The following is a 112349-nucleotide window of genomic DNA, read 5'->3' on the forward strand; positions in this document are numbered from 1 at the left end:
TCTTCCGGCAAGCTGCTCTTTGCCGCTCGCGTCATCCCGTATCGCGGTTCCTGGCTCGATATCGAATTCGACGCCAAGGACATCGTCTATGCCCGTATCGACCGTCGCCGCAAGATCCCGGTGACGTCGCTGCTGATGGCACTCGGCATGGATGGCGAAGAAATTCTGTCGACCTTCTACACGAAGTCGCTCTACCAGCGCGACGGCGATGGCTGGCGCATTCCCTTCAAGGCGGAAACGCTGAAGGGCGCCAAGACCGTTGCCGACATGATCGATGCCGACACCGGTGAAGTCGTGGTCGAAGGCGGCAAGAAGCTCACGCCGCGCCTGCTGCGTCAGCTTCAGGACAAGGGCCTCAAGGCTCTGAAGGCGACCGACGAAGAGCTGTATGGCCTCTTCCTGGCAGAAGACATCGTCAATTTCCAGACCGGTGAGATCTATCTCGAAGCCGGCGACGAAATCGACGAGAAGACCCTGCCTGTCATCCTGAAGGCCGGCTTCGACGAGATCCCGATTCTCGGCATCGACCACATCAATGTTGGTGCCTACATCCGTAACACGCTGTCGGCTGACAAGAACGAGAACCGCCAGGACGCTCTGTTCGACATCTACCGCGTCATGCGTCCGGGTGAACCGCCGACCATGGAATCGGCCGAAGCCATGTTCAACTCGCTGTTCTTCGATGCGGAGCGTTACGATCTCTCCGCCGTCGGCCGCGTGAAGATGAACATGCGTCTCGACCTCGACGTCGAAGACACCGTCCGCATCCTGCGCAAGGACGACATCCTGGCCGTGGTCAAGATGCTCGTCGAGCTGCGCGACGGCAAGGGCGAGATCGACGACATCGACAACCTCGGCAACCGCCGCGTCCGTTCGGTCGGCGAGCTGATGGAAAATCAGTATCGTCTCGGCTTGCTGCGCATGGAACGTGCGATCAAGGAGCGTATGTCCTCGATCGAAATCGACACGGTCATGCCGCAGGATCTGATCAACGCAAAGCCGGCCGCTGCTGCCGTCCGCGAATTCTTCGGCTCCTCGCAGCTGTCGCAGTTCATGGACCAGGTGAACCCGCTTTCGGAAATCACTCACAAGCGTCGTCTTTCGGCTCTCGGCCCGGGCGGTCTGACCCGCGAGCGCGCCGGCTTCGAAGTCCGCGACGTTCATCCGACGCACTACGGTCGTATTTGCCCGATCGAAACGCCGGAAGGTCCGAACATTGGCCTCATCAACTCGCTGGCGACCTTTGCCCGCGTCAACAAGTACGGCTTCATCGAAAGCCCTTATCGCCGCATCATTGACGGTAAGGTGACCAATGACGTGCTCTACCTCTCCGCTATGGAAGAGGCGAAGTACTACGTTGCTCAGGCCAATGCCGAGCTCGACGCCGACGGCTCCTTCATCGAGGAATTCGTCGTTTGCCGTCATGCCGGCGAAGTCATGCTCGCTCCGCGCGACAACATCAACCTGATGGACGTCTCGCCGAAGCAGCTGGTTTCGGTTGCTGCCGCTCTGATCCCGTTCCTGGAAAACGACGACGCCAACCGCGCTCTCATGGGCTCGAACATGCAGCGTCAGGCCGTGCCGCTTCTGCGTGCCGAAGCTCCGTTCGTCGGTACCGGCATGGAGCCGGTCGTCGCGCGTGACTCCGGTGCTGCTATCGGCGCCCGTCGCGGCGGTGTGGTTGACCAGGTCGACGCAACGCGTATCGTTATCCGCGCCACCGAAGACCTCGATCCGTCGAAGTCCGGCGTCGATATCTACCGCCTGATGAAGTTCCAGCGTTCGAACCAGAACACCTGCGTCAACCAGCGTCCGCTGGTCACCGTCGGTGACGTGGTCAACAAGGGCGACATCCTGGCAGACGGTCCGTCGACCGACCTCGGCGATCTGGCTCTCGGCCGGAACGTGCTCGTCGCGTTCATGCCGTGGAACGGCTACAACTACGAAGACTCGATCCTGCTCTCCGAGCGTATCGTCGCCGACGACGTGTTCACCTCCATCCACATCGAAGAATTCGAAGTGATGGCGCGCGACACCAAGCTCGGTCCGGAAGAAATCACCCGCGACATTCCGAACGTTTCGGAAGAAGCGCTGAAGAACCTGGACGAAGCCGGCATCGTTTACATCGGCGCGGAAGTCCAGCCGGGCGATATCCTCGTCGGCAAGATCACGCCGAAGGGCGAAAGCCCGATGACGCCGGAAGAAAAGCTTCTGCGCGCCATCTTCGGTGAAAAGGCATCGGACGTTCGCGATACCTCCATGCGCATGCCGCCCGGCACCTACGGTACGGTCGTCGAAGTTCGCGTCTTCAACCGTCACGGCGTCGAAAAGGACGAACGTGCCATGGCGATCGAGCGCGAAGAGATCGAACGCCTTGCCAAGGACCGCGACGACGAACAGGCGATCCTCGACCGTAACGTCTACGGCCGTCTGGTCGAGATGCTGCGTGGTCAGGTTGCTCTTGCTGGTCCGAAGGGCTTCAAGAAGGGCACGGAACTGTCGAACTCCGTCGTTTCGGAGTATCCGCGTTCGCAGTGGTGGATGTTCGCCGTCGAGGACGAAAAGGTCCAGAGTGAGCTCGAAGCCCTGCGTGGCCAGTATGACGAATCCAAGTCGCGCCTTGAACAGCGCTTCATGGACAAGGTCGAAAAGGTCCAGCGCGGCGACGAAATGCCTCCGGGCGTCATGAAGATGGTCAAGGTCTTCGTCGCTGTTAAGCGCAAGATCCAGCCGGGCGACAAGATGGCAGGTCGTCACGGGAACAAGGGCGTGGTCTCGCGCATTGTTCCGGTCGAGGACATGCCGTTCCTGGAAGACGGTACGCATGTCGATATCGTGCTGAACCCGCTGGGCGTGCCCTCGCGCATGAACGTCGGTCAGATTCTCGAAACGCACCTCGGTTGGGCTTGCGCCGGCATGGGTCGTCAGATCGGGGAACTGATCGAAGCCTACAAGGCAAGCGGCAACATCGAGCCTCTGCGCAAGACGATCGATCTGGTCGTCGGCGACGGCCCGAAGAGCGACGACGTTCACGAGTACGACGATGCATCGGTGCTGCGTCTGGCCGATCAGTGGAAGCGCGGCGTGTCCATCGCGACCCCGGTCTTCGACGGCGCTGGCGAAGCGGATGTCAATCACATGCTGGCGATGGCAGGTCTCAAGCAGACCGGTCAGTCGACACTGTACGACGGTCGTACCGGCGAGCAGTTCGATCGCCAGGTTACGGTTGGCTACATCTACATGCTGAAGCTGAACCACCTTGTCGACGACAAGATCCACGCCCGTTCGATCGGTCCGTACTCGCTCGTCACCCAGCAGCCGCTGGGCGGTAAGGCGCAGTTCGGCGGCCAGCGCTTCGGCGAAATGGAAGTCTGGGCGCTCGAAGCTTACGGTGCAGCCTACACGCTGCAGGAAATGCTCACGGTCAAGTCGGACGACGTGGCCGGCCGTACCAAGGTCTACGAAGCCATCGTGCGTGGCGACGATACCTTCGAGGCGGGCATTCCAGAAAGCTTCAACGTTCTCGTCAAGGAAATGCGCTCGCTGGGCCTCAGCGTCGAACTGGAAAATTCCAAGGTCGACGATCTGCAGACGGCAAGCCAGCTTCCGGACGCAGCCGAGTAATAGCCTGCGGGTGCGCGCTGTCGGTCAGCGCGCACTCCTTGGAATATTGCAGCGCCGTTGGCGTCCTCCTGGATGCATGGCGCCGCAAGGCGGTTTTAAAGCGTCAGTCCGGTTCCCGGGATTTGCCGGCACTGTTCGCAATTCGAGGGCGTTTCGCCCCTAAAGGAGATAGGCATGAACCAAGAGGTCATGAATCTTTTCAATCCGCAGGTGCCTGCGCAGAATTTCGATTCCATCCGGATTTCGATTGCGTCGCCGGAGAAGATTCTTTCCTGGTCTTATGGCGAGATCAAGAAGCCGGAAACGATCAACTATCGTACGTTCAAGCCGGAACGCGATGGTCTTTTCTGCGCACGAATCTTCGGACCGATCAAGGACTACGAATGCTTGTGCGGCAAGTACAAGCGCATGAAGTACAAGGGCATCATCTGCGAAAAGTGCGGCGTCGAAGTCACGCTGTCGCGCGTTCGCCGTGAGCGCATGGGCCATATCGAGCTTGCCGCTCCCGTTGCCCACATCTGGTTCCTGAAGTCGCTGCCTTCGCGCATTTCGACGCTGCTCGACATGACGCTGAAGGATGTGGAGCGCGTGCTCTACTTCGAAAACTACATCGTCACCGAGCCGGGCCTGACTGCTCTTAAGGAGCATCAGCTGCTCTCGGAAGAAGAGTACATGCTCGCTGTGGACGAGTATGGCGAAGACCAGTTCACCGCCATGATCGGCGCTGAAGCGATCTACGAGATGCTGGCCAGCATGAATCTCGAAAAGATCGCCGGCGACCTGCGTTCCGAGCTTGCCGACACCACCTCGGATCTCAAGCAGAAGAAGCTGATGAAGCGCCTGAAGATCGTCGAGAACTTCATGGAGTCGGGCAACCGTCCGGAATGGATGATCATGAAGGTCGTCCCGGTCATCCCGCCGGACCTGCGCCCGCTGGTTCCGCTCGATGGCGGCCGCTTCGCGACCTCGGATCTGAACGATCTGTACCGCCGCGTCATCAACCGTAACAACCGTCTGAAGCGCCTCATCGAACTGCGCGCTCCGGGCATCATCATCCGCAACGAAAAGCGCATGCTGCAGGAATCTGTCGATGCGCTGTTCGATAACGGCCGTCGTGGCCGCGTCATCACCGGCGCCAACAAGCGTCCGCTGAAGTCGCTGTCCGACATGCTCAAGGGCAAGCAGGGCCGCTTCCGTCAGAACCTGCTCGGCAAGCGCGTCGACTATTCCGGCCGTTCGGTCATCGTGACCGGTCCGGAACTGAAGCTGCACCAGTGCGGTCTGCCGAAGAAGATGGCGCTCGAGCTGTTCAAGCCGTTCATCTATGCCCGCCTCGACGCGAAGGGTTACTCCTCCACCGTCAAGCAGGCCAAGAAGTTGGTCGAGAAGGAAAAGCCGGAAGTCTGGGATATCCTCGATGAGGTCATCCGCGAGCATCCCGTTCTCCTGAACCGCGCACCGACGCTGCACCGCCTGGGCATCCAGGCCTTCGAACCCACGCTGGTCGAAGGCAAGGCCATCCAGCTGCATCCGCTCGTCTGCACGGCTTTCAACGCCGACTTCGACGGTGACCAGATGGCCGTTCACGTGCCGCTCTCGCTGGAAGCCCAGCTGGAAGCCCGCGTGCTGATGATGTCGACCAACAACATTCTGCACCCGGCAAACGGCGCGCCGATCATCGTTCCCTCGCAGGATATGGTTCTCGGCCTGTACTATCTGTCGATCCTGAACCAGAACGAACCGGGCGAAGGAATGGCCTTCTCGGATCTCGGTGAGCTGCATCACGCGCTTGAAAACAAGGTCGTGACGCTGCATTCGAAGATTCGTGGCCGCTTCAAGTCGATCGGCGAAGATGGCAAGCCCTATTCGAAGATCTATGAAACGACCCCCGGCCGTCTGCTGATCGGCGAACTCCTGCCGAAGCATGGCAAGGTGACCTTCGACATCTGCAACCAGGAAATGACCAAGAAGAACATCTCCAAGATGATCGACACGGTCTACCGCCATTGCGGCCAGAAGGACACGGTCATTTTCTGCGACCGCATCATGCAGCTTGGCTTCTCCCATGCCTGCCGCGCCGGCATTTCGTTCGGCAAGGACGACATGGTCATTCCGGATACCAAGGTTAAGATCGTCGGCGATACCGAAGCACTCGTGAAGGAATACGAGCAGCAGTACAATGACGGTCTGATCACCCAGGGCGAAAAGTACAACAAGGTTGTCGACGCCTGGGGTAAGGCCACGGAGAAGGTCGCCGAAGAGATGATGGCCCGCATTAAGGCCGTTGAATTCGACGAGAAGACCGGTCGCCAGAAGCCGATGAACTCGATCTACATGATGAGCCACTCCGGTGCTCGTGGTTCTCCGAACCAGATGCGCCAGCTGGGCGGCATGCGCGGCCTCATGGCCAAGCCGTCGGGCGAAATCATCGAGACGCCGATCATCTCGAACTTCAAGGAAGGTCTCACCGTTAACGAGTACTTCAACTCGACCCACGGTGCCCGTAAGGGTCTGGCCGACACCGCCTTGAAGACCGCGAACTCGGGCTACCTGACCCGCCGTCTTGTCGACGTCGCGCAGGATTGCATCGTCACGCACGTCGATTGCGGTACCGAAAACGGCCTCACCATGACCGCCATCGTCGATGCCGGTCAGGTCGTTGCCTCGCTCGGCGCCCGCATCCTCGGTCGTACGGCCCTGGACGATATCGATCATCCGGTCACGGGTGAGCGCATCGTCGACGCCGGCAAGATGATCCTGGAACCGGATGTCATCGAGATCGAGAAGGCCGGTATCCAGTCGATCCGCATCCGTTCGGCCCTGACCTGCGAAATCCAGACGGGCGTCTGCTCGGTCTGCTACGGTCGTGACCTTGCTCGCGGTACGCCTGTCAACATCGGTGAAGCTGTCGGTGTTATCGCCGCACAGTCGATCGGTGAGCCGGGCACCCAGCTGACCATGCGTACCTTCCACTTGGGCGGCACGGCGACCGTGGTCGACCAGTCGTTCCTGGAAGCTTCGTATGAAGGCACTGTTCAGATCAAGAACCGCAACATGCTGCGCAACTCCGACGGCAACCTGGTTGCCATGGGCCGCAACATGACGGTCCAGATCCTGGACGAACGCGGTGTCGAGCGCTCCTCGCAGCGCGTTGCCTACGGTTCGAAGCTGTATGTCGACGACGGCGACAAGGTGAAGCGCGGTCAGCGTCTGGCGGAGTGGGACCCCTATACCCGTCCGATGATGACGGAAGTGGCCGGTACGGTTCACTTCGAAGATGTCGTCGACGGTCTCTCGGTTCTCGAAGCGACGGACGAGTCTACCGGCATCACCAAGCGTCAGGTTATCGACTGGCGCTCGACGCCGCGCGGTTCCGATCTGAAACCGGCGATCGTCGTCAAGGACGCCAGCGGCAATGTCGCCAAGCTCTCGCGCGGTGGCGAAGCCCGCTTCCTGCTCTCGGTCGACGCTATCCTGTCGGTCGAGCCGGGCACGAAGGTGTCGCAGGGTGACGTTCTCGCCCGTTCGCCGCTGGAAAGCGCCAAGACCAAGGACATCACCGGTGGTCTGCCGCGCGTTGCCGAACTGTTCGAAGCTCGTCGTCCGAAGGACCATGCTATCATCGCAGAGATCGATGGTACGATCCGCCTCGGCCGCGACTACAAGAACAAGCGTCGCGTCATCATCGAGCCGGCGGAAGACGGTGTCGAGCCGGTCGAATACCTGATCCCGAAGGGCAAGCCCTTCCACCTTCAGGAAGGCGACTATATCGAAAAGGGTGATTACATCCTCGACGGTAACCCGGCTCCGCACGACATCCTGGCGATCAAGGGCGTGGAGGCTCTGGCTTCCTACCTGGTCAACGAAATCCAGGAAGTCTATCGCTTGCAGGGCGTTGTCATCAACGACAAGCACATCGAAGTGATTGTCCGTCAGATGCTGCAGAAGGTTGAGATCACCGATGCAGGCGACAGCCAGTACATCGTCGGCGACAACGTCGACCGTATCGAGCTGGAAGACGCCAACGACCGCCTGATCGAAGAAGGCAAGAAGCCCGCTTATGGCGATCCGGTTCTGCTTGGTATCACCAAGGCATCGCTGCAGACGCCGTCCTTCATCTCGGCTGCATCCTTCCAGGAAACGACGAAGGTGCTGACCGAAGCTGCAATCGCCGGCAAGACCGACGGTCTGCAGGGCCTGAAGGAAAACGTCATCGTCGGCCGCCTGATCCCGGCCGGTACCGGCGGTACCATGACGCAGATCCGCCGTATCGCTACGGCTCGCGACGAGCTTATCCTCGAAGAGCGTCGCAAGGGCACGGGCGCCGGCGTAGCAACGCCGATGCTGCAGGATCTCGCCAGCGAGAACAGCCCGGCCGAATAAGCCGGCAGCGAATGTGAAAAAATCAAAACCGCCCGGAGCGATCCGGGCGGTTTCTTTTTGTGCATAACGAAATCGATGAGGTGAGGGGATGCCGCCTTCATCAGGCGGCGTCCGATCAGCGGAAGCGGATGATCGCGACTTCGCCTTCGAGCGCGCCTTGATAGGCGGAGGCATGCGGCTCTTCGTCCGGAATATCCGTCAAGAGCCCAATCTGGTCGAGGTCGGCCTCGATGAAGCCTTCTTCGGCAAGAGCGTTCAGTGCCTCACGCACGGCGGTATCATCGTCTGGCGCTTTCAGCATGACGTGCAGGTCGATGCCTTCGCCGCCATCGGTCTCGTAACCCTTGCCGATGATGATGAAGACCATGGGACCGTCGGAATTGTTGTCGTTGTCTGGCGCTGTAATCATGAGTCTTCCTTCGGGAGTGTCGAATCGACCCGGCGATTCCTTTTCGCCGCGCGGGTCCGTCGGATGGAAATGTTCTTCGGTGATTCCTTATAGGGATTTTGACGAAATACCAAAGTCCATCTTGCCGAAGGGGCGGCATTTCCGTATCCAATGCGCCAAATGGCTGGTTTGGCCGGGGTTTCAGGGCTTTGTGACAAAGATAATTTCTTAACCGGCCTTGACGAACCGGCGGGAAACCAGTAGTACCGCCGCCATCGGAACCCATGTGAGGCATGGCTATTCGGGGCGACGCGCCCTGGAGTTCACCTCAAACAAGGTTCTAAACGCACGTTGAAGACACGAATGCTGCACGCACGACGCCACTTTTGGTGTCCTCTGCTTTTTTGTGGTCCATCTGCGAGAGCGGATCGGGCCACGTTTTGCGCATTGAGACGAACGTGTGTCGTTGCCGGTGACGGCGCAAGTGAAGCCCGTAAGGGTGTCGACATAGATTTACAAGGGATGGTTGAATGCCTACCGTAAACCAGCTGATCCGCAAGCCTCGCCAGGCGCAGGTAAAGCGTAATAAGGTTCCCGCTCTCCAGGAGAACCCGCAGAAGCGCGGCGTTTGCACCCGCGTCTACACGACGACGCCGAAGAAGCCGAACTCGGCTCTGCGTAAGGTCGCAAAGATCCGCCTGACCAACGGCTTCGAAGTCATTGGTTACATCCCCGGCGAAGGTCACAACCTTCAGGAGCACTCTGTCGTCATGATCCGTGGCGGCCGCGTTAAGGACCTTCCGGGTGTTCGCTACCACATCATCCGCGGCGTTCTCGATACCCAGGGTGTCAAGAACCGCAAGCAGCGCCGTTCCAAGTACGGTGCAAAGCGTCCGAAGTAATTCGGTTTTTTAGATAATCCGGTGCTGCGCGAGGTTCTCCGCGTGGTGAAGCGCCGCAAAAGTTGAGAGACGAGAAGTTATATGTCCAGACGTCACAGAGCAGAAAAGCGCGAGATCAACCCGGACCCGAAGTTCGGCGATCTGGTCGTTACCAAGTTCATGAATGCCATCATGCTCGACGGCAAGAAGTCCGTAGCTGAAAACATCGTATATGGCGCGTTTGACGCCGTGCAGGGCAAGGCAAAGCAGGAGCCGCTCGGCGTGTTCCATCAGGCTTTGGATAACATCGCTCCGCACGTTGAAGTCCGCTCGCGCCGCGTTGGTGGTGCTACGTATCAGGTTCCGGTCGACGTACGCCCTGAGCGCCGTCAGGCTCTGGCCATCCGCTGGCTGATCACCGCCGCTCGCAAGCGTAATGAGACGACGATGGTCGACCGTCTGTGCGGCGAACTTCTCGATGCCTCCAACAACCGCGGCGCTGCCGTCAAGAAGCGCGAAGACACGCACAAGATGGCTGATGCCAACCGTGCGTTCTCGCATTATCGCTGGTAATCCCGAACGGTTTCGGAAAGGCAGTCCATTATGGCTCGCGAATATAAAATCGAAGACTACCGCAATTTCGGTATCATGGCGCACATCGACGCCGGCAAGACCACGACCACCGAGCGTATTCTTTACTACACCGGCAAGTCGCACAAGATCGGCGAAGTGCACGACGGCGCAGCCACCATGGACTGGATGGAGCAGGAGCAGGAGCGTGGCATCACGATCACCTCCGCTGCCACGACCACCTTCTGGAAGGGCCGCGACGGCAAGACCCGCCGCTTCAACATCATCGACACTCCCGGCCACGTCGACTTCACCATCGAAGTCGAGCGTTCGCTGCGCGTTCTCGACGGTGCCATCGCTCTGCTCGACGCCAATGCCGGCGTTGAGCCGCAGACGGAAACTGTATGGCGTCAGGCCGAGAAGTATCATGTTCCGCGCATGATCTTCTGCAACAAGATGGACAAGACCGGCGCTGACTTCTATCGCTCGGTCGAGATGATCAAGACCCGCCTCGGCGCAACCGCCGTCGTCATGCAGCTGCCGATCGGCGCTGAAAGCGATTTCAAGGGCGTTGTCGACCTGATCGAGATGAACGCCCTCATCTGGCGCGACGAGTCGCTCGGCGCTCAGTGGGACGTGGTCGAGATCCCGGAAGACATGAAGGCCAAGGCTGCCGAATACCGCGAAAAGCTGATCGAGACCGTTGTCGAGATCGACGAAGCCGCGACGGAAGCCTACCTCGAAGGCAACCTGCCTGACAACGATCAGATCCGCGCGCTCGTTCGTCGCGGCACGATCGACGTCAAGTTCCATCCGATGTTCTGCGGCACCGCCTTCAAGAACAAGGGCGTCCAGCCGCTGCTCGACGCCGTTGTCGATTACCTGCCGTCGCCGCTCGACATTCCGGCGATCAAGGGCATCGACTTCAAGACGGAAGCCGAAATCGAACGCCACGCTGACGACAGCGAGCCGTTGTCCATGCTGGCATTCAAGATCATGAACGACCCCTTTGTCGGTTCGCTCACCTTCGCCCGCATCTACTCCGGCAAGCTCGAGAAGGGTGCATCGGTCATCAACACGGTCAAGGACAAGCGCGAGCGCGTCGGCCGTATGCTGCAGATGCACTCGAACTCGCGTGAAGACATCGAAGAAGCCTTCGCTGGCGACATCGTTGCTCTGGCCGGCCTCAAGGAAACCACCACTGGCGATACGCTCTGCGATCCGCTGAAGCCGGTTATCCTTGAGCGCATGGAATTCCCCGAGCCGGTCATCCAGATCGCGATCGAGCCGAAGACCAAGGGCGACCAGGAAAAGATGGGCCTCGCGCTCAACCGTCTGGCTGCTGAAGATCCGTCCTTCCGCGTGAAGACGGACCAGGAATCGGGTCAGACGATCATCGCCGGCATGGGTGAACTTCACCTCGACATCATCGTCGACCGTATGCGTCGTGAATTCAAGGTTGAAGCGACTGTCGGCGCGCCGCAGGTTGCTTACCGCGAAACCATTACGCGTCAGACGGAAAAGGACTACACCCACAAGAAGCAGTCGGGTGGTACCGGTCAGTTCGCTCGCGTCAAGATCGTGTTCGAACCGAACCCGGACGGCGACGACTTCAAGTTCGAGTCCAAGATCGTCGGCGGTTCCGTTCCGAAGGAATACATCCCGGGCGTTCAGAAGGGTATCGAAAGCGTCCTGTCTTCTGGTCCGCTGGCTGGCTTCCCGATGCTCGGCGTCAAGGCGACGCTCGTTGACGGCGCCTTCCACGATGTTGACTCGTCGGTTCTGGCCTTCGAAATCGCTTCCCGCGCTTGCTTCCGTGAAGCAGCCCGCGAAGCTGGCGCCCAGCTCCTCGAGCCGATGATGAAGGTCGAAGTCGTGACGCCGGAAGATTACGTCGGCGACGTCATCGGCGACCTGAACTCGCGTCGTGGCCAGATCCAGGGCCAGGAAAGCCGCGGTATCGCTGTTGTCATCAACGCGAACGTCCCGCTGGCGAACATGTTCAAGTACGTCGATAACCTGCGTTCGATGTCTCAGGGCCGTGCACAGTACACGATGACCTTCGATCATTACGCGCCGGTTCCGTCGAACGTCGCACAGGAAATCCAGGCAAAGTATTCCGGTCAGAAGTGACCGGAATACCAATTGACCGATAACAAGAATTGATCCCTCAGGGGACAGGAAAACGGAGAGCCGAAAATGGCAAAGAGTAAGTTTGAGCGCAATAAGCCGCACGTTAACATTGGTACGATCGGTCACGTTGACCACGGCAAGACGTCCTTGACGGCAGCGATCACGAAGTACTTCGGCGAGTTCAAGGCGTACGACCAAATCGACGCGGCTCCGGAAGAGAAGGCTCGTGGTATCACGATCTCGACGGCCCACGTTGAATACGAGACGCCGAACCGTCACTATGCGCACGTCGACTGCCCTGGCCACGCCGACTACGTCAAGAACATGATCACGGGTGCCGCACAGATGGACGGCGCGATCCTGGTTTGCTCTGCCGCAGACGGCCCGATGCCGCAGACGCGCGAGCACATCCTGCTCGCCCGCCAGGTTGGCGTTCCGGCGATCGTCGTGTTCCTGAACAAGGTCGATCAGGTTGACGACGCCGAGCTTCTCGAGCTTGTCGAGCTCGAAGTTCGCGAACTTCTGTCGTCCTACGACTTCCCGGGCGACGACATCCCGGTCGTCAAGGGTTCGGCACTTGCTGCACTTGAAGATTCGGACAAGAAGATCGGCGAAGACGCGATCCGCGAGCTGATGGCTCAGGTTGACGCCTACATCCCGACGCCTGAGCGTCCGATCGACCAGCCGTTCCTGATGCCGATCGAAGACGTGTTCTCGATCTCCGGCCGTGGTACGGTTGTGACGGGCCGCGTCGAGCGTGGTATCGTCAAGGTTGGCGAAGAAGTCGAAATCGTCGGCATTCGTCCGACGTCGAAGACGACGGTGACCGGCGTTGAAATGTTCCGCAAGCTGCTCGACCAGGGCCAGGCCGGCGACAACATCGGCGCGCTGATCCGCGGTGTGAACCGTGACGGCGTCGAGCGTGGTCAGATCCTGTGCAAGCCGGGCTCTGTCAAGCCGCACAAGAAGTTCATGGCTGAAGCCTACATCCTGACGAAGGAAGAAGGCGGCCGTCATACGCCGTTCTTCACGAACTACCGTCCGCAGTTCTACTTCCGTACGACTGACGTGACGGGCATCGTGACGCTTCCGGAAGGCACGGAAATGGTTATGCCCGGCGACAACGTGACCGTTGCCGTTGAGCTGATCGTTCCGATCGCGATGGAAGAAAAGCTTCGCTTCGCCATCCGCGAAGGCGGCCGTACCGTCGGCGCTGGCATCGTGGCATCCATCGTCGAGTAATTCGAAGACGGCCACTTCATCCGAGTGGCCGATTCGATGACAATATTATGATGCAAGCGGCTGTAGCCGCTTGCTTATGACATAGAAATGTTGCAAATGGCGCGCGAGCGCGATTTGCGCGCTGCTTCGGATGACGAAGCGGCCAATGAAATTAACAATAAGGTGGGCCGAAAGGCCTAAAGAGTGGATGGGGATGCCGCAGCCGGCGTCCCTCTCGATCTTTGAAACCGGTGGTCCGCCTTAGGAAACAGAACAATCCGTGCCTTTTCGAGAGGCGCGCGAGATAACAAACACAAGGATAACGTCGAATGAACGGCCAAAATATCCGCATTCGCCTGAAGGCGTTCGATCACCGGATTCTCGATGCTTCCACGCGCGAGATCGTGTCGACGGCGAAGCGCACCGGTGCAAGCGTCCGGGGCCCCGTTCCGCTTCCGACTCGTATCGAGAAGTTTACGGTAAACCGGTCCCCGCACATCGACAAGAAGAGCCGCGAGCAGTTCGAGATGCGCACGCATAAGCGCCTCCTCGACATCGTTGACCCGACCCCGCAGACGGTAGACGCGCTGATGAAGCTCGATCTCGCCGCCGGTGTCGATGTTGAGATCAAGCTCTGAGACCTCCGGTCCTCGAGCTGAGTGAGAAGGATTGAACCGATGCGTTCAGGTGTGATTGCACAGAAGGTGGGAATGACCCGCGTCTATAACGACGCCGGCGAGCATGTCCCGGTTACCGTATTGCGTTTGGATGGCTGCCAGGTCGTAGCCCAGCGCACAGTTGAAAAGAATGGCTACACCGCAGTTCAGCTCGGTGCCGGCCAGGCTAAGGTTAAGAACACGACGAAGGCTCTTCGCGGCCATTTCGCCGTTGCAAGCGTAGAGCCGAAGGCCAAGCTCGCAGAATTCCGTGTCACGGAAGACAATCTGCTTGAAGTCGGCACCGAGCTCAACGCAGGTCACTTCACGGCGGGTCAGCTCGTTGACGTGACCGGCACGACGATCGGTAAGGGCTTTGCCGGCGCCATCAAGCGCCACGGCTTCGGCGGTCTGCGCGCCACGCACGGTGTGTCGGTTTCGCACCGTTCGCACGGTTCGACCGGTTCGCGCCAGGACCCGGGCAAGGTGTTCAAGAACAAGAAGATGGCTGGTCACATGGGCCAGACGCGCGTTACGACGCAGAACCTTGAAGTAGTATCGACCGACGAAGATCGTGGTCTGATCCTGGTCAAGGGTGCGGTTCCCGGCTCCAAGGGTGCCTGGATCATCGTGCGCGACGCCGTCAAGTCGGCAGCGAAGTAAGGGAGCCAAACCAATGGAATTCAACGTCAAGACCCTTGAGGGCAAAGACGCCGGGAAGGTTTCCCTTTCTGATGCGATTTTCGGCCTCGAGCCGCGTGAAGACATTCTCGCTCGCGTTATTCGCTGGCAGCTTGCCAAGAAGCAGCAGGGCACGCATCAGGCCAAGGGCCGCGCGGACGTAGCGCGCACCGGTGCCAAGATGTACAAGCAGAAGGGTACGGGCCGCGCTCGTCACCATTCGGCTCGCGCTCCGCAGTTCCGCGGCGGTGGTAAGGCTCACGGCCCGGTCGCCCGCAGCCACGAGCATGATCTGCCGAAGAAGGTTCGCGCCCTCGGCCTGCGTCACGCTCTCTCGGCCAAGTTCAAGGCTGAAGACGTGATTGTTATCGACAATCTCGTCGCTACCGAAGCCAAGACCAAGGCACTCGCTGGCGCTTTCGAGACGCTCGGCCTGACGAACGCTCTGTTCATCGGCGGTGCTGAACTCGACAGCAACTTCAAGCTCGCAGCCCAGAACATCCCGAATATCGATGTTCTGCCGGTTCAGGGCATCAACGTTTACGACATCCTGCGCCGCGGCAAGCTCGTGCTGTCCAAGGCTGCAGTTGAAGCTCTAGAGGAGCGATTCAAGTGACGGATCTTCGCCATTACGATGTGATCGTTTCTCCTGCGATCACCGAAAAGTCCACGCTGCTTTCGGACAATAACCAGGTTGTTTTCAACGTTGCTAAGACCGCGACGAAGCCGGAAATCAAGGCTGCCGTCGAAGCGCTCTTCGGCGTCAAGGTTACGGCCGTTAACACTCTGCTGCGCCTCGGCAAGACCAAGCGGTTCAAGGGTCTCGTCGGCAAGCAGAAGGACGTGAAGAAGGCTGTTGTGACGCTCGCCGAAGGCCAGTCGATCGACGTCTCCACCGGTCTCTGAGGAATAAGAAAATGGCATTGAAAACATTCAATCCGACGACCCCGAGCCAGCGTCAGCTGGTCATCGTCGATCGCTCCTCGCTCTACAAGGGCAAGCCGGTCAAGACGCTGACGGAAGGTCTGACCTCCAAGGGCGGCCGTAACAACACCGGCCGCATCACCGTTCGTTTCCAGGGCGGTGGTCACAAGCGCACCTATCGTCTGGTCGACTTCAAGCGTCGCAAGTTCGACGTCGAAGCAACCGTCGAGCGTATCGAATACGATCCGAACCGTACCGCTTACATCGCTCTGGTGAAGTACACGGATGGCGAACTGGCCTACATCCTCGCTCCGCAGCGTCTCGCTTCGGGCGACAAGGTCATCGCTTCGGAAAAGGCAGTGGACGTGAAGCCGGGCAACACCATGCCGCTTCAGTTCATCCCGGTCGGCTCCATCATCCACAACGTGGAAATGAAGCCAGGCAAGGGTGGTCAGATCGCTCGCTCCGCCGGTTCCTACGCTCAGCTCGTTGGTCGTGACCAGGGTATGGCGATCCTTCGCCTGAACTCGGGCGAACAGCGCCTCGTGCACGGCACCTGCCTTGCAACGATTGGTGCGGTTTCGAACCCGGATCACGGCAACATCAACGACGGTAAGGCCGGTCGTTCGCGTTGGCGTGGCAAGAAGCCGCATAACCGCGGCGTTGTCATGAACCCGGTCGACCATCCGCACGGCGGTGGTGAAGGCCGCACCTCCGGTGGTCGCCATCCGGTGACCCCATGGGGCAAGCCGACCAAGGGCAAGCGTACGCGGTCGAACAAGTCGACCGACAAGATGATTATGCGCTCGCGCCATCAGCGCAAGAAGTAAGAGAGGAAGTCTCAAGTGGCTCGTTCAGTATGGAAAGGTCCGTTTGTTGACGGCTATCTTCTCAAGAAGGCTGAGAAGGTGCGTGAAGGCGGACGTAACGAAATAATCAAGATGTGGAGCCGTCGCTCCACCATCATGCCGCAGTTCGTTGGTCTCACCTTCGGCGTCTACAACGGCAGCAAGCACATTCCGGTCAGCGTCAATGAAGACATGGTCGGACACAAGTTCGGCGAGTTCGCCCCGACCCGTACCTATTATGGTCACGGTGCGGACAAGAAGGCGAAGAGGAAGTAACAATGGGCAAGGCAAAAACCGAACGCCGGCTGAAGGACAATGAGGCGCAGGCAGTTGCGCGCACGCTCCGTGTCAGCCCGCAGAAGCTCAACCTGGTCGCGGCTTCGATCCGCGGCAAGAAGGTTGACCGCGCGCTCGCAGAGCTGGAATTCTCGCGTAAGCGTATCGCTGGCGCCGTGAAGAAGACGCTCGAATCTGCGATCGCCAATGCAGAAAACAACCACGATCTCGACGTTGACTCGCTGGTCGTAGCGGAAGCTTACGTCGGCAAGTCGATCGTCATGAAGCGTTTCCACGCTCGTGGCCGCGGCCGTGCATCTCGCATCGAGCGTCCGTTCGCGCACCTGACGATCGTTGTTCGTGAATTGGAAGCTCAAGAGGAGGCCGCATAATGGGTCAGAAAATCAATCCGATCGGCTTTCGTCTTGGCATCAACCGCACTTGGGATAGCCGCTGGTTCGCGGACAATGCCGAGTACGGCCAGCTCCTCCACGAAGACCTGAAGATGCGCAAGTTCGTCATGAACGAACTGAAGCAGGCTGGTATCTCCAAGGTGGTCATCGAGCGTCCGCACAAGAAGTGCCGCGTCACGATCCACTCGGCTCGTCCGGGCCTGATCATCGGCAAGAAGGGCGCTGACATCGACAAGCTCCGCAAGAAGCTGTCGGACATGACGAATTCCGAAACGCACCTCAACATCGTTGAAGTTCGCAAGCCGGAAATCGACGCGACGCTGGTTGCCCAGTCGATCGCTCAGCAGCTGGAACGCCGTGTTGCTTTCCGACGCGCCATGAAGCGCGCCGTTCAGTCCGCGATGCGTCTTGGCGCCGAAGGCATCAAGATCACCTGCGCCGGCCGTCTCGGCGGTGCAGAAATCGCTCGTACGGAATGGTACCGCGAAGGTCGCGTGCCGCTGCATACGCTGCGCGCCGACATCGACTACGGTACGGCTGAAGCAGAAACCGCTTTCGGTATCTGCGGCATCAAGGTCTGGATCTTCAAGGGCGAAATCCTTGAGCACGATCCAATGGCCTCCGAACGCCGCGCGCTCGAAGGCGACGCCCAGGGTCCGGCTAGCCGCGATCGCGATAGAGACCGTCGCCGCGACAACGCTTGATAGCGTACGTGGCAGATAAGTTCGGAGAATAAGAAAATGTTGCAGCCAAAGCGTACGAAGTACCGCAAGCAATTCAAGGGCCGCATCAAGGGCGTTGCCAAGGGTGGTTCTGATCTGGCTTTCGGTGAATTCGGCCTGAAGTCGCAGGAGCCCAACCGCGTCAACGCTCGCGAGATCGAAGCGGCTCGCCGCGCGATCACCCGCTATATGAAGCGCGCCGGCCGTGTATGGATCCGCGTGTTCCCGGATGTTCCGGTAACCGCAAAGCCGACCGAAGTCCGTATGGGTAAAGGTAAGGGCTCTGTCGAATACTGGGCATGCAAGGTCAAGCCCGGCCGTATGATGTTCGAGATCGACGGTGTGAGCGAAGAAATCGCTCGTGAGGCTCTGCGCCTCGGCGCTGCCAAGCTCTCGGTCAAGACGCGCTTCGTTCAGCGCATTGCAGAGTAAGGAAGAAGCTCATGAAAGCCGCAGATGTTCGCGCCCTGAGCGCCGACCAACTCAAGGACGAGCTTGCCAAGCTGAAGAAGGAGCAGTTCAACCTGCGCTTTCAGAAGGCGACCGGCCAGCTCGAGAAGTCCTCGCGCATCAACGAAGTCCGCAAGGACATCGCTCGCGTGAAAACCATTGCCCGCCAGAAGGCGGCAGAAGCAAAGGCCTAAAGGAAAAATAACATGCCGAAGCGCATTCTGCAGGGCGTCGTGGTCAGCGACAAGAACGAGAAGACGGTAGTTGTCCGCGTTGAGCGTCGTTTCGCTCACCCGCTGCTCCAGAAGACCGTTCGTCGTTCCAAGAAGTACAAGGCTCACGACGAAAACAATCAATACAAGACCGGCGACGTCGTTTCCATCGAGGAATGCGCGCCGATCTCCAAGGACAAGACCTGGACGGTCATTTCCGCCCAGTCCAAGTAACAGAATTTCGCTCAGGCCCTTGCGCTTGGGCGAAATATCTGTATGAAGCACGAGCTTGGAAGCAGGACGCTCGAGAACGGGCGTTCTTTTGCTTTATTGATGGCCGGCAGAGACGATCCTTATGGTCGCGAAGCCTGGCATAATCAGACAAGACACTAGTCCATAAGCCGGGGTAGGGGGTCGATTGGCCCAACCATTCCGGTAACAACAAGAAGGCGACCTGACATGATTCAGATGCAAACAAACCTCGACGTGGCGGATAATTCCGGCGCACGTCGTGTCATGTGCATCAAGGTGCTGGGCGGCTCGAAGCGCAAGTATGCCTCGATCGGCGACGTTATCGTCGTTTCGATCAAGGAAGCTATTCCGCGCGGCCGTGTGAAGAAGGGTGACGTGATGAAGGCGGTCGTCGTTCGTACCGCCAAGGACATCCGTCGTCCGGATGGCAGCGTCATCCGCTTCGATACCAACGCAGCAGTCCTCATCGACAACAAGAAAGAGCCGATCGGCACCCGCATCTTCGGACCGGTTCCGCGCGAACTCCGCGCCAAGAACCACATGAAGATCATCTCGCTGGCTCCAGAAGTACTGTAAGGAGCGGAGCGATGCAGAAGATCCGTAAAGGCGACAAGGTTGTCGTATTGACCGGTAAGGACAAGGGCCGTACCGGCGAAGTCATTCAAGTGCTGCCGAAGGAAGACCGTGCGGTCGTTCGTGGCGTCAACGTCATCAAGCGCCATCAGCGCCAGACGCAGAACCAGGAAGCCGGCATCATCAGCAAGGAAGCCTCGCTTCACCTGTCCAACCTGGCAATCGTCGACAAGGACGGTAAGCCGACCCGCGTCGGTTTCAAGGTTGTAGATGGCAAGAAGGTCCGCGTGGCGAAGACCTCGGGAGAAGTGATCGATGGCTGAGGTAAAGTACGAGCCGCGGCTCAAGAAAGAATACGTTGCTCGCATCCGTGCAGCTATGCAGGAGAAGTTCTCCTACGCTAACGAGATGCAGATCCCGAAGCTGGACAAGATCGTGATCAACATGGGCGTTGGCGAAGCGACGGCTGATTCGAAGAAGCCGACCGTTGCTGCTGCCGACCTGGCGGCCATCGCTGGCCAGAAGCCGGTCATCACCCGTGCACGCAACTCCATCGCTGGCTTCAAGGTCCGCGAAAATATGCCGATCGGCGCGAAGGTTACCCTGCGCGGCGCCCGCATGTATGAGTTCCTGGATCGTCTGGTCAACATCGCGCTTCCGCGCGTTCGCGACTTCCGCGGCCTGAACCCGAAGAGCTTTGACGGTCGTGGCAATTTTGCCATGGGCATCAAGGAGCACATTGTGTTCCCTGAGATCAACTACGACAAGGTTGATCAGATGTGGGGCATGGACATCATCGTTTGCACGACGGCGACGACCGACGACGAAGCACGAGCTCTTCTGACAGAGTTCAACTTCCCGTTCCGTCAATAACCGTAACGACGAGCGTAGAAAAGGAACCCTGATATGGCGAAGACAAGCGCAGTTGAAAAGAACAAGCGCCGCCGCAATACGGTTGCCAACCAGGCCGCGAAGCGGGCTGCTCTCAAGGCAATCATCATGAACCAGTCTCTCTCGATCGAAGACCGGTTCAAGGCCACTCTGAAGCTGGCATCGCTGCCGCGCGATGGATCGAAGACCCGTATTCGCAACCGTTGCGAAGTGTCTGGCCGTCCGCGCGCCTACTACCGCAAACTGCGCATGTCGCGTATCGCGCTGCGTGAACTCGGCAATCTCGGCAAGGTGCCGGGCATCGTCAAGTCCAGCTGGTAAGGAGCAGATTAGATGTCTATGACTGATCCTTTGGGCGATATGCTCACCCGCATCCGCAATGGCGCTTCGCGCCGCAAGTCGTCGGTTTCGACGCCTGCGTCCAAGCTCCGTGCACGCGTTCTCGATGTACTCCAGGCTGAAGGCTACATTCGTGGCTACTCCGTCGTCGATTTCGGCAACGGCAAGTCTGAGCTCAACATCGAACTCAAGTACTACGAAGGCGCGTCGGTGATCCGTGAGATCGGCCGCGTGTCTAAGCCGGGCCGCCGGGTTTATGTCTCGGTCAAGTCCATTCCGCAGGTCGCGAACGGCCTCGGCATCACCATCCTTTCGACTCCGAAGGGTGTGATGGCCGATCACCAGGCTCGCGAACAGAATGTTGGTGGCGAGGTTCTCTGCTCGGTCTTCTAAGATCGAACAGAGATATCTCCTTCGAAACAGACAGGTTTGAAAAATGTCTCGTATCGGTAAGAAGCCCGTTCAGGTACCTGCAGGGATCACGGCCACGGTTGATGGCCAAAAAGTGACTGCCAAGGGCCCTAAGGGCGAGCTGTTTTTCGTCGCTAACGACGAAATCGGTCTCAAGCTGGAAAACAATGCAATCGTCGTGACGCCGCTCAACGACTCCAAGGATGCTCGCGCAAAGTGGGGCATGTCCCGCACGATGATCGAGAACATCCTTAAGGGTGTTAAGGACGGCTACGAGCGCAAGCTCGAAATCAACGGCGTCGGCTACCGTGCCTCCATGCAGGGCAAGAACCTGCAGCTTGCGCTCGGCTTCAGCCACGACGTGGTTTATGAGCCGCCGCAGGGTATCTCGATCGCTGTGCCGAAGCCGACGGAAATCGTCGTCACCGGCATCAACAAGCAGCAGGTCGGCCAGGTTGCCGCTGAAATCCGCGAATACCGCGGCCCCGAGCCCTACAAGGGCAAGGGTGTTAAGTATGCCGAAGAGCGGATCATCCGCAAAGAAGGCAAGAAGAAGTAAGGATCACGCGAAATGGCTAGCAGGAAAGAAGCACTTGCGCGTCGCGCCAACCGCGTGCGCCGTCAAATCAAGTCGGTGGCCAATGGCCGTCCGCGCCTGTCGGTTCATCGCTCGTCGAAGAACATCTACGCCCAGGTCATCGATGACGTGGCTGGCAAGACCCTCGCGGCTGCCTCCACCCTCGACAAGGATCTGCGCGGTTCTCTGAAGACCGGTGCCGATACCGCAGCCGCAGCCCTCGTTGGCAAGCTCGTTGCAGAGCGCGCCTCCAAGGCCGGCGTGAAGGAAGTCGTGTTCGATCGCGGTGCTTTCATCTACCACGGCCGTATCAAGGCCTTGGCTGAAGCAGCCCGCGAAGGCGGCTTGACCTTCTAATCAGATTTCCGGCCGGCGATCCCAGGATGCCGGCCGGATATTCACCGGACCGCAGGTTTCCCGAGAGGGAAGGCATGCGGTCTTCGTTTTGTTTGCCGATTGCACCCGGAAAAGAAAAAGGAAGAGGACAATGGCACAGGAAAAGAGGGCTCCGCGGGAAGACCGTCAGAGCCGTGAAGAGCGCGATAGCGAATTCGTCGACAAGCTGGTCGCGATCAACCGCGTCGCCAAGGTTGTTAAGGGTGGCCGTCGCTTCGGCTTCGCCGCTCTCGTCGTCGTCGGCGACCAGAAGGGCCGCGTAGGCTTCGGCCATGGCAAGGCTCGCGAAGTGCCGGAAGCCATCCGCAAGGCAACCGAAAGCGCCAAGCGCGACCTGATCTTCGTACCGCTGCGCGACGGCCGTACGCTGCATCACGACGTTCATGGCCGTCATGGCGCCGGCAAGGTTCTGCTGCGCTCGGCCAAGGTCGGTACCGGTATCATCGCCGGCGGCCCGATGCGCGCCGTTTTCGAAACGCTCGGCGTTCATGACGTCGTTGCCAAGTCGACCGGTTCGTCGAACCCGTACAACATGGTTCGCGCCACGTTCGACGCCCTGAAGCACCAGGTTCACCCGAAGGACATCGCAGCTCAGCGCGGCATCAAGTATGCCACCCTGCAGGCTCGCCGCGCCGCTTCGGGCAACGCCTCCGAAGAATAAGGGAGTTTGACCTATGGCCAAGACGACCAAGAAGGCTGAAGCTAAGGCGACCGTTACGGTCGAGCAGATTGGCAGCCCGATCCGCCGTCCGGATGTTCAGCAGAAGACGCTGATCGGTCTCGGACTGAACAAGATGCACCGTCGCCGCACGCTGGAAGATACTCCGGCTGTTCGTGGCATGATCCGTGCTGTCCAGCATCTCGTTCGCGTTGTCGACGAGAAGTGAGCCGGAGGTAATTCGCTATGAAACTGAATGAAATCAAGGATAACGAAGGCTCGACCCACAGCCGCAAGCGCCTCGGCCGCGGCATCGGCTCCGGCTCCGGCAAGACCGGTGGCCGTGGTGTGAAGGGTCAGAAGTCCCGTTCGGGCGTTGCGATCAACGGCTTCGAAGGCGGTCAGATGCCCATCTACCGTCGTCTGCCGAAGCGCGGCTTCAACAACATCTTCGCATCCGACTACGTTGTCGTATCGCTGGCACGTATTCAGGCTGCCGTCGATGCCGGCAAGCTCGATGCCAAGAACACCGTTGATGCAGCAGCCCTCAAGGCTGCGGGCGTTATTCGCCGCGTCAAGGACGGCGTTCGGGTTCTCTCGGACGGCGAACTGAAGGCGAAGCTTGCTCTTGAAGTTGCAGGCGCTTCCAAGTCCGCAGTCGAGAAGATCGAAAAGGCTGGCGGTTCCGTCAAGCTGCTCGCTGCTGCCGCAGAATAATATTATCAATAATCGCCCGAAGTGACTTCACTTCGGGCGATTTTGCTCCCATATGTGAGCCTCACGAATCTGATCGATGCTGCAAGTGTCTTTCCGATCGATAACGGGAACCCAGGGTGAGGCGCCCGATTGCAGCGCAATCCGTCCGAAGCCCGGCTTTTGAACAATTTACAGACTGATTCCGGGCTCGGCCGACTATGCCGGAATTGGTGATGCGGAGATTTGCATGGCTTCTGCAGCGGAACAATTGGCGTCCAACCTCAATTTTTCGACCTTTGCCAAAGCCGAGGATCTCAAGAAGCGCCTATGGTTTACGCTCGGTGCTCTCCTCGTCTACCGGCTCGGCACCCACATTCCGCTTCCTGGCCTCAATCCTGCTGCTTATGCCCAGGCTTTCCAGAATCAGTCGGGCGGCATTCTTGGCCTCTTCAACATGTTCTCGGGCGGCGCCGTGCAGCGCATGGCGATCTTCGCGCTCGGCATCATGCCGTATATCTCGGCCTCGATCATCGTTCAGCTAATGACCTCGGTCGTTCCATCGCTCGAAAACCTGAAGAAGGAAGGCGAGCAGGGCCGCAAGATCATCAACCAGTACACCCGCTACGGCACGGTGCTGCTCGGCGCATTGCAGGCTTATGGCATCGCGATCGGCCTTGAGCACGGCAACGGCGTCGTCGTCGATCCTGGCTGGTTCTTCCGCATTTCCACCGTCATCACGCTGCTCGGCGGCACGATGTTCCTGATGTGGCTTGGTGAGCAGGTGACGTCGCGCGGTATCGGCAACGGCATCTCGCTGATCATCTTCGCCGGCATCGCTGCAGGTCTTCCGACCGCTCTTGCTGGTACTCTTGAACTTGGCCGTACCGGTGCGCTTTCCACGCCCCTTATCCTCGCCGTGCTGATCGTCGCCATTCTGGTCATCGCGCTTATCGTCTTCGTCGAGCGCGCCCAGCGCCGCCTTCTGATCCAGTATCCGAAGCGCCAGGTTGGTACGCGTATGTTCCAGGGCGATACGTCGCACCTGCCGCTGAAGCTCAACACTTCGGGCGTCATCCCGGCGATCTTCGCGTCGTCGCTGCTGCTGCTGCCCGCAACCGTTGCAGGCCTCGGTAACAACACGGCGCTGCCGACCTGGGTGACCTCGATCGTTGCGGCACTCGGCCACGGCCAGCCGGTCTACATGGTGCTTTACGGCGCTCTGATTGCCTTCTTCGCCTTCTTCTACACGGCTCTCGTATTCAATCCGAAGGACACGGCCGACAATCTGAAGAAGCACGGCGGCTTCATTCCGGGTATCCGTCCGGGTGAGCGCACTGCCGAATATATCGATTACGTGCTGACCCGCATCACGGTCATCGGCGCGATCTATCTTGTCTTCGTCTGCATCCTGCCAGAAATTCTCGTATCCCAGACAGGTATTCCCTTGTCCCTGGGTGGCACTTCGCTTCTGATCGTGGTTAGCGTAACGCTGGATACGGTGGCGCAGATTCAGGGTCACCTGATCGCACAGCAATATGAAGGCCTGATCAAGAAATCGAAGTTGCGTGGAGGAAAGAGGGGGCGATGAGACTCATACTTTTAGGGCCGCCGGGAGCAGGTAAGGGGACCCAGGCCCAGCGCATTGTGGAAAAGCATGGCATTCCGCAGCTTTCCACAGGCGACATGCTGCGCGCGGCGGTTCAGGCCGGCACGGAAGTCGGCAAGCGCGCCAAGGCTGTCATGGACGCTGGCAAGCTTGTTTCGGATGAGATCGTCAACGCGATCGTTTCCGAGCGTATTGATCAGCCGGATTGCGCCCGGGGTTTCATCCTCGACGGTTTCCCGCGCACACTGGTTCAGGCGGATGCAACGGAAAAGATGCTCAATGCGAAGGGCCTCGAGCTCTCCGTAGTTATCGAGCTCAAGGTCGATGACGCCGAACTGATTCGCCGCGTCTCCGGCCGCTATTCCTGCTCGAACTGTGGCAGCGTCTATCACGATACGGACAAGCTTCCGGCAACGGCAGGCGTTTGCGACAAATGCGGTTCGACACATTTCAAGCGCCGTCCGGACGACAATGCCGAAACCATGGCGACTCGTCTTCAGGTCTATTACAAGGAGACCTCGCCGCTGATCGGTTACTACTATGCAAAGGGCAAGTTGCAGAGCATCGACGGCATGGCCGATATCGAGCATGTGACCGACAGCATAGAGGCTATCCTGGCTAAGCTTTAGATAGCCTAAAATAAACTTGCCGGAGCGGTTGCTTTTTTGCGCTGATTCCGCTAAACACCGCGCCAACTCGCGACATGCCATGCGATCGGCGCGGATTTCCAACGGGAAGTCCGGGTACGGTCGTTTTGACATGTGGCGGACGCACATTGAACAAGCAGCTCCCGGGCTGCATAACAAGACCTTTGCCAAGGCAAAAGGAATGCAAGGAGAACAGGCGTGGCTCGTATCGCTGGCGTCAACATCCCGACTGCAAAGCGCGTAGTTATTGCGCTTCGTTACATTCACGGGATCGGACCGAAGTTTGCTCAGGAAATCTGCGAGAAGGTCGGTATTCCGGCCGAGCGTCGCGTCAACCAGTTGACGGATGCCGAAGTTCTGCAGATCCGCGAAACCATCGACCGTGACTATCAGGTCGAAGGTGATCTGCGTCGCGAAACCGCGATGAACATCAAGCGTCTCATGGACCTTGGTTCTTACCGTGGTCTGCGTCATCGCCGCGGCCTGCCGGTTCGCGGCCAGCGCACGCACACCAATGCCCGCACCCGCAAGGGTCCGGCAAAGGCGATCGCCGGTAAGAAGAAGTAATTTCCGGGCAACCGGATTTGGGAGGCTGGCGGTCCGCCGGCCTCTTTTGAGTTTGAAGCGGTGCTCCGTGGGCGCCGCTTCGGTGTAGCCGCTGGCATTACGGCGGTGCAGAGATCCAAGAAAGGACTAACATGGCCAAGGAAGCCGTACGCGTTCGTCGTCGCGAGCGTAAAAATATCACGTCGGGCGTCGCACACGTCAACTCGACCTTCAACAACACGATGATCACCATCACCGACGCACAAGGCAACGCCATTGCCTGGTCGTCCGCTGGTGCCAAGGGCTTCAAGGGTTCGCGCAAGTCGACCCCGTTCGCTGCCCAGATCGCTGCCGAAGACTGCGCCAAGAAGGCTCAGGAACACGGCATGAAGTCGCTGGAAGTTGAAGTTTGCGGTCCGGGCTCCGGTCGTGAATCCGCTCTGCGCGCCCTCCAGGCTGCTGGTTTCATGATCACGTCCATCCGCGACGTGACCCCGATCCCGCACAATGGTTGCCGCCCGCGCAAGAAGCGCCGCGTCTGATCATCGCCACTCACGACACCGGCCGGGGTAGATGCGCCCGGCTTGGTGTTACTCAAGCTCGGTTGCCACGATTGGATGGTGGCAACGAACGGAAGGCAAAAACATGATTCAGAAAAACTGGCAGGAACTGATCAAGCCCAACAAGGTCGAGTTCACCTCGAGCGGCCGTACCAAGGCAACGCTCGTGGCCGAACCGCTGGAGCGGGGCTTCGGTCTTACCCTCGGCAACGCGCTGCGCCGCGTTCTGCTGTCTTCTCTGCGCGGCGCCGCTGTAACGGCCGTGCAGATCGACGGCGTACTGCATGAGTTCTCCTCTATTCCGGGTGTCCGGGAAGACGTGACGGACATCGTGCTGAACATCAAGGAAATCGCCATCAAGATGGACGGCGATGACAGCAAGCGCATGGTCGTCCGCAAGCAGGGCCCAGGCGTGGTAACGGCTGGCGACATCCAGACGGTCGGCGATATCGAAATCCTCAACCCCGAGCATGTCATCTGCACGCTCGACGAGGGCGCCGAAATCCGCATGGAATTCACCGTCAATAACGGTAAGGGCTATGTGCCTGCCGAGCGCAATCGTGCGGAAGATGCTCCGATCGGCCTCATCCCGGTCGACAGCCTCTATTCGCCGGTCAAGAAGGTGTCCTACAAGGTTGAAAATACCCGCGAAGGACAGGTTCTCGACTACGACAAGCTGAGCATGTCGATCGAAACCGACGGTTCGATCAGCGGTGAAGATGCAGTCGCTTTCGCAGCCCGCATTCTTCAGGATCAGCTTGGCGTGTTCGTCAACTTCGACGAGCCGCAGAAGGAAACCGAAGAGGAAGCAGTTACCGAACTCGCTTTCAACCCGGCGCTCCTCAAGAAGGTGGACGAACTCGAACTGTCCGTTCGTTCGGCAAATTGCCTGAAGAACGACAACATCGTCTACATCGGCGACCTCATTCAGAAGACCGAAGCAGAAATGCTCCGCACGCCGAATTTTGGTCGCAAGTCGCTGAACGAAATCAAGGAAGTTCTCGCTTCCATGGGCCTGCACCTCGGCATGGAAGTGCCGGCATGGCCGCCCGAGAACATCGAAGATCTCGCCAAGCGCTACGAAGACCAATACTAACGTTTCAAACGGCAGGCGAACGATGCCTGTAAGTGAAGGAGAATAGCAATGCGCCACGGTAAAGCCGGCCGCAAGCTGAATAGAACCGCTAGCCACCGTAAGGCGATGTTCGCCAACATGGCGGCTTCGCTCATCACCCATGAGCAGATCGTCACCACGCTTCCGAAGGCGAAGGAAATTCGCCCGATCGTCGAGAAGCTGGTAACGCTCGGCAAGCGCGGCGACCTGCACGCTCGTCGTCAGGCCATCTCGCAGATCCGCGACGCTGCTGTCGTTTCGAAGCTGTTCGACGCGATCGCAACCCGCTACGCCACCCGCAACGGCGGCTACCTGCGCATCATGAAGGCTGGCTTCCGCCAGGGCGACAATGCCGCTCTCGCAGTTGTCGAATTCGTCGATCGCGACGTCAATGCCAAGGGCGCGGCTGACAAGGCTCGCGTTGCCGCTGAAGAAGAAGCCGCAGCCGCTTAAGGCTAAGCTTTGGATTAAATATTGAAGGCCGGATGAGCGATCATCCGGCCTTTTGTCGTTTGTGCTGTGGGCGGGGTCTTTCAATCTCCCTGAATGCTTTGGAGTATCGCAAGTAGCCTTGCTGAGTCGCAGTCGACTCGGGCTCATCAGGGACAGGGAGCGTCGTGGGATATGCAGCGAAAATTGACGCGCGGGAGACTGCTGCTGTTCGTGGTGCTGCTGATGACGATCGCCAGCGGTCTTGCGTTGCGGGGCTATGGCTATGCGATCAATCTGCCCTTCGCGGTCGTCAAATATGGCGGCTCATTATTGTGGGGAGCGATGGTCTATTGGCTCCTGGCGGCAATCTTCGTGTCACAGCGGCGTTTCAGGATTGCCGTGGCGGCGCTGCTCATCGCCGTCGCCGTAGAGTTTTTCAGGCTTTGGCACACGCCTGATCTCGATGCTTTTCGATTGACCACCGCCGGAGCCCTGTTGCTGGGCAGGGTGTTCTCGCTCTGGAATATCGCCGCCTATGCCGCCGGCATCGCGCGGCATTTGCGCTCGATTGCGCATTGTCCGGAACGAGGCGCTCGGCTTGATGTTCTTGCCTAGCTTCTATCTCGGCGCCCTCGATCGTCGCTGAGTGATTCACTAGGCCATCGGTCGCTTGCGATCCCGGTCGGTTACCGCTGCCCCTCCCGATATTCGCATGGCTGCATTTCGCATTTCATATAGCGCTTTTAGTCATAATAATTTGAATCCTAATTAGTTTAGTGCTAATAGGTTCTTATGAACTCGTCAAACGCCCTGCAACGCCTATTCACCGCCAATCTACTGACCACCGGCCGCCAATGGCGCCGGGCTGTCGATCTCGCGCTGAGTTCCCATGGTATATCCGAGGCGGTGGCCGCGCCGCTGCTTTGGATCGGCCGCTTGGGCGGAGGCGTGAGGCAGGTGGTGCTCGCCACCTATGTCGGCATCGAAGGCCCGTCTCTGGTTCGGCTGATCGATCAGCTCGAAAGCATGGATCTTGTCATCCGCAAGGATGATCCGACGGATCGGCGTGCGAAAGGCCTGTGGCTGACGCCCGAGGGCGAAAAGCTCGCGTCCCGTATGGAAGACGTGCTTGATGAGTTGCGTGGCAAGATCCTGGCCAATGTCGACCCTGCCGATATCGAAGCTGCGGTTCGCGTCCTGAAGGCTTTCGAGGAGTTTGAGGCATCCAAGGCCGTCGAACCGGAGCCGGAGAAGGTCTCATGAGCATTCCATCCTGGCGCGAGTGGTTGTTTTCCGTCAAAGCCTTCATTGCTGCGATCATGGCGCTGTTCATCGCCTTGTCGCTCGATCTGCCGCGTCCGTATTGGGCGATGGCCGCCGTTTATGTGGTCGCCAATCCTCTTGCCGGCGCAACCAGCTCCAAGGGGCTTTACCGCGCTCTCGGCACGCTTATCGGTGCCACCGCATCGGTTATCCTCATCCCGCTCTTCGTCAACGCGCCGGAACTGCTTTCGATCGTTGTCGCGCTGTGGACCGGCACCTTGCTGTTCATCTCGATGCTCGATCGCACCTCGCGCAGCTATGTCTTCATGCTGGCCGGCTATACGTTGCCGCTGATCGCGCTGCCGACCGTCGGCTCGCCCGAAACCATTTTCGATGTGGCGCTTGCCCGCTCCGAGGAGATTATTATCGGCATCGTCTGCGCGAGCGTGGTTAGCGCCGTCGTCTTTCCGAGCAGCGTCGGTACTGTCCTCGGCCAGCGCATAGGTTCCTGGCTGGATGATGCCGGCACCTGGGCCGACGAGATCCTGCGCGGCGAGGGCGCCTCGCCCGCAACTCCCCTTAAACGGCAGAAGCTCGCCGCCGACGTTTCCGGCCTGGATCTCGTCATCAGCCAGTTGCGCTATGATGCCGGCAGCCGTGACATCGTCAGGCATTCGCGCGAGCTGCGCGGCCGCTTGCTGATGCTGCTGCCGCTCTTCTCCTCACTTGCCGATCGCCTGCATGCCTTGAAGGCCGGTGGCAAGCCACTACCGCAGGAGCTGGTCGTTGTTTTGAACGAGGTGGCCGACTGGCTAGTGCAGGGTGGTCGCGGCAAGGCCGATGAGACCGCCGAGACCTTGTCGAAGAAGATCGAGGAGTTGCAAGAGAACGACCTCGATATCGGTTGGGACGATCTCGTTCGGTCGAGCGCTCTGGCTCGCCTCAAGGAAATTGTCGACTTGTGGCAGGACTGCCTGACGCTGCGCGCTCAGATCGTTTCGGGGCAGCAGGTGGGCACCTGGCGCCCCGCCTTCCGTTACCGCAATGTCGTCGGCCGCAGCAGACACTATGATTATGCCCTGCTTGCCTTCTCGGCCGGTAGCGTCATCGCCGGAATTGCCGTCGCCTGCTTCTTCTGGATCTATTCCGGCTGGGCGGATGGCGCCGGCTTCATCGCCATGGTGGCCGTTGCCTGCTCGTTTTTCGCCGCGCTCGATCGTCCCGCACCCTTCATCACCACCATGTTCATCTGGACTGCGGTGAGCCTGGTCATTGCCTGCGTCTATATCTTCGGCGTGTTGCCGTCGATTTCCGGCTTCGAGATGCTGGTGTTGGTCTTTGCGCCGCCCTTCCTGGTGATGGGGCTGCTGATTACCCGCCCGCAAACCAACATGCTCGGCATGCTGCTGGCGGTGAACGGCGCAAGTTTCATCGCGCTGCAGGATCGGTACACCGCCGATTTCGCCAGCTTCACCAACAGTGCGATCGCCGCTCTGGCCGGTGTTGGCTTCGCCTTGGTCTGGACTTTGCTCACCCGCCCATTTGGTTCCGAGCTTGCCGCCTGGCGGTTGGTCCGGGCCGGCTGGAGAGATCTGGCCGAAACTGCCGCCGGTATCCGCCGCGCCGATCATGAACGCCTCTCAGGCCGCATCCTCGATCGCCTGGGCCAGCTCGTGCCCCGCCTTGCAGGCATCGAAGACCGCGAACTGAAAAAGGTCGACGGTTATGCAGATGTCCGTCTCGGCTTCAACGTGTTGATGCTTCAAAAAGAGCGTGGCCAACTGAAACCGGCTGCCGCTGCCTCGGTCAGCGAAGTGCTGATCGGCGTGTCGGATTTCTATCGTTCGCGGCTGAAGGCAAAACGGGCCGTGGATCCGGCCGACGAACTGCGCGTGTCGATCGACCATAGCCTCGAAGCTGTCGCGCAGGAAAAGCGAGATTCCGCTCGGGCGAGCCTTGATGCGCTCGTCGGTCTTCGCCGGGCGCTCTTCCCGCATGCCGAGCCGCCGGCGAGCTGGCGGCCACCGCTATCCGATACAACCCAACCTCTTCCCATTGCCGCCGAGTAATAACATGCCCGCAGAATTCGATCTTTATGGCGTCTATATCCCGCGCCTTCTCGTCCTCATGCTCCTGACGCTGTTTGTCGTCATCATCCTTCGACGCCTGCTCGCATGGATCGGCGTCTACACTCTGGTCTGGCATCGCGGTCTCTTCGATCTCGCGCTTTACGTCCTGCTGCTCGGCGCCGTCTCCTCAGTCTCTCGTTGGTACTTCACATGAACGCGTTAAAACTCATCGGCCGTGTGGCCGTTACACTCATTTTCGTTGTTGCCGCCGTCTATGTCGGCCGTCACCTCTGGGGCCATTACATGGATGAACCGTGGACGCGCGATGCGCGCCTCAGGGCCGATGTCGTCGGCATCGCGCCTGACGTCTCCGGCCTGGTGAGCGAGGTCCTCGTCAAGGACAATCAGGCCGTCAAGAAGGGCGATGTCCTCTTCCGCGTCGATCGCGATCGATTCGCCATCGCTCTCGAACAGGCGGATGCAGCGCTTGCCAGCAGCAAGGCAGCTCTTGAGCAGGCTCAGCGTGAAAGCGCGCGGCAGGCGCGCCTCGGCGATGCCGCCTCCCTGCAGCAGAAGGAGCAGGCGCTGACCACCGTGCAGCAGGATGAAGCCGCCGTTCGTCAGGCGATAGCCAATCGCGAACTCGCCCAGCTCAATCTCGACCGCTCCGAGGTCCGCGCCACCGTCAACGGCACGATCTCGAACCTCAGCCTGCGTCCGGGTGATTATGTCTCTGCCGGCACCGCCAAGGTGGCGCTGATAGATAGCGATTCCCTGCGCGTCGAAGGCTATTTCGAGGAAACCAAGCTGCCGCGTATCCAGATCGGCGATGAGGTCTATATCCACCTGATGGGCCAGGCCGAGAAGCTGACCGGCCATGTCGAGAGCATCGCCTATGGCATCGAGGACCGCGAGCGAACCTCCGGCAGCCTGCTTGCCAACATCACTCCGACCTTCAGCTGGGTGCGACTGGCGCAGCGCGTGCCGGTGCGCATCGCGCTCGACAAGGTTCCCGATGGCACGAAGCTGATCGCCGGCCTGACGGCAACCGTCGAGGTGCAGGAGCAGGGCCAGGCAAAAATCGCCAGCGCTGCGGAATGATTTTCGCTTAAAGGCAGGGCGGCCGCCTTCAGGCCGCTCTGGAACTCGATGCGGCAGCCGGTTTACGCGCCGCTCGGCGTCTTTCCATCATGATCGGCCGGTAGGATCTGTAGAGGATCATCGCGATCAGCAAGCCGATATAGATGAACTGCTCCACCGACAGCACCTTGGTCGATAGCGCAAAGTGCAGAGCACCGCAGGCGGCGATGATATAGACGAGGCGATGTAGCCAGATCCATTTCTTGCCGAGCCGTTTGATCGAGAAATTGTTCGAGGTCACAGCCAGCGCCAGCAGCATGACGAGCCCCGCCATGCCGAACATGATGAAGGGTCGCTTCAGGACATCGTCAACGACGGCCTGCACGTCTAGCGCCTGGTCGAGAACCATATAGACCGTCAGATGCATCAGCGCGTAATAGAAGCAAAGCAGGCCGAGCGCGCGGCGATAGCGCAGATAGTTCCAGCCGAAGAGATCACGAAGCGGCGTGACAGCAAGCGTCAAAAGCAGGAGGCGGATCGCCCATAGCCCAAGGAAGAGCTCGAAGGTCTTCACTGCGTCGGCGCCGAGCTGATCCGTCGCCCCGAGATAGAATTCCCAGGCGGCCGGCAAAAGCCCGACGACGTAGAGCGCCCATACGGAGGCGGATTGCCAGCGCTTGGGCAGGGCGAAAGAGAGGGCCATCAGAAATTCACCCTGAGATCCATGCCGCTATAGAGGCTGGCGACCTGATCGGCATAGCCGTTGAAGGGCAGGGTGGGATGCCGATTGGAGCCGAAGAAGCCGCCTTCACCGATACGCCGTTCCGTCGCCTGGCTCCAGCGCGGATGATCGACGGCCGGATTGACGTTGGCATAGAAGCCGTATTCCTGGCTGTTCGTCGCCTGCCAGGTATTCACCGGCTGCTTGTCGGTGAGCGTGATGCGGACGATCGACTTGATGCCCTTGAAGCCATATTTCCACGGCACGACGAGCCGGATCGGCGCGCCGTTCTGGTTCGGGAGGGTTTCACCATAAAGGCCGACGGCAAGCAGCGTCAGCGGATTGCGCGCCTCATCCAGGCGCAGGCCCTCGACATAGGGCCAGTTCAGCGATTGCAGCAGGCCCGACTGCCCTGGCATTTCTTCCGGCCGCACCACGGTCTCGAAGGCAACATATTTGGCGCTGCCCTGCGGCTCCACCTTGTCGAGCAGGGCAGAGAGCTGGAAACCATCCCATGGAATGACCATCGACCAGGCTTCGACGCAGCGCATGCGATAGACCCGCTCTTCGGGCGGAAACTCCTTGATCAGCGCATCGACATCGAACGTGCCGGGCTTGTTGACCATGCCGTCGACCTTGATTGTCCAGGGACGTGGCTTGAACTTGCCCGACAGGCTGGCCGGATCAGCCTTGTCGAGGCCGAATTCGTAGAAATTATTGTAGGTGGTGACGTCCTTGATCGGCGTCAGCTTCTCATTGACCGTATAATTGCTCTTGGTCGCCGTCAGCGCCTCGGCCAGCGCCGCCTTGCCTCCGATAGCCGCCATGCCGACGCCGGCCGCTGCGGCCGTCAGGAACTCGCGACGCTTCAGATAGACCGAGCGGGGCGTGATCTCGGAGGATGTGATTTTCGGTGGGCGGAAGGAGGCCATGGAGCAATTCCTCTATGCGGTAACAGCTTCGATATGAGCGATACGCAACGGACACAGGTTTTGTTACACTCTTAGGCAGGCATTTCTTTGGAAGTGAAAGCAACTTTTTGTGTGCGCTTGCGATCGGGCCGTTTCGTTCCCAACTTTGGTCGAGCGACTTGTTTGGCCGGACGCAGCCCCTTGCCCGGCAGCGTACCGGATTCGCTTGAGTTGATAGTGACAGTACGGCACGATTGGATTAGGACAATTCCAAAAAGCGGAGTTGCCGGCGCCCCCTTCGGCCCAAAACCCTTGGCCCCTGCCGACGCCGCACAATTTCCAGGATGACGAGGAAGACACCATGCCAGCTTATCGTTCCAGAACAACCACCCACGGCCGCAACATGGCCGGTGCGCGCGGCCTTTGGCGCGCGACGGGTATGAAGGACAGCGATTTCGGCAAGCCAATTATTGCGGTGGTCAATTCCTTCACCCAGTTCGTGCCCGGCCACGTTCACCTTAAGGATCTCGGCCAGCTCGTCGCGCGCGAAATCGAGGCGGCAGGCGGCGTTGCCAAGGAATTCAACACCATCGCCGTCGACGACGGCATCGCCATGGGCCATGACGGCATGCTTTATTCGCTGCCCTCGCGCGAGCTGATCGCCGACAGCGTCGAATACATGGTCAACGCCCATTGCGCCGACGCCATGGTCTGCATCTCCAACTGCGACAAGATCACCCCCGGCATGCTGATGGCCTCGCTGCGCCTGAACATTCCAACTGTTTTCGTGTCCGGCGGTCCGATGGAGGCCGGCAAGGTCGTCCTACACGGCAAGAAGCATGCGCTCGATCTCGTCGACGCCATGGTTGCCGCCGCCGACGACAAGATCAGCGATGAGGATGTCCAGGTCATCGAACGCTCCGCCTGTCCGACCTGCGGCTCGTGCTCGGGCATGTTCACGGCCAATTCCATGAACTGCCTGACCGAAGCGCTCGGCCTGTCGCTGCCGGGCAACGGCTCGACGCTTGCCACCCACGCCGACCGCAAGCGCCTCTTCGTCGAAGCCGGCCACCTGATCGTCGATCTTGCCCGCCGCTATTACGAGCAGGAGGATGCGTCGATCCTGCCGCGTTCGGTCGCTTCCAAACAGGCTTTCGAGAACGCCATGGCGCTCGATATCGCCATGGGTGGCTCCACCAACACGGTTCTGCATATTCTTGCCGCCGCGCATGAAGGTGAAGTCGATTTCACCATGGCCGACATCGACGCGTTGTCGCGCCGCGTCCCGTGCCTCTCCAAGGTTGCGCCCGCCAAGAGCGACGTTCACATGGAAGACGTGCATCGCGCCGGCGGCATCATGTCGATTCTCGGTGAGCTCGATAAGGGCGGCCTCATCAACCGTGATTGCCCGACGGTTCACGCCGAAACTCTCGGCGACGCCATCGACCGTTGGGACATCACCCGCACCAACAGCGAAAGCGTACGCGAATTCTTCCGCGCGGCTCCGGGCGGCGTTCCGACGCAGGTCGCCTTCAGCCAGAGCTCCCGCTGGGATGAACTCGATACCGACCGCGAGAAGGGCGTCATTCGCTCCGTCGAGCATCCCTTCTCCAAGGATGGCGGTCTGGCTGTCCTCAAGGGCAATCTCGCGCTCGATGGCTGCATCGTGAAGACCGCCGGCGTCGATGAATCGATCCTGAAATTCTCCGGCCCCGCTAGGGTCTTCGAAAGCCAGGATGCATCTGTCAAGGCTATCCTCAGCAACGAGATCAAGGCCGGCGACGTCGTCGTCATCCGCTACGAAGGCCCGAAGGGCGGTCCCGGCATGCAGGAAATGCTCTATCCGACGAGCTACCTGAAGTCGAAGGGTCTCGGCAAGGCCTGCGCGCTCATTACCGACGGTCGCTTCTCCGGCGGCACCTCGGGCCTCTCGATCGGCCACGTTTCGCCCGAAGCAGCTAATGGCGGCACGATCGGTCTGGTGCGCGAAGGCGACATGATCGATATCGACATCCCGAACCGCACCATCAGCCTGCGCGTCGACGACAATGAGCTTGCCGCTCGCCGCGAAGCTCAGAATGCTAGGGGTTGGCACCCGGCTGAACCGCGCAAGCGCAATGTGACCACGGCGCTCAAGGCCTATGCCGCCTTCGCCACGAGCGCGGACCGCGGTGCTGTTCGCGATCTGGGTGGAAAGTAACCAAGCCCCTTCGCCCTGCGCAGCGGGGAGAAGGTGGACTCGAACGGTCGAGCATAGCTCGACCGCGAGAGGACGGATGAGGGGCTTTCGAGCTTTATCGCAGCGGCGGAGCTTATCTGTCCCTGCGTTTACCCCTCACCCTAACCCTCTCCCCGCAGGCGGGGAGAGGGGACATCTCCGGTGAAAGCCTTCAAGCCAACGCAAAACGCGCTCCTATAGCGGGCGATTGATCTGCTTGTAGGCGTCATTCAGTTCTTTCTGACGCTCCTGGTAGGACGAGGTAAGGCAGGCGATATCGGCACCGCAAGCCTGCCGTTTCTTTAGCCACTCCGTCTGCTGGTCCTGCATCGTGCCACGCGCACCCATGGCAAGCAGCCCCGAAAGCAGATCGAAGGTCGTCACCATTCTCACGTCGGCATCGTTGAGAGCCCTCACATCGCAGATCGTCTTCTCGTCCGGCTTCAGGTTCTGCGCATCGCAATCGAAGCTGGCGGCCTGGGAAGTGCCGGCCATTCCCAGCGAGACGAGGAGGGTGGCAGCGGCAAGATGGATCGATCGCATATGTGGCTCCCTTTGACGATTCCCAACGCGAAATGCATGACAGCATGTTTTTGTTCAGCGAGCCTGTTTTTTATCGTCGCCGACTTCCATTTATGCTTCATGGTTCCGCCCTCTTTTCTTTCTAGCGTCGGGCGCTACAACGTTGTTTAAAGAGCATTAAAAAGGGAAATTTCCATGCATGTCCTTCTGAAGCGCACTGCCGTTTCGATGATTGCCCTCGTCATGGCGATGCCGCTTTCCGCTGAGGCTCAAACGGCAAAGACGCTGCCGCAAAGCCAGACGCAGATGCAGCTTTCCTTTGCTCCGCTGGTCAAGCAGACCTCCGGCGCCGTGGTGAATGTCTATGCCGAGCGTGTGGTGCAGCGTCAGTCGCCGTTTGCCGGCGATCCCTTCTTCGAGCAGTTTTTCGGCCAGCGCATGCCGAATCGCACCGAGAAGCAATCGTCGCTGGGTTCCGGCGTGATCGTGGAGGCGAATGGCACCGTCATCACCAACAACCACGTCGTCGACGGCGCTGACGACATCAAGATCGCGCTTTCGGACGGCCGCGAATTTCCCTGCAAGGTCGTTCTGAAAGACGATCGCGTCGATCTCGCCGTCTTGAAGATCCAGTCGAAGAACGAGACTTTCCCGGTTCTGCCGCTCGGCAATTCCGATGGCATCGAAGTGGGCGATCTCGTGCTCGCGATCGGCAATCCCTTCGGTGTGGGACAGACGGTGACGAGCGGTATCGTCTCGGCGCTTGCCCGCAACCAGGTCAAGAACGAGGTTGGTTTCTTCATTCAGACCGATGCCTCGATCAACCCTGGCAATTCCGGCGGCGCGCTCGTCAACATGACCGGCGAGCTGATCGGGCTGAATACGGCGATCTTCTCTCAGGGCGGCGGCTCCAACGGTATCGGCTTTGCGATCCCCGCCAATCTGGTCAAGGTCTTCCTCGCCGCTGCCGATCGCGGCGACAAGGCGTTCGAGCGCCCCTATATCGGCGCGACTTTCGAGCCGGTGACATCGGACGTCGCCGAAGCGCTCGGGCTGGACAAGGTGCGCGGTGCGCTTGTCACCAAGGTGGTCGATGGCGGGCCTGCAGCCAAGGCCGGCCTCAAGCCCGGGGAGGTGATTACAGCCTTGAACAACATTTCTATCGAACATCCCGATGCGCTCGGTTATCGCCTGACAACGGCTGGTCTCGGCGCGACGGTGGCATTGACCGTGCTCGACAATGGCAAGGAACATCAGGCCACGATGACGCTGGCCGCAGCGCCCGAATCGACACCGCGCGACGAGCGGGTGATCGACGGTAACAATCCTTTCTCCGGCGCGACCGTTGCCAATCTCTCGCCGCGCGTCGCCGATGATCTGCATATGCCGCCGGATTCCACGGGCGTCGTCATCGAAAGCCTGAAGCAGAACTCGCCGGCCGACCGGCTTGGATTTGCCGCCCGCGATATCGTCATCTCCATCAATGGTGTTGCGATCAACACCACGGAAATCCTTCAGAAGGCCGTCACCTCCAACCCAAGCTTCTGGCGCGTCGAGATCGAGCGTGACGGCCAGCGTATCCGGCAGTTCTTCCGATGAGTGATGACCTGTTTGCACCACGGATACCGGAGGAGGTCGCCAACAAGCGGCCTCTCGCCGATCGTCTGCGGCCGCAAACATTGGCTGAAGTCACCGGTCAGGAACATCTGACCGGCGAGGATGGTGTATTGCGCCGGATGATCGAGGCGGGTTCGCTTGGATCGATGATCTTTTGGGGGCCGCCAGGCACCGGCAAGACGACCGTTGCAAGGCTACTTTCGGGCGAGGCGGGCCTCGCCTTCGAACAGATTTCGGCGATCTTTTCCGGTGTTGCCGATCTGAAAAAGGTCTTCGAGGCGGCGCGGTTGCGCCGCATGGATGGCCGCCAGACCCTGCTGTTCGTCGACGAGATCCATCGCTTCAATCGCGCCCAGCAGGATAGCTTCCTGCCAGTCATGGAAGACGGCACCGTCATCCTAGTGGGCGCAACCACGGAAAATCCATCCTTCGAACTCAACGCTGCTCTTCTGTCCCGTGCTCGCGTCCTGACCTTCCATTCGCATGACGAGGAAAGCTTGGAAGAGCTGCTGCGCCGCGCCGAGACGGTGGAGGGCAAGCCGCTGCCGCTGACGGAGGATGCCCGCGCCAGCCTGATCCGCATGGCCGATGGCGATGGCCGTTCGGTGCTGACGCTGGCGGAAGAGGTCTGGCGTGCCGCGCGCAAGGACGAGCTTTTCGATCCCGATATGCTGGTCAAGATCGTCCAGCGCCGCGCTCCGGTCTATGACAAGGCGCAGGATGGGCATTACAATCTGATCTCGGCCCTGCACAAGTCGGTTCGTGGCTCCGACCCGGACGCCGCGCTCTATTATCTTGCCCGCATGTTCGATGCCGGCGAGGATCCGCTCTATCTCGGGCGCCGGCTGGTGCGCATGGCGGTGGAGGATATCGGCCTTGCCGATCCGCAGGCCCTGGTTATCTGCAATGCTGCCAAGGACGCCTATGATTATCTCGGGTCGCCTGAGGGTGAATTGGCGTTGGCACAGGCCTGCGTCTACCTCGCCACCGCGCCGAAATCCAACGCCGTCTACACGGCTTTCAAGGCGGCGACCCAGGCGGCCAAGCAGAATGGCTCGCTGCTGCCGCCCAAACATATCCTCAATGCGCCCACGAAGCTGATGCGCACCGAGGGATATGGCGACGGCTATCGTTACGATCATGACGAACCGGATGCTTTTTCAGGGCAGAATTACTTTCCGGAGAAGATGGGTCGCCAAACCTTCTACGATCCGCCGGAGCGTGGTTTCGAGCGGGAAATCCGCAAGCGGCTGGATTGGTGGGCGAAGCTGCGCAAGGAGCGTGGCGAGCGCTAGTCCATATATCACCAGGCGGTGACGGATTGCCGCTATGCTTTTTGCATGCGTGGAACGGTTACCCTGTCCACCATTTTGACGTTCGATTCCGCCAGGCTCTTATGGCCTTCCATATCGACCACCAGATGCCAATGACCGGCTTCCGGAATGACCAGCCGTATCGGCGATTTCTTGGCAACGCCGCCGAGAAACTGATGCTTCAGCGTTTCGGTGAAGCGCTCGAAATTCGAGCCGTTCATTAGCCTGACATTGGCAATGGCCGAAAGGGTGATTTCGATCACCGTTCCGGCGCGCTGTTCCCCGAGATCGTAGTGGCTGTAGCGGAAGGCAGGCTTCGACATTGTCTTCTGTTCTATGGATATCTGGCGAAAGCTTACCTTGGGGCGGTTAAGGAAGCGTTCGGCGGGATAGTGTCGAAGCCCGCTAAGGTCAAGTTCAGTGCAGGTTTGACGATACGGAGGCAAAGCCGTCGAGGTCGAGGATGGCGCCTTCGGGTGCCAGGCAGATGTCGGCCGGATTGTGGTTGCATTCTTCAGCAGCGAAGTGCAGGGCGGCTGTCTCGTTGCGGAATAGGCCGCCAACGAGGCCTTGCCGGTCCTGAACGATCCAGCTGCCGCGGCGGTCACGGCCGATGATGAAGCGGGCCGGAGCCGGCGAAATCGGGCTGTGAGCCGAACGGCGCTGAAGATGCTGTGTGCTTGCCATTGTTATTTCCTCTTGGATCTCTTCGATTTCGCTCAGTGTCCGGTCAGATGCAGCGCCATTTGCAGGGCGGCGGCGATCAGGAGGACAAGTCCGAGGCGCGGAGCGACGGAACGAAGCCCGTTCAGCAATGCGTCCGAGGAGAAGGGCCGCTCGTTGCGCGCAAACGCGGCGGCACGAGATCGTTGGAGAGGGTCGGCGGATAGGCCGACATGCCTGTAGCGTGACATCATAGTTCCTTTCAGTGTCACCGGCACCGCTGGTCCGATAAGACCATTTCCGGTGCTACGCTGTTGAATCTATGGGGGAGCCGCTAGGTTTTCCATTTGCCTGAAACAGCAAAAATATAAAAATCTCATAGAGATGGAGCGATTTCACAATCCCGGGCGATAGGCATGGCGCGAGGCAAACCGGCCGCTGCCGTCGAGTTGAAACGGGGTGATTGCCGCCTGGATGGCCGCAGCCGTCGCGGTGCCGACGCCAACCAATGGCAGGCGAACCTCCGCCTCGATATCTCTAACTAGTGACAGGGTATGCTTGACCGTCGCCGGCTCGCTTTCGCGGGCGAGCGCGCTGAACAATGGCTGCAACCGTTCATCGATGGATTGTGCCGCGCCGACATTGCCGCAGGCGGCCGAATGCTGCATCGATTGAAAGAGCCGCGGAACGATATTGGCAGCTCCCGAGAAGCAGCCATGACCGCCCGCGGCCGTAAAGCCGAGTGCACTGGCGTCATTCGAGGTAAACAGGCCGAACCGCTCCGGCAAAAGAGGTCGCCAGAGATCGACGCGCGAGATATCGCAGCCGCCGTCCGCAATCCCGATAATCCCTCGAATTTCGGCAAGCCGCGCGACCGTTGCCGGAGCGAGATCGATCGCGGTGTGCGATGGCTGATTGTGGACGATGATGGGCAGCTCGGTCTGCGCCGCTAGCTGCTCGAAATGGTGGATGATCCCCTTTTGAGTCGGTTTGGAGTAATAAGGAACCGTCACGAAGGCTGCATCAGCGCCAAGGCGCTGTGCTTGTATCGTTTCCTCTAAGGTCGTTGCCGTGTCGTTGGTTCCGGTCGCGACGATGACAGGCACCTTGTCTTCCGAAAGCTCGATGCAGATTTCGATGGCGCGAATGCGCTCGGCCTCGGTCAGCGTCGGGCCTTCGCCAATCAGCGAACAGACGAGAAGCCCATCGGTGCCGCTTAGCAGCTGCCACTCGATATGGGCCATCATGTCGACGCCATCGAGAACGCCGTCGCGAAAAGGTGTGACAAGGGCGGTGATCGCACCGCCGATGCGCCTTCGAAAAGTCGGTCTACTCATGTCTGTGAAATCTCAGAGGTAATGCAGCACGATGAAGAGCTCGAGGGCGCCGAGCAGCAGCCCGAATGCGAACATCGCCTGAAAGGTGCGCTTTTCCTGGACCTGGCGCGAATGAAGCGGGCGCTTACGTGATCTTTTCGCTGTTGCTGCCGGTGCTGCAACGCGATGATGCTTCTCATCGCTGTTATGAATGAGGACGCGGATGGATTCCGTGAGATTGGGGGTGTGCGTGTCGAGCATGGGGTCTATCTCCATATTCCACCGCAAGCGTAACGCCGGCTCCCATAGGAAATCCATTCGGGGTTACGGACGAAGACGTAAGTGAAATATAAAGAACTGATATGCCCGCAGTTTCTCCCGAAACTGGCCCGTGGACCGCTGCCGCTTACTCGGCGCCTTGCTGGTTCTTGCGGTCGAGCTGCGTCACCAGCGCCAGGATGGTCTCTGAGACCGGCGTCGGCACATTTACGAGCTTTCCGAGCGAGACAACGACGCCCACGAGGGGCGTGATTTCCAGCGCCTTACCGGCAAGCAGATCCTGCAGCATCGAGGTCCGTACGGGTCCGATCTGACGGGAACGCTCAAGACGTTCCTCCACAGACATGGCGATGTTCGATCCTAAAGCCTCGGCAACGGCTTTTACCTCGCTCATTACCTGGCCGACCATAGTCGCAAGCGCGGGATCGTCCATGATATCGGACATCAATCCGCGGGTGAGCGCACTGATCGGATTGAAAGCGGCATTGCCCATGAGCTTGCTCCAGATATCGTCGCGGATGCGCGAGGAAATCGAAACATTCACCCCGGCCTGCTGCAGCAGCGCCGCGATAGCTTCGATATCGCCCGTCGTCTCGCCGGAAGGTTCGCCAAGGATGAAATGTCCGTTGTTGGCGAGTTTGACCTCGCCGGGTGCGACGACTTCCGCTCCCTGATAGGCAACGCAACCGATGACGCGCTCCGGCCCGATCAGGTGCCAGAGATCGCCGTTCGGATCGAGCTCTTCCATCTGGTATTCGGCATGGCCGCTCTGATGGTCCCGGTGGAAATACCACCATGGAACGCCGTTGAGGATCATGACGACGCGGGTGCCCGAATGCAGCAGCTTCGCAATGCCGGGGACAGCTGCGGCAAGCTGATGCCCTTTGAGGCCAGTGATGACAAGATCCTGTGGCGGCAGTTCGCCAGCATCGGCCGTCGCGGTCATCTGCGCGACGAGGGGACTATCCGCATCGGCTTCCCACAGGCTTATGCCGCCAGCGCGAATGGCCTCCAGATGAGCTCCGCGCGCCACGACGGAAATCCTCGTCTGCGCTTCTTTGGCGGAGGCGAGCTTGGCCGCGATCGCACCGCCGAGTGCGCCGGCGCCGTAGACACAGATGTTCTTGAAGGGAAAGGGCGTCATGACTTGATGCTCCGAAAGAAGTCGCATGTTCTGCCAAGATATGGCGAGCCCGTGATTTAGCGAGTGGTTTATCAGATTGTCGGCAATTGGAATTGAAAATCGCCAAACCTTCCGACACACTACAGTCTTATCGAAATTTCACCATACTCGTCCGAGCGCGAATGGGGTTAACAGGTAAAGGAAATACCTTCTCAGCCGTCGCTGCTTCACCCGGATTTTGTGAACAGATTATGTTTTCACTGCATACATTTGGCGGTTTGAAGCTTTTGGAGGGCGATGGTCACGAGGTCGCCTTTCCCGAGAAGGGTCTGCTGATCCTGGCCTATCTGATGCTGGAGCCAACGTCGCGCGCGTCGCGCAGCGCGATCGCCCGGCTTTTGTGGGGAGACGACAATGGCAGCGCGCAGGTCAATCTGCGCAAGCTGGTTTCGCGTATCAGGGTCCGTCAGGAAGCACTCGGGAGATCATTTCTGCGTTTCAGCGAGACAGCCGTCGAACTCGACGCGCCTCCAACCACCTCCGATCTCTGGTTCGCGCATACGGACGATGACGGGCCAATCTTTGCAAGATTGAAATCGCTGGTGAGGACGTTCGAGGCGGAATTCCTGCAGGGTATAGATTGCCAGAGCGCGGTTTTCTTTCATTGGCGGGAGGCCCAACATGGCAGGCATCTATCGGCGCTGAAGAAGGCGCTGAATGCCGCTGCAGCCGAAGCCAATGGGATGGAGGATGTCGCTCTGGTGAGAGAGGCGGCGCTCCTGATCTTTGGTATAGACCCCGAAGATCGCGATATTCATCGCATCCTGTTACGGATATTCGATGCAGAAGGTGAGGTGGAGCACTTCAGGCAGATTTTCGCGCAGCGTGCCGCGCTGCTGGCCTCATGGTTGACGCAGCGGGAATATGCTTCGGAAATTCGAGCCGGGGATACCATTCTCCATCACGAAGGGACTTCGGCTGCACGAGCGAGGGTGAAGATACCCCTCCTGCTCTTGCCCTCCACGGAAGGGCAAGGGCAAGACTATGATGCCTCATCCCTCGTGAACGATATCGCAATCGGTTTCTGCGCGCTGGACAGTCTCCAGATTGCAGATCGCTACACGGCGGTCCGGGTTGGCAGGGCTGGTGAACGTGCCGTCGCAACTTTCGACCAATGGGATCGCTCTTACATTCTGGAGATGCGGCTTAGCCTTCGCGACAACGGACCGCTGCTGTTTTCGCAACTGGTCGACGCCGCAAGCGATGAGATCATCTGGGCCGAGCGCATCGGCCTCGGACAATCCTCGCCCGAGGAGCGGAGACAGGCGATCGCGCGTCATATCGTGCTGTCGCTTGCAGGGCAGATCGAACGGCGGGAGATGATGAGGTCGCATTTCGAGGAAAATCCAGCGGCCTATCAGCGCTATCTCGCCGGCAAGCGTTATATCGAGCGCCTCTCCGTACCCGATCTGCAGAGGGCGCGGGGTGAGCTTGAGATGGCGCTGCGCACCGGTGGCCACTTCGCGCCGGCCTTGAGCGCGATGGCTCGCACCTATTCCAAGGAATGGGTGTTGACCTTCGGTGGCGATGCGGCCTTGCTGGACGAGGCGGAAAGCTATGCGATGCAGGCCATCGCAGCACGGCGCGACATCGCCGACGGCTATCGCGAGCTTGGCATGACGAAGGTCTTCCGGAAGGCGAGTGAGGAGAGCATTGAGGCATTGAAACTGGCTGAAGCCCTTAATCCGGGCCATGCCGGTATCATTGCCGACCATGCCGAAGCTTTGCTTCATGCGTCCCGGCCGGATCTGGCACTGACGAAGATTGAAAGCGCTATTGCGCTCAATCCGGTAAGCCCCGATACCTATCTTTGGACCGCTTCCGTGGCGAGCTATACGCTCGGCCGCTTCGAAGCTGCCCTCGATTATATCGGCCGAATGGCGAATGCACGCCTGGCGGACAGGATTTCCGCGGCGAGCTGGGCGATGCTCGGGCATGAGGAAAAGGCAGGCTTTTTCGTTCGGCGCGTCCATAGAACCAACCCGGATTTCGATGTCGATCGATGGCTTTCCGTCGTGCCGTTCAAGGAGCAATGGCAGCGTGACATCTATCGGGAAGGGCTGCGACGGGCAGGTTTCTGGAAGGCAATCCCGAACGTGAGCATGGCATAGCAGCAGTCCACCATCAGGTGGAAGCGTCGTCCTTGCTCACGTCAGTGTTTTCCGATCGACACAGGCTCGGGCTAGTCTTTACCACAATCGCATCCTAACCTCTGCCATATCGCTCTGGACCATGGACAACCGGTGCGGTATCGATTTCTCAATTGTCCTTTCTAAGTTGATGAATTCGCCGGGGAAGATCGTTGCGTTTCGAAGCCCTCAACCGTCTCTGGAACAGCGTTCGGGAGACCAGCCATGATTTCCGAGCCTCGACGGACGTGTTTCCCGTCGTCGATATCGAAAAGCTAGGCACGACCCTCGACCTGAAGGAAAAGGGCGCCGCTGCCGGGCGTCAGAACCGGCCGCCGTCGGATGCGCAATCGCATGACGAGACGGAGCAGCGCATCGTCGCCTGGGTCGAGGCGGAAAAGAAAAGCTCCTACCAAATCCTTGAAGATCAGTTCCAGACCTTCGATAGCCGCTTGCGCAACCTCGATTTCGAGGGACAGTTCGGCCTGATCCGCCAGGCGAACGCGTCAAGCATCTCGGATTTCAAGGCGGAAGTGGCAAGCGGCGTCGACGAGCTGCATGGTCTGCGCCGCAATCTGAAGACGGCCGAGGATGAAATGGTGGGCTTCAAGGCCAGGCATAAGCTGCAGCGCGCCGCGAAGGTTTCCAGCAAGGCAGCCTGGGGCTTCAAGGTCTCTCTGATCGTCTTCCTCGTGCTCATCGAAATGGTGATGAACGGCAGCTTTCTGGCCAAAGGAAGCGAGCAGGGTCTCGTCGGTGGTGTAACCGAGGCGGCCGCCTTCGCCCTCCTGAATATCGGCATGGCGCTGATTTTTTCTTTCTTCTGCGTCCGTTTTCTGGTGCATCGCTCCTTTGCGCTGAAGCTGCTGGGTTTGCTGGGACTTATCGCCTATATCGCCGTTGCCCTCGGGATCAACATTGCGCTGGCGCATTATCGCGAGGTCTCCGCGACGATTCTGAGCGGAGCAGGTGCCGAGGTGATCCAGCGGCTCAAGACCGCACCGCTCGGGTTGCAGGAGCTGAACTCCTGGATGCTCTTTGCCATCGGCCTGATGTTTTCGCTCGTCGCCTTCATTGACGGCTGCTATCTGACCGACCCCTATCCGGGCTTTGCCGGTGTGCAGAAGCGTCTCGATGCGGCGAGGGACAATTATATCGACCGCAAGCTCGATCTGATCGAAGACCTCCGCGAGATCCGCGACGAGCATAACAGCAAGATCGAGGAGATCATCCGCGACCTCTCGCTGCGCCGGCAGGAAACGGCTGCCATCATCGCGCATCGCGCCAGGACCGCAGGCCTCTTTGCCGAACACCAGAACCATCTCGAGCGTGCTGCCAATGTGCTGCTCACCTCCTATCGCGATGCGAACCGTGCTGCGCGAACTGAGGCGGAGCCACCCTATTTCAAAACCGCTTACAAGATGGAGCGCCTGACGCCTGTCATCCGTAGCGAAGAGGAGTGGGACGACAAGGTGCTGGGCTCGCGCATCCAGAGTGCCCAGGCGGAGCTTTCGGAGCAGATCAAGCGGATCGGCGACGAATTCGAGCGCGCCATCGAGAAATACCATCAGCTCGATAATCTTTTCCCGGAGAGCATCCTTGGCGCGACGCAAGCGGCGTAGCCGGCGCGGCGGATCCGCCGGTCTCATCATTGCAACGGTTTGCCTTGCCGTCCTGTCCCTCGGGATCGTCGGCGCCTATGGCTGGCTGCGCTACAAGGCAAGTGGGAACATCGCCGTCGATCAAGCCTCGCTCTGCCCAGTGGACGGACCGAAGGCGGAAACGGCCATTCTGCTCGATGTCACCGATCCGATCGCCGATACGACGGCGCTCGATCTGCGCAACCAGTTCCAGAAGATCGTTGCAGATGTGCCGATCGGCGGGGCCATCGACATCTATGCGCTCAAGGAGAAGGAAGGGGAGCTCATCCAGACCTTCCATGGCTGCAATCCCGGAAGCGGCGCGAATGTCGACGAATGGACCCGCAATCCGCGGTTGGCGCAGGCGCGCTGGGAAAAAGGCTTCCAAAAGCCGCTTGCCGATATCGCCGGCAAGCTGACGGCGGGCGAGTCGGGCAGATTGTCGCCGATCATGGCGGCCATTCAGAAGATCAACCTGGAAGTCTTCGCCAATGCACCAGGCGGCATCCCGAAGCGGCTCTACATCGCTTCCGACATGATCGAACACACCGCCGCCTTCTCCAATTACCGGGATGGCGTCTCCTATCAGAAATATCAGAACAGCCCTGCGAACGACCGCTTTCGCACGTCACTGGATGGTGTCACGGTCAAGATCCTTGCCTTTCAAAGGCCGAACATGAAGTTCAGCATGGAGGATCTTGCGAATTTCTGGGCGCAATGGATCAAGAACAACAACGGTGATTTTGGCGGCTTCGTCCGGCTGGAGGGGATACGCTGATGGCCAATACCGACGCCAGATATCTCATCCGGGATTATGGGCCGATGGCGCTGTTCGCCTCCATCACCGTCGGCGGCATGATCTTCATCTGGTCGTCGAAGCTCATGGGCTGGTCGCTGCCCATCGTGACCGGTGTGCCGCTGGTGCTGATGGGGATCTACTTCATCGTCTCGCTGGCCGTTGCCGGGTTCCGGCTGCACAATGAGCAGGCGGGCGACAACCTCTATTACATGGGTTTTCTCTTCACCCTCTCGAGCCTCGGCGTATCGCTCTATCTCTTTGCCGGCGAAACATCGATCGAGACCATCGTCCGCAATTTCGGCATCGCCGTCACTTCGACCATTGCCGGCGTCACGCTGCGTATCCTCTTCAACCAGATGCGGCGCGACCCGATCGATATCGAGCGCAGCGTCCGCCATGAGCTAGCGGAGATGACGCGGCGCGTGCGCACCGAACTCGATTCCTCCTCGCGTGAATTCTCGCATTACCGGCGCGTCAGCAACCAGATGCTATCGGAGGGGTTCGAGGAGATCGCGCGGCAGGCCGAGCGCAATGGCCAGGAGATCAACAAGATATTGGAATTGCTGGCAAGGCAGGCGGTGACGCCGATCAACGATGCCGCCGCGCAGCTGACGGCGACGACCTCGCAGCTGTCCGAGATCATTGGCACGTTCGGCACCGCTGTCGAGAATGTCGGCAAGAAGCTGGAAGAGATTCGCGCGCCGGAGGATGTCGTGCGCGCCGAGCTGGCACCGGCGATTGCTGCCATCAAGGAGATGTCGGAGGCGCAGTTGCAGCCGCTGCGCAACATCGAGGTGGCGCTCGGTCGCGTGGCTGAAGCGATGGGGCAGGCACCACTGCCGAAACCGCAGGTCGATGGCGACATCGCTGCTGAGCCCGAAATCGTGCCGCGAAAACGCTGGTGGCATCTATGGTAGCTGGAGGTTCGGACAGCACGCCGAAACTGGAGCACAAGGGCTACAACCGCGGCCTGATCCTTGGCCTAACGATGGCCGAATCCATGCTGCTTCTGGTCTTCTGCCTGTTGCTGGTGGCCGCTGCCTTGATCTCGGCAGAGAGAAGCAAACGTTATGAAGTCGAGCGCAAGCTTGAGAAAGCCGAACAGCAGGTCGCTGTGCTCGAAAAGAAGCGAGCGGAGCAGGCTGCCGAGATCGTGCTTCTGCAGTCCAAAGTCGTCTCCGGCGATCTCTCTGCCGCCGACAAGGCCGTGGTAGACAAGCAATGGCGCGAGCTGGTGCTGGCGAAGGAGACACTCGACAGCATGGCGGATCAGGGCGCGACAACGGCCGATCTGCAATCGCTTTCCAAGCTTGCCTCTGTTCTGAAGGAACATGGTGTCTCGTTGGCGGCGGCACCCGATGAGGTCAACAGGCTCTTGGCCGGCAATGCGGGCGGGAAGGGCGCGCACGACTGGCCGCCCATCATCAATCTCGACGATGCCAAGAAGAACTATTTCCAATCGGGAAGCGCCGAACTGACAGGCACCTTTTCACAGCTGCTCAGCACGACGATCACGGACGAAATCGCCAGCAATCTGAGCCTCTATGGCGCCAATATCGTCGAGGTGATCGGCCATACGGACGAACAGCCTCTGGCGCGTGAAAAATCCAATCTCGACGACACGATCATCGGCGCAATGGATGGCAAACTGCCGGTGTCGGCCTTGTTGCCCGCCGACAATGCCGGCCTCGGCCTTGCTCGCGCCATTGCCGTCGCCAATGTGCTCAAGGCCAATCCCAAGCTGAAGGACGCCACCATCCTGCCGATGTCCGCCGCACAGCTCATCCTGCCCGGGGACACCGTCACCTCGGGTCAGCGCGGCGCTGTCGAAGCGCGCCGCCGCATCGAAATCCGCGTGCGCGGCAGGACGGCGCCCGTTGCCGTCATCAATGCCGGTGCCGCGCCGTCAACGAATACCCAGTAGTGCTCGTTCCGCCTGTTATCAGCTTCTGAGGCCAGGTGCTTCGTAACCGGTGCGTTCCACATACTCGGTGTAGCCGCCGGTATATTGGTGGATACCTTCGGGCGTCAGCTCCAGAACGCGATTGGAGAGCGCTGCCAGGAAATGCCGGTCGTGCGAGACGAACAGCATCGTGCCTTCATATTGCGACAGCGCCTCGATCAGCATTTCCTTGGTGTCGAGATCAAGATGGTTGGTCGGCTCGTCGAGTACCAGCAGGTTCGGTGGATCGAAGAGCATGATTGCCATGACAAGCCGCGCCTTCTCGCCACCCGACAGCACGCGGCACTTTTTTTCCACGTCGTCGCCAGAGAAGCCGAAGCAACCGGCAAGCGCTCGCAGAGCGCCTTGGCCTGCCTGCGGAAAATCATGTTCGAGCTGCTGAAATACGGTGCGTTCTCCATCCAGCAGATCCATGGCGTGCTGAGCGAAATAGCCCATCTTGACGCTGGCGCCGAGCGCGACGCTGCCTTCATCCGGCTGCGCCGAGCCGGCAACCAGCTTCAGAAGCGTGGATTTGCCGGCACCGTTGATACCCATGATGCACCAGCGCTCGCGGCGGCGTACCATGAAATCCAGTCCTTCATAGATGGTGCGGCTGCCATACTTCTTGTGGACGTTCTTCAGCACGGCCACGTCTTCGCCCGAGCGCGGTGCCGGCTGGAATTCGAAAGCGACGGTCTGGCGGCGCTTCGGCGGCTCGACACGATCGATCTTTTCCAGCTTCTTCACGCGGCTCTGCACCTGTGAAGCATGCGAGGCGCGCGCCTTGAAGCGCTCGATGAACTTGATTTCCTTGGCGAGCATGGCCTGCTGGCGCTCAAATTGCGCCTGCTGCTGTTTTTCGTTCTGCGCCCGCTGCTGCTCGTAGAATTCGTAGTCGCCCGAATAGCTGGTCAGGCTGCCGGCATCGATTTCGATGATCTTGGTAACGATGCGGTTCATGAACTCGCGGTCGTGCGAGGTCATCAAAAGCGCGCCCTCGTAGCCCTTCAGGAAGGATTCGAGCCAGATCAGGCTTTCGAGATCCAGATGGTTGCTCGGCTCGTCGAGCAGCATGACGTCGGGGCGCATCAGCAGAATGCGGGCAAGTGCCACACGCATCTTCCATCCGCCGGAAAGCGCGCCGACATCGCCATCCATCATCTCCTGGGTAAAGCTCAGGCCCGCCAGCACTTCGCGGGCACGGCCCTCGAGCGCATAGCCATCGAGCTCCTCATAGCGTGCCTGCACCTCGCCATAGCGCTCGATGATCTCGTCCATCCGGTCGGCCTGATCCGGATCGCTCATGGCCGCTTCAAGCTCGCGCAGCTCGGCAGCGACAGCGCTCACTGGACCGGCACCCTCCATGACTTCGGAGACGGCGCTACGGCCTTCCATCTCGCCGACATCCTGGTTGAAATAACCGATGCTGACGCCTTTATCGACGGAAACTTGCCCTTCATCCGGCAGCTCCTGTCCGGTGATCATCCGGAAAAGCGTCGTCTTGCCGGCACCGTTAGGGCCGACAAGCCCAACGCTCTCGCCTCTGTTAAGCGCCGCGGATGCCTCGATGAAGAGGATGCGATGGCTGTTCTGCTTGCTGATATTCTCGATACGAATCATGATTACGCGTGGCCCGAAGAAAGTTTTTCGGGGGCCTTATGCCACGGGTTATCGTCTCTGTCGCAGCTTTTCGAGCAGAGAATTGAGATCGATGGCGAACTTACGTTCAAGGGCGACAATTTCCGGTCCGCCTATTTGCCATGCGGAAGAGAAACTTTCGCCGGGGCGACGGATTCTTGTCCACGCGCTCGTTCAAGCAGCATATCTTCCAGCAGGGTCGGCTCTTGGTCGGATCGCCGGCCGTCTTCCGCCTGGCTGGAAGTCGCTATATTCATTGTCATCCGTCTCAGCCGAGTTTTTACAGATGAAGATTATGAGAAGCATTCAGGGCCGGGTTTGCGCCCGACTGACGATCGCAGCATTGATTGCCATCGGCATGTCAGGCGAAGGCCAGTCGGCCGATGCGGCTTCCCAACACGCGCGGCTCGAAGAACCCGTCAAGGAAGTCGCGGATCAGCGCCTGCTCCTCGATACCCCCGAGGGGAAGGGAGAGCTGCCGGTTTACGCGGATCATGCGATCGAAGCGGCGTCGCCTGACGTGACGAAGGTGCTGATCATAGTCCACGGCACGCTCCGAAACGCCGATGCCTATTACGCAACCGGGCAGGAGCTGCTCGCAAAGGCCGGCGATCTCGCCGACGGTACGATGGTGGTCGCGCCGCAATTCCTCATAAGACCGGATGTGAATGCCTTCTCGCTGTCTGCGCAGACGCTGGCCTGGACGCAGAACGGTTGGAAAAGTGGAGACGCCGCGCGTCAGCCGGCACCGATTAGCTCCTTCTCCGCGCTCGATGCTCTGCTGCGGCATTTTACCGATCGTCGCCTGTATCCTTCGCTGAAGACCATTGTCGTAATGGGGCACTCGGCAGGAGCGCAATTGGTCCAGCGTTATGCCGTCGTCGGACGGGAGGCGGAAAATCTGACGAGTGCCGGCATCGCCGTTCGCTATCTCGTCGCCAATCCGTCGAGCTATGTCTATTTCGACAGCGAGCGGCCGGCCTTGCCGGATCAGCAGGCGGGGCTGGCTTCCTGCCCGAAGGCGACGCAATGGCGATACGGGCTCGCCGGCGCTCCACCATACATATCCTCGCAGGATCCGAAGCTTCTCGAAACGAGATATGCCGCGCGCAACGTGGTCTATCTGCTAGGCCAGGCTGATACGAATCCCTATACCCACTTCATCGACCGCTCCTGCGGGGCGATGGCGCAAGGACCCTATCGGCTTGCACGGGGGCTCACCTATTTCGACTACATGAAGAAGCGGCATCCATCCGATCTCAATCAGAAGGTCGTCGAGGTGCCCGGCGTAGGGCATGACGACGAGGCGATGTTCACCTCGGATTGCGGCATTGCCATTTTGTTTGATCGACCGGTGCCGCCATCCTGCCCGGTTATCGATGGGACGGCAAAAGTATCCGGAGCGGTGCCGTAAGTCTCTTCGAGTTGTCGATCCCTTGGCGACTGCATGCCATTGCAGCCTGATGCATTTCGGTCCGCTGAGATCTGTTCGGCCACTTTCATGCGTCAGCTGCGATAGACCGGCCGCGGGCGCGACGATCGCATTTTTCGCTGTATCGGGCGCTCGATGCACACGTAGCAAACGATGGCAAAGGCCAGCGAGCCCACTGCGATGGGCACAGGCTGCATGTTGTGCGGCACCCCGACGCGTAAAAGCAGCGCTGTGACCAGAATGCCCGTCAGGACATGCCAGACATAGATGGAATAGGAGGCATCTCCCAGGAAATGCAGGAATGCCAGCTGCGGCACGCCTCGTTCCCGCTCCGCGAAAACAGCGCCCGACAGCAGCAACACTGCCGGTATGCCCCAGCGCACAGCTCGTTCCAGATGGATCAGCGGGTCACTCGCCACTAGCAGCACGACCCCGACGATCATCAAGCCGATAGCGGCGGCAAAAGGCAGCCGAAAGCCCTGTTTCCACAGGCGTCCGATGACGATGCCGGCGGCGAATTCCAGAATGACCGGCTGTGTGAAAACACTGAGATAGCCGGAAGGCAGCAGATAATGCCCAATCACGATGGTCATCAGGGTCATCATGAGGAACCATAGCCGCCTGAACTCAGGCAGAAGCAGTGAAATCGAAAAGATGAGATAGAAGAACATCTCGTAGGAGAGCGTCCATCCCTGCTCGACGACGGGATGCAATGCCTCGTCCTTCATGGAGGGCACGAAAAACAGCGAGCCGATCAAGTTCTCGATGCTCGAATTCGTGTCGAAGAAGAATTGTGGTTTCAGCACGGCGACGACGAAGGTTGCCGCCGTCGCAATCCAGTATAGCGGCACGATCCTGACGAGCCGGCGCCACATGAATTCCTGCGGGCCGAGCGATCTTCCATCGGTCGTGACCCACATGATAAAGCCGCTGATGACGAAGAATATATCGACGCCCGCTGCTCCGCTCTTGAAGTCCAGGCCGTATGTTTCGCAGACATGGAAGCAAAGAACGGAAATTGCAGCGATGGCCCGCAGATATTGAATGCTCTTGATATCGCTGCCGGTTTTCAAAGCGGTGCCTCACACGATTGAACTGCTATCTCCGATACCTCAAGGGCCGGACTCAGCGATAAAATGCGTCGAAAGGCCGGGCACCGTGCATGACGGGTTTGAGGCTCGGCAGACCGAATATTGCTGCACATTGCTGCAGCAACAATTTCAATGAAAATGGATCATTTCCCGCCGGTTTCGTGGCTGAAATCGGGCAATTGGGATGAAGGGGGCGTGAACGGCGCTGAAGCCGATCAGACCGCTCGAACCTCGGCAAGCCGCTTGACCGCATATTCGTCCTGCCAGCAGACGGCAGCTTCCCATGCGGCTGACGCCTGTGCGGCGATATCATATGCACCGTCATCAAGGTCGGCAGCGTTATCGGGCAATACGAGGTCAAGGTCTGGAACGTCGATATGTGACTCGTCCCAGTCGATCAACGCGACGAAATCTGCAGTCATGCGGATATTGCCAGGGTTATTGGGGTTTCCATGGACGACGCATGTCTGACGCCCGACGAGACGCGCCCACGCTGCACGACATCGAGTGACGCCCTCGGATGGCATTGCGGCAAGGTTGACCCTCGTTCCGGTCTCGGCATACAGGAGGTCGGTTGACGATCTCCAACCGGGGTGCTGCGGCCAGCCCTGTGTCAGCCGGTGTAGCTTACGCAGTGTCTCGGCGACACGACGCCAATCGGCCCCCGTCTCAGGCGGTCGGCCCTCCAGGTATTTCATTACCGTTAAGCCGTCTACGAACAGCCGGCTGTCCATCGTCGGGATCGGCACCGGAACGGTCATGCCTTCATGATCGAGGTGCTGGAGTAGGGCGGTTTCCCAATCAAGATCGGCATCGGACCTAGAACCGAGACGAGCGACGGCAATCCGTCCATGGATGCGAACGCTCCATACATCGTTGGCAACTCCACCGGTGAGTGGTTCGAGGCGGACCGCGTCCTCACCCCATTGCGCGAGTGCTTCCCATCCCATTGGCGATATCCTGGCGCATGATTAGTGCCCGACTTGCTCTCTCTGCACGCGCTGGGCAATGCTAATTAGCGAGTTTAGCGGCTGAACAAGTTGACCTTGTTACGTCCCTTTTGGATGTGGGAGCTTGGAAGTGCTGCTGGTTCTTCTTTGCATACACTCGCGATTGGCGTAATATGCAACAGCGATGGCATCTTCCGTCAATGATCGATCGCTGGCGAGCTTATATTTGTGATCTTGCGAACAAAGAGGCAGATATGAGCATTACACGCAAGAAAACAGCGCTCGTGACCGGTGCGTCATCCGGGATGGGCAAGGAAATCGCCAAGCGTCTCGTCAGCGATGGCTTCAGGGTCTATGTAGCGGCGCGCAGCGTCGATAAGATGCTGGATCTCGAACGCCTTGGGGCACGTGCCCTGCAGATGGACGTGTCTGACGACGACGAGATCAAGGCGGCCGTGGGAATCATTCTCGCCGAAAGCGGAGGCGTCGATGTCCTTGTCAACAATGCAGGATTCGGACTGTATGGACCGGTCGAAGACATCGCCATGGACGAGGCGAGATATCAGTTCGAAGTCAATGTCTTCGGCCCGGCTCGCCTGACTCAGCTTCTTTTGCCCGCGATGCGCCAGAGAGGTTCCGGCACCATCGTCAACATCACGTCGATGGGTGGCAAGATCTATACGTTGCTTGGCGCGTGGTACCATGCCGCCAAGCATGCGCTTGAGGGCTGGTCGGACAGCCTTCGGCTGGAACTGGCCCCGTTCGGCATCGACGTCGTTGTCGTCGAACCGGGCCTGATCGAGACGGGATTTGGCGACGTGGTCGCCGACGGCCTTGTGAAGCGCTCCGGGTCAGGTCCCTATGCCAAGGTCTCGCAGGTGGTCGCCAAGATCACGAGGGCGACCTATGGCCATGGGCGCGGCACCGATCCGAAGGTGATCGCAGATGTCGTCTCGGCTGCCGTGCATGCGAGAAGGCCGCGGACGCGCTACGTCGCCGGTAAATATGCCAAGCCGATGATTGCGATCCGTAAATGGCTCGGTGATCGGATGTTTGATCGCATCATCATGAGCCAGATGCGCTAACATTTCCGCAAGCGAATGACAGACCAGCGTACCTCTGCGAGAGCAGACTTAGAGGATTGGCTGAGATGAGTGTGATGCCAGCAGACAAATGCAAGGTGCCTCAGGCCTTCTGGCGTGCGGTCGAGCGGATCGGCTTGCCACCCTCCGCGGTGCTGCGGCAGGCTCGGTTGCCCGCTACGCTGCATCTGGGCGAGACCGGCATGGTGACGACCGCGCAGTATTTCGCGATCTTCAGGGCACTTGAGGAGTTGGCGCCGGAGCCTGCACTCGGACTTCGGCTCGTCCGCGAGGCAGACACGGCGGCTCATCCACCATCGACTTTGGCCGCCTTTCACGCCAAGGATTATCGCGATGCACTTTACCGGGTTGCGCGCTTCAAGCGGCTCTGCACGCCCGAGCAGTTGAGTTTCCATGAGGACAAAGGCGAAGTTTCGATCGCAACCAACTGGGTTTACACAACCGAGCTTGAGCCTGGGATCGCCACCGACGTTACCTTCGCCTTCCTGATCGAGCTTGGCCGCCGCGGAACTGGCCAACTCCTGACGCCGGTTCGGGTCGAGTTCATGCGCTCGGGGCCAAAGAGCGATCTGTATCGGCTCTTTTTCGGGTGTCCTGTGAAATATGGTGCTCCGCAGAACAAGCTCATCCTGAAATCGGTCGATCTTGACCGCCCGTTTCCGGGCCACAATCCCGAGCTCCTGGAAATCCTCACGCCCGCGCTTGCTGCCGCTATGGGTGAACTGCAGGCCCGCAGTTCCATTGGCGACCAGGTGAAAGTCGTCCTCAAGCGATCGCTTGCAAGCGGGCGTCCGGAGTTGTCGCAGATAGCGCAGGATCTCAACATGAGCGAGCGAACGCTGCAACGGCGCATCACCGAAGAGGGCAAGACCTTCCGCGAGCTTCTATCGGAGGCGCGCCAGGAACTCGGGCGGCAATTGCTGTCCAATCCGTCCACCGACATCGACGAGGTCGCATGTCTTCTAGGTTATCAGGATCGCAGTTCTTTCTATCGCGCGTTTCGCGACTGGGAGGGGCTGACGCCTCTGCAATGGCGCGAGCTGAACGGGCACGACGCGGCACAATTCAATTCACTGCATTGATGCGGTTCGGACCGCTTGCTCCCGCCATGGCGGCAGACGAGAAAGATTATTTCGAGCCATCAAAGGCAAATCTTTGGGCGCCCATTGCAACGCGATCGGCAACGTCTGCCAGCGTTGGTATGCCGCGGCAGATACGGAACGATGTCACAGGCCGATAGCGGCTGTTGTCAGACTGAAGCCAAGGAAACATGCGTCGTACAAGCGCACGAAGAGCGACATCGGCGTTGGTAAAAGCATTTGTCGCAGTAATCCACTGAATATATGTTCTTGTTTTGTTCATCTTTGCACTTTCCGGACACCGAAGTGCCCGGAAAGTGCCAATTGGAATTTACTCAATCGCCTGAGGCTAGCCCATTGGCTTCCCAGACTTTCGCACGGACCGATACTCAGCTGCAGCCGCTCGTAGCTCCACAGGTGTCGCACTTCTCGCAAGTTCCATTCCGGACCATGGTGAAGTTCTGGCACTCGGTGCACATGTTGCCCGTGTAGCCCTGCATGATGGAGCGGGCGCGGCGTTCGGATTCCAGCTTCTTGGCTTCCGTCTTGGCATTGGCTGCTTCGCTTGCCGCGTTATCGGTGAAGAGGCCCGTCGCGGATTCGGAGATGACTTCCTCTGCGATCTCTTCGGCCAATTCCTTTGCGCGCTCCTCATAATCGCGCTTGAAGGCGACGACTTCGGAGGTCGAGACGGAGCTTGCCGGCTCCAGCTTGCGGACCGTGTTGCCGGCGAAAGCCGTCACCGTGCCGAGCGAGGCGGCGCGGGCAGGGGCAGCCGTTGCCGAGCCCTTGGCGTCTGCCGAACGCTCGCCCGATGTCTGAACCAGCGTCGGCTTGTAGCCGCGGGTCAGGCCCTTGGAGACCACATCGGCCTTGCCTTCGGAAACGCCGCGGCCAAGCGCCGTGTTGTTGAAGTCGGACGTGTCGACATGGGCGAGATCGTGACGGCCGAGATAGGAGATCGCCAGTTCGCGGAACACGTAATCGAGGATCGACGTCGCGTTCTTGATGGCGTCGTTGCCAGTGACGATGCCGGCCGGCTCGAACTTGGTGAAGGTGAAGGCGTCGACATATTCCTCGAGCGGCACGCCATACTGTAGGCCGAGCGAGACGGAGATCGCGAAGTTGTTGATGAAGGCGCGCAGAGCTGAGCCTTCCTTGTTCATATCAAGGAAGATTTCGCCGAGACGGCCGTCGTCATATTCGCCGGTGCGCAGGAAGATGGTGTGACCGCCGATCTTGGCCTTCTGGGTATAACCCTTGCGGCGGCTCGGAAGTTTTTCCTGCGTACGCACGACCTTCTCGATCACGCGCTCGACGATCTTTTCCGTGATGGTGACGGCCTGTGCGGCGACCGGCGCCTGCAGGAATTCCTCCAGCGCATCCTCATCGCTGTCATCCTCGATCAGCGATGCGTTCAGCGGCTGGCTGAGCTTGGAGCCGTCGCGATAGAGCGCGTTCGCCTTGAGGCCGAGCTTCCAGGACAGCATGTAGGCGTTCTTGCAATCCTCGACGGTCGCCTCGTTCGGCATGTTGATCGTCTTGGAGATAGCGCCCGAGATGAACGGCTGCGCTGCCGCCATCATGCGGATGTGGCTTTCGACCGAGAGATAGCGCTTGCCGATCTTGCCGCAGGGGTTGGCGCAATCGAAGACAGCCAGATGCTCTTGTCTCAGGAATGGAGCGCCTTCCAGCGTCATCGCACCGCAGACATGGATGTTCGCAGCCTCGATATCCTTCTTCGAGAAGCCGAGATGGTCGAGCAGGTTGAAGCTCATATCGGCCATCTGCTCGTCGGACACCTTCAGCGTGCCCTTCAGGAAGTCGGCGCCGAGCGTCCATTGGTTGAAGACGAACTTGATGTCGAAGGCGCTCTTCAGTGCTGCGTTGACCGCATCGACCTTCTCAGCCGTGAAGCCCTTGGCCTTCAGCGTCGACGGGTTGATGGCCGGAGCCTGGTTCAGGTTGCCATGACCGACCGCATAGGCCTCGATTTCGGCGATCTGGCTTTCGGAATAGCCGAGCGTGCGCAGTGCTTCCGGAACGGCACGGTTGATGATCTTGAAGTAGCCGCCACCGGCGAGCTTCTTGAATTTCACCAGGGCGAAGTCCGGCTCGATGCCGGTCGTGTCGCAATCCATGACGAGACCGATGGTGCCGGTCGGCGCGATCACGGTTGCCTGGGCGTTGCGGTAGCCATGCTTTTCGCCGAGCTCCAGCGCCTTGTCCCAGGCAGCCTTGGCATGGGCGACGAGATCCTGGTCCGGATTGTCGGAATGGATCAGCGCCACCGGATTGACCGACAGGTTCTCATAGCCCGAGGCTTCGCCATAAGCGGCGCGGCGATGATTGCGGATGACGCGCAGCATATTCTCGCGGTTCGGCTTGAACATCGGGAAGGTCCCGAGCTCGGAGGCCATTTCCGCCGAAGTGGCATAAGCGATGCCGGTCATGATCGCGGTCAGCGAGCCGGCAATGGCGCGGGCTTCGTCTGAGTCATAGGGGATGCCCGACGACATCAGCAGGCCGCCGATATTGGCGTAGCCGAGGCCGAGCGTGCGGTATTCGTAGGAGAGTTCGGCAATGCGGCGCGAGGGGAACTGCGCCATCATCACGGAGATTTCGAGAACGACGGTCCAGAGACGGACGGCGTGTTCGTAGTCGGCGATGTTGATGCGCTTCGTCGCTGCGTCCTTGAAGGTCATCAGGTTCAGCGAAGCGAGGTTGCAGGCCGTGTCGTCGAGGAACATGTATTCCGAGCACGGATTGGATGCGCGGATCGGGCCGGCAGCCGGGCTGGTGTGCCAGTCGTTCATCGTCGTGTTGAAGTGCAGGCCCGGATCGGCCGATGCCCAGGCGGCGTAGGAGATGGATTCCCAGAGGTCGCGGGCTTTCAGCGTCTTTACGACCTTGCCGTCCTTGCGGGCGGTCAGGTTCCAGTCGCCATCATTCTCGACGGCACGCAGGAAGTCATCCTTGATCGAGACGGAGTTGTTGGAGTTCTGGCCGGATACCGTCAGATAAGCTTCCGAATCCCAGTCCGTGTCGTAGGTCTTGAATTCGAGATCTTTGTAGCCCTGGCGGGCGAACTGGATGACGCGCTGGACGTAGTTTTCCGGAACCTGATCCTTCTTGGCAGCACGGATCTCGCGCTTCAGGGCCGGGTTCTTGGCCGGGTCGAAGCAATCGTCATTGTCGCCTTCGCAGTTGACAGTCGCCTTCATGATCGCCTTCAGGTGCTTGGCGACGATCTTCGAGCCGGTCACGAGGGCGGCAACCTTCTGCTCTTCCTTGACCTTCCAGTTGATGTAATCCTCGATATCCGGATGGTCGATGTCGACGACGACCATCTTGGCGGCGCGGCGGGTCGTGCCGCCCGACTTGATGGCGCCGGCAGCGCGATCGCCGATCTTCAGGAAGCTCATGAGGCCGGAGGAACGGCCGCCGCCGGAAAGCTTTTCACCCTCGGCGCGCAGCATCGAGAAGTTCGAGCCAGTGCCGGAGCCGTACTTGAAGAGACGGGCCTCGCGGACCCACAGGTCCATGATGCCGCCCTCGTTGACGAGGTCGTCCTCGACGGACTGAATGAAGCAGGCATGCGGCTGCGGATGCTCATAGGCCGACTTGGACTTAGTGAGCTTGCCGGTGAAGGGATCGACATAATAGTGGCCCTGGCCGGGGCCATCGATGCCATAGGCCCAGTGCATGCCGGTGTTGAACCATTGCGGGGAATTCGGAGCGACGCGCTGCGTGGCGAGCATATAGGCGAGCTCGTCCTGGAAAGCGGAGGCGTCTTCCTCCGACGAGAAGTAGCCGCCTTTCCAGCCCCAGTAGGTCCATGTGCCGGCAAGGCGGTCGAAGACCTGGCGGGCATCGGTTTCGGAGCCGCTCTGCTGATCCTTGGGCAGATCTTTCATGGCCGCATCATCGGGCACGGAACGCCACAGGAAGGAAGGAACGTCGTTTTCCTCGACCTTCTTCAGCTTGGCGGGCACGCCGGCCTTGCGGAAATACTTCTGCGCGAGAATGTCGGCGGCGACCTGCGAGAACTGCGCGGGTACGTCGATGTTTTCGAGGCGGAACACGATCGAACCGTCAGGGTTTTTGATCTCGCTCGTCGCCTTGCGGAATTCGATATCCGCATAGGGTGACTGGCCGGCCTTCGTAAAACGACGTTCGATGCGCATGGTCCCAATCCTTCATTCGTTGGTGTGCGTCCGCATGCAAGCAGGGCGCAAAAATTCTCATTCCGGCATCGCGAATTCAACGCGCAGCCAGCTTCCGATCCGCTCTTTGACAGGAGGTGTCACCCGGAGATGTCTTTCCTGTATCTTGTGGTGATGGTGGCTGCAAACACTAAATATAGTATTAACAGCTTATTGCCGCCAGTCCCCGCATGTGTTTTTTCGGCAGATCGAGATCGGCACAAAAATCCTCACGGCGGGCCACCTGCACAGGTGAATCACCTTGAATTCAAATCCGATTTCGAATTGAGAACCAGTCCTCGTAACCCCGCCTGGTCCAGTCGCCGCCGCAACGTCGTCCATTAACTTTGAAAGACCCGATTCCGTCAAGGGGTGGTTTGTAACGGATTGCTAACCACAATATCTTGTGGGCTCACCTGTGGAAACTGGGGAAACGCCAGTAGGCTAAGAGATTCAAGAGCTTGAGGAGGGATGCTCGCCCTTCGCGCGACCGTTGGCGCAGCAAGTATCATCACCGGCGGTGTCGAAAGCGACAAAATTGTGACCGTGACCTCAATGCCATTGGCAGCGCGGCAAATTCATGCCGTGACGCATCATGATTCGGGTGGAAAGCCTTGAATCTCACGCTTTCTCGCCTTTGTGGCGCCCACTAAATCTAGTGGGCGCCGCAGCGCCCACCTCTATTACCGTTATCCGAATCAGGTTTCGGCATCGCGATCAGATCTTGACTGATTCGCGCCTCCGGGCAGCTGGAGATCAGCCGCGATGGCCTTTGGCGATCGGTTCCTGATAGGTGAAGCCCATATCCCAGGGGAAGTAGATCCAGGTGTCTTGGCTAACTTCGGTGATGAAGGTGTCGATAGTTGGCACCCCCTTCGGCTTGGCATAGACGCAGGCGAAATGCGCCTTCGGCAGCAGGTTGCGGACCTCGACGGCGGTCTTGCCGGTATCGGTGAGATCGTCGATGACAAGCACGCCTTCGCCGCCATTGACCGACAGTTCCGGTGCAATACCCTTGAGCAGGTTCATTTCGCCTTGGCTGGAATAGTCGTGATAGGAGGCGACACAGACCGTCTCGATCAGCCGGATGTTAAGCTCGCGGGAGATGATGGCGGCCGGCACGAGGCCGCCGCGAGTGATGCAGACGATTGCCTTGAATTCACGGTTGAGGCCGGCAAGCCGCCAGGCAAGCGCGCGCGCATCGCGATGGAACTGATCCCAGGATACGGGAAAGGCTTTATCGGGCAGGGACATGGCAGAAAGCTCCGGGGCATGGAATAATAACGCACCGGCGGTGCCGGCGACCCTGAGCAGACCCCGCGCCGGGCGCGGACCAAGAACCAAATCCGGAACGCGATTCGCTTGCTATCTGCTTGAACAGGATCTCATCCGGAAAAAGCCTGGGCTTTTCGGGATCATGCCCCTTAGACCGCGCGAACGGTTCCCTGGCGGGAATTCTGTCATCGGTCGCTGCTTTCTGCTGGATTTGCGGGCAAAAGGCAATAGCTGCAAGGGGCGCAACCGATGCACATTTGCACCGGTTGCCGCAGGATTTGAGCTTTAAGCCGTTCAGCGGGCCAGCAGCGTCATCGCCGTCATCGATTGCAGCAGGGTGCGCGTCGTGCCGCCGAAGATCATCTGCCACAGCCAGGAATGCGTATAGGCGCCCATGACCAGCAGGTCGATGCTGTCGTCTGCCAGCCGGTTTTCGATGACCTGCGACGGCGTCGACTTGCCGCTGCAGGCTGCCGTCTCGAACTTGGCGCGAACGCCGTGGCGCGTCAGCGCGGCGGCTATCCGGACGCCGGTTTCCTTGGACGGATGTGGGTCCTTTTCCGAGGTGCTGACGGAAAGGATCTCGACTGAATCCGCAGCCTTGAGGAAAGGCAGGGCGTCGAAGGTGGCGCGCGCCACTTCCTTCGAGCCGTTCCAGGCGATCAGCACGCGGCGGACGGGCTTCGGCTCCTTGAGAATGTAGGGGATCAACAGGACCGGCCGCCCGCTGTCGAACAGGAAGGTTTCGACATCGACCTGAGTATCGGCGTATTTCGACGGGTCGGGCTGCACGGCCACCAGAAGATCGGCGCTGCGGGCGCTTTCGATCAGCGGTTCGGTGCCGTAGCCGACCGTACTGGCAACGCTATGCCATTCGTAATCGAGACCGGCGCGTTCCATCTTCGAGCGGAACACCCGTTCGATTTCGACCGCCTGATTATGGGCGACATCCTGAAGCGCCTGAACAGCGACAGGGTCCGGAATCTCCATCGGCGCCACCAGCGGCACCGTCGAGACGATTTCCGCATGAAGTCCGACGACATGGGCGCCATGCTCCTTTGCGAGCGCGGCTGAGAACTCCGCCGCGACGCGCGTATTGTCGGGATTGTCGAGAACGGTCACTATCGTTTTGTAGGACATGAAGAGATCTCCCATGCGGAAGGGTTGGATCGGATCATGATATCAGCATTCCGCTACAAGATAATGCTCTGAATAATCTCAGGGTTCCCGGAAGCACAAGTCCTCGTTGAGAGTCAGGCCTCACCCGACTGATTTTCGATACAGCGCCGCGCTTTATATATGACGCGCAAAGGTCGCTGTAATACTTTAAGTCTGCTGCATAATTTATCCTTAAATCGATTTCGATTTAAGGAATTATGCAGTCGCTTTCGACTGCCCGATGGCCTCGATCATCGCGCGCACTTCGGCTGCGACACTTTCAACCAGCTCGGCGGAACGCCCGCGCACGACGATCTCGGTCGAGAAGAATTGGCCGACATAGCGCGGATAGGAACCGATGCTGGTATCCGGATGCGCCTTCTGGATAAGGCCGAGCGGCGTGCCGATCTCGCCTTCGCCATAGGGGCAGGAAATCGCTGTTGATAGCACCTTTGCGCCGGTCCTCAGCGTCGGTATGACATTGTCGAGCATCGCCTGGAAAACCTGCGGCACGCCGGCCATGACATAGACATTGCCGATGTTGAAGCCGGGCGCGGTCGAGACCGGATTGGCAATATGCTTTGATCCCACAGGCATGCGGGCCATGCGCTGACGGGCCTCGGTGAATTCCATCTCGCGCCGGGCATACATTTCACCCATGATCCTCATGGCTTCGGCATCATGTTCGCAGGGCACGCCGAATGCCTTGGCGATGGCATCGGCGGTGATGTCGTCATGGGTCGGGCCGATGCCGCCCGAGGTGAAGACGTAATCATATTGGCCGCGCAGGGCGTTCAGCGCCGATACGATGGCATCTTCATCGTCAGCCACGATGCGGACTTCCTTCAGGTCGATGCCGGCCAGCAGCAGCACATCGGCAAGATTGCCGATATTCTTGTCCTTGGTCCGGCCGGAGAGCAGTTCGTCGCCGATGGCCAGCATGGCGGCTGTGACAATGATTTCGTTCGACATAAAGTTATCCAGGACAATGCGCGGTTGGCGCGTTCAAAAAGGTCCGAGATAGGTAGCGCTGTTTGCAGCGAATGCAAACGCTCCTTTTGCTGGGCCGCTGGTCATCACAAGATGTTGCAAGTGGATTTCCGTCTACACAGGATGAACACTGCGTTCTGAGCGTGGGGGCTGCGCCCCTGTCGCATCGCTGATACAACATTCCTCGACATTCAACGCGTCCAACAAACGGGAGACGTTCTCATGGCTAAGGTTCTGGTTCTCTATTATTCCGCTTACGGTCACATCGAGAAGATGGCCTATGCTGTCGCAGAAGGTGCAAAGTCCGCCGGTGCTGACGTCACCATCAAGCGCGTGCCGGAACTCGTTCCGGAAGAGGTCGCCAAGGCCTCCTACTTCAAGCTCGATCAGGAAGCCCCGATCGCAACGCCGGACGAACTGGCAGACTACGACGCCATCATCGTCGGCGCCGGCACGCGCTTCGGCACGGTCGCCTCGCAGATGCGCAATTTCTGGGATCAGACCGGCGGCCTATGGTTCGGCGGCAAGCTCGTCGGCAAGGTCGGTTCGGTCTTCACCTCGTCGGCAACGCAGCACGGCGGCCAGGAGTCCACTATCCTCGGCTTCATCCCGACGCTTCTCCACCACGGCATGGCCGTCGTCGGCCTCCCTTACGCCTTCCAGGGCCAGATGGGCACGGAAGAAGTCAAGGGCGGCTCGCCCTATGGCGCCTCCACCATCACCAACGGCGACGGCTCGCGTCAGCCCTCCGAAATCGAACTGGAAGCTGCAAAGTATCAGGGTGCCCACGTCGCCAAGATCGCTGCCAAGCTCACGGCCTAAATTTGAAAGTCTTGCAAATATCGAAGAGGCGCGGTGAAAGCTGCGCCTTTTTCATTGGGATTTTGATGGAATTTAATTTTGGTGCGGACGACGGGGGTCGAACCCGTACAGCCAAAGGCCGAGGGATTTTAAGTCCCTTGCGTCTACCAGTTTCGCCACGTCCGCGTGCCTTTTCCCATCAAGCACTTGAGTGATTCAGTCAAGGCTTGTTTTGCAGGAGGGGCCGATCAGCGTGAGCCTGACATGCTCGGCTCAGTGACCCTTGAGAACACTGACAAGCGCCGGTGTCACCTTCTTCTGTTGGAACATGGCCTTAAAATCGGCATAGCTGATCTTTCCCGATACCACACCGTTCATCAGTCGCTGACAAAAGAGTCGCTTTGCGTCGCTTCTTTGAGATTTGACGTAGAAAGCGATTTCATCCAGCGTTTCCGGTGGCAGGCGCTGCGACATGCACTTGTCGATGACCTGCGCTCGTGCCGTCGGGCTTTCCTTCATAATGGGGATGTTTTTCTCGAAGCTTTTTTCCTGCGAGGCGCAGGAAGCAAGCACCGCAAGAGTGAAAGCGATTACAGCTAGGCGCATGAGGCGCATGATGATGTTCTCCCCTCGAACAAAACTGGGATAAACATCTTTCGCGCGATTCTCAATCCTATGCGCAAGTATAAGTTAATGCCAACATGGATAAGCGAAGCCCGCCGTAGCCGACGGATCGGATTTAAGGCGGGCCTCTAACCATCATCATGATGGCTGTGTCATATTGGACGCAGGGGGGGCTTGGCTGTCAATTCACAGATTTAGGGGTTTCGACAGTCAGGGGCATAAATGGTTAATGACTTGTTCGGTGCGGCCAATCTCGCCATTGCAGGACCGAAAGCGCGATAAAGAGGCTTTCTTTGCTCATCTTTCCTGTGTCATAGCGAGGGCGATTGAAGAAGGACGGATAGACCGTGGACAAACACAGTGTTCTCGAAGCCACAGAGGCCATGCGTGGCCTCTTCCCCGCAACGCCGCTGCAGCTAAACGAGCATCTTTCCGCCCGCTATGGCGCCGATATCTGGCTGAAGCGTGAAGATCTGACGCCGGTTCGCTCCTACAAGATCCGCGGTGCCTTCAATTTCTTTCGCAAGGTGATTGCCGAGGGAGGTACGGGAAAGACCTTCGTTTGCGCATCCGCCGGCAATCATGCCCAGGGCTTCGCCTTCGTCTGCCGGCATTTCGGCGTGCCGGGCGTGGTCTATATGCCTGTCACGACGCCGCAGCAGAAGATCGATAAGACCCGCATCTTCGGCGGCGAGTTCATCACCATCAAGCTCTTCGGCGATTTCTTCGATCAGTGCTATCAGGCGGCACGCGAGCATGTCGAAAAGATCGACGGCGTCATGGTGCCGCCTTTCGATCATGCCGATATCATCGAAGGGCAGGCGACGGTCGCAGCCGAGATCGCCGAGCAGCTGCCTGATGGCGTTATTCCCGACCACGTTTTGCTTCCCGTAGGCGGCGGCGGTCTTGCCGCGGGCATCACCGGCTATTTTGCCGATACGCTTCCGCGTGATGCCTTCACCTTTGCCGAGCCTGCCGGCGCGCCGAGCCTGCGCCGCAGCATCGAGGCGGGGAGGGTGATCACGCTCGTCAAGGTCGACAATTTCGTCGATGGCGCTGCTGTCGGCCGTATCGGCGAGTTGAACTTCGCCGCGCTTAAGGGTTTTGCGGCCGAGCAGGTCGAACTCATCGAGGAAAACGCCATCTGCGTCACCATCACCGATATGCTGAATGTGGAAGGCGTTGTGCTGGAGCCAGCCGGCGCTCTGGCGATCACGGCGCTGGAAAAGCTCGATCGCGATGCCGTCCGCGGCAAGACGATCGTCGCCGTCGTCTCCGGCGGCAATTTCGATTTCGAGCGCCTGCCCGACGTCAAGGAGCGTGCCATGCGCTATGCGGGTTTGAAGAAATACTTCATCCTGCGCCTCGCGCAGCGCCCTGGCGCGCTTCGTGATTTCCTCAACATGCTCGGACCGGAGGATGATATTGCCCGCTTCGAATATCTGAAGAAGAGCGCTCGCAATTTCGGCTCCATCCTGATCGGCATTGAGACGAAGAATCCGGATAATTTCAAGCAGCTTATCGCGAACTTTGAAAGTTCCGGCATGGGCTATGAGGACATCACCGAAAACGAGATCCTGGCAAACCTGATCATTTGACTTTGCGACCCCGCAACCTTCATGCTAAAGGCGATCCATGGCTTCGTTCTTTTCAAATATCCTTTCGATTTTCACTGGTGGCGCATCGCAGGCGGGCACTGCAAAGTCCGGCGGCTCGACGGTCAGCGTCGAACCCCAGGTGCATGCCGGCTGCACGATCTATGCGACGCCGCAGCGCGAGGGCAATCAGTTCCGGCTCATGGGCCGGATCGAGAAGGATGTGAACGGCGAGATCCTGGTGCGCAATTTCATCCGCGCCGATGTCTTCACCTCATCGGATGACGCGGTGGAATCGACCTTCCGCAAGGGCCAGCAGATCATCGATCAAAACGGTGCCGGCCTCTTCGGCGATGGCGAAAAGGTTCGCCAGGTCTGATATCGGGCGCATTTCCTTAATAGGCACCTGATGCAAGGGCCGCCTCCAGCGTCTGCTTTGGCGGCCCATAACAATCACTGACAATTGATGACTGATAGTTCGCAGGGTTCAAGCCGTGCGGAAGAGCTTGGCGCCGGACGGAGCGTTGATCGCGCCGCCGTCGACGGTGATCTCGATGGCTGTGACGTTGGCGGAATCGTCGGAGGCGAAATAGAGCGCGGCCTTGGCGATTTCGTCGGCTTCGCTCATGCGGCCGAGCGGGCTGAGGCTGCCGAAGCGGGCCTGTAGAGCATCGAGGGCCTCCGGCGTGGCAGCACGTGGGTCCCAGATCGGCGTCTTGGTGGCGCCTGGCGTGACCTGGTTGACGCGGATGCCGCGTGGCGCAAGTTCGGAAGCAAGATTGCGGGTCATGGCGCGAACGGCGCCCTTCGTGCCGGCATAGGCCGACGCGCCGGGAATGCCGAGAACGGCATGCACGGAGCCGTTCAGGATCACAGAGCCGCCATCGTTCAGATATGGCAAGGCAGCCTGTACGGTAAAGAACACGCCGGTGAAATTGATGCGGACGATGGTTTCGAACTGCTCAAGCGTCGTTTTGCCGAGCGGCGTATCCCCGGCAATGCCGGCATTGGCAAAGACCACATCGAATTTTCCAAGCTTCTCCGCAGCCTCGACAAAGGCTTTTTCCATGGCCGGGATATCGGTGGTGTCGGCCTGCAATGCCAGCACGTCGCCGCCGAGTTGCTCGGCCGCCGCAGCCAGTGTCTTGGCGTTGCGGCCTGTTATGGCGACCTTGGCGCCTTCGGCGAGAAAGAGGCGGGCGGTGGCAAGGCCAATACCGCTGTTCCCACCGGTGATGACGGCAACCTTGTTCTTGAGACGCATGTTCGTAGCTCCAGTTGGCTTTTGTCACGATCTGGATTATGATCGTTATCTATAAGGATTATGTTCGTAATCCATTTTGTCAAGCCGGACATGAAAGGATTTTCGATGGGCCGCTCACAATTGGAGAAGCAGAAGACGCACGAACGCATCGTGATGCTCGCCGCCAAGCGTTTGCGTGAGGAGGGATTGGAAGGGATCGGCGTCGCCGATCTGATGAAAGAAGCGGGGCTTACAGTCGGCGGCTTCTACAAGCACTTCGCCTCTCGCGACGAACTGGTGGCGGAAGCCGTGGAGTCAGCGATCGGGTCGTGGGGGCGACAGCAGGAGGACAAGGGGATCGATCCCGCAAGTATCTCGCTCGACGAGTATGTCGATACCTATCTCAGCGGACGTCACCGCGATCATTGCGGTGAGGGCTGTGCCTATGCGGCGCTGACGGCAGATATGGCGCGCAGCAGCGATACGGTCCGCGCTGTTGCGACGGAAGGCTTGCGGAGGAATTTCGATGCGATGACGGCGCGCATGCCGAAACCGGAGACAGCCGAAGCCAGACGCAAGGCGATCATCGCCTCCTGCCTGATGACCGGTGCGCTCGGCCTTGCGCGCGTGTCAAATGACGAGGCTCTTTCCGATGAAATTCTGGAAACCGTGAGGTCGTTCGTGAAGGAGTTGCCACAGGCGGAATAGCAAAGCGGCCGGCTGATGCCGGCCGCCTGTCAATGTCTGAAGGCTGCAGTCGATTAAGCGGCGAGAGCCAGCTCCGAGGCGCGGGCCTGGGCGGCACCGACGGCCTTTTCGGCAGCTTCCGGACCAAAAGCAACGCCTTCGATGTAAACGGTCTCGACATCGGTGATGCCGATGAAGCCGAGAACCGACTTCAGGTAGGGAACGGCATGGTTCAGCGGGGCAGCCGGGCCTTCCGAGTAGACGCCGCCGGAGGCAAGCACGATATAGGCCTTCTTGCCGGTCGCCAGACCCTTCGGGCCGGTTTCCGTGTAGGTGAAGGTGCGGCCGGCGCGGGCAACGTTGTCGATCCAGGTCTTCAGCGAGGAATAGATGTTGAAGTTGATGAGGCCGGTGCCGATGACCAGGGTGTCGGCTGCCAGCAGCTCGTCGATCAGCGCGTCGGAAACCTTGACCAGTTCCTGCTGTTCGGGCGTGCGGGCGTCAGCCGGCGTGCGGATGGCGACCGTGAAGGGGCCATCGATGTGCGGCAGGTTGTCGGCAGCGAGATCGCGCTTGACGAGCGTCTTGCCCGGATTGTTGGCCTTGATCTTCTCGGCCAGTTCGGTGGCGATCTTCGTGGAGAGCGAGTCCGGACGCGGGCTGGAGGTCAGAAGCAGAATGGAGGACATATCCGTTTTCCTTTTCAATGAGTTGCTAAATCGGCTGGGAGAGTCCGATCACGTTCGCCTCCATAAATAAGTCTTCAGTGCTATCGAGAAAAACTGTGATAATATGGATTGGAATTATCGATAGAATGGATGGCAGATGCTCCCCAATCCCACCCTCGACCAATTGCAGGTCTTTCTGACCGTTGCCGAGTCAGGCAGTTTCTCGGCCGCGTCACGGATGCTCAACCGCGCGCAATCGGTCATCAGTTACACGATTGCCAATCTGGAGGCCCAGCTCGAAATGCCGTTGTTCGAGCGGTCGGGCTCGCGCCAGCCGAAGCTGACGGACGAGGGCAGGGTGATGCTGGAGGATGCGCGCCGTATCCTTTCCGATCTCCAGGTGATGCGCGCCAGAGTGAAGGGTTTGAAGACGGGGCTAGAGGCAGAGGTGGCTGTCGCCATCAGTGTCATGGTGCCGGTTCATGCCACCGTCGAGGTGTTACGCGAATTCCGCGATCGCTTTCCCTATGTGTCGCTGCGGCTCGATACGGGCGAGCTAGGCACGATGATGGAGCTTGTCACGAGCGGCAAGTCGACCATTGGAATCGGCGGCGCTGTCGTCAAACAGGATGACGCTTTGGTCATCGAGCGCATCGGACATTCCTTCATGATGCCGGTCGCAGCCCCGACGCATCCGCTCGCTTTGCTGGGACGACCGCTGACTCTTGCCGACGTGCGCGAAGAAGTGCAACTGGTCGTCACCGACGCATCAAACCTCACCAATGGCAAGGATTTCAACGTCCTGTCCTACAAGATCTGGCATCTCAGCGACATCGCCACCAAGCATCAGCTGATCCGCGGTGGTCTTGGCTGGGGCGGCCTGCCGGCCTCGTTCATCATGGAGGATCTGCAGAAGGGCAGGCTGGTGCCGCTCGCTCTCGATGCCTACGATCAGAGCGAATATCCGCTCTATGCCATCCGCAAGGTGGATAATCCCCCTGGGCCTGCGGCTGCGTGGATGATCGAGGCTTTCCGCTCGCGTCTGGCACGGTGCCCGAATCAGGAAGACTTCAAGTCCGCCGTCGAGATGTTCCATCCGGGAGACAAGCGCCTGGCGGCGGAGTGAAAAAGTCCTCTCCCCCAGCGAGAGGAGAGGACGATAGCATCCTTGATTACAGCACCAGCCGGTAGTTGCGGAAGCCGTCGGCGCCTTCGCCGGCATCTTCGATCTTCACGCTCTTGACCTGATCGAGGAAATCCTTGGCCTTTGGCGAGCTCTGGAACCGTACGGTCGTGTCTGCCAGCGGCTTGAAGGTCCAGTTGCCGTCGGCGGTCGGATTGATCGTGCCCTGCTCGTGAACATAGCGCACGATAACGTCGCGGTTGGTGTCCGGCGCCTGATAGACCACCTTGTCCGCCGCGATTTCCGGGAAGTTGCCGCCGCCGCCGGCGCGGTAGTTGTTGGTAACGACCAGGAATTTCTGTGCCGGGTCGATCGGCTTGCCGTTGAACTGAAGGCTCTGGATGCGGTTTGCATCGGCATTCAGAACCTTGCCGTCATCGCCGAAGCGGCGCGGCTGCGAGAGGTCGATCTGGTAGGTGACGCCGTCGATGACGTCGAAATTGTAGGATGGGAAGCTGTTGTTGATGAGATCCGCATCCTTGGTGCCCGGCTGCACCTGATTGAACATCGCGGCCGACATTTCCAGCCAGTTCTTGACCTGCGTGCCGTTGATGACAACGGCCTGAACCGTGTTCGGGTAGAGGTAGAGATCGGCGACGTTCTTGATGGCGATATTGCCGGCAGGAACGTCCGTATAATAATCGGCGCCGTTGCGGCCGCCGCATTTGAAGGGGGCAGCCGCCGAAAGAACCGGCAGGTCCTTGTACTGGGTCTCCTTCAATATGTTCTTGATGTACCAGATCTGCGCCTGGCTGACGATCTGGACGGAGGGATCATCGGCAACCAGCGCGAAGTAGGAATAGAGCGGCGCGGACGTCTTGCCGACAGGCGTGCGGACATAGGTCAGTGTCGCCTCATGCTCGGCCTTGGCGGCTTCCACGACTTCCTTCTTGTCGGCGACATCGGCAACGACCTTCTTCTTGTCGTCGCGATGATAGATCGGGCGCGCCTCGGAGGTGAAGTCAACGATCTTCCAGCTCTTGCCGTCCTTCTCCAGCAGCAGGTCGATAAGGCCGAGATGCGAACCCCAGAAACCGGCCATGACGGCGGGCTTGCCATGCAGCGTTCCCTTGACCGGATCGGCATCCTTGATGCCGTCCCAGGTCTTCGGGCCGGGGAAGACGAGGTGCTGGTGGCCGGTGAAGACGGCATCGATGCCATCGACCGCGGCAACATAGAGAGAGGCGTTTTCCATCTTCTCGCTCTGGCCGCTGCCGTCGATGCCGGAATGCGAGAGCGCGATGATGATGTCGGCGCCTTCGGCCTTCATGACAGGCACCCAGGCCTTGGCGGCTTCGACAATATCGCGCGTCTGCGCCTTGCCTTCGAGGTTCTTGATATCCCAGAGCATGATCTGCGGCGGCACGAAGCCGATGAAGCCGATCTTGATCGGGCTTTCATTGCCGGCACCGTCCTTGATCTTCTTTTCGAGGATCAGATAGGGCTTGAAGAACAGGTCGTCCTTGGTGGGATCGGAAGCAAGCTGGCCTTTGGTCAGGTTGGCGCAGACGAAGGGGAAGTTCGCGCCGGCCAGCACCTTGAACATGAAGTCGAGGCCGTAGTTGAATTCGTGGTTGCCGAGCGTGCCCACGGAATAGCCGAGCGTATTCATCGCCTTGATGACCGGATGGACGTCGCCATCCTTCATGCCGTGCTGATAGGCCATGTAATCGCCCATCGGATTGCCTTGGAGCACGTCGCCATTGTCGATGAGGAGCGAATTGGTGGCTTCGGCGCGGATATTGTCGATGATCGTCGCCGTACGCGTCAGGCCCATCGTGTCGTTCGGCTTGTCGGCATAGTAGTCATAGGGGAAGACGTTGACGTGAATGTCGGTCGTTTCCATAAGGCGCAGATGCGCCTGGTTGCCGGCGGCGCGGGCGGCGAAAGGATGCAGCACGATCAGCGCCGCCGCAGCACTGAGGCCTTGCAGCAGGGAACGGCGCGACATGCTGGGCAAATCCAGAATGGAAGACATAAGACACTCCTTCAACGATGGGGCTATGGTCCGTCGATCATCTCTCGGGCGAGGGAGATTAGGACGATTTTTGAAGGTGTGCACCAGGAATGTGACAGGCTTATTGTGGATCGTAGCCGGCTCAAGCCGGCATGCTGTCAACGTTTGAGAACCGGCTTCATGTCCTTATGGAAAAAGCGGAAATAGGATGCGACCTTAGCCGAGGCATTGGACGAGCGGTCAAACTCTATGCCGATACGGCCGTTGTGAGCCCAGCGCACGAAACCATCCAGTAAGCCGATATCGTCGCATTCGACGCGAACCTTGCTGCCCGCCGCCGCGTAGAGCGGCGCCTGCAGGTCGAGCGCGATGCCGCTTGTGGAAATGTCGACGACGCGGCCGGCGACGAGCTTGGTGAAATATCGAACCTGACCCATGAGCCGCGCATGATGGCGCGGCGAGCCGCGTGTCTTGATTTTCAGATTACCCTGAACGGGAGATTTCGAAGAGAACTGCATGATGTTATCCCGGCTCATCCATCTTTTCTAGGTTTGGATATCAGATGTGTCTTGAGGGATGTTTAGCATAATCGCTAAAATTGTAGCCGGACGTCCCGAATCGGTACCGCATCGAGATGACCGCTGCAATCGGCGATGTGACTATGAGAGGTGCAGGATATGCGTATCGTTTCGTTGAATGCATGGGGCGGTCGGCTGCATGAGCCGCTGATGCCCTATCTCGTGGATGTCGATGCGGATATTCTCTGCCTTCAGGAAATGGTTCGCACGCAGGGAGCGGATGCCGATTGGCTGGTTTATCGCGATCACGGCGTCGAGCTCCTGCAGCGCGCCAATCTCTTCGAGGAGCTGAAGGCTGCTTTGCCGGCTTACGATGCTTTCTTCCTCCCCGTGGCACGAGGCGATCTTTTCGATGGGGACCGGCGATTCGATTCCGAGTTCGGACTGGCAACTTTCGTGCGCCGGACCTATCCAGTCATCGGCCAGGCAGCCGGCTTCGTTCACGGCGAATTCTCGGCCGATGGCTATGGGCCTCATCCGCGTTCGCGCAATGCGCATTGCATCCGTCTGTTCGACTATGAGCGCGGCTATCCGATCACAATTGCCCATATGCATGGCCTGCGGGATCTGGAAGGGAAGGGTGACACGCCCGCCCGTCGCCATCAAGCAAATGCGTTGGTCGATCTCATCCGGCAAGTAAAGCACGAGGGTGACAGGCTGGTCGTCTGCGGCGATTTCAACCTGCTGCCCGGCAGCGAGACCTTCGATATTCTCGGTCTACTTGGCCTTGTCGATCTCGTCACTTCAAGGGGACATGAGGATACGCGCACGTCCCATTACAAGAAGCAGCCGCGCTTTGCCGACTACATGCTCGTGACGTCCAATGTCGAGGTCATCCATTTCGATCCTGTAGCTGAGCCTGAAGTCTCGGATCACCGCGCATTGCTGCTGGATATGCGCTGACGAAGATCAGAGGCCGACATTCGGCCGGTCGATGATCTCGCGCAGTGCGAAGCTGGAATTGATCTTCACGACGTGGGGCAGGGCCGAGAGCCAGTCGCGATGGATACGTTCGTAGTCTTCGAGATCCCGCGCGGCGACGCGCAATATGTAGTCGTATTCGCCCGACATGAGGTAGCAGGAGAGCACATTGGGACAGCGCTTGACCGCGGTTTCGAATTCCGAAAGCGTCTTGGCGAACTGGCCCGACAGCGAGATGTGCACGAAGGCGATCATCTTGTAATCAAGCGCCTTGTGCGAGAGATGCGCGTGATAGCCGTCGATGACGCCGCTCTTTTCCAGAATATCGAGCCGCCGCGAACAGGCCGAAGGTGAAAGACCGACCTTCTCAGCCAGTTCCGCATTGGTGATCCGGGCATTTTGCTGCAGCATCCGCAGAATCGAATGATCTATGGCGTCTAGGTCGGACATTCGAAGAACTTTCGAAAAAACTCTTGCTCGCGCAATAAATCACGAAAAATGACTGTAGCGCAAATCGTCTTTGCAAGGACATTGCGGCGCGGTGGTGGTCTGATTTCATGTGGAGAAAATGAAAGACGCAAAAGCATTCGAGGAGGAATGAAATGCGCGTTGGCTGCCCCAAGGAAATCAAGAACCATGAATACCGCGTTGGTCTGACGCCGGCGTCCGTCCGCGAATATGTCGCCCATGGCCATGAAGTCTGGGTCGAGACGAAGGCCGGTGCTGGCATCGGCGCCGATGACCACGCCTACATTGCCGCAGGCGCCAAGATCGCCTCAAGCGCCAAGGATATTTTCGAGAAGTGCGACATGATCGTGAAGGTCAAGGAGCCGCAGCCCTCGGAATGGGCGCAGCTTCGCGAGGGACAGCTTCTCTACACCTACCTGCATCTTGCGCCCGATCCGGAACAGACCAAGGGCCTGCTCGCCTCGGGCGTCACCGCCGTGGCCTATGAGACCGTAACCGACGAGCGCGGCGGCCTGCCGCTGCTGGCGCCGATGTCCGAGGTTGCCGGCCGCCTGTCGATCCAGGCCGGTGCGACGGCTCTGCAGAAAGCCAATGGCGGCCTCGGCATTCTGCTCGGCGGCGTGCCCGGCGTGCTGCCGGCCAAGGTGACGATCATCGGCGGCGGCGTCGTCGGCCTGCATGCGGCCAAGATGGCCGCCGGTCTCGGCGCCGATGTCAGCATCCTCGATCGCTCCCTGCCGCGCCTGCGCCAGCTCGACGACATCTTCAACGGCCGCGTCCATACGCGCTATTCCAGCATCCAGGCTCTGGAGGAAGAAGTCTTTTCCGCCGATCTCGTCATCGGTGCCGTGCTGATCCCCGGCGCCGCCGCGCCGAAGCTGGTCACGCGCGAAATGCTGTCGGGCATGAAGCAGGGTTCCGTTATCGTCGACGTCGCCATCGACCAGGGCGGCTGTTTCGAGACCTCGCATGCGACGACGCATTCCGACCCGACCTATGTGGTCGAAGGTGTCGTGCATTACTGTGTCGCCAACATGCCGGGCGCTGTTCCCGTTACGTCTGCGCATGCGCTCAACAACGCCACGATTTATCACGGCCTCGCCTTGGCCGATCGTGGCTTGCGCGCCATCGCGGAAGACAAGCATCTCCGCAATGGCCTCAATGTCCATAAGGGCCGCATCACCAACCGGCCGGTGGCCGAGGCGCTCGGTTATGAGGCCGTTGCACCCGAAAGCATTCTGAACGTTGCGTAAAGCCCATCGCGCGCACGTCAGATGGAGGCGCCGGCATCCGCGTATGCCGGCGCCCCTGTTCTATCGATCCGGCATTGATAGCAGTTGTTTCGCGCCGAGCGGATATGGACATAGGCGATGTCGGGGCGCTCAAGCAGCGAAGCCGCATAAGCTGGAATGTCTCCAGTCGGCGTCACGGCACCAGTCCCGTAGACGATGCGGTCATTCTTCCCATAGCCGCGCACGATGAAATCCTTGCTGGTCGTTAGTACCGGCGGGAAGATTTCTTCCGCTTCATAGCGTTGGCACGGAGTCTTATGCAGGAAGATCGGACCCGTCTCCGCATAGGGCTGCAATTCCGGGAAGGGGCGATAGGCGAAGACGAACAGCTCTTCGCCGGCATCGACATTGCGCAGGCAGTGGCGGCAGGGATGGCCAGGGCCATTGGAAATCAAGATCTCGGGCTGGTGACCATAGGCATCTGCGCCACCGTTCCACAGAACTTCGGCGTCGGAGGTGGGCATGGCTGCAAAGGCGATGGAAGGCATGGCAAAGCTCCTTTCGAGATTTGCCATGTGATGCGCCGGAACAAGAACCAAAACCACCCGATTCCTGTCGCTAGGGAGCCCCTAGCCCTTCTTGGCGAGCTCGAGCAATTCCTTGTCGCTCAGCGGCCGGACGATGCCTTCTCCGGTCGAGATCGGCGAGAAGCCGAACATCTGATAGAGCTGCAATGCCCGCGGATGATCGAGATTGTTCGTCGTCGTCACGATCCGCTGCGGGTTCAGCGTCCATATGGCGTAGAGCGACTGCAGCAGGAACCATTTGCCGATGCCGAGGCCGAGTGCGTTTTCGATGAGACCAAAATGACTGAGCTCGATCGTTTCCTCGTCTTGCCGGAAATATTCGAAGAATCCACCCGGCGCGCCATTGACGTAAAGCACGCTGATATCGTTGCGCTGGTCGTGAAGAACAGCAGTCAATTGCTCGTCAGAAAGGCGCAGACGCTCCACCCAGTGCCAGCGGGCGCCAACCTGGCGATAGAGGTAGCGGTAGAAGGGCAGCGGGATGCCAGGCGCCCGCATGATCGCGGTCTGGATATTGACCGGGACCGGCAGGCTGGCCTTGGGCGGCGCAGTCATTTCCAGGCGGGTGATGTGAACCTTGATGGAGGAGGGCGTCTTCACGGCTATGATGCTCAATCTTGACCGGTGACGATGGGCGTATCCGCCCGGCTGCCCCATTCCGACCAGGAGCCGTCATAGAGCTTGTTGTTGCCGTGGCCGAGGGATTCGAGCGCCAGCGTGATGATGGCGGCGGTAATGCCGGACCCGCAGGTCGTCACCACAGGCTTGTCGAGATCGATGCCGGCCTTCTCGATGGTTTCCCTCAATTCCGGCAGCGACTTGAACTTGCCATTCGTGGCGAAGACGCCCGACGGCAAGCTTTTCGCGCCCGGCATATGACCCGAGCGCATGCCTTCACGCGGCTCCGGTTCCGTTGCTGCGAAGCGGCCGCCACTGCGGGCATCGGCGATCTGCAGGGAATGGCTGTCGACGATTTCTCGCATCTCGTCGAGCGAAACGACACGGTCGGCATCGAACTTCGGCTTGAATGTCGCGGGCGCGAAGCTAGGCGTCGCCGTCTCCAGCGGCCGACTCTCGGCCTTCCAGCCATCCAGGCCGCCATCCAGTACAAAAACATTCGGCGCACCCATGACGATGTGGAACAGCCACCAGACGCGCGGCGAGGCAAACAGGCCCGGGCCGTCATAGATCACGATGCGATCGCTCTCGCTGATGCCGAGCTTGCCGACCTCTGCCGCGAAGAATTCGGGCGAGGGGACCATATGCGGCAGGTTGGTCGAATGATCCGCAATCTTGTCTTGATCGAAGCGGATCGCGCCGGGAATATGGCCGCTGGCATATTCCGCATCGGCATCGCGCTTCTGTGCCGGCAGATAGAAGGACGCGTCCAAAATGCGCAGGTCCTCGGCACCCAGCTCGCTTTGCAGCCAGTCGGCGGATACGACGAAACGGCTCTTGTCCGCTGCCATGATGATCACTCCCTGCTATAATCTATTGGTTTGATATCGAGGATATGGAAGGGGTGCTTGCCCCGTCAATTCTCGTCGGTTGGCGCGCCGAAACGAATGCGGAAGCGGCGGTTTTCCTTGCCCTTCTTCTCGATCTTGGCGATGTGGATCGCGCCGACCTCCTGCGTTTCCGACACATGCGTGCCGCCGCAAGGCTGGCTGTCGATAGCCGAATCCTCGCCGATGCAGACGAGACTGACGCGGCCAAGGCCTATCGGCGGGCGCACATTCTTGGATTTGACGATGCCGGGATTGGCGATCAGCTCCTCGTCGGTAATCCAGCGGACGAAAACCGGATGGTTCTCGTTGACGAGCGCCATCATCCTGGCCGTTACCTCGTCCTTGTCGATCGTCTCGCTCATGTCGAAATCGACCCGGCTTTCATCCTCGCCGACTGCCGCGCCCGTGATCGGATAGGGGCAGACCACCGAGAGGAGATGGCAGGCCGTATGCATGCGCATCAGCTTGTAGCGGCGCGCCCAGTCGATATGCAGCACCAGCTTCTCACCGACGATGGGCAAGGGCTGATTTTCGAGCGGGACATGAATGATGATGTCCTTGATCGGCCCATGCTTCGTCTGACCGAGCATGATCCTCGAGCCGTCGCCGCGCTCGAGGAAACCGGTATCGCCCGGCTGACCGCCCGAGGTGGCGTAGAAGCAGGTCTGATCGAGCTCTATGCCCCCGTCTTCGTGGATCGCAGTAACGACTGCTTCGGCCGTCGATAGATAGAAATCGTCACGATAGAGGGCATTGACGGTCATAAGATCACGCTGTTGTTTCGTAGGGGACGGCAATTTCAGTCCGCTTTTCCAAGTAGCCCGGCAGCGGCAAGCCCTTCGACTTCAGGAAGTCCGGATTGAAGAGCTTGGACTGATAGCGATTGCCGTAATCGCACAGGATGGTCACGATCGTATGTCCGGGGCCGAGATCCCTGGCGAGACGAACCGCGCCGGCAATATTGATGGCAGTCGAGCCGCCTAGGCACAGGCCCTCGTATTCGACCAGGTCGAAGACGTAGGGAAGCGCTTCGGCGTCGGTGACCTGATAGGCAAAATCGGGCGTGAAACCCTCCAGGTTCGCCGTGATGCGGCCCTGGCCGATGCCCTCGGTGATCGAAGAGCCGGAGGATTTCAGCTCGCCGTTCTTGTAGAATTCATAAAGGGCGGCACCTTCGGGGTCGGCAATACCGATCTTGATGTCCTTGTTAAAGGCATGCAGCCCCATGGCGACGCCGGCGAGCGTGCCGCCGGAGCCGACCGAGCAGATAAAGCCGTCGATCTTGCCGTTGGTGTCGGCCCAGATTTCCTTGGCGGTCGTCTCGATATGTGCTTGACGGTTGGCCACATTGTCGAACTGGTTTGCCCAGATCGCGCCGTTCGGCTCGGTCTTTGCCAGCTGTTCGGCCAGCCGGCCCGAAACCTTCACATAGTTGTTCGGGTTCTTGTAAGGGACGGCCGGAACTTCGACCAACTCGGCGCCGAGCAGCTTCAGCGCGTCCTTCTTTTCCTGGCTCTGCGTTTCCGGAATGACGATGACGGTGCGATAGCCGAGAGCTTTGGCAACCAGCGTCAGGCCGATGCCGGTATTGCCGGCCGTGCCCTCGACGATCACCCCACCGGGTCTCAGCAGACCTTTTTTCTCAGCATCGCGAATGATATAGAGCGCGGCGCGATCCTTCACCGATTGGCCGGGATTCAAAAACTCGGCCTTGCCGAGAATGGTCGAGCCCGTCGCCTCGGAGGCGCCCTTGAGCTTAATCAACGGCGTATTGCCAATTGCTTCGAGGACGGAGGGATGGACGGTCATTGGAATCTGCCTTCTGTTCGCAACTACTGTAAGAACGGTCTTTTCCCTTCACAAGGCGGCATAGGCAAGAAATTCTGTTCCTTGCTACTCGTTTGCCCCGCAAAATTCGACTTGGCAGGCCTCTTGGCCTCTCTCTTTCATCCAACTCCGCAGTCTCCAATTGGTGACATTGTTTTCCCGATGACGCCGTTAGTCTGGCCGAAAGCGGCCACAATGATGCGCTATTTCTAAAATGCCACGGACGGTCGCGGTTTAAGCGTTTGATGTAGGCGGCCGTCAGCCAAGGAGAAGAGCCATGAGCCCGTTCATCGCACGTCCTGAACATGGAGTGGTCTGGATCACCGGCGCCAGTTCCGGTATCGGCCGCGCGCTCGCGCTGAAACTGGCTGAAGAAGGATACAAGGTCGCCGTTACGGCGCGCAGCCACGACAAGCTTCTGGCGCTACAGGCCGAGGCCAGCGCGCTTGCCGGCAGCATCGTCGTACTCGATGGCGATGTGACCGATGTAGAGGATATGGAGCACACCGTTGCCGCCATCGAATACCAGCACGGCCCCATCGCCTTGGCGGTTCTGAACGCCGGCATTTATCTGCCGGCACGGGGAGAAGACCTCAATCACGAAGTGTTCGAGCGCAGTTTCGCCGTCAATCTTCACGGTGTCGTCAATTGTCTCGTTCCGGCGGTGCGGCATATGCGGGCGAGGGGATACGGCCAGGTTGCCCTCGTATCCTCCGTGGCCGGTTATGGCGGTCTGCCCGGCGGTGCAGCTTACGGGGCCAGCAAGGCTGCACTGATCAACATGGCCGAAAGCTTGAATTTCGAGCTCGACCGCATGGGCATCCACATCCGACTCATCACACCCGGTTATGTCGACACGCCATTGACGGCGCAGAACAAGTTCGAGATGCCTGATATCGTGTCGGCACAACAGGCGGCTGATGCGATCGCGGCCGGATTGAAATCTCCATCCTTCGACATCAGTTTCCCGAAGAGCATGGTCTATCGGGCAAAGCTGCTGAAGTTTCTGCCCTATAGCCTATATTTCAGGGTGCTCAGGTATTTTCTGGGGAGCGGCAACCCACGCCGGCCGACCAGGCCGCATATAACCGCGCATCCGGCCGAATAGCGCCTATCCATCATCTTTGAGCGATGCGTGCGCGGCGAGTGCACGCCGCCGCGCCATGGCATGATCGACGATGGGGCGGGGGTAGTGTTTGCCGAGTTCTACGCCCGCACGCTTGAGCACATCATCAGGCGCCTCGAACGGCCGATGGATATATTTGCGGTCAAGATTTGCCAGTTCCGGCACGAAGGTCCTGACATAGCCGCCATCCGGATCGAATTTCTCGCCTTGTAGCACCGGATTGAAGATGCGGAAGAAGGGGGAGGCGTCGGCGCCGGAGCCCGCAACCCACTGCCAGTTTGCCGCATTGGCGGCCGGATCGGCATCGACGAGCGTATCGCGAAACCAGGCTTCGCCGTCACGCCAGTCGATCAGTAGATCCTTGATGAGAAAGGAGGCCGCGATCATGCGGACGCGATTATGCATCCAGCCGTGGCGCCAAAGCTGCCGCATGCCGGCATCGACGATCGGATAGCCCGTTTGCCCACGCTGCCAGCTTCTCAGCAGCTTGGCATCGGTAAGCCAAGGGAAGTCGTCGTAGCGATCGTTCCAGTTTTCCGTCCTGAGTTTCGGGAAATGAAAGAGCTGGTGATAGCAGAATTCGCGCCAGACAAGCTCCTTGCGGAAGCGGACGACGTTATCCTTGGCGATATTGTCGGGCAGTCCGCGCGTCGCATGCCAGATACGGGCAGGCGAAATCTCTCCGAGCGCCAGATGCGGCGAGAGCAGGGAGGTTGCCGGTCTGTCCGGAAAATCGCGGCCGACCGCATAATCATCGATAGCGCCATCGATGAAGTCCTTCACCTTCTCTTGCGCCGCGGCTTCGCCCGGTGTCCACATCTGCGGAAAGGCGATCGCCCAGTTCGGCTTGGTGGGTAGCAGCGACCAGGCATCGAGCCTATCCGATTTCGGCCAATGGCTAGGAGCTGGAAGTTTTTCGGGCGGCTCGATAGGAAACGGGGGTTCGCCGGATTGCTCGAACGCACGCCAGAACGGCGTATAGGTCTTGTAGTGGTTGCCGGTGCCGGTGCGCAAGCGTATCGGCTCATGCAGCAGCTGGCCGGCAAAGCTGGTGGCTTCAATGCCGTTGCCCCGCAGTGCCTTCTTGATCTGCGTGTCTGCCGCTATGCCGGCCGGATCGTAGCGCCGGTTCCAGACGATGGCTTCGGCGCCAGTCTCCGCAATAAGGTTATCGAGTACAGCCAGCGCATCGCCTTGTCGAAGGATGAGCTTGCTGTCGAGCCTACCGAACGCCACTTGCAAGGCAGCGAGCGAATGGTGCAGCCACCATTCCTGCGCGCCGCCCAGCGGCCCGCCGCCATTTCCTTCGAGCTCGAGAATATAGATCGGAATGACGGGACGGCCTGATGTTGCGGCGGTCTGCAGGGCGTGATTGTCGTCAAGACGCAGGTCTTTGCGAAACCACAGCAGGATGGGCTTTGTCTTCGATGTCGTCATGGTCGCAATCGATCACCTGTCCTTCGTTTCTTTCACATGCTTTGCCGTCATCGAAACCAATATACGGCACCGGTAGCGAGATGGTTCCGCTACTGCGCGTTTTATAAAGGAATCCTACACGCAACTCTCGTGAGGAAATCTGGATGCCATTAGTGATATAGGGCATGCTTGTCACTGTTCTGTAATGCAAATTCGCTAGCAGTCCACCCGATTGACGTGCCGAAATGGACAGGCGGGGAAGATTAAAATGGCGGAAATCCGCATCGAACAAGTTCGCAAGGCCTATGGCCGCAATCCGGTCGTCCATGGGGTCGACCTGAATTTCCGATCGGGCGAATTTGTCGTCATCCTCGGACCTTCCGGCTGTGGCAAGTCCACGTTGCTGCGTATGATCGCCGGCCTTGAGGACATCACCTCGGGCGAGATCAGCATTGACGGTAAGGTGGTCAACCAGCTTGAGCCGCGTGAGCGCGGCTGCGCCATGGTCTTCCAGAACTATGCGCTCTATCCGCACATGGATGTCGCAGCCAACATGGGCTATGCGCTCAAGGTCGCCGGCGTGCCGCGCGCCGAGCGTGATCGTCGCATCAGGGAAACCGCCAAGATCGTAGGCCTCGAGGATTTCCTCGCCCGCAAGCCGGCCGAGCTTTCCGGCGGTCAGCGCCAGCGCGTCGCCATGGGCCGCGCCATCATCCGCGAGCCGAAGGTCTTCCTATTCGACGAGCCGCTTTCCAACCTCGATGCCAAGCTACGCGTGCAGATGCGCGTCGAAATCCGCCGCCTGCACAAGCGCTTGTCGGCCACCTCGGTCTTCGTGACGCATGATCAGGTTGAAGCCATGACGCTCGCCGACAAGCTCGTCGTCATGTACAAGGGCAATGTCGAGCAGGTCGGCACGCCGCTCGAGGTCTACAACACGCCGCGCACCCGTTTCGTCGGCTCCTTTATCGGCTCTCCGGCCATGAATTTCCTGGAAGGCACTTTCGCCGCCAATGGCGAGCAATTCATCTTCGACGGCATTCCGATCGCCATCGACGCCAACATCGGCAAGCGCCATGCAGGCCAGCCGGTCGCCCTCGGCCTCCGGCCGGAACATGCACGCCTCGTTCCTGCCGGTACGCCCGGCGCAATCCCGGCAACCGTCGATTTCGTCGAAGAACTCGGCGCCGGCCGCGTCATCCATTGCGATATCAACGGTTCGAGCTTCGCCGTCGCCGTTGCCGATCATACGACGGGCCAGACCGGTCAGTCCGTAGCACTGGAACTGCCGCAGCAGCACACGCATCTGTTTGCCCAGGATACCGGGCTGCGGCTCGACGCCGTTGCTTCGGTTACGCCGCTGAAGGTGCTGGCGAGCTGATTTCAAACATAAGTTTTCAGTAGGTGTTGCCCGGAAGTTTTCCCGACTTCCGGGTTTTTTATGTGTCGCAGGTCGACTGAGTTTAAGTGAGGTTGGGTTTGCGTGGGGATATTCCAGCGCGATGCAGATGAATACTCGATCGCGGGACTGCCGCGCTCGCAAATGCGACGCGGCAGGAGACGAGATTACTTCTCCGTAGCGATCATGCCGCGAACGACCCAACGCTGCATCAGCACGACGACGGCAAGCGGCGGAATCATAATGATCAGCGTGCCGGCCATAGCGATATGCCACTCCGGAAGGCCGCCAAAATTCGGGATGAGCGACTTGAGTTCGTGAACAGCCGTTATGTGGGCGGGATCGGTAGTCACCAACAACGGCCATAGATACTGGTTCCAGGCCCAGAGGAACATAATTGTACCGAGGGCGGCCATATTGGTGCGCGACAGCGGCAGCAGGATGTCGACGAAGAAGCGCAATGCCCCGGCGCCGTCCATGCGCGCGGCCTCGGCCAGCTCATCCGGTATGGTCAGGAAGAACTGGCGGTAAAGAAAGGTGCCAGTCGCCGTCGCGACCAGCGGCAGGATAAGGCCGATCGAGGAGTTAAGCAGCCCGAGGTTCAGGGAGACTTCGATGCCCGTAAGCTTTGCGATGAGCCAGGTGATTCCGGTAAAGTCGAGAATTCCCTGGAAGGGCGACAGGACGTTCGCTGCGACCGCATAGGTCGGCACGATACGCACTTCGAGCGGCAGCATGAGCGTTATGAAGATCAGCCAGAAAATGAAATGGCGGCCCGGATAGCGGAAATAGACCAGGGAAAAGGCCGTTATCGCCGAAATGAGCACCTTGCCCACCGCAACGCCGGTGGCGAAGATCAGGCTGTTCAGCAGCTTCGGGCCGAGACCGGCGGTCGTCCATGCCGTCTGCATGTTGACCCAGAAATCCGAACCGGGGATCAGCGACATCGGCACTTTGTTGACGTCGGCGATGTTATGCGATGCGGCAATGGCGACGATAGCCAGCGGGCCCACGGCGACGATGAAGCCAAGGAGCAGGATCAGGTGGGTAAAGAAATTGAGAATGGGGGTGCGCTCGACCATGTCAGCCTCAACGGTAATGTACGCGCTTCTCGATGAAGCGGAACTGGAAGATGGTAAGCAGGACGATCAGCAGCATGAGAATGATGCTCTGCGCCGCCGCACCGGAAAAATCGAGGCCTTTGAAGCCGTCCGAATAAATCTTGTAGACCATGAGGTTGGTCGAGTTGTGCGGGCCGCCCGATGTCATGATGTCGACGATGCCGAATGAATCCTGGAAACTTTCGGTGATGTTGATGACGAGCAGGAAGAAGATCGTCGGCGTGATCAACGGGAACTGGATGTCCCAGAAGCGGCGCAGCACCCCGGAGCCATCCATGGCGGATGCCTCGATCAGCGCGCGTGGAATGGCCTGGAAAGCGGCGAGGAAGAAGATAAAGCTGTATCCGATATATTTCCACGAGAAGGCGGCGATGACGCAGGCCATGGCGGCGTTGCCGTCGAGGCCCGGGTCCCAGAATCCCGGCCACCACTGATTGACCACGGCCATGAGGCCTGCTTCTGGCGCCAGGATGAAGCGGAAGGCCATCGCCGATGCGGGTGCCGCAATACCGTAAGGCCAGATCAAGACCACGCGGTAGATTTTCGAGCCGCGCAGCTGCCGATCGGTCAGGGCCGCTAGTATCAGCCCGCCCGCCATGGAAATACTTGTGCTGATAGCAGCGAAGATGATGCTGATCGTGACCGAGTTCCAATAATCGGAACTGGCGAGAATGGATTTGAAATTGTCTAGCCCGACCCAGATATTGCCGCCGCCCCAAGGCTGCTGCAGCGTCAGCGACCAGAAGACAGCCTGACCGGCCGGCCAATAGAAAAAGGTGAAGATGAGAAGCAGCTGCGGCACTGCGAACAGGATGCCGACGCTCCATTTGTTGAAAGTTACTCGCTTTTCCATTGTCTCTACCGGCTTGAGATCTCGATGCCACGCTTGCCTCATAACGAACGTCCGCCGGGAAACCCGGCGGACGTTGTTCTGTTACGAGTTTTGCGCTTACGGCAGCTGCTTGCCCTTGTAGGTCGCTTCGAAGCGCTCGAGCACGGCGTCGCCGTTCTTGACGAGGTTGTCGATGCCTTCCTGGACGCCGACCTTGTTGGCGAAGATGGCCTGCATCTGGTTGCCGAACTCGGCGCGGATCTGCGTGAAGCTGCCGAGGCGAATGCCGCGGGTGATCGCGGTCGGCTCGGAAGCGGTCAGGCTGGCGATAGCGACTTCGCGGCCCTTGAAGGGAGCCTTGTCGTAGAAGCCGGAGGACTTCATGAATTCGAAGCCGGACTTCGTAACCGGGATGTAGCCTGTGTTGGTCGACCAGAAGAGAGCAGTTTCAGGCTTGGCGATGAAGTTCAGGAACGCGGCAGCGCCCTTGTATTCGTCAGCCGATTTGCCGGAGAGAACCCAGAGCGAAGCGCCGCCGACGAGCGAGTTCTTGCGCTCGGTGCCGGCGTAGACCGGAAGCTCGGCAACATCCCAGTTCATGTCGGCCTTATGGGTCTTGCCGACCGTGCCATGGTCGCCGACCGAGGTCATGATCATCTGGCAATCGCCGGCGGCGAAGGCCTGGACCATGTCCTGACCGAGGTCCTTGGACTTGATCTTGACGAGGCCCTGGTCGTACCAGCTCTTGAGATCAGTCACATACTTGACGAACTTCGTCTTGTTGACCGTCAGGCGGGCGTCGAGGCCGTCGTAGCCATTGTTCTTCGTAGCGATCGGCTGGTCGTGGATGGCAGAAAACTGTTCCATCAGCTGCCAGCTTTCGTTGCCGGAGATGTTGATGGCCATCGGGCATTCATAGCCGGCGCCCTTCAGCGCCTTCATGTCGTCGGCAGCTTCTTCCCAGGTCTTCGGCGCGGCGGTCTTGCCGATCTTTGCGAAGGCATCCTTGTTCCAGTAGAGCAGGGCGGTGGAAGAGTTGAAGGGGAAGGAGAGCAGCTCGCCCTTCGAGGTGGCGTAGTAGCGGGCGATACCCGGGAAATAGTTGTTCCAGTCAACCTTGTAGCCGTTCTCTGCCATCAGCTTGTTGACCGGATAATAGGCGCCCGAAAGCATCATCGTTGCCGTGCCGACGTCATAGACCTGGACGATCGTCGGCTGCTTGCCGGCGCGGAAGGCGGCAATGGTGTTCTGCAGCGCGGCGTCGTAATTGCCCTGGCTGACGCAGGAAACTTCATAATCCTTCTGGGAATCGTTGAAGTTCTTGCAGAGCGTCTCAACGACGCGCTGAAGGTCGCCCGACAGACCGAACCAGAAATCGAACTTGACCGGAGCTGCGGCAGCCGGCATCGCCAAAGCGACGCTCATGACGCCAGCAGCGGCGGCAGAAATGTAATTTTTAAGTTTCGACATAATCCCTATTTCCTTTTGAAAGCTCGGAACCGGTGGCCTTGCGCAAGTCCGCGGTAGCGCGGGTTATAGACAAGCTGTGTGACAGTTTGTTGTGGGCAAGAATCCCGCATTGACGGGCTTTTTCACAAGCGCAGCGGCTCTGCGGAGCAGCGTTCGTTGCAGGATCGTGCATTTGCGGTTTTGCTAATCAAGAGGTGCGGGCCGCGTGCGTTCGTTCATAGATTGCCGGTCGGCTAAGAAGACGCGATGGTCTTCCTTGCTTGTGCCCCGAGCGATGTTGCAAGATCGCCGGCGGGACGTTCGGAACGCATTGGAGGAATGAGAGCATGGGTCTCAGCGAGCGGCAGAAAATGGCGACGGGGGAGTGGTATTGCTGCTTCGATCCGGAGCTCGACGCCTTGCGCTGGCAAGCACGCGAGGCTGTGCATGCACATAATACAATGCCGCCCGCCGAGCGCGGCAATCTCGCGCCGGCTTTGTCTGCGCTCTTTGCCGAGATCGGCGAGAGCGTCTTCATCGAGGCGCCGTTTCATTGCTCCTATGGCATCAATATCTCGCTCGGCCGCCGGGTCTACATGAATGCCGGCTGCACGATCCTCGACAGCGCCAGCGTCCGCATCGGCGACGGCAGCATGCTGGGGCCGGGCGTTCATATCTATTGCGCCGAACATCATAAGGACGCCGAATTGCGCGGAGCGGGGGTGGAAATTGCCCGGCCAGTGACGATCGGCAGAAGCGTTTGGATCGGCGGCGGCGCGATCCTTGTCGGCGGCGTGTCGGTGGGGGACGGCGCGATCATCGGCGCCGGCGCGGTCGTCACCAGGGATGTTGCCGCCGGTACAACCGTTGTCGGCAATCCGGCTCGTCCCGTTCGTGCGCGATAGGAAGAAGAGAGTTTAGTTTGCCGGGCGGCGTTTTCGCGTCCACCATATAGCGAAACGGCGGCGCCAGCGGCGTACCATAGGCATGTCGTGCGAGAGCACGATAAAGCCCAATGGCAGCATCCAGAAACCGAGCACCGGCAGGAAGCCGAGCAGTCCGCCGAAGACAAGCGCTATCCCCACGCCGACGCGGGCAAGGCGCGATCGGGGCAGGGGGATTCTCACGGAGCCGAAAACCAGCTCGCGGGTCGCGGGATCAATGCCAAAACGGCGGGTTTTCCGGCCATTCCGATCGGCATTTGCTGTCGTTTCGCTTTGATCGGTCATCCATAGGAAATGGTGGCGCGAGGAAATAATGCAAGAGAATGCATTTTTTTTGAAAAAACCGCTTGGCAAATCGGGAAAGCATTTGTATTACCCCGCTCACACCGCGCCAAGCGCATTCCCTGGTAGCTCAGCGGTAGAGCATTCGACTGTTAATCGACAGGTCGCCGGTTCGAATCCGGCCCGGGGAGCCATTTCAGATTGAAACTGCGAACGCCGTGCGCCGCAGTTTCCACTCCAGGCTTTCCTTCAGACGCCACGAGCGTCTGAAGGAGCCGGGCTCTCGATCCCACTATCCTTATTTCGTCGGTTCCCACCTCGGCTCGCTGTACGAGCTGCTGGATGTAGTTGCGCCGGAAGGAACCGTCGGAGTCCCGCATGCGCTCCTTTGCTGCTGCCGCGAAGGTCCGAAGCGCCTCGGGCGTAATTTCGATCCTCTCCCCCCGGCGACCTTCCGCCCGTTCGACATCGGCCTGGGCCGAATCCCGAATCCGCTTCAGCTCGGCGATTCGACCCTTGAGGTTCGAATCGGTCAGATCGGCCAGCCCGGCCTCAATGGCCTCATAGAGGCGTGTCAGCTTGTTCTCCGCATCCAGGGCGTTTCGCTTGAGGGTCACGATACGGCCTGTCTCACGTTCTGCCGCATCGTCCCGCCGCTTCAGAAGCGCGCCGAGCGCTTCCTCGAGAAAGTTCGGGCTGAGGAGCCGTTCGACGACATTGGTCACGACCAGGTCGTTCAGCTCGTCCATCGGGATGGAACGGCCCTTGCAGCCCTTGGGGCCCTGCCGAGCGGCCGTGCAGCAGGTGTAGTAGCGGTATTCCGTTCCCTTGCCGGAGGTGCGGATGGTCATCGCCCCGCCGCAGTCGGCGCAGAAGGCCACCCCACCAAGCAAGGTAGGTCCGCTCACGAATCGCGGAGCCCGGAGCTGCGGACTACGCGACCGCATGATGTCGCGGACCTCTTCGAACTCTTCCACCGTGATGATCGGCTCTACCTCGACCTCCACGACCTCATCTGCTGGCTTCTCGACGCCGTTCCGCCAGCTCGACACGTTGAAGCGGTGCTTACCGATGTAGGTCTCGCGGGTCAGGATCTGGTGGACGCCTCCCACGCCCCATCGGCCGCCTGTCTGCGTTCGAATGCCGCGATCGTTGAGGTAGCCGGCGATCTGCCTCGATCCCATCGGGCCGTCGCCGTCACCGACACGCGCCAAGCGGAAAATCAGCTTCACGTTGTCGATGAGCATCGGATCAGGCTCGATCTTCTTCTTCGTCCTTTGCCCGCGCGTCTCAGCGGCGATAATCCGGTAGCCGTAGGGCGGGCGGGAGCCGTTCCAGTACCCTTGCCGGGCGTTCTCGCGCATGGCGCGGAGCGTGTGCTTGGCGTTTTCCTTGGACTGATATTCATCGAACAGCGCCATGATCTGGCGCATCATGCCGCTGATCGGATCATCGCCCAGGTCCTGAGTGATCGACGTCAGCTTCACGCCGTTCTTGGCCAGCCGGCGAAAATAGAATTCGAGCTGGAACTGGTCCCGGAAGAACCGGGAGAACGAGTGAACGATGATGCAATCGAACGGCGCCGGCTTTTCAGAGGCGGCGTCCATCATCTTCTGAAACTCGGGGCGCTTGTCGTCCGTCGCGGAAGCGCCCGGCTCGACGAATTCTGCGACGACCTCGATGCCTTTGGCCTCGCAATAAGCTCGAAGCTGCCGCCGCTGGTCCGGGATCGACAGATCGTGCTCGGCCTGCCGCCCGGTCGACACGCGGAGATAGAGCGCGGCACGCCCCGGCGTCGCCAAGGCGAGGTTCGCTTTGGCCTTCATGCGACGCCTCCTTCAGTAAGCTCAGTTCTTCGGGTCGAATATCTCGTCCAAGACGTCGGCGAGATGGATTTCGAGAATGTCGAGCTCGGCCTCTGTGACGCCCGAGGGCCATTCGGCAACAACGCGTGGCCGAGGCTTGGCCTTCTTTGGCCGACGCTCGCGGGCGGGTGAATAAAACCCGTTTTGCGCGTAGTCGAAGAAGTCGTCGATTTCGGTTTCGACTTGGGGGATAGCGTGCTTTGCTGACATGATAAGATAATCATGCTAAGCGACGATTTATCCAAGACTTTCCGAGTGTTAATGCGAACTTCGCGCTGCGGGATTTGGCGCCAAACGGCGGCAGTGGAAAGCTCGCGGCGGCAATCTGAAACGCTGGCGTAGTGCAATGAAGTGCGCACGGCGGCCGGATCGCCGGTCTGCGTAGTATGTTCGGCGGCATTGGGGCGCATTAGGGTGTCCTCGGCAAAAAGTCCGAATCTGCCCTCGCCACTTCCTGGCCTTGCAGATTTCCGGGGTTCTGGCTATATTACCGGTTATAGTTCGGAGAGCCAGAATGAGCAAGAGTCCTCAGCGTCGAGCAATCGATAACTATCGCAGTCGGCTAACCGAACGCGGGATGACCCGGTTCGAGGTGATCGGCCGCGGCGACGATCGCGAACTGATCCGCTCGGTCGCCAAGCGCCTAGCCGAAGGCGGCGCGGATGCCGATCGGCTGAGGGCAGCGGTCAATCAATCCATTGCCGGCGAGCCGCCCAAGAAAGGCGGCATCCTCAAGGCGCTGCTCGCTTCGCCCCTGATCGGCTCCGAACTCGACCTGACCCGTCCGCGTGAGGAAGGACGGAAGGTCGATCTTTGATGCACTATCTGCTCGACACCAACATCCTCAGCAATTTCACCAAACCGGCGCCTTCGGAATCGCTGGTCGCGTGGATGGCCGACCAGTCCGACGATGACCTATTCATCGCCTCGCTGACGCTGGCCGAGCTTCGCAGAGGCGTCCTTGAGAAGCCCGCCGGTAAGCGCCGCGATCAACTCGACACCTGGTTTAGCGGCCCCCAAGGCCCACAGGCGCTGTTCGCCGGCCGCATCCTGCCGTTCGACGAGCGCGCCGGTCTCGCCTGGGCGGAGCTGATGGCCGAAGGCAAAGCCGCCGGCCGCCCGCGCAGCGGGCTCGACACGATCATCGCCGCAATCGCCGCCGCCAACGACTGCGTTGTCGTCACCGACAATGAGCGCGACTTCATTGGGATAGAGATCGTCAATCCGATTCGTGGTGAGCGCTGATCGGCATGGCCTTCTTCTCACAAGATCAGTTGGAGGCCATTGCTGGAGCGCTGGGCGACACGAACCATGGTCTTACAGGTCCCGAAATCCAGCATCTTCTTGCTTCCACCAAGATGAATGATCCCGGGCCGATTACGAAGCGCGTCCGCATCTACAATGCGTTTGTGGACTGCCAGAATACGAAGAAAAATCGCACAAACATCTTGGAGTTCATTCGGCTCGCGATGAAGCCGGCTCGCTACAGCCGCGATCCGGAGCGTTACGAGCCCATGCGGGCACTACTCAATCAGGCGCTAGCCTTCGCGGGCCTAGTGGTCGATCAGGCCGGCAATCTTGCGAAGGCCGAAGCTGTTCAGACATTGCCCGAGGCGCAACGCCGGGCACGGGAACTCAGGGCTGACCTGGAAGGTCGAGGCGTCCATCCCGACGTTCTGAAATTCTGCCGCGCGGAACTGCTTGCGGACAATTATTTCCATGCGGTGCAAGAGGCGGTGAAAAGCGTCGCCGATAAGATGCGGACCCGTACAGGCCTGACTGATGATGGCGCTGGTTTAGTGGACCGGGTCCTCGCGGGAGACCCGCCCCTTCTGGCAATCAATGCTCGCGCGTCAGCGAGCGAGCGCAGCGAACAGAGCGGCTTCGCCAATCTCGTGCGCGGCACCTTCGGCATGTTCCGCAACCCGACCGCCCACGAGGCGCGCATCCATTGGAGCATGACGAAGGAGGATGCTGAGGATCTCCTCACCATCGTCTCCCTAATCCACCGGCGGCTCGATAAAGCTCATATGCCGCCAAGGGTTTAGCGGACCGGCCCTGAATCTCCCTTGACTCTCACGCTTCAAACTAGAACAAATAGAGAACATGATGCTGAACCCGTCCCCGGAGGTCAACGAGGAATTTGCGGCCCGAGCCCGCCATAGAGTCATTGCGCGCGCAGATCGAGAAGATCGAAGGCCGAGGCCGGCGCGTGAAATCGGTGCTTCCGTTCGGGATCACCGACATAGACTCGCGCCTTCCAAGCGGTGGCTTGGCGCTCGGCGCGCTCCACGAGATCGCCGGCGGCGGTAACGGCGCGGTCGACGGCGCGGCGGCGGCACTCTTTGCGGCCGGGGTCGCCGCGCGAACCAAGGGCAAGGTTCTCTGGGTCATCACGCGGCCTGATCTCTTCGCGCCGGCGCTGGCCCAGGCAGGTCTTGCGCCCGACCGCGTGATCTACGTCGAGGCCGGCAACGACAAGACCGTCCTCGCCTGCATCGAGGAAGGTCTCCGCCACGGTGGGCTCGGCGCTGTCGTCGGCGAAGTGGCACGGCTCGACATGACCGCGTCGCGCCGCCTCCAACTCTGCGCGGAGGAAAGCGGCACGATCGGCATCGCGTTGCGCCGCTGGCGCCGCCAGACCGAGGCCTCCGATTTCGGCCAGCCTACGGCCGCCGCCACCCGATGGCGCGTGTCCGTCATGCCCTCGGCGGCCTTGCCCGTTCCCGGCGTCGGCCGTCACCGCTGGCTCCTGGAGCTGATCCGCGCCCGGGCGGGCGAAAGTGCAGATTTTGAAGTGGAGGCGTGTGATGACACGGGTCGTCTCGCTCTTCCTGCCGAGCTGGTCCACCGACCGGCTTCGGCGGAAGGCCGGCGACGCGGCGCCTCCGGCTGAGGCGCCGCTCGCTCTGATAGGCCGAGACGGAAGAAAACAGGTGGTGCTGGCGGTGGACGCCGCGGCCCAGGCCGCCGGCGTGCGCGTCGGTATGCCGGCGACGAAGGCGCGCGTCCTCGTCCACGGCCTCATCGTTCACGATCATGACGCGGTCGCCGACGCCCAGGCGCTCGACCGCCTCGCGCTGTGGATGCTCCAACGCTACGCGCCGATCGTCACCGCCGATCCTCCTGACGGCCTGGCGATCGATTCCACCGGCACCGACCACCTCCATGGCGGTGAAGACGCCATGCTCGCCGGGCTGATCGACCGGCTTGCCGCATCCGGCGTGCAGGCGCGCGCCGCGATCGCCGACACCTGGGGCGCGGCGCACGCCTTGGCTCGCTATGCCGCCAAGCCTGCGCTGGTCGCACCAGCAGGCCACGGCAGCTCGGTCCTGGCCCGCCTGCCGCTCGCAGCCCTTCGTTTGCCCGCCGACATGATCGCCGCGCTCCATGTCCTTGGCTTCGAGCACATCGGCGATCTCCTCGCGCAGCCGCGCGCCCCGCTCACCCTGCGGTTCGGGCCGCAGCTCGGCCGCCGCATCGATCAGGCGCTGGGGACACTCAGCGAGCCGATCGACCCGATCCGACCCGACGAGCTGATCCAAGTGAAGCGCAATTTCGCCGAACCGATCGGCGCGGCCGAGACCATAGCCCGCTACATCGGCAAGCTGGTCGTGCAGCTCTGCGCCGAGCTGGAGGCTAAGGGCCTGGGGGCCAAGCGCCTCGACCTCATCTGTCACCGCGTCGACAACCGGCTACAAGCGGTCCGTGTCGGCACCGCCATGCCGGTTCGCGATGTGAAGCGCCTCACACGGCTCCTGACCGACAAGATCGAGACAATCGAACCCGGGTTCGGTATCGAGATCCTCAGCCTGACCGCGACGCTCGCCGAACCGCTCTGCGAAAAGCAGACCCTGACGGCGATGGTCGACGACGGCGTGCCTGATGTGTCCGATCTGGTCGACACCCTCATCAACCGCGTCGGCGAGCGCAGCCTCTACCGGGCCGCGCCGATCGCGACCGAGGTGCCGGAGCGCTCGGTGCGCCGGATCGCGCCGATGGCGCCGGACACAGGCGCGACCTGGCCGGGCCATTGGCCGCGGCCGTCGCGGCTGCTCGCATCGCCGGAGCCCATCGAGACGATGGCGCTGCTGCCAGATCATCCGCCTGTCGCCTTCACCTGGCGCGGTATCCGGCGACGCGTCCGTCACGCGGACGGGCCCGAACGCATCAGGGGTGAATGGTGGCGGCGCGATGCCGAGCTGACCGCGGTGCGCGACTATTTCCGCGTCGAGGACGATGCCGGCGAGCGCTACTGGATCTTTCGCTCGGGCGATGGCGAAGACCCAAATAGCGGCTCCCAGCGCTGGTTCCTGCACGGGGTATTCGGATGACCGGCCTATCCCGCTACGCCGAGCTTCAGGTCACCTCGCATTTCTCGTTTCTGCGCGGAGCATCGTCCTGCGAGGAGCTGTTCGCCCACGCCGCGATCCAGGGCATCGAGGCGATCGCCGTGGTCGATCGCAACTCGCTCGCCGGCGTCGTGCGCGCCTTCGAGGCCGCGAAGACCACCGGCGTGCGGCTTATCGTCGGCTGTCGTCTCGATCTCGCCGACGGCACCTCGATCCTTGTCTATCCCACCGACCGCGCTGCCTATGGCCGGCTCTGCCGGTTGCTCTCCCTCGGAAAAAAGCGCGGCGGCAAGGCGAAGTGCATCCTCGAATGGGCAGATCTGGTCGCCTACAGCGACGGCCTGATCGGCATTCTCGTGCCTGACGAGGCCGATGAAACTTGCGGCTTGCGCCTGCGCCGCCTGCGCGATGCGTACGGCGATCGGGCCTACCTCTCGCTGACGCTACGCCGGCGGCCCAACGACCAGCTCCGCATCCACGAGCTGTCGAACATGGCTGCGCAGATGCGCGTGCCGACCGTCGCCACCAACGACGTGCTCTACCATGCACCCGACCGCCGCATCCTGCAGGAAGTGGTGACCTGCATCCGCCACGGCATCACGATCGATGAGCTGGGCGACCGGCGTGAGTTCGGCGACCGTTACCTGAAGCCGCCGGAGGAAATGTATCGGCTGTTTCCCCGCAATCCCGAGGCGGTGGCCCGCACGATCGAGATCGCGGCGCGTTGCCGCTTCGACCTCAAGGAGCTGGCCTACCAGTATCCGGAGGAGCGTGACGATCCGACGCTCACCCCGCAGGAGACGCTGGAGAAACTCACCTGGGAGGGCGCGGAAGCGCGCTACCCCGAGGGCGTTCCGGATAGCGTGCGGGCGTCGCTGCAGCACGAGCTCCGCCTGATCGAGAAGCTGCAATATGCGCCGTACTTCCTGACGGTGAACAGCATCGTCCGCTTCGCCCGCTCAAGGGATATCCTCTGCCAGGGGCGCGGCTCGGCCGCCAACTCCGCCGTCTGCTACGTGCTCGGCATCACCTCGATCGATCCCGGTCGCAACGACCTTCTGTTCGAGAGGTTCGTCAGCGAGGAACGGCGCGAGCCGCCCGACATCGATGTCGATTTCGAACACGAGCGGCGAGAGATCGTCATGCAGTGGGTGTTCGACACCTACGGCCGGGATCGCGCCGCGCTCTGCTCGACCGTCATCCGCTATCGCACCAAAGGCGCGATGCGCGACGTCGGCAAAGCGCTCGGCCTGACCGAGGATCTGATCAAGACGCTCTCGGGCCAAGTCTGGGGCTGGTCGGAAGGCGTCGAGGACAAGCACGTCGAAGCGCTCAACCTCAATCTCGGTGATCGGCGCCTGCGCCTGGCGCTCGATCTCGCACGCCAGCTCATGGGCGCGCCCCGCCATCTCTCGCAGCATCCTGGTGGATTTGTTCTCACGCACGACCGGCTCGACGAGCTGGTGCCGATCGAGCCCGCCGCGATGGTGGACCGCCAGGTCATCGAATGGGACAAGGACGACATCGACGCCTTGCGCTTCATGAAGGTCGACGTTTTGGCGCTGGGGATGTTGAGCTGCATGAAGCGCGGCCTCGACATGCTCGCCGACCACAAGGGCATAAATCTCGACCTCGCTACGATCCCGGCCGAGGACCCGCGCACCTATGCGATGATCAGGAAGGCCGACACGCTCGGCACCTTCCAGATCGAGTCCCGCGCGCAGATGTCGATGCTGCCAAGGCTGAAACCGCGGACCTTTTACGACCTCGTGGTGCAGGTCGCGATTGTCAGGCCTGGGCCGATCCAGGGCGACATGGTGCATCCGTATCTGCGCCGGCGCGAAGGTCTGGAGCCCGTGGTCTTCCCGAAGCCCGAGTTGGAAAAGGTGCTGGGAAAGACGCTCGGCGTGCCGCTCTTTCAAGAGCAGGCCATGCGCGTCGCTATCGAATGCGCGGGTTTCACCCCGGGCGAAGCCGATATGCTGCGCAAGTCGATGGCCACCTTCAAGTTCACCGGCGGCGTCTCCAGCTTCAAGGAGAAGCTGATCAAGGGGATGGTCGACAACGGCTATGAGCGCGATTTCGCGGAGGCGACGTTCAAGCAGCTCGAAGGCTTCGGCTCTTACGGATTTCCGGAATCGCACGCAGCCTCTTTTGCGCTGATCGCCTATGCCAGCGCCTGGCTCAAATGCTGGCATCCCGATGTCTTCTGCGCCGCGCTGCTCAACGCCCAGCCCATGGGGTTCTACGCCCCGGCACAGATCGTCCGCGATGCGCTGGAGCATGGCGTCGAAATCCGTCCCGTCTGCGCCAACGCCTCACGCTGGGACTGCACGCTGGAGCGGACCGATGACGACAGCCGCTTTGCCGTGCGCCTCGGGCTGCGCATGGTCAAAGGCCTCGCCAACGCGCACGGCGCCACGATCGTCGGGGCGCGGTCCGACCAGCCCTTCGCGTCTATAGATGATCTCTGGCGTCGCGCCGGCGTGCCATCCGCTGCCCTGGTCCAGCTCGCCGAGGCCGATGCCTTCCGACCCGCGTTGGGGCTCGCCCGCCGCGAGGCGCTATGGGCGATCAAGGCCCTGCGCGACGAGCCGCTCCCGCTGTTCGCGGCCGCATCCGCCCGCGAGGCGGAGATCGTGCCCGAGGTGAACGAGCCCGCCATCGAGCTGCGGCCGATGACAGCGGGCAGCGAGGTGGTCGAAGACTACGGCCATGTCGGGCTGACGCTCCGGGCCCATCCCCTGAGCTTTCTGCGCGAGGACCTCCGCCGTCGGCGGATCGTCTCCTGTGCGGAGGCCATGGCGACCCGTGACGGGCGTTGGCTCGAGGCGGCCGGCATCGTCCTCGTCCGACAGCGCCCGGGCAGCGCCAAGGGCGTGATGTTCATCACCCTGGAGGATGAGACGGGTATCGCCAATCTCGTGGTCTGGGCGAAGGTGTTCGAGGCGAACCGCCGCGCCGTCCTGTCGGCCAGCATGATGGCGGTGCGCGGCCGCATCCAGCGCGAGGGCGACGTCGTCCACCTGGTCGCGCAGCGCATCACGGACCTTTCGGCCGACCTCGCGAGCGTGGGAAGCCGAGATGCAGCATTCCCGCTGCCGCACGGCCGCGGCGACCAAGTGCGCAACGGCGGCTCCGGTGCCGACCCGCGTGAGCTGCCCCCCAAGGGTCTGCGCACCCGCGACATCTATATCCCCGACCTCCACATCGACACGATCAAGGTGAAGGCGCGGAATTTCCATTAGCGCTGCGCCTAAGCGTCAGCGCGAGGCCACCGCATCTTGCCGCGACCGATCCGCAGAACGTCGACCAACGTCGTCCGGGCGGGAATCCGACCCGAGAAAAGACTTGGCTTCGGATCGACGGCAGGTTTTTTGAACGCGAACAGCCGACGGTAATCCGGCGTTGCGAGCCAGGTTTGCCCGTCGCCAGCATCCGTGATGATCCGGTACAGGCCTGGCGCGGGCGCCCGCACGCCGGCTGGCACATCGAGCAGGCGCTTATTGGGCTCGACATTCCACTTTTGGATACCGCCACTCAGCGCCTCCGTTCTGAACCGCGCCCAAAGCGCCGCGGTATCCGGAGTCGGCCAATCGCCGAGATCGGTGAAAGCCGTGATCTCGTCGGATTCAAGCCAAGCCCGCATCTCTGCCGGCGTGACAAAGACCGGCTCAGCGCTTTCGATCGCGGCTATCGCAGCGCGGCGCGAAGGTAGGCCGGCACGGATCAGCATCGACATCATGAAGCGCGGCACGCCCGTTTCGAGCGCCGCCGCCCCGCCACCGGGGATGATGTCCGGCGACCATCCGAGAGAAAGACGCCGCGTCCGGATCGCCTCGAGCGCCCAAACGAGCCGGTAGGTGAAGGCCTCCTCGACCACGCGCATATTGGCGGGGCCGATCTCGGCCACCTCCGCACCCGAAACCCATTGGCGAAGAATCCTCCGCCAATCTGCCGGGAGCGCATTCCTCTTGTCGGGGATAAACGGTCGCATGACAAGCAAGCGCTCGGCGAGGCCGGCGAGTGCGTCGGAGAGTTCGTCGACGTCACCGGGCAGCGAAGCCGCGTCGGCTCGATCGACGAGCGCTCCCAACTCGTCAGCCATCGCGTCTATGGCCAGGCCGGCCTCGAGCCCGACGCCCATCGCGAAATGACCCTTGCGCGCTTGTGGCGTGGTCACGCTCCAGATCAGATTGGCTCGCGCTTCGAACACCCTCCGGTGCTGCGCCACCGTCGCTTCGCCTTCGCGTGCGATCTGGCGCGCCCAAAGCGAGCCCTGCAGCGCTTCATCGAGCAACCGCGGCAGGTCCGCCCGATCAGCGTCGAGAGCTTCGATCAAACCAAAGACGGTGGCGTCAAGGCGCTCAACGAGCTGGGACAGCGGTTCTTCCTCGATGTCCTCCTCTTCATCGCCGCCGCCGTCACCTTCTTCGTCTTCGTCCTCTTCATCATCGACGGCGCCTGGATCAGCCAGCTCGGCAGCAACCGCAGCTTCCTCCGCCTCCGATTTCCAGCCGTCCCTCGAATTCGCCAGGTATTCCCAAGCGTCGGCCCGTCCGAGAATGCCTTCGCGCGTCAAGCGCTCCAGGATCTCGGCAACGATCTGAATCAGGCCGCTCTGCAATGTCCGCGCCTTCGAGGAGGCCACCAGTTGCCGCCACTCGCCGCTGCGCCAGTCCACCCGATCAAACATGACATGGACGATAAGGCCCTCGACGTCGACGAACGCACGGCCAGCTCGACCCGCGACGTTCGCGAACTCTTCTCCGGTGATGAGCGCACCAGAACGATAGAGCGCTGGTACGAGCAGCACCGCCGCATTGAGGTTGAGGCCTTGCGACAAGGTCGGGGACGCCACGATGACCTTCAGCACGCCCTCCGACAGCAGGACCTCCAGCTCGCGCAGAAACGGACTCGGCAGGCGACCGTGATGGATGGCGACGCCGACCTTCAGGCTGGCAACGGCGGGATGATCCTCGCCGAGCCATTCCTTCCCGACTTCCAGCGCCCTTGCGATCGGGCCCTCGTCGTCGAGAAGCGGCTCAAGATATCCGCGTCGGCACAGGTCGACCACACGCTTGCCGTAGCCTTCGACCCAATTGGCCTGCGTAGAAAATATCAGGGTCCGTTTGCCCTGACCGGCAAACTCCCACGCAGCGAACAAGGCGAGATGACCGGCCTCGCGCGGGTACGGCTTCTTTTCACGGCCCAGCGGCGGCTTCTGGACCACAAATCGATCGATGAATGGTCCGTTAGCCGTGAGATCGAGCGTCAGGCGCGCGTCGCGCCCCCGCCATGTCAGCATCCCGAAGCGCTGGCGCGTCGGTCGCCAATCCGACCGCACGGGCTCGCCGGGCTGATCGGAGCGTATCCACGCGGTCAGATCGTCAAGTTCGTCGCCGCTTGGAAGGATGGCGGACAGACACACAATCCGACGGTCGGCAGCGTCACCGCGCCGAAGCAGGCGCTGGACAAGCGTCTCGTAGCGGATCTCGCGCTCGCTCGGACCGATCATATGGCCTTCGTCGAGAACAATCAGGCCGACGTCGTCGATCAAGCTTGGATCGCTGCGAAGGGCGAAGTCGAGTTTCTCCGGCGTCGCGATGATGATCTCGCGCGACCGGAGCGCGTCCTCGTCTCCCGCCGACAATCCGCTTGCGCCGTAAAGCGACGAGACGCTGAACCCCAGCGGAGCGAACGTCTTGCGGAACGAGCGCTCCGTCTGTGCCGACAGCGCCCGCAGCGGCGTGACGATTAGGACGCGTCGCGCTGCGGAAAGCGTCATCAGCGCCGCGATCTCAGCCACGCGCGTCTTTCCGGCGCTGGTCGGAAGCGCCACGACGAGATCGTCGGTCATGTCCGTCGACCGACGCGCCGCTTCGCGCTGAGACGGCCACAACTCGACCTCGGAGCTCTTGCGGGCGAACAGTGAGCCGATGAAAAGCTGCCGAAGCTCGGGATAACGCTCCTCCGCCCCGTCCGGCGGATCGATCGGTAGGTTCTGGTGTAGCGAATGCGCCCATAGATCGTCGATCAAATGACGGCAGAGGTTCGAAATCCACCAGAGCGGTACGTTCTCGGCGTTGTCCGCCAGGCTGACAGCCGTGGCCAGGAGACTGCGGGCCGTCTCAAGCGGCTCCTCGTCGCCGGTCGCAAGCGCAAACTCGAAGTGAGCCAGGGCGCGGCAGATCGTCGTGTTGAGGATCGTAGCCAGCACTTCGTCAGGATCAGCTTCCTCTCCGCGCAGCTCGGCCGACATCTGCGCATCGCCATGCGCTTCGTCGTTGAGCCAGTCGCGCACATAGGTTCGAAGGCGATCGAGGTCGCGCAGGATCAGCAACATGACAGCGGTTTCGCCTGGCGCGGCGTTGAGATCGCCGGGAACCTCGTTGAACAGCGAGTACGCAACCGCCGAATAGCCGGCGAGATGATAGGCGGCCGCCGCTATCGTCCTGCGAAATCCACGATCCGGTGCCTCGGGATCACCATTGCGGACAAGAGCTTCAAACGCATTGGCCGCGCGCTCGAAAGCCTTGCTGGTCAGCGGCGACGCGCCTTCGCCAACACGAAGCGCCATCGCGCCCCGCAGCAGCGCAAAACCATGCTCGGCAAGGTCCGTCTCGATCGTCGCACCCAGCGCGGGCGCGTCAGCCGGCAACACGCCATCCGTCCGCATCAACGACCAAGCGGCACCTCGGTAAAGCAACCGCCGCTGGATGCCGTCCTGGGTCGCGGCGGTCAGAAAGGTCCGAAGTTCTTCAATCGTCTCCAAGGTCTTCCGCCTCTTCGTACATCTCCTTGATGAAGTCCTGGTGGTCCTCGATGCGGAGGTTCACCACGAACTGGTCCCGGTTCGTGCTCGCGCCCTCCAGGTCCTCTTTCAACGCGGCCGGCGGCGCGTTGCCCGACATGGTGAACAGCATGTGGTCGATGCGGCCCGCGCGCGGCACTTTCAGACCTATCTCGTCGCGGATCGCACGGCCGAGCGCGACGTCGCCGGCATCGTTGCTTTCCAGCAAACGGTTGGCGACGAACAACAGCGAGTCCGGCGTGCAGCGGCCGCTGTCCCGATTGAGAACCTTGCGCGCCGCCGTGACGGTCGATTTGCCCAAGACTTGGTTGCTCTTCGCTTCGCCCTTTAGGAGCCACAGCTCTCCGTCGTCGCCTGCGCCATAGCCGGCGCCGATGAAGTCGTCGCCCCGCATCGCCATGTTGCGTCCGTCCTTGTAACGGAGCCGGCGCACCGGAACGCGAAGACCGATCCCTTCCTCGACCAGCTCGGTCGCAAGAATCTCTCCGAGATCGCCAGAACGTCCTTTGGGGGTCTGCGGGAGTTGCGCGCGGAGGATTTCGGCGGCACCTTCGTAGCCGAGGCGCGCGACATCATCGGCGATCCGATCAAGCCGATCGTAGTGAGAGCGGACGGTTTCCGCGAGCGATGCGCGGATCGCGTCGCGTCCGCCAGCCTTTTCGACGAGGCACCAATACTCCTTGCGCTCGTCTTTTTCTTTCGTGGTGGTGCACCACTCTTCGTACAACGGCACGCCGCGCCTCCCCAACAGCGCTGACGAACAAACCCTACTTTCGCCCCATGAACGACTGAGTCGTGCCGGTCGTTGGAAAGTTGTGCCCCGCGCCCAATTCTGATTCACACATCATACACTCAGAGCGTGTCCACGTCCCTAGAGAGTTGGGAAACAAAGCGAAAGACGCGATGCCCGCCAAATCTATCCGACTTGTTCGACCGCAAGCGTTCCCGCAGCCAGCGGCCGGATCAGCGACTGCGCGGGCACGGACGGATCGAGCCAGTCAGCCCAGGCGTCACGTTCGAGGATGACGATCTGCCGGTCATGGTATGGCGCGATGTCAGGCCCGGGCTCCATCGTCAGCATGGTGAACGCTTCGCCCACATCCTTCGTCTCGCGCCAGATGCCGGCGATGCAGAAGATCGGCTCGTCGCGCTTGGTGAACAGCCACTTGTCCTTCCGCTTCTTTCCCTTCTCGGTCGGATCGGTGAACTCGTAGAAACCGTCGGCGACGATCAGGCAGCGGTTCGAGTTGAACTCGCGGCCCTCTGAACGGAAATTGTAGACCGGGCGCTTGTTCTGGCCCGGCCAGCTCCACCGCCGCTGCACCAGGTCGCCTTCGCCGCGCACGCCATCGACGGTGCGGATGATCGGCGCGACGTCCGTGATCTTGATGTCGTCGCGCGCCTCGATGTTCGGGGCGCCTTCGCCGAAGCGGATCTTGATCTTCAGGTCGGCGAAGTCCTCCATGATCGAAGCGACATCCACCTTCAGTCGATAGTCATTGCACATCGGTCCTCCGTCTCGATCGCCATTGCCTTGCGACCGTGTTCTTGTTATGTTCGCAGGTCATGAGCGCGAAGGTTTTCGATTCCGACGCATCGCTCGACGAACGCCGTGTCATCATAAGGCGTGACGGCGGCGATGTTGAGATGGTGGAGCTGCCGTGGGGTCTCCAGCCCCGCGAGCGCGGCGGCCGGCCGTTCACCGTCGTGCGCGCCGAAGGCCGCACCTTCCCAGCCTATCGCTGCCTCGTACCGGCTTCCGAGTTCCGCCATCGCAGCCACGGCAAGCATTACAGCTTCTCGCTCGCCAACGGCGACTGGTTCTATTTCGCGGGCATCTGGCGGCCAGCGACGCTGGACTGGCCGGAGGCCTATGCGATCCTGACGACGGCGGCCAACGACGACGTCGAGCCCTATCATGACCGGCAGATGGCCGTGCTGCGCAGGGACCAGCGCATGGACTGGCTTGACCTGACCCGCCCGGAAGAAGAACTGCTGCGGCCCTTGCCGGCGCGGAGCTTCCGCGTGTCGCGGCTGCGTGAGGCTCAGGCGGCGCTCGCGTTCTGACCTACTGAAATCCGCTCTACGGAACTGCTCTATCAAGGGGGGAAAGCCTTCCCCTGCGGCCGAGCCTGCCGTCTCGGCCGACCCCTTCTGCGGGGAGACCCCGCAACGCCCCCGGTAGAGTGAGAGTGCGGACCGGATTTGCCGTGACGGGTTGAGAGCTGGGAGAGAGTCTTCCGGCGCCCGTCGCGGAGATCCGCGATGCCCAGAAAGACCGCTACCGCTCGCGCCGGCCAGGACCGGACGAGCCTCTACGACGAAATCACCGGCAAGATCATCGGCGAGCTGGAGGCGGGCCGCGTGCCCTGGGTCCAGCCCTGGGGGACCGCGGCGGCGAAGGCGCCGCTCGCCATGCCGAGGAACGCCGCCACCGGCCGGCATTACTCAGGGATCAATGTGCTGATCCTCTGGGGCGCCGTCATCGAGCACGGCTTTTCCGGCCAGAGCTGGCTCACCTTTCGCCAGGCGCTGGCGCTCGGCGGCAACGTCCGCAAGGGCGAGCGCGGCACGGCCGTCGTCTATGCCGACCGCTTCGTGCCCCACGACGAGAAGCGGCGCGCCCGCGAGACCGGCGACGAGGCGCAGGCGATCCCGTTCCTGAAGCGCTTCACGGTGTTCAACGCCGCGCAGTGCGAGGGCCTGCCTGAGGACGTCGCCATCGTCGCGCCGCCGCCGGCGCCGGGCCTGATCGAGCCCCAGGTCGAGGCGCTGATCCGCGCCACGGGCATCGACTTCCGCATCGGCGGCAATCGCGCCTTCTACGTGCCGGCGCTCGACTATGTGCAGGTCCCACCGCCCCAGGCCTATTTCGAGCCAATCAACTGGCACCGCACCGCTCTGCACGAGCTGGGTCACGCCACCGGCCATCCGTCCCGTCTCGGCCGCGACATGACCGGCGGCTTCGGCACCAAGAAATACGCGTTCGAGGAGCTGGTCGCCGAGATGAACGCCGCCTTCTGCGGCGCCTCGCTCGGCATCGTGCCGACCGTGCGTCATGCGGACTATATCGGCTCCTGGCTGGAGGTGCTGCGCGAAGACAACCGCGCCATCGTCCGCGCCGCGAGCCAGGCGAGCAAGGCCGCCGACTGGCTGCTCGGCTTCGTGCCGGCTGATGGGGCCGCGCTGTCGGCCGAACCCGCGATCGACAGGAGGGCCGCATGATCCTCCTGACCGACGAGCTGCGCGAGCAGCTCCTGGCCAATGGCCGGAACCGCGACGCCGACCACATCCCCGTGGTCAAGTTCTTCAATCCTCTCGGCGAAGGCGTCTGGCTCGCGACCGAACTCGACGAGGACGGCGACACCCTGTTCGGGCTGGCCGATCTCGGCGAACCCGAGCTTGGCTCCTTCAGCCTCGCCGAGATGATCGCCGTGCGACTGCCGCTCGATCTCGGCATCGAACGCGATATCCTGTTCGAGGGCCTTTATCCGATCTCGGCCTGGGCCGAGACGGCCCGTCGGACCGGCAGCATCCGCCAGGCCGAACGCATGCTTCACGCCGTCCACCGAAGCGCGACGACCGGGCAGTCTGTAAATCCGTAAATCCGTGGCGGCGGGTCTGCGCTTCTGCGTCTCCCGTCGCCGCGCCCGGGGCGCCGGCCAGTAGAGAGTGAGAGGGAGGACGGGATTTTCGTGACGGGTTGGAGGTTGAGAGAGAGTCTCTCGACCGCCCGTCGCGGAGTAATCCCCGATGGCTACTGCAATTCAGAAGATCGTCCTGTCGTCCTCGCGCGACATCCCGTTCCACAAGCTGGTCTTGAGCCAGTCCAACGTCCGGCGTGTGAAGGCCGGCGTTTCGATCGAGGACCTGGCGGCCTCGATCGCGCGTCGCGGCCTGATCCAGAGCCTCAGCGTCGTGCCCGTGGTCGATGCCGAAGGACAGGAGACTGGCATGTTCGAGGTGCCGGCCGGCGGCCGCCGCTTCCGCGCGCTGGAGCTGCTGGTGAAGCAGAAGCGCCTCGCCAAGATCGCGCCGGTGCCCTGCGTGGTGCGAGAGCGCGACGACGAGATCCTCTCCGAGGAGGTCTCGCTGGTCGAGAACATCGACCGCGCGCCGCTTCATCCCCTCGACCAGTTCCGCGCCTTCCAGGACATGAGGGTGAAGGGCAAGACCGAGGAGGAGATCGCCGCGGCGCTCTTCGTACCGTTGCAGGTGGTCAAGCAGCGCCTGCGCCTCGCGGCCGCATCGCCCACCTTGCTCGACGTCTATGCCGAGGACGGCATGACGCTCGACCAGCTCATGGCCTTCACCGTCACCGACGACCATGCTCGCCAGGAGCAGGTCTGGGAGGCGATCAAGGACGCCTGGTCGAAGGAGCCGTATCAGATCCGCCGCATGCTGACCGAGACGACGGTGCGCGCCTCTGACAAGCGCGCCGTGTTCGTTGGCGTCGAAGCCTATGAGCTGGCGGGCGGCATCGTCATGCGCGACCTGTTCCAGTCTGACGATGGTGGCTGGCTGCAGGATGCGGCTCTGCTCGATCGGCTGGTGGGCGAGAAGCTGAAGGCGACGGCTGAGACGATCGCCGCCGAGGGCTGGAAGTGGATCGAGGTCGCGGTCGGCTTCCCCTACGACGCCACGCGCGGCCTGCGCGAGCTGCAGGGCGAGCCGCTCGACATGACGGCGGAGGAACAGGCGACGATCGAGGCGCTCAACGCCGAATACCAGAAGCTCGAAGCCGAATATGAAGGGGCCGACGAACTGCCCGACGAGGTCGACCAGCGGCTCGGCGAGATCGAGACGGCACTGTCCGCGTTCGAGACCCGTCCAGTCCGTTTCGATGCCGACGACATCCCCCGCGCCGGCGTGTTCATCAGCATCGCCCATGACGGTAGCGTCGCCATCGATCGCGGCTATGTCCGGGCCGAGGACGAGGCTCCCGAGCCCAGCGCCGACACCGATGGGGACGAAGCCGAAGGTCGGCCGGACGAGCCCGGTGCGCCGGTCCTGCAGCGCACCGTCATCACGATCGGCGGCCAGCCCGTCGAGGCGGAGGACGACGAGGACGACGCGATCAAGCCGCTGCCCGAGCGCCTGGTCATCGAGCTGACGGCCTACCGCACGCTCGCGCTGCGCAACGCCGTCGCCGAGAACCCGCACGTCGCCATGACCGCGCTCATCCACAAGCTGGTCTCGGACACCTTCATGACCCGCATGTACACGGGCGCCATGGAAGCCGGGGTGAAGCACATCTTCTTCCCGGCGCAGGACGATGCCCTGAAGGATAGCCCGTCGGCGCGCGCGGTCCAGGATCGCCACGCCGCCTGGGCCGGCGACATCCCGAAGGAGGACGACGCCCTGTGGGACTGGCTTGCGGGGCTGGACGATGCCAGCCGGATGGCGCTGCTGGCGCATTGCGTCAGCTACGGCGTCAACGCGCTCTACGAGCGGCCGAACCCGCACAGCGCCGGCGGCGTGTCGCAGCACACGCTCGACATGCGGCTCGCCCAAGCCGACCGCCTGACGAAGGCGACGGGCCTCGACCTTGTGGAGGCCGGCTGGCGCCCGACCTTCGGCAACTACCTCAACCGCGTCACCAAGCCCCGCATCCTGCAGGCAGTCCGCGAGGGTGTCGGCGAACAGGCCGCGCAGCTCATCGACCACCTGAAGAAGGGCGACATGGCCAAGGAGGCCGAGCGCCTGCTCGCCGACAGCGGCTGGCTGCCCGAGCCGCTGCGCCCGATCTACGATGCCGAGGCGTCCACGCCGGAGGTCGAGACCGGCGGCGAGGATGGCGACGCGGTGCTGCCCGCATTCCTCGCCAGCGACGACGAGGACGTCACGCCGGAGACCACGGACGATGAACCGCACCTTGTCGCGGCCGAATGACGAGCACCCGGAGCGGCTTCGGCCGCTCCGGTCCTTTCCCCGATCGAAGGAGCATCGCCATGTCGCGATCCATCCCGTCGCCACGCCGCGTCGTCTTTCAGTTCCTCGTTCCCGTGCATGTCGAGGTCGAGGACGGGCTCGTCGGCCGCGTGACGATCATCGACGAAACCCCGGTGCGCGATCCCGTCGCCGTCGAAGGCGATCCCGCCAATCTAGCCGACGCCGTGCGCGCCGCCGACGACGGCCAAGCCTGGCCATCCTGGCAGTTCGGCTACTAGCCGCCGCCGCCCCGAACCCACCCCGAGCCCGGCCCCAGCGCCGGGCTCTTTCCTTTCCGGAGCCCGCCATGACCGATTTCTTTACCCGTTATTCCTGCCTGCTCGACGTCGGCACGTCCGCCAATGTCGCCCGGGCCTTCGACATCTACGCCGCTTTGATGGCCGAGAACGGCCGCGAGGACCCGCCGGCCGAGCCGTTTCACCTGTCGGTGACACCCGACCACGGTGCGTCGCGGCTCTGGCTGCGCGATCCCGGCACCGCAGATCAGCAGCTCGTCATCACCTTCGTAACGCGCTGCGCCGAGGCCTTCGGGCTGACCGGCCGCTGGGGATTCCAATGGGCCGGCATGGCGTCCAATCCCGTGATCGACGGCTTCTCGGGCGGCGCCCATGTGCTCGATCTCGCCTCCGGCGAGACTATCGCCTGGACGAGCACCCGCCGCTGGCTCGCCGAGCGGCTTGCCGAGGGAGGCGTGCGATGAGCATTCCCGATCATGCCCGCGCCAACTTCCAGACATTGCTGCGCGCCGCGACCAGCGGCGACCTGGCGCTGATGGAATGCACCGACGTGGCGACGGGCGAGCCGCGCTACGTCATCTGTGCCGTCGGCCGCGATGACGGCGAGTTCGTCTTCACGCCGTTCGGCCATCTCGCCGATGGCAATCCCTTCGAGATCTACCGCCCGCCGGAGGCCTCGATATAGAGGCGCACGGCATCGAAAAGACCCGCGACGGCCACGCGGGCCTTCGACGCAAAGGCCCGATCGCCATCGAAGCGACCAAAGGCATGGCGCGGATAGTAGGCGTTCAGCACCACCATCACGTCGGCCAGTTCGTCGCCTGCGCCGACCATCCCGAACTTGCAGGCGCTCGCCAGACCTCGTTCGAGATCGTGGCGGATGGTCCGGCGACAGCGATCGTCGCTCCATCCCTGGCTCGAAAGATACGCCTTGAGCCCAAGCTCGGCCGCGATCGCGATCATGTAGCAGGTGTCGCGAGGATCGCCGGTCTCCGCCCGCACCACGGACGGCAGAAACTCCTCGCCATTGGCAAGCAGAGCGCGGGCTCGCTCGTTCGCGTCTACCAGACCGCCACCTCCCATTGCCCGTTGACGCGGGCAAAGCCGATCGGCCGGTTCTGCGGGCTCGCGTTCGGCTTGGTCGGATCGAGCAGGATCTGCGTCATGCAGGTCACGCCGGGGCCCACGCCGCCCGGCGAGCAGTCGCCGAGCTTCAGGGTCGCGTTGGCGAGCGACGTTCCCGTGAACAGGCGGTGGCGCCGCACGGCTGCGGTAGCTTCGTCCTCGCTCGGTTGGGCGACGCCGGCGGCGACGGCCGGTGATGCGGCGACCGGCGAGATCACCGGCCGGAGCACGAAGCCCGCCCCGAAGCCGACCACCAGACATGCCGCGCCAAGAATGCCGACCGCGCTGCCCTTCATCTCGCCTCCCATGCTCATCATCCCGCGCGGCGCGCCCGCATGGCGGGAGGCGCAGCAGCTTGTTTTCCTACGAGAGCTTAGCGGCCGATCCGCGTCCCCGGAAGCCGGTGCGGCAGGCCGGGTTCCGCCCGCGCCAGAGTGAGAGGATGGCCGGGACGGGTTTGAGCCCGTCCGGTCGAGAGAGAGAGCGTCGGGCTGGCTCGCCCGTCTCCCGCTCTCCGAGGTTTCGCCCATGCTCCATGCTCTGATCCCCGCCGTCGAGGCGGATACGCTTCCGCTTGTCCCGCACACGCCGCCGGCCGCCTCCATCCTCGCCGCCGCCGAGCGCATCCTCTCCCACCTCGAACAGGGCCGCACCGTCGATGCCGCCATCCTGCGCAGAGCCATGGAGGCCGCCTTCGGCGCATCCGACACTGCTGGCGCCTGGGATTGGAAAACCGCCTACGACGCCTGCGAGGGCGCAACAGTCCTCTTTCTGCGCAAGTACGGAAAGCCGCTTTTCCGTAAAGCCGCATCGCCGGCTTCACGGTTGTCGGCCCTCGCCAAGATCGTCGCACTGCTGCCGACGCACACGCGCCGATCCGAGGAGGCGCAGGCCTTCCAGCAATTCTCGACGCCGCTCCCGCTCGGCCTTGCCGCGCTGACGGCGGCAACATTGACCTCGGCCGACCGCGTGCTGGAGCCGTCCGCCGGCACCGGGCTGCTCGGCGTCCTCGCCGAGACCGCGGGCGCATCGCTCATCCTCAACGAGCTAGCCCAGACCCGCGCCGATCTTCTCACCTCTCTCTTTCCGGCCATGCCCGTCACGCGCTTTGATGCCGCCCAGATCGACGATCATCTCGATCCGGCCGCCGTGCCCAGCGTCGTCATCATGAACCCGCCATTCTCGGTGATGGCGAACGTCACCGGGCGCGTCGCCGACGCCGCCTATCGGCATATCGCCTCGGCGCTCGCCCGTCTGGCCGATGGCGGGAGGCTTGTCGCGATTACCGGCGCCAACTTCTCGCCGGAGCTTCCGGCCTGGCGGGACGCCTTCGTCCGGTTGCAGGCGCGCGGCCGCGTCGTGTTCACCGCGGCGATCGCCGGCTCGGTCTATGCCAAACATGGCACGACCATCGAGACCCGCCTGACCGTCATCGACAAGGCGCCGGCCGAGGACCCCGAGCATTTTCCAGACTCTGCCGGGATCGCTCCCGACGTCGCGATGCTGCTCGGCTGGATCGACAGGCAGCTTCCCGCGCGTCTGCCGGTCTCGATCGCACGTCCCACGGCGATGCCGGCCGCCACGCCGCGCACGGTGCGAGGCTATCTCGCCCGCGCGGCGACAGCCCAGCCCGCCCGTCGCATCGCCCAGCTCGAAGGCGTTCCGCTCGCCTATGAGACCATCGACTGGACGCCGCCGGAGACCGGCCGCCTGTCGGACTCGATCTACGAGGCCTATTCGCTCCAGTCGATCCGGATCGAGGGTGCGCAGCCGCACCCGACCAAGCTGGTGCAGTCCGCCGCCATGGCCTCGGTCGCGCCGCCGAAGCCTAGCTATCGGCCGACGCTGCCGGCGCCGATCGTCGCCGACGGCATCCTGTCCGACGCCCAGCTCGAGACGGTCATCTATGCCGGCGAGGCCCATGGCGAATACCTCGCCGGATCCTGGACCGTGGACGAGACCGCCGATCTCGTCACCGCCGCGCCGGACGATGCCCCGAACGCGGTGCGCTTCCGCCGAGGCTTCATGCTCGGCGACGGCACCGGCGCCGGCAAGGGCCGCCAGTCGGCCGGCATCATCCTCGACAACTGGCTTCAGGGCCGCCGCAAGGCGGTGTGGATCTCCAAGTCCGACAAGCTGCTGGAAGACGCCCAGCGCGATTGGTCGGCGCTTGGCATGGAACGCTTGCTGGTCACGCCGCTGTCGCGCTTCCCGCAGGGTACGGCGATCCGACTGCCCGAAGGCGTCCTATTCACCACCTATGCCACGCTACGGTCCGACGACCGTGGGGAGAAGCTTTCGCGCGTCAAGCAGATCGTCGAATGGTTGGGCTCCGATTTCGACGGAGTGATCATTTTCGACGAGAGCCACGCGATGCAGAACGCCGGCGGCGGCAAGGGAGAACGGGGCGATGTGTCCCCATCGCAGCAAGGACGTGCGGGCCTTCGGCTCCAGCATGCGCTCCCGAACGCCCGCGTGGTCTACGTCTCGGCGACCGGCGCGACCACCGTCCACAATCTCGCCTATGCCCAGCGCCTCGGCCTGTGGGGCGGCGAGGACTTTCCCTTCGCCAATCGCGCCCAGTTCGTCGAAGCCGTCGACAATGGCGGCGTCGCGGCGATGGAGGTGCTGGCTCGCGACCTGCGCGCGCTCGGCCTCTATACGGCCCGATCGCTCTCCTATGACGGCGTCGAGTACGAGCTGGTCGAGCATCAGCTCACGCCCGAGCAGACCCGCATCTACGATGCCTATGCCGGCGCCTTCGCCATCATCCATAATCATCTCGATGCGGCGATGCAGGCCGCGAACATCACTGGCGATACCGGTACGCTGAACCGGCAGGCCAAGTCGGCCGCGCGCTCGGCCTTCGAGAGCGCCAAGCAGCGCTT

At 60.8% G+C, this 112349-nt stretch carries 113 protein-coding genes and 2 tRNA genes (2 of these 115 only partly in view); 74 read left to right on the forward strand and 41 right to left on the reverse strand.

The window, feature by feature from the left end; genetic code table 11:
• Both rpoB and rpoC read left to right on the forward strand, forming a co-directional pair.
• On the forward strand, positions 1-3624 hold the 3' portion of the coding sequence (rpoB, locus tag AC13RM_RS07590) for a DNA-directed RNA polymerase subunit beta (protein ID WP_374816944.1). It extends 519 nt beyond the left edge of the window; 3624 of the gene's 4143 nt are visible here — the last part of the coding sequence; its start codon lies off the left edge, out of view; it ends in the stop codon at positions 3622-3624.
• A 174-nt stretch (positions 3625-3798) separates the two neighbouring features.
• The gene (gene rpoC, locus AC13RM_RS07595) at positions 3799-8007 is read left to right on the forward strand and encodes a DNA-directed RNA polymerase subunit beta' (protein WP_285177544.1); all 4209 of its coding nucleotides are present in this window, start codon (positions 3799-3801) and stop codon (positions 8005-8007) included.
• 115 nt (positions 8008-8122) lie between these two features.
• On the opposite strand, the gene AC13RM_RS07600 is transcribed toward rpoC, so the two are convergent.
• Positions 8123-8416, reverse strand: a complete 294-nt coding sequence (locus tag AC13RM_RS07600; RefSeq protein WP_004123433.1) for a hypothetical protein — start codon at positions 8414-8416, stop codon at positions 8123-8125.
• Positions 8417-8925: 509 nt separating this feature from the next.
• Between AC13RM_RS07600 and rpsL the strand changes: the two genes are divergently transcribed.
• From rpsL to AC13RM_RS07780, 36 genes are all read left to right on the forward strand, one after another.
• Entirely contained in the window at positions 8926-9297 is a 372-nt protein-coding gene (rpsL, locus tag AC13RM_RS07605; protein ID WP_003507760.1) for a 30S ribosomal protein S12, read from the forward strand.
• A gap of 81 nt (positions 9298-9378) precedes the next feature.
• Complete coding sequence (gene rpsG, locus AC13RM_RS07610) at positions 9379-9849, forward strand: 30S ribosomal protein S7 (protein ID WP_015339596.1); 471 nt, start codon at positions 9379-9381, stop codon at positions 9847-9849.
• Between the two features lie 30 nt (positions 9850-9879).
• Positions 9880-11979, forward strand: a complete 2100-nt coding sequence (gene fusA / locus AC13RM_RS07615; protein ID WP_113233784.1) for an elongation factor G — start codon at positions 9880-9882, stop codon at positions 11977-11979.
• 66 nt (positions 11980-12045) lie between these two features.
• Positions 12046-13221 (forward strand): elongation factor Tu, encoded by a 1176-nt coding sequence (tuf, locus tag AC13RM_RS07620; protein ID WP_075852341.1) that lies wholly within the window; start codon positions 12046-12048, stop codon positions 13219-13221.
• Between the two features lie 308 nt (positions 13222-13529).
• Positions 13530-13838 carry a 30S ribosomal protein S10 gene (gene rpsJ, locus AC13RM_RS07625; RefSeq protein WP_003547547.1) on the forward strand — a complete coding sequence of 103 codons (309 nt, stop codon included), beginning with the start codon at positions 13530-13532 and terminating at the stop codon, positions 13836-13838.
• Between the two features lie 39 nt (positions 13839-13877).
• Entirely contained in the window at positions 13878-14519 is a 642-nt protein-coding gene (gene rplC, locus AC13RM_RS07630) for a 50S ribosomal protein L3 (protein WP_015339598.1), read from the forward strand.
• Between the two features lie 13 nt (positions 14520-14532).
• Positions 14533-15153, forward strand: a complete 621-nt coding sequence (rplD, locus tag AC13RM_RS07635) for a 50S ribosomal protein L4 (RefSeq protein WP_112507501.1) — start codon at positions 14533-14535, stop codon at positions 15151-15153.
• Positions 15150-15443, forward strand: a complete 294-nt coding sequence (locus AC13RM_RS07640; RefSeq protein ID WP_015339600.1) for a 50S ribosomal protein L23 — start codon at positions 15150-15152, stop codon at positions 15441-15443. Before rplD ends, AC13RM_RS07640 begins: the two co-directional genes overlap by 4 nt.
• Before the next feature lie 11 nt (positions 15444-15454).
• Positions 15455-16291 (forward strand): 50S ribosomal protein L2, encoded by an 837-nt coding sequence (gene rplB / locus AC13RM_RS07645; RefSeq protein ID WP_113233694.1) that lies wholly within the window; start codon positions 15455-15457, stop codon positions 16289-16291.
• Between the two features lie 15 nt (positions 16292-16306).
• Positions 16307-16585, forward strand: a complete 279-nt coding sequence (gene rpsS, locus AC13RM_RS07650) for a 30S ribosomal protein S19 (RefSeq protein WP_015339602.1) — start codon at positions 16307-16309, stop codon at positions 16583-16585.
• 2 nt (positions 16586-16587) lie between these two features.
• The gene (gene rplV / locus AC13RM_RS07655) at positions 16588-16977 is read left to right on the forward strand and encodes a 50S ribosomal protein L22 (protein WP_488554744.1); all 390 of its coding nucleotides are present in this window, start codon (positions 16588-16590) and stop codon (positions 16975-16977) included.
• A complete protein-coding gene (gene rpsC, locus AC13RM_RS07660) occupies positions 16977-17702 on the forward strand; it encodes a 30S ribosomal protein S3 (RefSeq protein ID WP_004118393.1) in 726 nt (241 codons plus the stop codon). Before rplV ends, rpsC begins: the two co-directional genes overlap by 1 nt.
• Before the next feature lie 36 nt (positions 17703-17738).
• Positions 17739-18152, forward strand: coding sequence for a 50S ribosomal protein L16 (gene rplP, locus AC13RM_RS07665; RefSeq protein WP_004118395.1), 414 nt, complete (start codon positions 17739-17741; stop codon positions 18150-18152).
• 11 nt (positions 18153-18163) lie between these two features.
• A complete protein-coding gene (rpmC, locus tag AC13RM_RS07670) occupies positions 18164-18364 on the forward strand; it encodes a 50S ribosomal protein L29 (protein ID WP_007690763.1) in 201 nt (66 codons plus the stop codon).
• 12 nt (positions 18365-18376) lie between these two features.
• On the forward strand, positions 18377-18616 hold the full coding sequence (gene rpsQ / locus AC13RM_RS07675) for a 30S ribosomal protein S17 (protein WP_015339604.1): 240 nt from the start codon (positions 18377-18379) through the stop codon (positions 18614-18616).
• Between the two features lie 225 nt (positions 18617-18841).
• The gene (gene rplN / locus AC13RM_RS07680) at positions 18842-19210 is read left to right on the forward strand and encodes a 50S ribosomal protein L14 (RefSeq protein WP_003573790.1); all 369 of its coding nucleotides are present in this window, start codon (positions 18842-18844) and stop codon (positions 19208-19210) included.
• 11 nt (positions 19211-19221) lie between these two features.
• Positions 19222-19530 (forward strand): 50S ribosomal protein L24, encoded by a 309-nt coding sequence (rplX, locus tag AC13RM_RS07685; protein ID WP_015339605.1) that lies wholly within the window; start codon positions 19222-19224, stop codon positions 19528-19530.
• On the forward strand, positions 19523-20080 hold the full coding sequence (gene rplE, locus AC13RM_RS07690) for a 50S ribosomal protein L5 (RefSeq protein ID WP_015339606.1): 558 nt from the start codon (positions 19523-19525) through the stop codon (positions 20078-20080). The genes rplX and rplE overlap by 8 nt, the downstream gene beginning before the upstream one ends.
• 33 nt (positions 20081-20113) lie before the next feature.
• Positions 20114-20419: a 30S ribosomal protein S14 gene (rpsN, locus tag AC13RM_RS07695; protein ID WP_004118406.1), complete on the forward strand. Its 306-nt coding sequence runs from the start codon at positions 20114-20116 to the stop codon at positions 20417-20419.
• Between the two features lie 12 nt (positions 20420-20431).
• Positions 20432-20830, forward strand: a complete 399-nt coding sequence (rpsH, locus tag AC13RM_RS07700; protein WP_015339607.1) for a 30S ribosomal protein S8 — start codon at positions 20432-20434, stop codon at positions 20828-20830.
• 43 nt (positions 20831-20873) lie between these two features.
• Entirely contained in the window at positions 20874-21407 is a 534-nt protein-coding gene (gene rplF, locus AC13RM_RS07705; protein ID WP_015339608.1) for a 50S ribosomal protein L6, read from the forward strand.
• Positions 21408-21419: 12 nt separating this feature from the next.
• Positions 21420-21782, forward strand: a complete 363-nt coding sequence (rplR, locus tag AC13RM_RS07710) for a 50S ribosomal protein L18 (RefSeq protein WP_004118412.1) — start codon at positions 21420-21422, stop codon at positions 21780-21782.
• A gap of 130 nt (positions 21783-21912) precedes the next feature.
• Complete coding sequence (gene rpsE, locus AC13RM_RS07715) at positions 21913-22482, forward strand: 30S ribosomal protein S5 (protein ID WP_092715848.1); 570 nt, start codon at positions 21913-21915, stop codon at positions 22480-22482.
• 13 nt (positions 22483-22495) lie between these two features.
• Positions 22496-22708, forward strand: coding sequence for a 50S ribosomal protein L30 (gene rpmD / locus AC13RM_RS07720; protein WP_007690786.1), 213 nt, complete (start codon positions 22496-22498; stop codon positions 22706-22708).
• Between the two features lie 17 nt (positions 22709-22725).
• Complete coding sequence (rplO, locus tag AC13RM_RS07725) at positions 22726-23196, forward strand: 50S ribosomal protein L15 (RefSeq protein WP_095434669.1); 471 nt, start codon at positions 22726-22728, stop codon at positions 23194-23196.
• 226 nt (positions 23197-23422) lie between these two features.
• Complete coding sequence (gene secY / locus AC13RM_RS07730; RefSeq protein ID WP_015339610.1) at positions 23423-24763, forward strand: preprotein translocase subunit SecY; 1341 nt, start codon at positions 23423-23425, stop codon at positions 24761-24763.
• Entirely contained in the window at positions 24760-25410 is a 651-nt protein-coding gene (locus AC13RM_RS07735; protein WP_113233695.1) for an adenylate kinase, read from the forward strand. The genes secY and AC13RM_RS07735 overlap by 4 nt, the downstream gene beginning before the upstream one ends.
• A 216-nt stretch (positions 25411-25626) precedes the next feature.
• Positions 25627-25995 (forward strand): 30S ribosomal protein S13, encoded by a 369-nt coding sequence (gene rpsM, locus AC13RM_RS07740; protein WP_004118424.1) that lies wholly within the window; start codon positions 25627-25629, stop codon positions 25993-25995.
• A 131-nt stretch (positions 25996-26126) separates the two neighbouring features.
• Positions 26127-26516, forward strand: coding sequence for a 30S ribosomal protein S11 (gene rpsK / locus AC13RM_RS07745; RefSeq protein ID WP_004118426.1), 390 nt, complete (start codon positions 26127-26129; stop codon positions 26514-26516).
• 103 nt (positions 26517-26619) lie between these two features.
• The gene (locus tag AC13RM_RS07750; RefSeq protein ID WP_037152076.1) at positions 26620-27630 is read left to right on the forward strand and encodes a DNA-directed RNA polymerase subunit alpha; all 1011 of its coding nucleotides are present in this window, start codon (positions 26620-26622) and stop codon (positions 27628-27630) included.
• 48 nt (positions 27631-27678) lie between these two features.
• Positions 27679-28101 (forward strand): 50S ribosomal protein L17, encoded by a 423-nt coding sequence (gene rplQ, locus AC13RM_RS07755; RefSeq protein WP_015339614.1) that lies wholly within the window; start codon positions 27679-27681, stop codon positions 28099-28101.
• Positions 28102-28272: 171 nt separating this feature from the next.
• The gene (locus tag AC13RM_RS07760) at positions 28273-28695 is read left to right on the forward strand and encodes a ribosomal maturation YjgA family protein (RefSeq protein ID WP_374816953.1); all 423 of its coding nucleotides are present in this window, start codon (positions 28273-28275) and stop codon (positions 28693-28695) included.
• A 177-nt stretch (positions 28696-28872) separates the two neighbouring features.
• Positions 28873-29343 carry a MarR family winged helix-turn-helix transcriptional regulator gene (locus AC13RM_RS07765; RefSeq protein WP_374816954.1) on the forward strand — a complete coding sequence of 157 codons (471 nt, stop codon included), beginning with the start codon at positions 28873-28875 and terminating at the stop codon, positions 29341-29343.
• Entirely contained in the window at positions 29340-31412 is a 2073-nt protein-coding gene (locus AC13RM_RS07770) for an FUSC family protein (protein ID WP_374816955.1), read from the forward strand. The genes AC13RM_RS07765 and AC13RM_RS07770 overlap by 4 nt, the downstream gene beginning before the upstream one ends.
• Before the next feature lie 4 nt (positions 31413-31416).
• Entirely contained in the window at positions 31417-31626 is a 210-nt protein-coding gene (locus tag AC13RM_RS07775) for a DUF1656 domain-containing protein (protein ID WP_015339618.1), read from the forward strand.
• Positions 31623-32513: an efflux RND transporter periplasmic adaptor subunit gene (locus AC13RM_RS07780; RefSeq protein WP_374816956.1), complete on the forward strand. Its 891-nt coding sequence runs from the start codon at positions 31623-31625 to the stop codon at positions 32511-32513. Before AC13RM_RS07775 ends, AC13RM_RS07780 begins: the two co-directional genes overlap by 4 nt.
• A gap of 28 nt (positions 32514-32541) precedes the next feature.
• Here the strand turns inward: AC13RM_RS07780 and msrQ are convergent, their stop codons facing one another.
• Both msrQ and msrP read right to left on the reverse strand, forming a co-directional pair.
• Positions 32542-33198 carry a protein-methionine-sulfoxide reductase heme-binding subunit MsrQ gene (msrQ, locus tag AC13RM_RS07785; RefSeq protein WP_488554826.1) on the reverse strand — a complete coding sequence of 219 codons (657 nt, stop codon included), beginning with the start codon at positions 33196-33198 and terminating at the stop codon, positions 32542-32544.
• Positions 33195-34145 (reverse strand): protein-methionine-sulfoxide reductase catalytic subunit MsrP, encoded by a 951-nt coding sequence (gene msrP / locus AC13RM_RS07790; protein WP_113233700.1) that lies wholly within the window; start codon positions 34143-34145, stop codon positions 33195-33197. The genes msrQ and msrP overlap by 4 nt, the downstream gene beginning before the upstream one ends.
• A gap of 340 nt (positions 34146-34485) precedes the next feature.
• Here msrP and ilvD point away from each other — a divergent pair, with 340 nt between their 5' ends.
• Positions 34486-36324: a dihydroxy-acid dehydratase gene (gene ilvD, locus AC13RM_RS07795; protein ID WP_488554745.1), complete on the forward strand. Its 1839-nt coding sequence runs from the start codon at positions 34486-34488 to the stop codon at positions 36322-36324.
• 213 nt (positions 36325-36537) lie between these two features.
• On the opposite strand, the gene AC13RM_RS07800 is transcribed toward ilvD, so the two are convergent.
• Positions 36538-36885: a lysozyme inhibitor LprI family protein gene (locus tag AC13RM_RS07800; protein WP_488554746.1), complete on the reverse strand. Its 348-nt coding sequence runs from the start codon at positions 36883-36885 to the stop codon at positions 36538-36540.
• A 174-nt stretch (positions 36886-37059) separates the two neighbouring features.
• Here AC13RM_RS07800 and AC13RM_RS07805 point away from each other — a divergent pair, with 174 nt between their 5' ends.
• Positions 37060-38463 carry a DegQ family serine endoprotease gene (locus AC13RM_RS07805; protein WP_488554747.1) on the forward strand — a complete coding sequence of 468 codons (1404 nt, stop codon included), beginning with the start codon at positions 37060-37062 and terminating at the stop codon, positions 38461-38463.
• On the forward strand, positions 38460-39776 hold the full coding sequence (locus tag AC13RM_RS07810) for a replication-associated recombination protein A (protein WP_112337456.1): 1317 nt from the start codon (positions 38460-38462) through the stop codon (positions 39774-39776). The genes AC13RM_RS07805 and AC13RM_RS07810 overlap by 4 nt, the downstream gene beginning before the upstream one ends.
• Before the next feature lie 32 nt (positions 39777-39808).
• Here AC13RM_RS07810 and AC13RM_RS07815 read toward each other — a convergent pair whose 3' ends face one another.
• The 6 genes from AC13RM_RS07815 to AC13RM_RS07840 form a co-directional block, all read right to left on the reverse strand.
• On the reverse strand, positions 39809-40117 hold the full coding sequence (locus tag AC13RM_RS07815; RefSeq protein WP_488554748.1) for a DUF1883 domain-containing protein: 309 nt from the start codon (positions 40115-40117) through the stop codon (positions 39809-39811).
• A gap of 94 nt (positions 40118-40211) precedes the next feature.
• Positions 40212-40481: a hypothetical protein gene (locus tag AC13RM_RS07820; RefSeq protein WP_488554749.1), complete on the reverse strand. Its 270-nt coding sequence runs from the start codon at positions 40479-40481 to the stop codon at positions 40212-40214.
• Positions 40482-40513: 32 nt separating this feature from the next.
• Positions 40514-40708 (reverse strand): hypothetical protein, encoded by a 195-nt coding sequence (locus AC13RM_RS07825; RefSeq protein ID WP_488554750.1) that lies wholly within the window; start codon positions 40706-40708, stop codon positions 40514-40516.
• A 144-nt stretch (positions 40709-40852) separates the two neighbouring features.
• Entirely contained in the window at positions 40853-41794 is a 942-nt protein-coding gene (gene dapA / locus AC13RM_RS07830) for a 4-hydroxy-tetrahydrodipicolinate synthase (RefSeq protein WP_488554751.1), read from the reverse strand.
• A gap of 12 nt (positions 41795-41806) precedes the next feature.
• On the reverse strand, positions 41807-42034 hold the full coding sequence (locus AC13RM_RS07835; RefSeq protein WP_488554752.1) for a hypothetical protein: 228 nt from the start codon (positions 42032-42034) through the stop codon (positions 41807-41809).
• Between the two features lie 145 nt (positions 42035-42179).
• Positions 42180-43196 carry a ketopantoate reductase family protein gene (locus AC13RM_RS07840; RefSeq protein ID WP_488554753.1) on the reverse strand — a complete coding sequence of 339 codons (1017 nt, stop codon included), beginning with the start codon at positions 43194-43196 and terminating at the stop codon, positions 42180-42182.
• 230 nt (positions 43197-43426) lie between these two features.
• Here AC13RM_RS07840 and AC13RM_RS07845 point away from each other — a divergent pair, with 230 nt between their 5' ends.
• The 5 genes from AC13RM_RS07845 to AC13RM_RS07865 all read left to right on the forward strand — a co-directional run bounded on the left by AC13RM_RS07845 (position 43427) and on the right by AC13RM_RS07865 (position 49727).
• On the forward strand, positions 43427-45346 hold the full coding sequence (locus AC13RM_RS07845; RefSeq protein WP_488554754.1) for an AfsR/SARP family transcriptional regulator: 1920 nt from the start codon (positions 43427-43429) through the stop codon (positions 45344-45346).
• Positions 45347-45537: 191 nt separating this feature from the next.
• Positions 45538-46986, forward strand: coding sequence for a hypothetical protein (locus AC13RM_RS07850; protein WP_440479919.1), 1449 nt, complete (start codon positions 45538-45540; stop codon positions 46984-46986).
• The gene (locus AC13RM_RS07855) at positions 46964-47782 is read left to right on the forward strand and encodes a hypothetical protein (RefSeq protein ID WP_440479920.1); all 819 of its coding nucleotides are present in this window, start codon (positions 46964-46966) and stop codon (positions 47780-47782) included. The genes AC13RM_RS07850 and AC13RM_RS07855 overlap by 23 nt, the downstream gene beginning before the upstream one ends.
• Positions 47782-48720: a hypothetical protein gene (locus AC13RM_RS07860; RefSeq protein ID WP_440479921.1), complete on the forward strand. Its 939-nt coding sequence runs from the start codon at positions 47782-47784 to the stop codon at positions 48718-48720. Before AC13RM_RS07855 ends, AC13RM_RS07860 begins: the two co-directional genes overlap by 1 nt.
• Entirely contained in the window at positions 48714-49727 is a 1014-nt protein-coding gene (locus AC13RM_RS07865; RefSeq protein WP_440479948.1) for an OmpA family protein, read from the forward strand. Before AC13RM_RS07860 ends, AC13RM_RS07865 begins: the two co-directional genes overlap by 7 nt.
• 18 nt (positions 49728-49745) lie before the next feature.
• On the opposite strand, the gene AC13RM_RS07870 is transcribed toward AC13RM_RS07865, so the two are convergent.
• Positions 49746-51368: an ABC-F family ATP-binding cassette domain-containing protein gene (locus tag AC13RM_RS07870; RefSeq protein ID WP_113233321.1), complete on the reverse strand. Its 1623-nt coding sequence runs from the start codon at positions 51366-51368 to the stop codon at positions 49746-49748.
• A gap of 304 nt (positions 51369-51672) precedes the next feature.
• Between AC13RM_RS07870 and AC13RM_RS07875 the strand changes: the two genes are divergently transcribed.
• A complete protein-coding gene (locus AC13RM_RS07875; RefSeq protein ID WP_488554755.1) occupies positions 51673-52800 on the forward strand; it encodes an alpha/beta fold hydrolase in 1128 nt (375 codons plus the stop codon).
• A gap of 92 nt (positions 52801-52892) precedes the next feature.
• Here AC13RM_RS07875 and AC13RM_RS07880 read toward each other — a convergent pair whose 3' ends face one another.
• Both AC13RM_RS07880 and AC13RM_RS07885 read right to left on the reverse strand, forming a co-directional pair.
• A complete protein-coding gene (locus AC13RM_RS07880; RefSeq protein ID WP_440479923.1) occupies positions 52893-53891 on the reverse strand; it encodes an acyltransferase family protein in 999 nt (332 codons plus the stop codon).
• A gap of 233 nt (positions 53892-54124) precedes the next feature.
• A complete protein-coding gene (locus AC13RM_RS07885; RefSeq protein WP_488554756.1) occupies positions 54125-54859 on the reverse strand; it encodes a phosphotransferase enzyme family protein in 735 nt (244 codons plus the stop codon).
• Between the two features lie 254 nt (positions 54860-55113).
• On the opposite strand from AC13RM_RS07885, the gene AC13RM_RS07890 reads away from it, so the two are divergent.
• Positions 55114-55944: an oxidoreductase gene (locus AC13RM_RS07890; RefSeq protein WP_285172804.1), complete on the forward strand. Its 831-nt coding sequence runs from the start codon at positions 55114-55116 to the stop codon at positions 55942-55944.
• Positions 55945-56009: 65 nt separating this feature from the next.
• Entirely contained in the window at positions 56010-57044 is a 1035-nt protein-coding gene (locus AC13RM_RS07895) for an AraC family transcriptional regulator (RefSeq protein WP_113233324.1), read from the forward strand.
• A gap of 46 nt (positions 57045-57090) precedes the next feature.
• On the opposite strand, the gene AC13RM_RS07900 is transcribed toward AC13RM_RS07895, so the two are convergent.
• The 5 genes from AC13RM_RS07900 to AC13RM_RS07920 form a co-directional block, all read right to left on the reverse strand.
• Entirely contained in the window at positions 57091-57324 is a 234-nt protein-coding gene (locus AC13RM_RS07900; RefSeq protein ID WP_285172802.1) for a hypothetical protein, read from the reverse strand.
• Between the two features lie 106 nt (positions 57325-57430).
• Positions 57431-61228 (reverse strand): vitamin B12-dependent ribonucleotide reductase, encoded by a 3798-nt coding sequence (locus tag AC13RM_RS07905; protein ID WP_488554757.1) that lies wholly within the window; start codon positions 61226-61228, stop codon positions 57431-57433.
• A gap of 774 nt (positions 61229-62002) precedes the next feature.
• Positions 62003-62500, reverse strand: coding sequence for a xanthine phosphoribosyltransferase (gpt, locus tag AC13RM_RS07910; RefSeq protein ID WP_113233326.1), 498 nt, complete (start codon positions 62498-62500; stop codon positions 62003-62005).
• Between the two features lie 315 nt (positions 62501-62815).
• Complete coding sequence (locus AC13RM_RS07915; protein WP_488554758.1) at positions 62816-63661, reverse strand: universal stress protein; 846 nt, start codon at positions 63659-63661, stop codon at positions 62816-62818.
• A gap of 234 nt (positions 63662-63895) precedes the next feature.
• Positions 63896-64651 carry a competence/damage-inducible protein A gene (locus AC13RM_RS07920; protein WP_488554759.1) on the reverse strand — a complete coding sequence of 252 codons (756 nt, stop codon included), beginning with the start codon at positions 64649-64651 and terminating at the stop codon, positions 63896-63898.
• 240 nt (positions 64652-64891) lie between these two features.
• On the opposite strand from AC13RM_RS07920, the gene wrbA reads away from it, so the two are divergent.
• Positions 64892-65491 (forward strand): NAD(P)H:quinone oxidoreductase type IV, encoded by a 600-nt coding sequence (gene wrbA / locus AC13RM_RS07925; protein WP_285172799.1) that lies wholly within the window; start codon positions 64892-64894, stop codon positions 65489-65491.
• Positions 65492-65570: 79 nt separating this feature from the next.
• Here the strand turns inward: wrbA and AC13RM_RS07930 are convergent.
• A tRNA-Leu gene (locus AC13RM_RS07930) sits at positions 65571-65656 on the reverse strand.
• A gap of 87 nt (positions 65657-65743) precedes the next feature.
• Positions 65744-66085 carry a hypothetical protein gene (locus tag AC13RM_RS07935; RefSeq protein ID WP_285172798.1) on the reverse strand — a complete coding sequence of 114 codons (342 nt, stop codon included), beginning with the start codon at positions 66083-66085 and terminating at the stop codon, positions 65744-65746.
• Between the two features lie 356 nt (positions 66086-66441).
• Between AC13RM_RS07935 and ilvA the strand changes: the two genes are divergently transcribed.
• Complete coding sequence (ilvA, locus tag AC13RM_RS07940; RefSeq protein WP_488554760.1) at positions 66442-67692, forward strand: threonine ammonia-lyase; 1251 nt, start codon at positions 66442-66444, stop codon at positions 67690-67692.
• A gap of 37 nt (positions 67693-67729) precedes the next feature.
• Positions 67730-68068, forward strand: a complete 339-nt coding sequence (locus AC13RM_RS07945; protein WP_113233332.1) for an HlyU family transcriptional regulator — start codon at positions 67730-67732, stop codon at positions 68066-68068.
• Positions 68069-68176: 108 nt separating this feature from the next.
• Here AC13RM_RS07945 and AC13RM_RS07950 read toward each other — a convergent pair whose 3' ends face one another.
• A complete protein-coding gene (locus AC13RM_RS07950; protein ID WP_285172796.1) occupies positions 68177-68953 on the reverse strand; it encodes an SDR family oxidoreductase in 777 nt (258 codons plus the stop codon).
• 105 nt (positions 68954-69058) lie between these two features.
• Here AC13RM_RS07950 and AC13RM_RS07955 point away from each other — a divergent pair, with 105 nt between their 5' ends.
• On the forward strand, positions 69059-69640 hold the full coding sequence (locus AC13RM_RS07955; RefSeq protein WP_285172795.1) for a TetR/AcrR family transcriptional regulator: 582 nt from the start codon (positions 69059-69061) through the stop codon (positions 69638-69640).
• A gap of 53 nt (positions 69641-69693) precedes the next feature.
• On the opposite strand, the gene AC13RM_RS07960 is transcribed toward AC13RM_RS07955, so the two are convergent.
• Positions 69694-70308: an FMN-dependent NADH-azoreductase gene (locus tag AC13RM_RS07960; protein WP_112340986.1), complete on the reverse strand. Its 615-nt coding sequence runs from the start codon at positions 70306-70308 to the stop codon at positions 69694-69696.
• A gap of 136 nt (positions 70309-70444) precedes the next feature.
• Here AC13RM_RS07960 and AC13RM_RS07965 point away from each other — a divergent pair, with 136 nt between their 5' ends.
• A complete protein-coding gene (locus AC13RM_RS07965) occupies positions 70445-71413 on the forward strand; it encodes a LysR family transcriptional regulator (RefSeq protein ID WP_113233335.1) in 969 nt (322 codons plus the stop codon).
• 46 nt (positions 71414-71459) lie between these two features.
• Here the strand turns inward: AC13RM_RS07965 and AC13RM_RS07970 are convergent, their stop codons facing one another.
• Together AC13RM_RS07970 and AC13RM_RS07975 are read right to left on the reverse strand one after the other, a co-directional pair.
• Positions 71460-73448: a bifunctional 2',3'-cyclic-nucleotide 2'-phosphodiesterase/3'-nucleotidase gene (locus AC13RM_RS07970; RefSeq protein WP_488554761.1), complete on the reverse strand. Its 1989-nt coding sequence runs from the start codon at positions 73446-73448 to the stop codon at positions 71460-71462.
• A 137-nt stretch (positions 73449-73585) separates the two neighbouring features.
• Positions 73586-73945 (reverse strand): PilZ domain-containing protein, encoded by a 360-nt coding sequence (locus AC13RM_RS07975; RefSeq protein WP_374816979.1) that lies wholly within the window; start codon positions 73943-73945, stop codon positions 73586-73588.
• 159 nt (positions 73946-74104) lie between these two features.
• Between AC13RM_RS07975 and AC13RM_RS07980 the strand changes: the two genes are divergently transcribed.
• The gene (locus AC13RM_RS07980) at positions 74105-74908 is read left to right on the forward strand and encodes an endonuclease/exonuclease/phosphatase family protein (RefSeq protein ID WP_374816980.1); all 804 of its coding nucleotides are present in this window, start codon (positions 74105-74107) and stop codon (positions 74906-74908) included.
• Positions 74909-74914: 6 nt separating this feature from the next.
• Here AC13RM_RS07980 and AC13RM_RS07985 read toward each other — a convergent pair whose 3' ends face one another.
• On the reverse strand, positions 74915-75376 hold the full coding sequence (locus AC13RM_RS07985) for an Lrp/AsnC family transcriptional regulator (RefSeq protein WP_075852386.1): 462 nt from the start codon (positions 75374-75376) through the stop codon (positions 74915-74917).
• Between the two features lie 152 nt (positions 75377-75528).
• On the opposite strand from AC13RM_RS07985, the gene ald reads away from it, so the two are divergent.
• Complete coding sequence (gene ald, locus AC13RM_RS07990; RefSeq protein ID WP_285172790.1) at positions 75529-76647, forward strand: alanine dehydrogenase; 1119 nt, start codon at positions 75529-75531, stop codon at positions 76645-76647.
• A 17-nt stretch (positions 76648-76664) separates the two neighbouring features.
• Here ald and AC13RM_RS07995 read toward each other — a convergent pair whose 3' ends face one another.
• From AC13RM_RS07995 to AC13RM_RS08015, 5 genes are all read right to left on the reverse strand, one after another.
• Positions 76665-77174 carry a DUF1203 domain-containing protein gene (locus AC13RM_RS07995; protein WP_488554762.1) on the reverse strand — a complete coding sequence of 170 codons (510 nt, stop codon included), beginning with the start codon at positions 77172-77174 and terminating at the stop codon, positions 76665-76667.
• Between the two features lie 81 nt (positions 77175-77255).
• Positions 77256-77870 carry a GNAT family N-acetyltransferase gene (locus AC13RM_RS08000; protein WP_374816984.1) on the reverse strand — a complete coding sequence of 205 codons (615 nt, stop codon included), beginning with the start codon at positions 77868-77870 and terminating at the stop codon, positions 77256-77258.
• Positions 77825-78682 (reverse strand): 3-mercaptopyruvate sulfurtransferase, encoded by an 858-nt coding sequence (gene sseA, locus AC13RM_RS08005; RefSeq protein ID WP_488554763.1) that lies wholly within the window; start codon positions 78680-78682, stop codon positions 77825-77827. Before sseA ends, AC13RM_RS08000 begins: the two co-directional genes overlap by 46 nt.
• 65 nt (positions 78683-78747) lie before the next feature.
• Positions 78748-79485, reverse strand: coding sequence for an alanyl-tRNA editing protein (locus tag AC13RM_RS08010; RefSeq protein ID WP_488554764.1), 738 nt, complete (start codon positions 79483-79485; stop codon positions 78748-78750).
• A 4-nt stretch (positions 79486-79489) separates the two neighbouring features.
• Complete coding sequence (locus AC13RM_RS08015; RefSeq protein WP_440479937.1) at positions 79490-80530, reverse strand: cysteine synthase A; 1041 nt, start codon at positions 80528-80530, stop codon at positions 79490-79492.
• Between the two features lie 295 nt (positions 80531-80825).
• On the opposite strand from AC13RM_RS08015, the gene AC13RM_RS08020 reads away from it, so the two are divergent.
• The gene (locus tag AC13RM_RS08020) at positions 80826-81656 is read left to right on the forward strand and encodes an SDR family NAD(P)-dependent oxidoreductase (protein WP_440479938.1); all 831 of its coding nucleotides are present in this window, start codon (positions 80826-80828) and stop codon (positions 81654-81656) included.
• 3 nt (positions 81657-81659) lie between these two features.
• On the opposite strand, the gene AC13RM_RS08025 is transcribed toward AC13RM_RS08020, so the two are convergent.
• Positions 81660-83111: a cryptochrome/photolyase family protein gene (locus AC13RM_RS08025; RefSeq protein WP_440479939.1), complete on the reverse strand. Its 1452-nt coding sequence runs from the start codon at positions 83109-83111 to the stop codon at positions 81660-81662.
• 247 nt (positions 83112-83358) lie between these two features.
• On the opposite strand from AC13RM_RS08025, the gene AC13RM_RS08030 reads away from it, so the two are divergent.
• Positions 83359-84471, forward strand: coding sequence for a sn-glycerol-3-phosphate import ATP-binding protein UgpC (locus AC13RM_RS08030; RefSeq protein WP_112610111.1), 1113 nt, complete (start codon positions 83359-83361; stop codon positions 84469-84471).
• A 185-nt stretch (positions 84472-84656) separates the two neighbouring features.
• On the opposite strand, the gene AC13RM_RS08035 is transcribed toward AC13RM_RS08030, so the two are convergent.
• The 3 genes from AC13RM_RS08035 to AC13RM_RS08045 form a co-directional block, all read right to left on the reverse strand.
• Entirely contained in the window at positions 84657-85571 is a 915-nt protein-coding gene (locus tag AC13RM_RS08035) for an ABC transporter permease subunit (protein ID WP_113233343.1), read from the reverse strand.
• A 7-nt stretch (positions 85572-85578) separates the two neighbouring features.
• Entirely contained in the window at positions 85579-86463 is an 885-nt protein-coding gene (locus AC13RM_RS08040) for a carbohydrate ABC transporter permease (protein WP_113233344.1), read from the reverse strand.
• 96 nt (positions 86464-86559) lie between these two features.
• Positions 86560-87912 (reverse strand): extracellular solute-binding protein, encoded by a 1353-nt coding sequence (locus tag AC13RM_RS08045; RefSeq protein ID WP_440479941.1) that lies wholly within the window; start codon positions 87910-87912, stop codon positions 86560-86562.
• A gap of 326 nt (positions 87913-88238) precedes the next feature.
• On the opposite strand from AC13RM_RS08045, the gene AC13RM_RS08050 reads away from it, so the two are divergent.
• Positions 88239-88796, forward strand: a complete 558-nt coding sequence (locus tag AC13RM_RS08050; protein ID WP_374816990.1) for a sugar O-acetyltransferase — start codon at positions 88239-88241, stop codon at positions 88794-88796.
• A gap of 12 nt (positions 88797-88808) precedes the next feature.
• On the opposite strand, the gene AC13RM_RS08055 is transcribed toward AC13RM_RS08050, so the two are convergent.
• Entirely contained in the window at positions 88809-89120 is a 312-nt protein-coding gene (locus tag AC13RM_RS08055) for a hypothetical protein (protein ID WP_374816991.1), read from the reverse strand.
• 116 nt (positions 89121-89236) lie between these two features.
• On the opposite strand from AC13RM_RS08055, the gene AC13RM_RS08060 reads away from it, so the two are divergent.
• Positions 89237-89311: transfer RNA gene (locus AC13RM_RS08060), tRNA-Asn, on the forward strand.
• On the opposite strand, the gene AC13RM_RS08065 is transcribed toward AC13RM_RS08060, so the two are convergent.
• Positions 89270-90943: a recombinase family protein gene (locus AC13RM_RS08065; protein WP_488554827.1), complete on the reverse strand. Its 1674-nt coding sequence runs from the start codon at positions 90941-90943 to the stop codon at positions 89270-89272. The two genes, AC13RM_RS08060 and AC13RM_RS08065, sit on opposite strands and share 42 nt — an antisense overlap.
• 553 nt (positions 90944-91496) lie before the next feature.
• Between AC13RM_RS08065 and AC13RM_RS08070 the strand changes: the two genes are divergently transcribed.
• The 6 genes from AC13RM_RS08070 to AC13RM_RS08095 all read left to right on the forward strand — a co-directional run bounded on the left by AC13RM_RS08070 (position 91497) and on the right by AC13RM_RS08095 (position 98582).
• A complete protein-coding gene (locus AC13RM_RS08070) occupies positions 91497-91799 on the forward strand; it encodes a hypothetical protein (RefSeq protein ID WP_488554765.1) in 303 nt (100 codons plus the stop codon).
• A complete protein-coding gene (locus tag AC13RM_RS08075) occupies positions 91799-92227 on the forward strand; it encodes a PIN domain-containing protein (RefSeq protein WP_488554766.1) in 429 nt (142 codons plus the stop codon). The genes AC13RM_RS08070 and AC13RM_RS08075 overlap by 1 nt, the downstream gene beginning before the upstream one ends.
• 5 nt (positions 92228-92232) lie before the next feature.
• Positions 92233-93030 carry a TIGR02391 family protein gene (locus AC13RM_RS08080; protein ID WP_488554767.1) on the forward strand — a complete coding sequence of 266 codons (798 nt, stop codon included), beginning with the start codon at positions 92233-92235 and terminating at the stop codon, positions 93028-93030.
• 95 nt (positions 93031-93125) lie between these two features.
• Complete coding sequence (locus tag AC13RM_RS08085) at positions 93126-93878, forward strand: ImuA family protein (protein ID WP_488554768.1); 753 nt, start codon at positions 93126-93128, stop codon at positions 93876-93878.
• Positions 93793-95316 carry a DUF6504 family protein gene (locus tag AC13RM_RS08090; protein ID WP_488554769.1) on the forward strand — a complete coding sequence of 508 codons (1524 nt, stop codon included), beginning with the start codon at positions 93793-93795 and terminating at the stop codon, positions 95314-95316. The genes AC13RM_RS08085 and AC13RM_RS08090 overlap by 86 nt, the downstream gene beginning before the upstream one ends.
• A complete protein-coding gene (locus AC13RM_RS08095; RefSeq protein ID WP_488554770.1) occupies positions 95313-98582 on the forward strand; it encodes an error-prone DNA polymerase in 3270 nt (1089 codons plus the stop codon). The genes AC13RM_RS08090 and AC13RM_RS08095 overlap by 4 nt, the downstream gene beginning before the upstream one ends.
• A gap of 8 nt (positions 98583-98590) precedes the next feature.
• Here AC13RM_RS08095 and AC13RM_RS08100 read toward each other — a convergent pair whose 3' ends face one another.
• From AC13RM_RS08100 to AC13RM_RS08110, 3 genes are all read right to left on the reverse strand, one after another.
• Positions 98591-102109: a DEAD/DEAH box helicase gene (locus AC13RM_RS08100; protein ID WP_488554771.1), complete on the reverse strand. Its 3519-nt coding sequence runs from the start codon at positions 102107-102109 to the stop codon at positions 98591-98593.
• Positions 102096-102881 carry a Hachiman antiphage defense system protein HamA gene (locus tag AC13RM_RS08105; protein WP_488554772.1) on the reverse strand — a complete coding sequence of 262 codons (786 nt, stop codon included), beginning with the start codon at positions 102879-102881 and terminating at the stop codon, positions 102096-102098. The genes AC13RM_RS08100 and AC13RM_RS08105 overlap by 14 nt, the downstream gene beginning before the upstream one ends.
• A gap of 183 nt (positions 102882-103064) precedes the next feature.
• Entirely contained in the window at positions 103065-103655 is a 591-nt protein-coding gene (locus AC13RM_RS08110) for an SOS response-associated peptidase (protein WP_488554773.1), read from the reverse strand.
• 59 nt (positions 103656-103714) lie between these two features.
• Between AC13RM_RS08110 and AC13RM_RS08115 the strand changes: the two genes are divergently transcribed.
• From AC13RM_RS08115 to AC13RM_RS08145, 7 genes are all read left to right on the forward strand, one after another.
• Positions 103715-104215 (forward strand): SOS response-associated peptidase family protein, encoded by a 501-nt coding sequence (locus tag AC13RM_RS08115; RefSeq protein ID WP_488554774.1) that lies wholly within the window; start codon positions 103715-103717, stop codon positions 104213-104215.
• A gap of 198 nt (positions 104216-104413) precedes the next feature.
• A complete protein-coding gene (locus AC13RM_RS08120) occupies positions 104414-105373 on the forward strand; it encodes an ArdC family protein (protein ID WP_488554775.1) in 960 nt (319 codons plus the stop codon).
• A complete protein-coding gene (locus tag AC13RM_RS08125; protein ID WP_488554776.1) occupies positions 105370-105753 on the forward strand; it encodes a DUF2958 domain-containing protein in 384 nt (127 codons plus the stop codon). The genes AC13RM_RS08120 and AC13RM_RS08125 overlap by 4 nt, the downstream gene beginning before the upstream one ends.
• A 148-nt stretch (positions 105754-105901) precedes the next feature.
• Positions 105902-108040, forward strand: coding sequence for a ParB/RepB/Spo0J family partition protein (locus tag AC13RM_RS08130; RefSeq protein ID WP_488554777.1), 2139 nt, complete (start codon positions 105902-105904; stop codon positions 108038-108040).
• Positions 108041-108099: 59 nt separating this feature from the next.
• Positions 108100-108318 (forward strand): hypothetical protein, encoded by a 219-nt coding sequence (locus AC13RM_RS08135; protein WP_488554778.1) that lies wholly within the window; start codon positions 108100-108102, stop codon positions 108316-108318.
• A gap of 68 nt (positions 108319-108386) precedes the next feature.
• Positions 108387-108800, forward strand: coding sequence for a hypothetical protein (locus tag AC13RM_RS08140; protein WP_488554779.1), 414 nt, complete (start codon positions 108387-108389; stop codon positions 108798-108800).
• The gene (locus tag AC13RM_RS08145) at positions 108797-109021 is read left to right on the forward strand and encodes a DUF6117 family protein (RefSeq protein ID WP_488554780.1); all 225 of its coding nucleotides are present in this window, start codon (positions 108797-108799) and stop codon (positions 109019-109021) included. The genes AC13RM_RS08140 and AC13RM_RS08145 overlap by 4 nt, the downstream gene beginning before the upstream one ends.
• On the opposite strand, the gene AC13RM_RS08150 is transcribed toward AC13RM_RS08145, so the two are convergent.
• Positions 108994-109419 carry a HEPN domain-containing protein gene (locus tag AC13RM_RS08150; RefSeq protein WP_488554781.1) on the reverse strand — a complete coding sequence of 142 codons (426 nt, stop codon included), beginning with the start codon at positions 109417-109419 and terminating at the stop codon, positions 108994-108996. The two genes, AC13RM_RS08145 and AC13RM_RS08150, sit on opposite strands and share 28 nt — an antisense overlap.
• On the reverse strand, positions 109398-109757 hold the full coding sequence (locus tag AC13RM_RS08155) for a hypothetical protein (RefSeq protein ID WP_488554782.1): 360 nt from the start codon (positions 109755-109757) through the stop codon (positions 109398-109400). Before AC13RM_RS08155 ends, AC13RM_RS08150 begins: the two co-directional genes overlap by 22 nt.
• Positions 109758-109989: 232 nt before the next feature.
• Here AC13RM_RS08155 and AC13RM_RS08160 point away from each other — a divergent pair, with 232 nt between their 5' ends.
• On the forward strand, positions 109990-112349 hold the 5' portion of the coding sequence (locus AC13RM_RS08160; protein WP_488554783.1) for a strawberry notch-like NTP hydrolase domain-containing protein. Its footprint extends 1966 nt past the window's final position; only the first 2360 of its 4326 coding nucleotides appear in the window; it begins with the start codon at positions 109990-109992; the stop codon falls past the right edge of the window.

The sequence above is a fragment of the Martinezella sp. CNPSo 3732 genome (assembly GCF_057784515.1).

Excerpts from the sequence above, each read along its gene's own strand:
- rpoC (WP_285177544.1), top strand. The coding sequence starts at position 3,799 with ATGAACCAAGAGGTCATGAATCTTTTCAATCCGCAGGTGCCTGCGCAG.
- AC13RM_RS07600 (WP_004123433.1), bottom strand. The coding sequence starts at position 8,416 with ATGATTACAGCGCCAGACAACGACAACAATTCCGACGGTCCCATGGTC.
- rpsL (WP_003507760.1), top strand. The coding sequence starts at position 8,926 with ATGCCTACCGTAAACCAGCTGATCCGCAAGCCTCGCCAGGCGCAGGTA.
- rpsG (WP_015339596.1), top strand. The coding sequence starts at position 9,379 with ATGTCCAGACGTCACAGAGCAGAAAAGCGCGAGATCAACCCGGACCCG.
- fusA (WP_113233784.1), top strand. The coding sequence starts at position 9,880 with ATGGCTCGCGAATATAAAATCGAAGACTACCGCAATTTCGGTATCATG.
- tuf (WP_075852341.1), top strand. The coding sequence starts at position 12,046 with ATGGCAAAGAGTAAGTTTGAGCGCAATAAGCCGCACGTTAACATTGGT.
- rpsJ (WP_003547547.1), top strand. The coding sequence starts at position 13,530 with ATGAACGGCCAAAATATCCGCATTCGCCTGAAGGCGTTCGATCACCGG.
- rplC (WP_015339598.1), top strand. The coding sequence starts at position 13,878 with ATGCGTTCAGGTGTGATTGCACAGAAGGTGGGAATGACCCGCGTCTAT.
- rplD (WP_112507501.1), top strand. The coding sequence starts at position 14,533 with ATGGAATTCAACGTCAAGACCCTTGAGGGCAAAGACGCCGGGAAGGTT.
- rplB (WP_113233694.1), top strand. The coding sequence starts at position 15,455 with ATGGCATTGAAAACATTCAATCCGACGACCCCGAGCCAGCGTCAGCTG.
- rplV (WP_488554744.1), top strand. The coding sequence starts at position 16,588 with ATGGGCAAGGCAAAAACCGAACGCCGGCTGAAGGACAATGAGGCGCAG.
- rpsC (WP_004118393.1), top strand. The coding sequence starts at position 16,977 with ATGGGTCAGAAAATCAATCCGATCGGCTTTCGTCTTGGCATCAACCGC.
- rplP (WP_004118395.1), top strand. The coding sequence starts at position 17,739 with ATGTTGCAGCCAAAGCGTACGAAGTACCGCAAGCAATTCAAGGGCCGC.
- rpmC (WP_007690763.1), top strand. The coding sequence starts at position 18,164 with ATGAAAGCCGCAGATGTTCGCGCCCTGAGCGCCGACCAACTCAAGGAC.
- rpsQ (WP_015339604.1), top strand. The coding sequence starts at position 18,377 with ATGCCGAAGCGCATTCTGCAGGGCGTCGTGGTCAGCGACAAGAACGAG.
- rplN (WP_003573790.1), top strand. The coding sequence starts at position 18,842 with ATGATTCAGATGCAAACAAACCTCGACGTGGCGGATAATTCCGGCGCA.
- rplX (WP_015339605.1), top strand. The coding sequence starts at position 19,222 with ATGCAGAAGATCCGTAAAGGCGACAAGGTTGTCGTATTGACCGGTAAG.
- rplE (WP_015339606.1), top strand. The coding sequence starts at position 19,523 with ATGGCTGAGGTAAAGTACGAGCCGCGGCTCAAGAAAGAATACGTTGCT.
- rpsN (WP_004118406.1), top strand. The coding sequence starts at position 20,114 with ATGGCGAAGACAAGCGCAGTTGAAAAGAACAAGCGCCGCCGCAATACG.
- rpsH (WP_015339607.1), top strand. The coding sequence starts at position 20,432 with ATGTCTATGACTGATCCTTTGGGCGATATGCTCACCCGCATCCGCAAT.
- rplF (WP_015339608.1), top strand. The coding sequence starts at position 20,874 with ATGTCTCGTATCGGTAAGAAGCCCGTTCAGGTACCTGCAGGGATCACG.
- rplR (WP_004118412.1), top strand. The coding sequence starts at position 21,420 with ATGGCTAGCAGGAAAGAAGCACTTGCGCGTCGCGCCAACCGCGTGCGC.
- rpsE (WP_092715848.1), top strand. The coding sequence starts at position 21,913 with ATGGCACAGGAAAAGAGGGCTCCGCGGGAAGACCGTCAGAGCCGTGAA.
- rpmD (WP_007690786.1), top strand. The coding sequence starts at position 22,496 with ATGGCCAAGACGACCAAGAAGGCTGAAGCTAAGGCGACCGTTACGGTC.
- rplO (WP_095434669.1), top strand. The coding sequence starts at position 22,726 with ATGAAACTGAATGAAATCAAGGATAACGAAGGCTCGACCCACAGCCGC.
- secY (WP_015339610.1), top strand. The coding sequence starts at position 23,423 with ATGGCTTCTGCAGCGGAACAATTGGCGTCCAACCTCAATTTTTCGACC.
- AC13RM_RS07735 (WP_113233695.1), top strand. The coding sequence starts at position 24,760 with ATGAGACTCATACTTTTAGGGCCGCCGGGAGCAGGTAAGGGGACCCAG.
- rpsK (WP_004118426.1), top strand. The coding sequence starts at position 26,127 with ATGGCCAAGGAAGCCGTACGCGTTCGTCGTCGCGAGCGTAAAAATATC.
- AC13RM_RS07750 (WP_037152076.1), top strand. The coding sequence starts at position 26,620 with ATGATTCAGAAAAACTGGCAGGAACTGATCAAGCCCAACAAGGTCGAG.
- rplQ (WP_015339614.1), top strand. The coding sequence starts at position 27,679 with ATGCGCCACGGTAAAGCCGGCCGCAAGCTGAATAGAACCGCTAGCCAC.
- AC13RM_RS07760 (WP_374816953.1), top strand. The coding sequence starts at position 28,273 with ATGCAGCGAAAATTGACGCGCGGGAGACTGCTGCTGTTCGTGGTGCTG.
- AC13RM_RS07765 (WP_374816954.1), top strand. The coding sequence starts at position 28,873 with ATGAACTCGTCAAACGCCCTGCAACGCCTATTCACCGCCAATCTACTG.
- AC13RM_RS07770 (WP_374816955.1), top strand. The coding sequence starts at position 29,340 with ATGAGCATTCCATCCTGGCGCGAGTGGTTGTTTTCCGTCAAAGCCTTC.
- AC13RM_RS07775 (WP_015339618.1), top strand. The coding sequence starts at position 31,417 with ATGCCCGCAGAATTCGATCTTTATGGCGTCTATATCCCGCGCCTTCTC.
- AC13RM_RS07780 (WP_374816956.1), top strand. The coding sequence starts at position 31,623 with ATGAACGCGTTAAAACTCATCGGCCGTGTGGCCGTTACACTCATTTTC.
- msrP (WP_113233700.1), bottom strand. The coding sequence starts at position 34,145 with ATGGCCTCCTTCCGCCCACCGAAAATCACATCCTCCGAGATCACGCCC.
- ilvD (WP_488554745.1), top strand. The coding sequence starts at position 34,486 with ATGCCAGCTTATCGTTCCAGAACAACCACCCACGGCCGCAACATGGCC.
- AC13RM_RS07800 (WP_488554746.1), bottom strand. The coding sequence starts at position 36,885 with ATGCGATCGATCCATCTTGCCGCTGCCACCCTCCTCGTCTCGCTGGGA.
- AC13RM_RS07805 (WP_488554747.1), top strand. The coding sequence starts at position 37,060 with ATGCATGTCCTTCTGAAGCGCACTGCCGTTTCGATGATTGCCCTCGTC.
- AC13RM_RS07810 (WP_112337456.1), top strand. The coding sequence starts at position 38,460 with ATGAGTGATGACCTGTTTGCACCACGGATACCGGAGGAGGTCGCCAAC.
- AC13RM_RS07815 (WP_488554748.1), bottom strand. The coding sequence starts at position 40,117 with ATGTCGAAGCCTGCCTTCCGCTACAGCCACTACGATCTCGGGGAACAG.
- AC13RM_RS07820 (WP_488554749.1), bottom strand. The coding sequence starts at position 40,481 with ATGGCAAGCACACAGCATCTTCAGCGCCGTTCGGCTCACAGCCCGATT.
- AC13RM_RS07825 (WP_488554750.1), bottom strand. The coding sequence starts at position 40,708 with ATGTCACGCTACAGGCATGTCGGCCTATCCGCCGACCCTCTCCAACGA.
- dapA (WP_488554751.1), bottom strand. The coding sequence starts at position 41,794 with ATGAGTAGACCGACTTTTCGAAGGCGCATCGGCGGTGCGATCACCGCC.
- AC13RM_RS07835 (WP_488554752.1), bottom strand. The coding sequence starts at position 42,034 with ATGCTCGACACGCACACCCCCAATCTCACGGAATCCATCCGCGTCCTC.
- AC13RM_RS07840 (WP_488554753.1), bottom strand. The coding sequence starts at position 43,196 with ATGACGCCCTTTCCCTTCAAGAACATCTGTGTCTACGGCGCCGGCGCA.
- AC13RM_RS07845 (WP_488554754.1), top strand. The coding sequence starts at position 43,427 with ATGTTTTCACTGCATACATTTGGCGGTTTGAAGCTTTTGGAGGGCGAT.
- AC13RM_RS07860 (WP_440479921.1), top strand. The coding sequence starts at position 47,782 with ATGGCCAATACCGACGCCAGATATCTCATCCGGGATTATGGGCCGATG.
- AC13RM_RS07865 (WP_440479948.1), top strand. The coding sequence starts at position 48,714 with ATGGTAGCTGGAGGTTCGGACAGCACGCCGAAACTGGAGCACAAGGGC.
- AC13RM_RS07870 (WP_113233321.1), bottom strand. The coding sequence starts at position 51,368 with ATGATTCGTATCGAGAATATCAGCAAGCAGAACAGCCATCGCATCCTC.
- AC13RM_RS07875 (WP_488554755.1), top strand. The coding sequence starts at position 51,673 with ATGAAGATTATGAGAAGCATTCAGGGCCGGGTTTGCGCCCGACTGACG.
- AC13RM_RS07885 (WP_488554756.1), bottom strand. The coding sequence starts at position 54,859 with ATGGGATGGGAAGCACTCGCGCAATGGGGTGAGGACGCGGTCCGCCTC.
- AC13RM_RS07890 (WP_285172804.1), top strand. The coding sequence starts at position 55,114 with ATGAGCATTACACGCAAGAAAACAGCGCTCGTGACCGGTGCGTCATCC.
- AC13RM_RS07895 (WP_113233324.1), top strand. The coding sequence starts at position 56,010 with ATGAGTGTGATGCCAGCAGACAAATGCAAGGTGCCTCAGGCCTTCTGG.
- AC13RM_RS07900 (WP_285172802.1), bottom strand. The coding sequence starts at position 57,324 with ATGAACAAAACAAGAACATATATTCAGTGGATTACTGCGACAAATGCT.
- AC13RM_RS07905 (WP_488554757.1), bottom strand. The coding sequence starts at position 61,228 with ATGCGCATCGAACGTCGTTTTACGAAGGCCGGCCAGTCACCCTATGCG.
- gpt (WP_113233326.1), bottom strand. The coding sequence starts at position 62,500 with ATGTCCCTGCCCGATAAAGCCTTTCCCGTATCCTGGGATCAGTTCCAT.
- AC13RM_RS07915 (WP_488554758.1), bottom strand. The coding sequence starts at position 63,661 with ATGTCCTACAAAACGATAGTGACCGTTCTCGACAATCCCGACAATACG.
- AC13RM_RS07920 (WP_488554759.1), bottom strand. The coding sequence starts at position 64,651 with ATGTCGAACGAAATCATTGTCACAGCCGCCATGCTGGCCATCGGCGAC.
- wrbA (WP_285172799.1), top strand. The coding sequence starts at position 64,892 with ATGGCTAAGGTTCTGGTTCTCTATTATTCCGCTTACGGTCACATCGAG.
- AC13RM_RS07935 (WP_285172798.1), bottom strand. The coding sequence starts at position 66,085 with ATGCGCCTCATGCGCCTAGCTGTAATCGCTTTCACTCTTGCGGTGCTT.
- AC13RM_RS07945 (WP_113233332.1), top strand. The coding sequence starts at position 67,730 with ATGGCTTCGTTCTTTTCAAATATCCTTTCGATTTTCACTGGTGGCGCA.
- AC13RM_RS07950 (WP_285172796.1), bottom strand. The coding sequence starts at position 68,953 with ATGCGTCTCAAGAACAAGGTTGCCGTCATCACCGGTGGGAACAGCGGT.
- AC13RM_RS07955 (WP_285172795.1), top strand. The coding sequence starts at position 69,059 with ATGGGCCGCTCACAATTGGAGAAGCAGAAGACGCACGAACGCATCGTG.
- AC13RM_RS07960 (WP_112340986.1), bottom strand. The coding sequence starts at position 70,308 with ATGTCCTCCATTCTGCTTCTGACCTCCAGCCCGCGTCCGGACTCGCTC.
- AC13RM_RS07965 (WP_113233335.1), top strand. The coding sequence starts at position 70,445 with ATGCTCCCCAATCCCACCCTCGACCAATTGCAGGTCTTTCTGACCGTT.
- AC13RM_RS07970 (WP_488554761.1), bottom strand. The coding sequence starts at position 73,448 with ATGTCTTCCATTCTGGATTTGCCCAGCATGTCGCGCCGTTCCCTGCTG.
- AC13RM_RS07975 (WP_374816979.1), bottom strand. The coding sequence starts at position 73,945 with ATGCAGTTCTCTTCGAAATCTCCCGTTCAGGGTAATCTGAAAATCAAG.
- AC13RM_RS07980 (WP_374816980.1), top strand. The coding sequence starts at position 74,105 with ATGCGTATCGTTTCGTTGAATGCATGGGGCGGTCGGCTGCATGAGCCG.
- AC13RM_RS07985 (WP_075852386.1), bottom strand. The coding sequence starts at position 75,376 with ATGTCCGACCTAGACGCCATAGATCATTCGATTCTGCGGATGCTGCAG.
- ald (WP_285172790.1), top strand. The coding sequence starts at position 75,529 with ATGCGCGTTGGCTGCCCCAAGGAAATCAAGAACCATGAATACCGCGTT.
- AC13RM_RS07995 (WP_488554762.1), bottom strand. The coding sequence starts at position 77,174 with ATGCCTTCCATCGCCTTTGCAGCCATGCCCACCTCCGACGCCGAAGTT.
- AC13RM_RS08000 (WP_374816984.1), bottom strand. The coding sequence starts at position 77,870 with ATGGGGCAGCCGGGCGGATACGCCCATCGTCACCGGTCAAGATTGAGC.
- sseA (WP_488554763.1), bottom strand. The coding sequence starts at position 78,682 with ATGGCAGCGGACAAGAGCCGTTTCGTCGTATCCGCCGACTGGCTGCAA.
- AC13RM_RS08010 (WP_488554764.1), bottom strand. The coding sequence starts at position 79,485 with ATGACCGTCAATGCCCTCTATCGTGACGATTTCTATCTATCGACGGCC.
- AC13RM_RS08015 (WP_440479937.1), bottom strand. The coding sequence starts at position 80,530 with ATGACCGTCCATCCCTCCGTCCTCGAAGCAATTGGCAATACGCCGTTG.
- AC13RM_RS08020 (WP_440479938.1), top strand. The coding sequence starts at position 80,826 with ATGAGCCCGTTCATCGCACGTCCTGAACATGGAGTGGTCTGGATCACC.
- AC13RM_RS08025 (WP_440479939.1), bottom strand. The coding sequence starts at position 83,111 with ATGACGACATCGAAGACAAAGCCCATCCTGCTGTGGTTTCGCAAAGAC.
- AC13RM_RS08030 (WP_112610111.1), top strand. The coding sequence starts at position 83,359 with ATGGCGGAAATCCGCATCGAACAAGTTCGCAAGGCCTATGGCCGCAAT.
- AC13RM_RS08035 (WP_113233343.1), bottom strand. The coding sequence starts at position 85,571 with ATGGTCGAGCGCACCCCCATTCTCAATTTCTTTACCCACCTGATCCTG.
- AC13RM_RS08040 (WP_113233344.1), bottom strand. The coding sequence starts at position 86,463 with ATGGAAAAGCGAGTAACTTTCAACAAATGGAGCGTCGGCATCCTGTTC.
- AC13RM_RS08045 (WP_440479941.1), bottom strand. The coding sequence starts at position 87,912 with ATGTCGAAACTTAAAAATTACATTTCTGCCGCCGCTGCTGGCGTCATG.
- AC13RM_RS08050 (WP_374816990.1), top strand. The coding sequence starts at position 88,239 with ATGGGTCTCAGCGAGCGGCAGAAAATGGCGACGGGGGAGTGGTATTGC.
- AC13RM_RS08055 (WP_374816991.1), bottom strand. The coding sequence starts at position 89,120 with ATGACCGATCAAAGCGAAACGACAGCAAATGCCGATCGGAATGGCCGG.
- AC13RM_RS08065 (WP_488554827.1), bottom strand. The coding sequence starts at position 90,943 with ATGAAGGCCAAAGCGAACCTCGCCTTGGCGACGCCGGGGCGTGCCGCG.
- AC13RM_RS08070 (WP_488554765.1), top strand. The coding sequence starts at position 91,497 with ATGAGCAAGAGTCCTCAGCGTCGAGCAATCGATAACTATCGCAGTCGG.
- AC13RM_RS08075 (WP_488554766.1), top strand. The coding sequence starts at position 91,799 with ATGCACTATCTGCTCGACACCAACATCCTCAGCAATTTCACCAAACCG.
- AC13RM_RS08080 (WP_488554767.1), top strand. The coding sequence starts at position 92,233 with ATGGCCTTCTTCTCACAAGATCAGTTGGAGGCCATTGCTGGAGCGCTG.
- AC13RM_RS08090 (WP_488554769.1), top strand. The coding sequence starts at position 93,793 with ATGACACGGGTCGTCTCGCTCTTCCTGCCGAGCTGGTCCACCGACCGG.
- AC13RM_RS08095 (WP_488554770.1), top strand. The coding sequence starts at position 95,313 with ATGACCGGCCTATCCCGCTACGCCGAGCTTCAGGTCACCTCGCATTTC.
- AC13RM_RS08110 (WP_488554773.1), bottom strand. The coding sequence starts at position 103,655 with ATGTGCAATGACTATCGACTGAAGGTGGATGTCGCTTCGATCATGGAG.
- AC13RM_RS08115 (WP_488554774.1), top strand. The coding sequence starts at position 103,715 with ATGAGCGCGAAGGTTTTCGATTCCGACGCATCGCTCGACGAACGCCGT.
- AC13RM_RS08120 (WP_488554775.1), top strand. The coding sequence starts at position 104,414 with ATGCCCAGAAAGACCGCTACCGCTCGCGCCGGCCAGGACCGGACGAGC.
- AC13RM_RS08125 (WP_488554776.1), top strand. The coding sequence starts at position 105,370 with ATGATCCTCCTGACCGACGAGCTGCGCGAGCAGCTCCTGGCCAATGGC.
- AC13RM_RS08130 (WP_488554777.1), top strand. The coding sequence starts at position 105,902 with ATGGCTACTGCAATTCAGAAGATCGTCCTGTCGTCCTCGCGCGACATC.
- AC13RM_RS08135 (WP_488554778.1), top strand. The coding sequence starts at position 108,100 with ATGTCGCGATCCATCCCGTCGCCACGCCGCGTCGTCTTTCAGTTCCTC.
- AC13RM_RS08140 (WP_488554779.1), top strand. The coding sequence starts at position 108,387 with ATGACCGATTTCTTTACCCGTTATTCCTGCCTGCTCGACGTCGGCACG.
- AC13RM_RS08145 (WP_488554780.1), top strand. The coding sequence starts at position 108,797 with ATGAGCATTCCCGATCATGCCCGCGCCAACTTCCAGACATTGCTGCGC.
- AC13RM_RS08150 (WP_488554781.1), bottom strand. The coding sequence starts at position 109,419 with ATGGGAGGTGGCGGTCTGGTAGACGCGAACGAGCGAGCCCGCGCTCTG.
- AC13RM_RS08155 (WP_488554782.1), bottom strand. The coding sequence starts at position 109,757 with ATGAAGGGCAGCGCGGTCGGCATTCTTGGCGCGGCATGTCTGGTGGTC.